91 protein-coding genes, 1 other RNA gene, 2 pseudogenes and 1 CRISPR repeat array are annotated in these 115343 nt (G+C 33.9%); of the genes and pseudogenes, 49 read left to right on the forward strand and 45 right to left on the reverse strand.

Features of this window, described 5'->3' with window-relative positions:
• Together DMB65_RS15720 and DMB65_RS15725 are read left to right on the forward strand one after the other, a co-directional pair.
• Nucleotides 1-122 (forward strand): annotated as a pseudogene (locus DMB65_RS15720) (IS1595 family transposase); the annotation flags it as partial.
• A gap of 127 nt (nucleotides 123-249) precedes the next feature.
• A CRISPR array of direct repeats spans nucleotides 250-1012; the repeat unit is 36 nt; unit sequence GTTGTGGTTTGATTAAAGATTAGAAAACACGATATT.
• 554 nt (nucleotides 1013-1566) lie between these two features.
• Nucleotides 1567-2130 (forward strand): transposase, encoded by a 564-nt coding sequence (locus DMB65_RS15725; RefSeq protein WP_110307589.1) that lies wholly within the window; start codon nucleotides 1567-1569, stop codon nucleotides 2128-2130.
• On the opposite strand, the gene cas2 is transcribed toward DMB65_RS15725, so the two are convergent.
• From cas2 to DMB65_RS15740, 3 genes are all read right to left on the reverse strand, one after another.
• Nucleotides 2127-2456 (reverse strand): CRISPR-associated endonuclease Cas2, encoded by a 330-nt coding sequence (cas2, locus tag DMB65_RS15730; protein WP_110307590.1) that lies wholly within the window; start codon nucleotides 2454-2456, stop codon nucleotides 2127-2129. The genes DMB65_RS15725 and cas2 overlap by 4 nt on opposite strands.
• Nucleotides 2432-3346, reverse strand: coding sequence for a type II CRISPR-associated endonuclease Cas1 (gene cas1 / locus DMB65_RS15735; RefSeq protein WP_110307591.1), 915 nt, complete (start codon nucleotides 3344-3346; stop codon nucleotides 2432-2434). The genes cas2 and cas1 overlap by 25 nt, the downstream gene beginning before the upstream one ends.
• Before the next feature lie 498 nt (nucleotides 3347-3844).
• A complete protein-coding gene (locus DMB65_RS15740) occupies nucleotides 3845-6472 on the reverse strand; it encodes a glycoside hydrolase family 3 C-terminal domain-containing protein (RefSeq protein WP_110307691.1) in 2628 nt (875 codons plus the stop codon).
• Between the two features lie 702 nt (nucleotides 6473-7174).
• Here DMB65_RS15740 and DMB65_RS22480 point away from each other — a divergent pair.
• The 3 genes from DMB65_RS22480 to DMB65_RS15755 all read left to right on the forward strand — a co-directional run bounded on the left by DMB65_RS22480 (nucleotide 7175) and on the right by DMB65_RS15755 (nucleotide 11075).
• Nucleotides 7175-7249 (forward strand): hypothetical protein, encoded by a 75-nt coding sequence (locus tag DMB65_RS22480; RefSeq protein ID WP_230470701.1) that lies wholly within the window; start codon nucleotides 7175-7177, stop codon nucleotides 7247-7249.
• A gap of 404 nt (nucleotides 7250-7653) precedes the next feature.
• Nucleotides 7654-9819: an alpha-glucuronidase family glycosyl hydrolase gene (locus tag DMB65_RS15750; RefSeq protein WP_110307592.1), complete on the forward strand. Its 2166-nt coding sequence runs from the start codon at nucleotides 7654-7656 to the stop codon at nucleotides 9817-9819.
• A 140-nt stretch (nucleotides 9820-9959) separates the two neighbouring features.
• Entirely contained in the window at nucleotides 9960-11075 is a 1116-nt protein-coding gene (locus DMB65_RS15755; protein WP_110307593.1) for an endo-1,4-beta-xylanase, read from the forward strand.
• A gap of 298 nt (nucleotides 11076-11373) precedes the next feature.
• Here the strand turns inward: DMB65_RS15755 and DMB65_RS15760 are convergent, their stop codons facing one another.
• The 12 genes from DMB65_RS15760 to DMB65_RS15815 all read right to left on the reverse strand — a co-directional run bounded on the left by DMB65_RS15760 (nucleotide 11374) and on the right by DMB65_RS15815 (nucleotide 37004).
• Nucleotides 11374-13539 carry a beta-glucosidase gene (locus tag DMB65_RS15760; protein WP_110307594.1) on the reverse strand — a complete coding sequence of 722 codons (2166 nt, stop codon included), beginning with the start codon at nucleotides 13537-13539 and terminating at the stop codon, nucleotides 11374-11376.
• 256 nt (nucleotides 13540-13795) lie between these two features.
• A complete protein-coding gene (locus DMB65_RS15765) occupies nucleotides 13796-15244 on the reverse strand; it encodes a RagB/SusD family nutrient uptake outer membrane protein (RefSeq protein WP_110307595.1) in 1449 nt (482 codons plus the stop codon).
• A 15-nt stretch (nucleotides 15245-15259) separates the two neighbouring features.
• On the reverse strand, nucleotides 15260-18409 hold the full coding sequence (locus DMB65_RS15770) for a SusC/RagA family TonB-linked outer membrane protein (RefSeq protein WP_110307596.1): 3150 nt from the start codon (nucleotides 18407-18409) through the stop codon (nucleotides 15260-15262).
• 82 nt (nucleotides 18410-18491) lie between these two features.
• Nucleotides 18492-19004 carry a hypothetical protein gene (locus DMB65_RS15775; RefSeq protein WP_196239576.1) on the reverse strand — a complete coding sequence of 171 codons (513 nt, stop codon included), beginning with the start codon at nucleotides 19002-19004 and terminating at the stop codon, nucleotides 18492-18494.
• A gap of 8 nt (nucleotides 19005-19012) precedes the next feature.
• Nucleotides 19013-20218 (reverse strand): hypothetical protein, encoded by a 1206-nt coding sequence (locus tag DMB65_RS15780; protein ID WP_110307597.1) that lies wholly within the window; start codon nucleotides 20216-20218, stop codon nucleotides 19013-19015.
• Nucleotides 20219-20471: 253 nt separating this feature from the next.
• Nucleotides 20472-23756, reverse strand: coding sequence for a VCBS repeat-containing protein (locus DMB65_RS15785; RefSeq protein ID WP_110307598.1), 3285 nt, complete (start codon nucleotides 23754-23756; stop codon nucleotides 20472-20474).
• A 21-nt stretch (nucleotides 23757-23777) separates the two neighbouring features.
• The gene (locus tag DMB65_RS15790; protein WP_230470696.1) at nucleotides 23778-25202 is read right to left on the reverse strand and encodes a vanadium-dependent haloperoxidase; all 1425 of its coding nucleotides are present in this window, start codon (nucleotides 25200-25202) and stop codon (nucleotides 23778-23780) included.
• Nucleotides 25203-25408: 206 nt separating this feature from the next.
• On the reverse strand, nucleotides 25409-25957 hold the full coding sequence (locus tag DMB65_RS15795) for a hypothetical protein (protein WP_123955352.1): 549 nt from the start codon (nucleotides 25955-25957) through the stop codon (nucleotides 25409-25411).
• 191 nt (nucleotides 25958-26148) lie between these two features.
• On the reverse strand, nucleotides 26149-27618 hold the full coding sequence (locus tag DMB65_RS15800) for a RagB/SusD family nutrient uptake outer membrane protein (RefSeq protein WP_110307601.1): 1470 nt from the start codon (nucleotides 27616-27618) through the stop codon (nucleotides 26149-26151).
• Nucleotides 27619-27631: 13 nt separating this feature from the next.
• Nucleotides 27632-30631, reverse strand: coding sequence for a SusC/RagA family TonB-linked outer membrane protein (locus DMB65_RS15805; protein ID WP_110307602.1), 3000 nt, complete (start codon nucleotides 30629-30631; stop codon nucleotides 27632-27634).
• A gap of 586 nt (nucleotides 30632-31217) precedes the next feature.
• Complete coding sequence (locus DMB65_RS15810) at nucleotides 31218-35360, reverse strand: hybrid sensor histidine kinase/response regulator transcription factor (RefSeq protein WP_110307603.1); 4143 nt, start codon at nucleotides 35358-35360, stop codon at nucleotides 31218-31220.
• Nucleotides 35361-35537: 177 nt separating this feature from the next.
• A complete protein-coding gene (locus DMB65_RS15815; RefSeq protein WP_110307604.1) occupies nucleotides 35538-37004 on the reverse strand; it encodes an MFS transporter in 1467 nt (488 codons plus the stop codon).
• 296 nt (nucleotides 37005-37300) lie between these two features.
• Here DMB65_RS15815 and DMB65_RS15820 point away from each other — a divergent pair, with 296 nt between their 5' ends.
• The 10 genes and pseudogenes from DMB65_RS15820 (at nucleotide 37301) to DMB65_RS15860 (ending at nucleotide 48587) form a co-directional block, all read left to right on the forward strand.
• Entirely contained in the window at nucleotides 37301-39415 is a 2115-nt protein-coding gene (locus tag DMB65_RS15820) for a thioredoxin domain-containing protein (RefSeq protein ID WP_110307605.1), read from the forward strand.
• An 889-nt stretch (nucleotides 39416-40304) separates the two neighbouring features.
• A complete protein-coding gene (locus DMB65_RS15825) occupies nucleotides 40305-41153 on the forward strand; it encodes a TIM-barrel domain-containing protein (protein ID WP_165834968.1) in 849 nt (282 codons plus the stop codon).
• Nucleotides 41154-41281: 128 nt separating this feature from the next.
• Nucleotides 41282-41482, forward strand: a pseudogene (locus tag DMB65_RS22180) (hypothetical protein); the annotation flags it as partial.
• Nucleotides 41483-41554: 72 nt separating this feature from the next.
• Complete coding sequence (locus DMB65_RS15830) at nucleotides 41555-42517, forward strand: glycoside hydrolase family 43 protein (protein ID WP_110307607.1); 963 nt, start codon at nucleotides 41555-41557, stop codon at nucleotides 42515-42517.
• 29 nt (nucleotides 42518-42546) lie between these two features.
• Nucleotides 42547-44097: a glycoside hydrolase family 43 protein gene (locus tag DMB65_RS15835; protein ID WP_110307608.1), complete on the forward strand. Its 1551-nt coding sequence runs from the start codon at nucleotides 42547-42549 to the stop codon at nucleotides 44095-44097.
• An 8-nt stretch (nucleotides 44098-44105) separates the two neighbouring features.
• Nucleotides 44106-45404 carry a glycosyl hydrolase family 8 gene (locus DMB65_RS15840; RefSeq protein ID WP_110307609.1) on the forward strand — a complete coding sequence of 433 codons (1299 nt, stop codon included), beginning with the start codon at nucleotides 44106-44108 and terminating at the stop codon, nucleotides 45402-45404.
• Between the two features lie 24 nt (nucleotides 45405-45428).
• A complete protein-coding gene (locus tag DMB65_RS15845; protein ID WP_110307610.1) occupies nucleotides 45429-46550 on the forward strand; it encodes an alpha/beta hydrolase in 1122 nt (373 codons plus the stop codon).
• 119 nt (nucleotides 46551-46669) lie between these two features.
• On the forward strand, nucleotides 46670-47515 hold the full coding sequence (locus DMB65_RS15850; RefSeq protein WP_110307611.1) for a hypothetical protein: 846 nt from the start codon (nucleotides 46670-46672) through the stop codon (nucleotides 47513-47515).
• A 5-nt stretch (nucleotides 47516-47520) separates the two neighbouring features.
• Complete coding sequence (locus tag DMB65_RS22485; protein WP_230470697.1) at nucleotides 47521-47748, forward strand: hypothetical protein; 228 nt, start codon at nucleotides 47521-47523, stop codon at nucleotides 47746-47748.
• A gap of 239 nt (nucleotides 47749-47987) precedes the next feature.
• Nucleotides 47988-48587 carry a M15 family metallopeptidase gene (locus DMB65_RS15860; protein ID WP_230470702.1) on the forward strand — a complete coding sequence of 200 codons (600 nt, stop codon included), beginning with the start codon at nucleotides 47988-47990 and terminating at the stop codon, nucleotides 48585-48587.
• Here the strand turns inward: DMB65_RS15860 and DMB65_RS15865 are convergent, their stop codons facing one another.
• The 8 genes from DMB65_RS15865 to tsaD form a co-directional block, all read right to left on the reverse strand.
• Complete coding sequence (locus DMB65_RS15865; RefSeq protein ID WP_110307613.1) at nucleotides 48588-49151, reverse strand: hypothetical protein; 564 nt, start codon at nucleotides 49149-49151, stop codon at nucleotides 48588-48590.
• 2 nt (nucleotides 49152-49153) lie between these two features.
• Nucleotides 49154-50338, reverse strand: coding sequence for a THUMP-like domain-containing protein (locus tag DMB65_RS15870; RefSeq protein ID WP_110307614.1), 1185 nt, complete (start codon nucleotides 50336-50338; stop codon nucleotides 49154-49156).
• 2 nt (nucleotides 50339-50340) lie between these two features.
• Nucleotides 50341-51432: an AI-2E family transporter gene (locus DMB65_RS15875; protein WP_110307615.1), complete on the reverse strand. Its 1092-nt coding sequence runs from the start codon at nucleotides 51430-51432 to the stop codon at nucleotides 50341-50343.
• A gap of 78 nt (nucleotides 51433-51510) precedes the next feature.
• The gene (locus tag DMB65_RS15880) at nucleotides 51511-52461 is read right to left on the reverse strand and encodes a zinc metalloprotease (RefSeq protein ID WP_110307616.1); all 951 of its coding nucleotides are present in this window, start codon (nucleotides 52459-52461) and stop codon (nucleotides 51511-51513) included.
• A gap of 156 nt (nucleotides 52462-52617) precedes the next feature.
• Nucleotides 52618-53115: a TrmH family RNA methyltransferase gene (locus DMB65_RS15885; protein WP_110307617.1), complete on the reverse strand. Its 498-nt coding sequence runs from the start codon at nucleotides 53113-53115 to the stop codon at nucleotides 52618-52620.
• Between the two features lie 10 nt (nucleotides 53116-53125).
• A complete protein-coding gene (locus tag DMB65_RS15890) occupies nucleotides 53126-53764 on the reverse strand; it encodes a DUF4159 domain-containing protein (protein WP_110307618.1) in 639 nt (212 codons plus the stop codon).
• A gap of 18 nt (nucleotides 53765-53782) precedes the next feature.
• Nucleotides 53783-54496: a 16S rRNA (uracil(1498)-N(3))-methyltransferase gene (locus DMB65_RS15895; protein ID WP_110307619.1), complete on the reverse strand. Its 714-nt coding sequence runs from the start codon at nucleotides 54494-54496 to the stop codon at nucleotides 53783-53785.
• Between the two features lie 2 nt (nucleotides 54497-54498).
• A complete protein-coding gene (gene tsaD / locus DMB65_RS15900; protein WP_110307620.1) occupies nucleotides 54499-55521 on the reverse strand; it encodes a tRNA (adenosine(37)-N6)-threonylcarbamoyltransferase complex transferase subunit TsaD in 1023 nt (340 codons plus the stop codon).
• Between the two features lie 230 nt (nucleotides 55522-55751).
• Between tsaD and DMB65_RS15905 the strand changes: the two genes are divergently transcribed.
• The 5 genes from DMB65_RS15905 to DMB65_RS15925 all read left to right on the forward strand — a co-directional run bounded on the left by DMB65_RS15905 (nucleotide 55752) and on the right by DMB65_RS15925 (nucleotide 63897).
• Nucleotides 55752-60215 carry a translocation/assembly module TamB domain-containing protein gene (locus DMB65_RS15905; RefSeq protein WP_110307621.1) on the forward strand — a complete coding sequence of 1488 codons (4464 nt, stop codon included), beginning with the start codon at nucleotides 55752-55754 and terminating at the stop codon, nucleotides 60213-60215.
• 254 nt (nucleotides 60216-60469) lie between these two features.
• Entirely contained in the window at nucleotides 60470-61456 is a 987-nt protein-coding gene (gene pfkA, locus DMB65_RS15910) for a 6-phosphofructokinase (protein ID WP_110307622.1), read from the forward strand.
• 74 nt (nucleotides 61457-61530) lie between these two features.
• The gene (gene gap / locus DMB65_RS15915) at nucleotides 61531-62535 is read left to right on the forward strand and encodes a type I glyceraldehyde-3-phosphate dehydrogenase (protein WP_110307623.1); all 1005 of its coding nucleotides are present in this window, start codon (nucleotides 61531-61533) and stop codon (nucleotides 62533-62535) included.
• A gap of 126 nt (nucleotides 62536-62661) precedes the next feature.
• Complete coding sequence (locus tag DMB65_RS15920) at nucleotides 62662-63513, forward strand: N-acetylglucosamine kinase (protein ID WP_110307624.1); 852 nt, start codon at nucleotides 62662-62664, stop codon at nucleotides 63511-63513.
• A 9-nt stretch (nucleotides 63514-63522) separates the two neighbouring features.
• Nucleotides 63523-63897 carry a methylglyoxal synthase gene (locus DMB65_RS15925; RefSeq protein WP_110307625.1) on the forward strand — a complete coding sequence of 125 codons (375 nt, stop codon included), beginning with the start codon at nucleotides 63523-63525 and terminating at the stop codon, nucleotides 63895-63897.
• On the opposite strand, the gene DMB65_RS15930 is transcribed toward DMB65_RS15925, so the two are convergent.
• Together DMB65_RS15930 and DMB65_RS15935 are read right to left on the reverse strand one after the other, a co-directional pair.
• Entirely contained in the window at nucleotides 63878-64258 is a 381-nt protein-coding gene (locus DMB65_RS15930; RefSeq protein WP_110307626.1) for a Rid family detoxifying hydrolase, read from the reverse strand. The genes DMB65_RS15925 and DMB65_RS15930 overlap by 20 nt on opposite strands.
• Before the next feature lie 27 nt (nucleotides 64259-64285).
• Nucleotides 64286-67000 (reverse strand): putative LPS assembly protein LptD, encoded by a 2715-nt coding sequence (locus tag DMB65_RS15935; protein ID WP_165834972.1) that lies wholly within the window; start codon nucleotides 66998-67000, stop codon nucleotides 64286-64288.
• Nucleotides 67001-67081: 81 nt separating this feature from the next.
• On the opposite strand from DMB65_RS15935, the gene DMB65_RS15940 reads away from it, so the two are divergent.
• The 7 genes from DMB65_RS15940 to DMB65_RS15975 all read left to right on the forward strand — a co-directional run bounded on the left by DMB65_RS15940 (nucleotide 67082) and on the right by DMB65_RS15975 (nucleotide 74255).
• The gene (locus tag DMB65_RS15940; protein ID WP_110307628.1) at nucleotides 67082-68212 is read left to right on the forward strand and encodes an N-acetylmuramoyl-L-alanine amidase family protein; all 1131 of its coding nucleotides are present in this window, start codon (nucleotides 67082-67084) and stop codon (nucleotides 68210-68212) included.
• A gap of 51 nt (nucleotides 68213-68263) precedes the next feature.
• Nucleotides 68264-69229 (forward strand): MlaD family protein, encoded by a 966-nt coding sequence (locus DMB65_RS15945; protein ID WP_110307629.1) that lies wholly within the window; start codon nucleotides 68264-68266, stop codon nucleotides 69227-69229.
• Between the two features lie 5 nt (nucleotides 69230-69234).
• On the forward strand, nucleotides 69235-70566 hold the full coding sequence (locus tag DMB65_RS15950) for a (Fe-S)-binding protein (RefSeq protein WP_110307630.1): 1332 nt from the start codon (nucleotides 69235-69237) through the stop codon (nucleotides 70564-70566).
• A gap of 141 nt (nucleotides 70567-70707) precedes the next feature.
• The gene (locus DMB65_RS15955) at nucleotides 70708-71499 is read left to right on the forward strand and encodes a (Fe-S)-binding protein (RefSeq protein ID WP_110307692.1); all 792 of its coding nucleotides are present in this window, start codon (nucleotides 70708-70710) and stop codon (nucleotides 71497-71499) included.
• 85 nt (nucleotides 71500-71584) lie between these two features.
• Nucleotides 71585-72067, forward strand: coding sequence for an ABC transporter ATPase (locus DMB65_RS15960; protein WP_110307631.1), 483 nt, complete (start codon nucleotides 71585-71587; stop codon nucleotides 72065-72067).
• Between the two features lie 601 nt (nucleotides 72068-72668).
• Nucleotides 72669-73805, forward strand: a complete 1137-nt coding sequence (gene bshA, locus DMB65_RS15970; RefSeq protein ID WP_110307633.1) for an N-acetyl-alpha-D-glucosaminyl L-malate synthase BshA — start codon at nucleotides 72669-72671, stop codon at nucleotides 73803-73805.
• A 24-nt stretch (nucleotides 73806-73829) separates the two neighbouring features.
• On the forward strand, nucleotides 73830-74255 hold the full coding sequence (locus DMB65_RS15975) for a protease complex subunit PrcB family protein (protein ID WP_110307634.1): 426 nt from the start codon (nucleotides 73830-73832) through the stop codon (nucleotides 74253-74255).
• A 54-nt stretch (nucleotides 74256-74309) separates the two neighbouring features.
• Here the strand turns inward: DMB65_RS15975 and DMB65_RS15980 are convergent, their stop codons facing one another.
• Together DMB65_RS15980 and DMB65_RS15985 are read right to left on the reverse strand one after the other, a co-directional pair.
• On the reverse strand, nucleotides 74310-74807 hold the full coding sequence (locus DMB65_RS15980; protein WP_110307635.1) for a hypothetical protein: 498 nt from the start codon (nucleotides 74805-74807) through the stop codon (nucleotides 74310-74312).
• Between the two features lie 149 nt (nucleotides 74808-74956).
• Nucleotides 74957-75784 (reverse strand): UDP-2,3-diacylglucosamine diphosphatase, encoded by an 828-nt coding sequence (locus DMB65_RS15985; protein WP_110307636.1) that lies wholly within the window; start codon nucleotides 75782-75784, stop codon nucleotides 74957-74959.
• Between the two features lie 185 nt (nucleotides 75785-75969).
• Between DMB65_RS15985 and aroC the strand changes: the two genes are divergently transcribed.
• Both aroC and DMB65_RS15995 read left to right on the forward strand, forming a co-directional pair.
• On the forward strand, nucleotides 75970-77028 hold the full coding sequence (gene aroC, locus DMB65_RS15990; RefSeq protein ID WP_110307637.1) for a chorismate synthase: 1059 nt from the start codon (nucleotides 75970-75972) through the stop codon (nucleotides 77026-77028).
• A 50-nt stretch (nucleotides 77029-77078) separates the two neighbouring features.
• The gene (locus tag DMB65_RS15995) at nucleotides 77079-78365 is read left to right on the forward strand and encodes a dicarboxylate/amino acid:cation symporter (RefSeq protein WP_110307638.1); all 1287 of its coding nucleotides are present in this window, start codon (nucleotides 77079-77081) and stop codon (nucleotides 78363-78365) included.
• Between the two features lie 83 nt (nucleotides 78366-78448).
• Here the strand turns inward: DMB65_RS15995 and DMB65_RS16000 are convergent, their stop codons facing one another.
• Nucleotides 78449-79699, reverse strand: coding sequence for a DEAD/DEAH box helicase (locus DMB65_RS16000; protein ID WP_110307639.1), 1251 nt, complete (start codon nucleotides 79697-79699; stop codon nucleotides 78449-78451).
• A gap of 120 nt (nucleotides 79700-79819) precedes the next feature.
• A complete protein-coding gene (locus tag DMB65_RS16005; RefSeq protein WP_110307640.1) occupies nucleotides 79820-80857 on the reverse strand; it encodes a formimidoylglutamase in 1038 nt (345 codons plus the stop codon).
• A gap of 97 nt (nucleotides 80858-80954) precedes the next feature.
• Here DMB65_RS16005 and DMB65_RS16010 point away from each other — a divergent pair, with 97 nt between their 5' ends.
• On the forward strand, nucleotides 80955-81833 hold the full coding sequence (locus DMB65_RS16010; protein ID WP_110307641.1) for a hypothetical protein: 879 nt from the start codon (nucleotides 80955-80957) through the stop codon (nucleotides 81831-81833).
• 45 nt (nucleotides 81834-81878) lie between these two features.
• Here DMB65_RS16010 and hutI read toward each other — a convergent pair whose 3' ends face one another.
• The gene (hutI, locus tag DMB65_RS16015; protein ID WP_110307642.1) at nucleotides 81879-83117 is read right to left on the reverse strand and encodes an imidazolonepropionase; all 1239 of its coding nucleotides are present in this window, start codon (nucleotides 83115-83117) and stop codon (nucleotides 81879-81881) included.
• Between the two features lie 99 nt (nucleotides 83118-83216).
• Nucleotides 83217-84269, reverse strand: a complete 1053-nt coding sequence (locus DMB65_RS16020; RefSeq protein ID WP_110307643.1) for a glutaminyl-peptide cyclotransferase — start codon at nucleotides 84267-84269, stop codon at nucleotides 83217-83219.
• Between the two features lie 88 nt (nucleotides 84270-84357).
• Here DMB65_RS16020 and ffs point away from each other — a divergent pair.
• From ffs to fsa, 4 genes are all read left to right on the forward strand, one after another.
• Nucleotides 84358-84455: signal recognition particle sRNA small type (gene ffs, locus DMB65_RS16025), an RNA gene on the forward strand.
• Between the two features lie 168 nt (nucleotides 84456-84623).
• On the forward strand, nucleotides 84624-85427 hold the full coding sequence (locus DMB65_RS16030; protein ID WP_110307644.1) for an SDR family oxidoreductase: 804 nt from the start codon (nucleotides 84624-84626) through the stop codon (nucleotides 85425-85427).
• Between the two features lie 19 nt (nucleotides 85428-85446).
• Complete coding sequence (locus DMB65_RS16035) at nucleotides 85447-86526, forward strand: hypothetical protein (protein WP_110307645.1); 1080 nt, start codon at nucleotides 85447-85449, stop codon at nucleotides 86524-86526.
• 139 nt (nucleotides 86527-86665) lie between these two features.
• Complete coding sequence (gene fsa, locus DMB65_RS16040; RefSeq protein ID WP_110307646.1) at nucleotides 86666-87322, forward strand: fructose-6-phosphate aldolase; 657 nt, start codon at nucleotides 86666-86668, stop codon at nucleotides 87320-87322.
• A 96-nt stretch (nucleotides 87323-87418) separates the two neighbouring features.
• Here fsa and DMB65_RS16045 read toward each other — a convergent pair whose 3' ends face one another.
• The 3 genes from DMB65_RS16045 to DMB65_RS16055 all read right to left on the reverse strand — a co-directional run bounded on the left by DMB65_RS16045 (nucleotide 87419) and on the right by DMB65_RS16055 (nucleotide 90818).
• Nucleotides 87419-88888, reverse strand: a complete 1470-nt coding sequence (locus DMB65_RS16045; protein ID WP_110307647.1) for an MFS transporter — start codon at nucleotides 88886-88888, stop codon at nucleotides 87419-87421.
• A 177-nt stretch (nucleotides 88889-89065) separates the two neighbouring features.
• Nucleotides 89066-89767, reverse strand: coding sequence for a LytR/AlgR family response regulator transcription factor (locus DMB65_RS16050; protein ID WP_110307648.1), 702 nt, complete (start codon nucleotides 89765-89767; stop codon nucleotides 89066-89068).
• Nucleotides 89757-90818, reverse strand: a complete 1062-nt coding sequence (locus DMB65_RS16055) for a sensor histidine kinase (RefSeq protein WP_230470698.1) — start codon at nucleotides 90816-90818, stop codon at nucleotides 89757-89759. The genes DMB65_RS16050 and DMB65_RS16055 overlap by 11 nt, the downstream gene beginning before the upstream one ends.
• A 225-nt stretch (nucleotides 90819-91043) precedes the next feature.
• On the opposite strand from DMB65_RS16055, the gene DMB65_RS16060 reads away from it, so the two are divergent.
• The 3 genes from DMB65_RS16060 to DMB65_RS16070 all read left to right on the forward strand — a co-directional run bounded on the left by DMB65_RS16060 (nucleotide 91044) and on the right by DMB65_RS16070 (nucleotide 96236).
• Nucleotides 91044-93110 carry a beta-N-acetylhexosaminidase gene (locus tag DMB65_RS16060; RefSeq protein ID WP_110307649.1) on the forward strand — a complete coding sequence of 689 codons (2067 nt, stop codon included), beginning with the start codon at nucleotides 91044-91046 and terminating at the stop codon, nucleotides 93108-93110.
• Nucleotides 93111-93696: 586 nt separating this feature from the next.
• Nucleotides 93697-94467 carry a TlpA family protein disulfide reductase gene (locus DMB65_RS16065; protein ID WP_110307650.1) on the forward strand — a complete coding sequence of 257 codons (771 nt, stop codon included), beginning with the start codon at nucleotides 93697-93699 and terminating at the stop codon, nucleotides 94465-94467.
• Between the two features lie 149 nt (nucleotides 94468-94616).
• Entirely contained in the window at nucleotides 94617-96236 is a 1620-nt protein-coding gene (locus tag DMB65_RS16070) for an ABC-F family ATP-binding cassette domain-containing protein (protein WP_110307651.1), read from the forward strand.
• 71 nt (nucleotides 96237-96307) lie between these two features.
• On the opposite strand, the gene DMB65_RS22185 is transcribed toward DMB65_RS16070, so the two are convergent.
• The 7 genes from DMB65_RS22185 to DMB65_RS16100 all read right to left on the reverse strand — a co-directional run bounded on the left by DMB65_RS22185 (nucleotide 96308) and on the right by DMB65_RS16100 (nucleotide 100233).
• Nucleotides 96308-96478 carry a hypothetical protein gene (locus tag DMB65_RS22185; protein ID WP_165834974.1) on the reverse strand — a complete coding sequence of 57 codons (171 nt, stop codon included), beginning with the start codon at nucleotides 96476-96478 and terminating at the stop codon, nucleotides 96308-96310.
• A 132-nt stretch (nucleotides 96479-96610) separates the two neighbouring features.
• Nucleotides 96611-97171 (reverse strand): hypothetical protein, encoded by a 561-nt coding sequence (locus tag DMB65_RS16075; RefSeq protein WP_110307652.1) that lies wholly within the window; start codon nucleotides 97169-97171, stop codon nucleotides 96611-96613.
• 59 nt (nucleotides 97172-97230) lie between these two features.
• Nucleotides 97231-97704, reverse strand: coding sequence for a dihydrofolate reductase family protein (locus tag DMB65_RS16080; RefSeq protein ID WP_230470699.1), 474 nt, complete (start codon nucleotides 97702-97704; stop codon nucleotides 97231-97233).
• A gap of 250 nt (nucleotides 97705-97954) precedes the next feature.
• The gene (locus DMB65_RS16085; protein ID WP_110307653.1) at nucleotides 97955-98452 is read right to left on the reverse strand and encodes an SRPBCC family protein; all 498 of its coding nucleotides are present in this window, start codon (nucleotides 98450-98452) and stop codon (nucleotides 97955-97957) included.
• A 4-nt stretch (nucleotides 98453-98456) separates the two neighbouring features.
• A complete protein-coding gene (locus DMB65_RS16090; RefSeq protein ID WP_110307654.1) occupies nucleotides 98457-98768 on the reverse strand; it encodes an ArsR/SmtB family transcription factor in 312 nt (103 codons plus the stop codon).
• Nucleotides 98769-99199: 431 nt separating this feature from the next.
• A complete protein-coding gene (locus DMB65_RS16095; RefSeq protein WP_110307655.1) occupies nucleotides 99200-99757 on the reverse strand; it encodes a hypothetical protein in 558 nt (185 codons plus the stop codon).
• 5 nt (nucleotides 99758-99762) lie between these two features.
• Complete coding sequence (locus tag DMB65_RS16100) at nucleotides 99763-100233, reverse strand: RNA polymerase sigma factor (protein WP_110307656.1); 471 nt, start codon at nucleotides 100231-100233, stop codon at nucleotides 99763-99765.
• Between the two features lie 453 nt (nucleotides 100234-100686).
• On the opposite strand from DMB65_RS16100, the gene pyrR reads away from it, so the two are divergent.
• The 5 genes from pyrR to pdxH all read left to right on the forward strand — a co-directional run bounded on the left by pyrR (nucleotide 100687) and on the right by pdxH (nucleotide 104641).
• A complete protein-coding gene (gene pyrR / locus DMB65_RS16110) occupies nucleotides 100687-101226 on the forward strand; it encodes a bifunctional pyr operon transcriptional regulator/uracil phosphoribosyltransferase PyrR (RefSeq protein ID WP_110307658.1) in 540 nt (179 codons plus the stop codon).
• A 61-nt stretch (nucleotides 101227-101287) separates the two neighbouring features.
• On the forward strand, nucleotides 101288-102214 hold the full coding sequence (locus DMB65_RS16115; RefSeq protein ID WP_029273654.1) for an aspartate carbamoyltransferase catalytic subunit: 927 nt from the start codon (nucleotides 101288-101290) through the stop codon (nucleotides 102212-102214).
• A 364-nt stretch (nucleotides 102215-102578) separates the two neighbouring features.
• Entirely contained in the window at nucleotides 102579-102911 is a 333-nt protein-coding gene (locus DMB65_RS16120; RefSeq protein WP_110307659.1) for a ribonuclease Z, read from the forward strand.
• Nucleotides 102912-102998: 87 nt separating this feature from the next.
• Entirely contained in the window at nucleotides 102999-103904 is a 906-nt protein-coding gene (locus DMB65_RS16125; RefSeq protein WP_110307660.1) for a ribonuclease Z, read from the forward strand.
• A 92-nt stretch (nucleotides 103905-103996) separates the two neighbouring features.
• Nucleotides 103997-104641: a pyridoxamine 5'-phosphate oxidase gene (gene pdxH / locus DMB65_RS16130; RefSeq protein WP_110307661.1), complete on the forward strand. Its 645-nt coding sequence runs from the start codon at nucleotides 103997-103999 to the stop codon at nucleotides 104639-104641.
• 769 nt (nucleotides 104642-105410) lie between these two features.
• Here the strand turns inward: pdxH and DMB65_RS16140 are convergent.
• Nucleotides 105411-105665, reverse strand: coding sequence for a hypothetical protein (locus DMB65_RS16140; protein ID WP_110307662.1), 255 nt, complete (start codon nucleotides 105663-105665; stop codon nucleotides 105411-105413).
• 681 nt (nucleotides 105666-106346) lie between these two features.
• Here DMB65_RS16140 and DMB65_RS16145 point away from each other — a divergent pair.
• The 4 genes from DMB65_RS16145 to DMB65_RS16160 all read left to right on the forward strand — a co-directional run bounded on the left by DMB65_RS16145 (nucleotide 106347) and on the right by DMB65_RS16160 (nucleotide 110506).
• Nucleotides 106347-106832, forward strand: coding sequence for a SixA phosphatase family protein (locus tag DMB65_RS16145; protein WP_110307663.1), 486 nt, complete (start codon nucleotides 106347-106349; stop codon nucleotides 106830-106832).
• 5 nt (nucleotides 106833-106837) lie between these two features.
• On the forward strand, nucleotides 106838-108919 hold the full coding sequence (gene ppk1, locus DMB65_RS16150; protein WP_110307664.1) for a polyphosphate kinase 1: 2082 nt from the start codon (nucleotides 106838-106840) through the stop codon (nucleotides 108917-108919).
• Nucleotides 108920-108955: 36 nt separating this feature from the next.
• Nucleotides 108956-109846: a Ppx/GppA phosphatase family protein gene (locus DMB65_RS16155; RefSeq protein WP_110307665.1), complete on the forward strand. Its 891-nt coding sequence runs from the start codon at nucleotides 108956-108958 to the stop codon at nucleotides 109844-109846.
• Between the two features lie 78 nt (nucleotides 109847-109924).
• Nucleotides 109925-110506: a TMEM175 family protein gene (locus DMB65_RS16160; RefSeq protein WP_110307666.1), complete on the forward strand. Its 582-nt coding sequence runs from the start codon at nucleotides 109925-109927 to the stop codon at nucleotides 110504-110506.
• A gap of 365 nt (nucleotides 110507-110871) precedes the next feature.
• Here the strand turns inward: DMB65_RS16160 and DMB65_RS22490 are convergent, their stop codons facing one another.
• The 3 genes from DMB65_RS22490 to DMB65_RS16180 form a co-directional block, all read right to left on the reverse strand.
• Nucleotides 110872-111465 carry a DNA polymerase III subunit gamma/tau gene (locus tag DMB65_RS22490; protein ID WP_230470700.1) on the reverse strand — a complete coding sequence of 198 codons (594 nt, stop codon included), beginning with the start codon at nucleotides 111463-111465 and terminating at the stop codon, nucleotides 110872-110874.
• Between the two features lie 80 nt (nucleotides 111466-111545).
• Nucleotides 111546-112631 (reverse strand): DNA polymerase III subunit gamma/tau, encoded by a 1086-nt coding sequence (gene dnaX / locus DMB65_RS16175; protein ID WP_110307668.1) that lies wholly within the window; start codon nucleotides 112629-112631, stop codon nucleotides 111546-111548.
• Between the two features lie 172 nt (nucleotides 112632-112803).
• Nucleotides 112804-113034 (reverse strand): hypothetical protein, encoded by a 231-nt coding sequence (locus DMB65_RS16180; protein ID WP_165834976.1) that lies wholly within the window; start codon nucleotides 113032-113034, stop codon nucleotides 112804-112806.
• A gap of 242 nt (nucleotides 113035-113276) precedes the next feature.
• Here DMB65_RS16180 and DMB65_RS16185 point away from each other — a divergent pair, with 242 nt between their 5' ends.
• From DMB65_RS16185 to DMB65_RS16195, 3 genes are read left to right on the forward strand one after another with little or no spacing between them, the layout of a single operon-like run.
• Nucleotides 113277-114071, forward strand: coding sequence for a peptidase (locus DMB65_RS16185; protein WP_110307670.1), 795 nt, complete (start codon nucleotides 113277-113279; stop codon nucleotides 114069-114071).
• A 6-nt stretch (nucleotides 114072-114077) separates the two neighbouring features.
• A complete protein-coding gene (locus DMB65_RS16190; RefSeq protein ID WP_123955353.1) occupies nucleotides 114078-114581 on the forward strand; it encodes a LemA family protein in 504 nt (167 codons plus the stop codon).
• 45 nt (nucleotides 114582-114626) lie between these two features.
• The gene (locus DMB65_RS16195; protein WP_110307672.1) at nucleotides 114627-115127 is read left to right on the forward strand and encodes a hypothetical protein; all 501 of its coding nucleotides are present in this window, start codon (nucleotides 114627-114629) and stop codon (nucleotides 115125-115127) included.
• Nucleotides 115128-115343 lie beyond the last annotated feature (216 nt).

Raw genomic sequence — 115343 nt, forward strand, 5'->3', positions numbered from 1 at the left:
AGTTTTGTTTTAGGATAAACCGTTCTCAATTTAAAACAAGTATTTTTCATAAATCCATAGAAAGAATGGTAAATGCAAAACCGATATATCAAAAAAATATAAAACAGATATTAAGTGCATAACTCAAAAAAAGAAATTTGGTTTATAATAAGTTTAAAACGTTCTTTGACATAAAACATCAAATCTTAAACATCTCAAACCACAACTGAAAGGTATGGCATCCTCCCAACAGGGATGCAGTACCTTTCAGTTGTGGTTTGATTAAAGATTAGAAAACACGATATTGATCATGTAGATTACATCCAGCAATCAAATGTTGTGGTTTGATTAAAGATTAGAAAACACGATATTTTTGTTAACAATGCCCTCTTTCCCTTCCCGGTTGTGGTTTGATTAAAGATTAGAAAACACGATATTTCTTTCTTTTTTTTCTAACTTTTCTATCCAGTTGTGGTTTGATTAAAGATTAGAAAACACGATATTTTTTGTTAACAATGCCCTCTTTCCCTCCCGGTTGTGGTTTGATTAAAGATTAGAAAACACGATATTTCATTACAAATTCAGCCGCTTGCTCCCACAGGTTGTGGTTTGATTAAAGATTAGAAAACACGATATTAATGTGACATAAAAAAGCCCTGAATTACAGGTTGTGGTTTGATTAAAGATTAGAAAACACGATATTTTCTATTAGTCGTAAAACTTTCTAAGACCAGTTGTGGTTTGATTAAAGATTAGAAAACACGATATTTGCTAGTCGGGCTAAAATGAAAGATGAATGGTTGTGGTTTGATTAAAGATTAGAAAACACGATATTACTGGCAAAAAAGCAATTGCGTATCGAAGAGTTGTGGTTTGATTAAAGATTAGAAAACACGATATTTTCGTTCATTTTTGGTTTTGGTTTGAATTGGTTGTGGTTTGATTAAAGATTAGAAAACACGATATTAACTTAAAAAACAAACAGAATTAATGCGTCGTTGTGGTTTGATTAAAGATTAGAAAACACGATATTAGTTGGTTTCTTACCTTCTGATTTTCATTAGATTAAGGGTGGATATCGTATATAAAAATGCCTCTTTATTGGTTTGATAATCCAATATTGAGGCATTTTTTTGTTTGTAATAGATTGAATTTCAATAATTTTATGATGAATATAATGAGGTTCGGCGATAGGGACAGGTCGCAACCTGTCCGTACTCGATGCATGGATTTTTAGTTCAGGGATAATTTATATTTCGTTGCGATATGTGTTCAGGATGGTCGTTTTGTTTTTTTTGCGGTGGCGGGGACAGGTCGCAACCTGTCCGTACTCGATGCATGGATTTTTATTCCGGGGATAATTTATATTTCTTTGCGATATGTGTTCAGGATGGTCGTTTTGTTTTTTTTGCGGTGGCGGGGACAGGTCACGACCTGTCCGTACTTGAATGCATGGATTTTTAGTTCAGGGATAATTTATATTTCGTTGCGATATGTGTTCAGGATGGTCGTTTTGTGTTTTGGGGCGGCGGGGACAGGTTGCGACCTGTCCGCACAGGTGTTAGGCAATAAATAAAATATAAGGTTATGAAAAGCAGAAAAAGAAATCGAATGCAGGGATTTGATTATTCCAGCGATAATTTATATTTCGTCACGATATGTGTTCAGGATAGGTTGTGTTGTTTGGGGTCGGCAGGTACAAGTTGCGACCTGTCTGTAGATAATTCCAATGAATTAAATAAAAAATTGGAATTAAATGAATTTGGAAAAATTGTTCAGGATAGAATATTATGGTTAGCAGAACAATATCAATATGTTGCGATTCACAATTATGTTGTAATGCCTAATCATGTTCATGCAATTATTGAAATAGATAGCAGGAAATTATTGCCGACAAGTCGCGACTTGACGGTACTCGACTTGTCTGTGCGGGATGAAGAAATTAAAATAAAATCATTATCAAGTTTGATAGGCGCATTTAAAACGACATCTTCTAAAATGATTCATCAAGCAGGTTTTTTAAATTTTGCATGGCAGCGTTCGTTTCATGATCATATTATTCGGAATGAAAAAGCATATTTTAACATTAGCAATTATATTGATACTAATCCGGAAAAATGGATGGTTGATACTTTTTTTGAAAAACATTAGAATAATTCTAATTGTGTAGGCTGAGGTGCTGAGGGCATAGCTGCTTTTCCCCAAAAATTCAAAATATTGCCAAATTGTTTGTCGGTTATGCGAAGTACACTTACTTTTCCCAGAGGAGGCAGTAGTTTGTGAATTCGCTTTTCATGCACATCTGCGCTTTCGCTGCTGGCGCAGTGGCGTACATAAACAGAATACTGCATCATTGAAAATCCATCTTTCAATAAGTTGTTTCTAAAACCGGATGCATTTCGCCTGTCTTTTTTTGTTTCTGTGGGCAAATCAAAGAAAACGAATAACCACATTATTCGATATCCGTTGAGCTCCATAAGGAAGGATATTTAATTTTTTTTCGACTTCCTGTAAAACATTGCTGAAGAGAGCTGGCTGTTTTTTGCAAGGCTGTCATTAAAGGGCTTTTTTCATCTTTAAAATAAACGGTTCGGGTTAATATTTCTAATAATTCGGTTTTAATAGCGGTGTTTAGTTCCTGCTCTTCAAAGCGCTGCATGATTTCAAAGACTTTTTCATCAACAATTGGGCGAAACGGCTCCATAATGTCATCGGCAAGTGCAAAAGCATTGTATTTACTTTTATGGTGAATTCCTAATGTATTCAGCAGGCCACTTCCGGAGAGTGCCCTGGCTGTTGCGGCCCTTAAAATGGCATAGCCGTAATTCAGGAAATTATTAGGATAGTCACCATATCGTTCCCTTTTAATGCCATCAAATTCTAAATGGGGCTGAGGAAAATATTTCCAGTATTGCTGTGCTGCAACCCCTTCCATATTTGTAGAATCCCCACTTAATACTTTACCGGCCAGAAATGCAAAGCTGTTTTTAGAATCGGTTATTTTTTCGAGCAGAAATCCCTGGTTCCTGATTTTTTCAATTATCGTTTGCTGCCATAGCTGTTTTTTTAAAGGTAAAGAAGCTTCGATTTGATTTTTGAATATTTCCTGTTGGATATGATGGCTGTTCAGGTTTAAAAGCATTCCGTTAGGAAGATGGTTTTTTCCGCAGATGACAATAGCAGTGTTGTTCTCAACAAGTAAATTCATAGCTGGAATGCTAAGGTAAATTTCATTATGATCAAGTACAAGAAAACCAATATCCTCAATAGGGATAGAACTCTCCCTGATTTCTGATTTTAGCACTAGCTGATTGTATTTTGCCGTTATGGAAAATTTGTTTTCAATTAAGATAGTTTTCTTTAGCATAAATTTAATTTCAAATGATGAATAACTTTTTTCTGCTTAACAAGTTTTTGAATTATTTGCCCTAAAGTTCGACTTTAAATGAAAGTCGTTTTTACGGTTTTCCATAATCTGAAAAATTAGCCTTCACTATTTAAACGAATACGATTTAGAACGCAGAACGATGAAGCTGTTTACTTAAATCTTACAATTCATTGCTGTATTTATTATATAAATCAACGTGATTGTAAAAGGGTAAAAAATGACAAATATTTGAAAGTGATTCAGAAAGATTATACCAATTATAATTATTTAACAGTTCGAAAAATTTCTCGTATAATGCCAGTATAATATGAAACAGGTTAGTTTTTATCAGGCTATATGAGGTACATATCGGTAGTATTTAAAGTTAGAATAGTCCAAAAAAAACAGCCTTCAAATCAATAAATTTGAAGGCTGTAAATCATTTTTTTTGAAGACTATTTTTTATTTAGTTCTGAGTCATTAAGGACTAAAGATTTATTATTTATCTATTTGAATAATCCGGGTTACGATATTGTTTTTGATTTCATTTTTTTCATCTGGCTGAGAGCCTCCAATGGCAAGTTTTATCTTACCTGAATATTGCTTTATTTCACCTTCTGTAGTAATTGACGATAAGTCTTCAGGAGAAAGTGTAAAGGTAATTGTTTTGCTTTCGCCGGATTTTAAGTTAATCCTTTCAAATCCTTTGAGACTTTTTAAGGGAGCTTTTATAGATAGATCCAGATTAATTAGGTATAATTGGGCTACTTCTTCCCCTTCAGTTTTACCGGTATTGGTTATTCTTACCGAGACCGAGACAGGCTGTCCTTTTTTTACCTTAGAGGAAACTTTTAGCTGATCGTATTTAAATGTCGTATAGCTGAGCCCATAACCAAAGCCATAAAGCGGACTGCTTTTAAAATAGCGGTATGTTTTATTGTCCATGCTATAATCAATAAAAGAGGGCAAGTCTGAATCGCTTTTATAAAATGTCACAGGCAGTCTTCCTGCAGGATTGTAATCTCCAAAAAGAATATCAGCTACTGCAGTTCCTGCTGCCTGGCCACCATACCATGCATTGAGTATTGCCGGAATATTTTCAGCTTCCCACGGAATGGCTATTGCACTACCGGTCATCATAACAAAAACCACTGGTCTTGCAGAAGTTTTCAGCGCTTTCATTAAATCAGTCTGGATTTTTGGAAGAAGTATCGAAGTACGGTCACCACCACTGAAGCCGGGAAAATTCACCGGCATTTCTTCGCCTTCCAGTTGTGGAGATATGCCACCCACATAGATAAAGGCATCCGCATCTTTATGACTATCGATGATCTTCTGAAAATCGGTTTTTTCAAAATTACCGGCATTTAATGCGATGTTGGCTTTTCCTTCACCCTGCCAATATTCCAAAACTAATTTATAAACAGTATTTTTTTTGGTAATTAATTTAAAAGTTTTTTCTCCCCAGCGATTCCTTTGCCAGGCATTTACAACCTCCTTATCATCTATTAAAAAACGGTATCCGTCATCTGCACTGACTTCGAAGGTAATAGAGCCATCCTGTTCTGCTGTAAAATTGGTGGTATAACGTGCAGAAAAGTTATTTCCTTTAATATTTTTTACCACCACTTCGCCTTCCTGCCAGAAGTTATTTATTTCTGATTCTGTTCGTACTGCTTCGGGCTGTCCGGAGAGGTCTTTATTATTGTAATATTCAGCTTTAAATCCCTGTTTTCCATCATAAGTGTATTGATTTTTGAGATTCTGATACACTAACAAAGTATCGTTGGTAAAGTTGATGGCTCTTTCATAAATGACTTCTGTATTGGCTCCAACCTTTTCCTTTATGCCTTGCAGAACCGTTGTTAGTTTGCTTGGAGTTCCGTTATAGTTTCCTAAAATGGATATGGAGTTGGCTGCGTTAGGTCCCAGGACTACAATTTTTTTTAAGTTTTTGTCCAGCGGCAGTATGTTCTTTTCATTTCGAAGTAAAACCATTGATTGTCTTGCCATTTTTAAGGCATGCATTTGATGTTCAGGGTTTTCTAATGCTGATTCCGGAGTCTGTGCATATTTTACCATTTGAGCAGGATCAAACATCCCCAGTCTGAAACGGATCATAAAAAGGCGTTTTACAGAAACGTCAATTTGTTGCTCACTTATTTTTCCGTTTTTTACAGCCTGAATCAGAGCCTTGTAGGCATCAGTACCACAGTCAATATCTGTACCGTGAAAAACAGCATCTGCCGAGGCAGATTCAGCATCGGGATGTGTTTTATGATTCTTAAAAAAATCATCGATTGCCCAGCAGTCAGAGGTTACATAACCAGTGAATTTCCATTGATTTCTTAAAATATCGGTCATCAAAATATCACTGGCACAGCATGGCTGTGTTCTAAAGGCATTATAAGCGCACATAACACCGGCTACTTTAGAGTCGGTTACTAATTTTTTAAATGCTGGAAGATAGGTATCCCAAAGTTCATAAGGGGTGACATCAACATCAAAAGTATGGCGCAGAGATTCAGGCCCGCTGTGTACGGCATAGTGTTTTGCACATGCAGCGGCTTTTAGGTATTTAGGGTCATCTCCCTGCAGGCCTTTAACAAACGAATCACCCAGAATACTTGTTAGATAGGGGTCTTCACCATAAGTTTCCTGTCCGCGTCCCCAGCGCGGGTCGCGAAAAATATTGATGTTTGGTGTCCAGTAGGTGAGTCCCAGGTACCGTTCATTGGTACGGCCTGATGAAACGGCTTTGTTATAAATGGCTCTTCCTTCCAGTGCTGAATAGTCGGCCATTTTAAAAAGTGAGTTTTTATCAAAGGTAGCCGCCATTGCTATTGCCTGGGGATATACAGTGGTTTTAAAAGGAGTCCGTGCTACTCCGTGTAACGTTTCATTCCACCAGTCATATGCCGGTATTTCGAGCCTTGGAATTGCCGGAGTTGAATTAAGCATCTGGGATACTTTTTCTTCTAATGTCAATTGGCTTACCAGATCATTTACACGTTCTTCAAAACCTAATTGAGGATTTTGAAATAAGAATTTATCTTTTTTATGCTGGCCTGAACTATGGTATGAAACAATCAGTATGAATAGAAATATGATTTTTGTGATTCTCATGAGCTTACATTTTGTTTTGATACCTAATTTCTTTGAGGCGTCAATTAAACAACCGATTGTGTAAAGGAATGGCTTTTTTTTCAAAATTAAAAAATATATTTGATGAGGTGTTTTAAAAAAGATAATGAATTATCATTTAAAAACGATTCCCTATACATTTTTTTGTTCCGTTTCCCTTCGAAAATACTCGAAATGATCGCTTTTGAATAATTTTACCGAACGAGTAGAACAGGCTGGATTTTAGAATAAGTTGTGTAATTTCCTAAATAAATACAGAATTAATTGGTGTAACATTTAAATAAGTACATTTACAAAGATTAGTACTTTAATTCATGGAAGAGTACAGACAGGTAACCATTTATGATATTGCTAAAAAACGGAATCTTGCAGTCTTAACAATTTCACGAGCCTAAAAAGAGTATCATAGTATTAGCGATAAGACGATTAAAAAAGTAAAGCAGACTGCGCAAGAAATGGGTTTTATACCTAATACATTGGCAGCTGGGCTGAGGGGGAATGTTACAAAAACCATTGGAGTTTTAATTCCAACAGTTACGCAGCCATTTTTATTGTCTTTAATCTGCGGTATTGAGATTGCTGCTCAAAAATCGGATTATTCAGTCATGATTATGCAATTCTTGCGGTAAGTGCGGTTCAGACTGCAAAAAAAGAGGAATTAAAGTACCTGAACAATTTGCAGTAATAGGTTTTAATAATCATCCTATCTCAGAAATAATTGAGCCAAATATTTCTACTATCACGCATCCTGCTGCGTAAATGGGCAAAGCTGCAGCCAAATAAATTATCAAAAATTTAAAAACAGTTAAGGAAGAGGATGCTAAAGAAATTACATTTTTAAATACTCAGGTAGTCATACGTGAGTCCTCCAGAAAAATCTAATGCTACCCAATTCCTGCACCGGTTAATATATCCTGCTTTTTTATTGCAGACCGAATTACTTTTTGAGATTTATAAAGCTATTTTTTGTTATCAATAATTGAAATTACTTGTAAAAGGTATTTTTTATTTTTTTATTCCTAATTTTTTGTATTTTAGCACAACCGATTGCGAAAAACTAAATATTTTTAATAATACATTTTTTTAGTATTTATTTTGTCAAAAAAGTATATTTAAGCAGTGTTTGTATTGTTGTATTAATTTATAAAAATAGCAGAAAGAAAATGCCACATATAAAAAAGATTTTTTTTAGGTTCATTGTATTGTTTTTTTTTGTTTGCTGTCCCTTATTTGCACAAAAGGATTATAAATTATGGTTGCAATATGAAAAGAAAACAGATTCACCAATAATTTCGGACTATCTGTCAAATATTAAAGGAATAATAGCTTTAGAAAATACGGCAACATCAAAAATCGCTCAAAATGAATTACAGATTGCTTTGAACGCTATGTTGGGGAGTCAGTTTCAGGTTACAGTAAAACCAGAGGGGAACCATAAAATAATTTTAGGATCAAAATTGGTATTAACTCCCGAAATTCAAAAAGCAATTGGTTCTGATTTTGAACGGATAAATGAAGAAGGTTATATTATAAAATCTGTTTCCATAAAAAATAATAAGCATATTGTCATTACAGGCAAAAAGGATATTGGTGTTTTATATGGAGTTTACAGCTTTCTAAGACTGGTTCAAATGAATAAATCGATCAAGAATCTTCATCTGATAGATGCTCCGAAAACCAATATCAGGATTTTAAATCACTGGGATAATTTAGACCGTACAGTAGAACGTGGTTATGCCGGATTTTCGTTATGGAATTGGCAAAAACTCCCTGATTTTATTGACCCGCGTTATATTGATTATGCCAGGGCCAATGCGTCAATTGGAATTAATGGAACTGTTTTGACAAATGTAAATGCAAATGCATTAATCTTAACGCCTCAATATTTAGAAAAAGTTGAAGCTTTAGCGAACGTATTCAGGCCTTACGGAATTAAAGTCTATTTAACCGCCCGTTTCTCGGCACCAATTGAAATAGGCGGATTAAAAACAGCTGATCCAAAAGATCTGGATGTGATGAATTGGTGGAAAAATAAAGCAAAAGAGATTTATAAAAGAATTCCGGATTTTGGAGGTTTTCTGGTAAAAGCAAATTCTGAGGGGCAGCCCGGGCCACAAAATTACGGAAGGGATCATGTTGACGGGGCAAATATGCTAGCAGATGCTGTGGCACCATTTGGAGGGGTAATTATGTGGAGGGCATTTGTCTATTCTGAACATGATGCCAATGACCGTGCAAAACAGGCTTACGCCGAATTTGTCCCGTACGACGGAAAATTCAGGGATAATGTAATTGTTCAGGTAAAAAATGGTGCTATCGATTTTCAGCCTCGTGAACCCTTCCATCCCATTTTTGGAGCTATGCCAAAAACGCCTTTGATGATAGAGTTTCAAATTACGCAGGAATATTTAGGGTTTAGTACCCATTTGGTTTTTCTTCCGAAATTATTTCAGGAAGTTTTAGAATCAGATACCTTTCAAAAAGAAAAAGGAACAACGGTTGCTAAAATAATTGACGGTTCTTTGAGCAATAGTAAACTGACAGGAATTGCCGGAGTTTCAAATATAGGAAATGATGTAAACTGGACAGGACATCCATTTGCACAGGCGAACTGGTATGGCTTTGGAAGACAGGCATGGAATCCGGATTTAGATGCTGAAGTTATTGCAGATGAATGGCTCAGATGTACATTTTCCAACGATGAAAAATTCATAAAGCCTGTTGCTGCAATGATGATAAAATCGCGTGAAGCCGTTGTCAATTATATGACACCTCTTGGCTTACATCATATTATGGATACGGGGCATCATTATGGTCCGGGGCCCTGGGTGTCTGATTTGTCAAGACCAGAATGGAATCCGGTTTATTATCACAAGGCAGATAAAAACGGAATTGGTTTTGACCGTTCTAAAACCGGTACAAATGCCACGGCACAGTATGCTCCAGAAGTAGAAAAACTATTTGACAATTTAGAAACCTGTCCTGAAAACTATTTGTTATGGTTTCATCATGTTTCGTGGGATTATAAATTAAAAAACGGACAAACGCTTTGGAATAGTCTGGCTTTTAAATATCAGGAGGGCGTTGATCAGGTAAAAGAAATGCAGGATACCTGGAATAAAACAGGAAAATATGTAGACAAAGAACGTTTCAAAGAAGTTCAGATGTTGTTAGATATTCAATATAAAGAAGCAAAATGGTGGAGGGACGCATGTTTGCTTTATTTTCAGCAATATTCAGGAAAAGAATTGCCGGTTGGAGTAGAGAATGCAAGCCACTCTTTAGATTACTTCAAATCATTAAAATTTCCTTTTGCTCCGGGAAATTAAAGGTTCACATTAAAATAAGAATATAAAACAGACTTGTAACGAAGTAGCGTTATGCAACACAAAGATTTTTTAATACCTAAGTAGAAAACTATAATCAGTCAAATGATTTAAACTAAACTATCAACTTTAAAACCATACAAATGAAATTAATTAATTGCTATTTATTGCTTTTGCCTCTAATGATTTTGAGTAGCTGTAATGCACAAAAGGGAAAAAATGCTATTTCGTTAAAAGACAGCTATAAAAAGGATTTTTATATCGGAACCGCTTTAGATACCAATCAAATTGCAGGGAAAAACAGCAAAGAAGATTTTTTAATCAAAAAGGAATTTAATGCTATAACGGCAGAAAATATAATGAAGTCAATGTATATGCATCCTGTAAAAGGCAAATATGATTTTACTTTTTCAGATAAATTTGTTGCTTATGGAGAGAAGCATAAAATGTTTATTCACGGACACACGTTAATCTGGCACAGTCAGTTGGCTCCATGGATAGCTGAAATTAAAGATAGTACAGAAATGAAGGCTCTTATGAAAGACCATATTACGACAATTGTTTCTAAATATAAAGGAAGAATTAATTCGTGGGATGTAGTCAATGAAGCTTTGAACGAAGACGGTACATTAAGAAAATCAGTTTTTCTGAACACACTTGGAGAACAGTATCTTATTGACGCTTTTAAATTGGCAGCAGCTGCAGATCCAAAAGCAGATTTGTATTATAACGATTACAATAATGAAGAACCTGCCAAGAGAGAAGGAAATATTAATATGATAAAAAAAATAAAAGCCGCAGGTGGAAAAATCGACGGAGTGGGAATTCAGGCACACTGGCGGTTAGACAGTCCTTCTATTGAGGTGATTGAGGAGAGTATTTTGGCGTATGCAGCTTTGGGTTTAAAAGTTGCTTTTACAGAATTAGATATTACGGTGTTGCCGAATCCCTGGGACTTAAAAGGTGCTGATGTCAATCAAAATTTTGAAGGGAGTGCACAAATGAATCCATATCCGGAACAGCTTCCGGAATCAGTTCAGGTTAAGCTTACTGAGCGCTATGCGTCAATTTTTAAATTGTTCTTAAAACATAAAGATAAAATCAGCCGTGTAACCTTTTGGGGCGTTCATGACGGACAATCATGGCTAAATAACTGGCCAATAAAAGGAAGAACTAATTACCCTTTGCTATTTGATAAAGACTTAAAACCTAAAAAAGCGTATCAAAGTGTATTGAAATTAAAGGAAACAAAAAAATAATCTTTTAGGGATTATTGGGTCTCAGATCCGGATTTATAATGCTAAAGATTAAGAAAAGCAGCTTTTAAATGGCCCTATATGATTTTATAAATTAGTTTAAGGTTTTAAAAAAGAGGCTGTCCAAAAAGTAAAAACCAGAAAATTACTCATAATTTTCTGGTTTTTTATGACCTGTATTTCAGCAAAAACGCTATGACAACACAATTTTTATTACATTCTCATCGAAATAAAGAAATGTAACAATTGATTTTACTTTTGGAGAGTTTCGTAAAACAAACTGCTGTACTTTTTGCAGAGTTTACTGTACTGTAACAGCCAAAGTACTCACGATATTTTTAGCTGATGTTGCGGTATAAAGTTTAAATTCACCTGATTCAATTTTCCAGCTTGAAGTTTTCTCATCATAAAAAGCCAGGTCTTTTACTTTTACTTTTAAATCAATTGTTTTTTGTTCTCCAGGATTCAGGAATATTTTATCAAAGGCTTTTAATTCTTTTTTGGGTCTCAAAACAGAAGGATTTGTTTGACCGGCATACAATTGGACTACTTCAGCACCAATAGTTTTCCCTGTGTTTTTAATGTTGAATTTGACTACTATTTCGTCATCAGCGCTATAGTTTTTTTTGTCAGTAGCTACATTTGAAATTTCGAATGAAGTATAAGAAAGTCCATAACCAAAAGGATACTGTGGCTCAATTTCTTTAGTATCAAACCAGCGATAACCAACCAAAATATCTTCCTCATAATTCACTTTCAAATCATGTCCCGGATAAGCACCTAATGCATGGGCAGGTGACTGGCTTAAAGTAACCGGAATAGTAAAAGGCAGTTTTCCTGACGGAAATTCTTTACCGCTTAATACATCTATAACAGCATTACCGGCTTCCATTCCGCCATACCCTCCCCAGACTATTGCAGGCACACGAGATTCAATCCCGGCAAGTTCAAGTGGAGAACCTGCAATAATAACCACGATCGTTTTAGGATTTGCTTTGGCTACTTCCTGGATTAAAGTTTCCTGACCGTACGGTAAACGCATGTGTAGTCTGTCAAATGATTCTGAATCAAAATCATGGTTAAGGCCAGCAAAAACAATGGCAATATCTGATTTTTTAGCTTGCTCCACAGCTTCGTTAATTAATTTCCAGTCTGTTTTGTCTGTATTTAATTGTCCGGCACTGCTTCTTTCTACAACATGAGATTGTTTTTCATACCCTTGTGCAAAATTGATCTGCATTGATTTTCCGTATTTATTGGTCATAGCCTGAAGCGGTGTTATCTCATATAAAGTTTTGATTTCTGAACTAAATCCGCCACCACAATGGGTACGGGTCGCATTATCACCAATAATAGCTACAGATTTTATGGAGTTCATGTTTAACGGTAAAATCTGCTTTTCGTTTTTCAGTAAAACAACGGCTTCTACCGCAGATCGGTATGCTGCCTGCTGGTGTGCTTTTGTATTCAAAGAACCTGTTATACGTGTTGCAGGATCCAAAACTTTCGTTTTAATCATGACTCTGAGGATGTTTGCTACTTTTTCATTAACTATACCTTCTTTTATACGTCCTTCTTTTACTGCTTTAATCAAAGGATCAGCAAAATACCAGTCGTTGTAGTTCTCTTTTTCTGTTCCCATTTCTAAGTCCAGGCCAGCCAAAGCTGCTTTTTCAGTACTGTGAACAGCATCCCAGTCAGACATGTAAACCCCTTTGAAATTAAATTCATTTCGCAAAATTGTTCGTCCAAGATACTTGTTTTCAGTACAATATTCGCCTCTGAATTTATTATAAGCCCCCATAATTCCTAATGCTCCGGCATCGACGATTGACGATTTAAAACCTGGTAAATATATTTCACGTAACGCTCTTTCGCTCATATTTACATCAACAACAAAACGGTTTTCTTCCTGATTATTGGCTACAAAATGTTTCACACAGGCAGCAACATCCTGAGTTTGCAAAGCCTGAATATAATGGATAGAAAGCTGCGAAATAAGAAATGGATCTTCACTTAAATATTCGAAATTTCGCCCGCAAAGCGGAGAACGAATAATATTGATTCCCGGCCCAAGCAAAACATCTTTTTTGCGAAAACGGGCTTCTTCTCCCAAAACGATACCGCGCTGTCTGGCCAATTCTAAATTCCAGCTTGCTGCCATAGCTGTTCCCGTAGGAAAACAGGTAGAAGAATCATTGGTTTGTCCTGTATATTTCCAGTCATGTCTGTTCATTTCTGCCCTGACTCCGTGCGGACCATCAGAGAGCGCCCATTCCGGAATTCCAAGATGTTTTATTGCTGATGTGTAAAATTTGGAATTCCCATGCAGCATACCGACTTTTTCTTTCAAAGTCATTTTCTTAATCAACTGCTGAATTCTTTTTTCGGTCGCAGTATCAGTTTGCGAAAAAGAACTTTGAAAAAATACTAAAAACAAAACAATAGCCATAAATCGTAATCCCATCTTATATGTTTTAGAAAACCTTTTGGTTAAGTTAAATAATATGATTTTTATTGAAAATGGTAATAAACCCCATCAAAAGTTTTCAAAAATAGAGGAATGACAAGCAATAGGAATCATACAAATCGAGCATTTTATATAATAAATGAAGCAGACTTGAAGGAAAAAAAGCTAATTTTTTAAAGCTTGATAAAAAATCCATCCCGGGCCTTGTTTACGGTAAATATTTTACGTCATATCTGATGAGTTTTTTGTGTTTTTAAGGATTAGGCACCATCAAATGATTGGTCGAAATTTCCCCGCTTGGTATCGGCCAGATATAGTTACTGCTGGTTGGCAAGACCAAAGGAGCTGTACCTATAGATCCTTTTTTTGCGGGTAAGGTCTGTACTTTTCTTTGTAAATCCATTAATCGGAACCCTTCTCCTAAAAGTTCAATATCTCTTTCTTTTTGAATGGTTGTAATAAGGGCTTCTTTTGTTGCCATCTCATTTTCCGGAAAAACATAACCCGGATCTGCACGATTTCTTACCGCTTTCAGCAAGGCCTTTGATGTTTCTAAATCATTTATATGGGCTGCTGCTTCGGCATAATTCAGTAGTATTTCTGCATAGCGTATTACAGGCACATAATCTCTGAAGGGGGCCGTTGTAACACTGAATTTTTTTAGTACTTTTTGATTAGCCGCACTGGTTCCAATAAGAGCTGAACGGGCATCAGTACCGGAATTGAATGCCGGATCACTAACAATTCCTGCAGCTGCTAAAAAGATAATGGGCTGTGCTAAATAATTATAAGCCAAAGAATATTGGGCAGAAGGTGTTTCAGTTGTAGAATTTGCAAAAGGAATAGAGAAAACGGCTTCTGTCCCTGTATAATTTCCTCCAAAAATAGCAGTATAATTAGTTTCTAATTTTTGGGTTAAAGTTCCTTCTGTATATTGAAAAGGCAGGGTAGGAGAAACGATTTTTTTAGATTCTGCTATCACCCTTTCAAAGTTATTCTGAACCAATAAAACCCTTGTTTTTAAGGCAATTGCTGTACACTTTTTTGCTCTGGAGGTATTGAGTAGTGGAGTGGTATAGCTCACAGGTAAATCTGTTTCGGCTTCATCTAAATCTTTCAGGATTTGAGTGTACACCATTTCGACAGAACTTCTGGCCAAATCATTATTTCCCGAAGTTGTAACCGGTGTTAAACGCAAAGGCAAACCTAAAGAATTTTTGTCCTGATTATAGGGCTTGGCATAGGTTTGAATCAAACTGAAATAGCAAAAAGCGCGAACAAATTTGGCTTCGGCAATATAGTTTTTGGCCTGTTCTTTTGAAATCACCGTGGTTTCATTCATTTTGCTGATTAGAATATTTGAAGCATTAATAGCTGCATATCCAACTGCCCAGACATTGTTTACAAAATCATTTGTGGAGGCCACATTTTGATTCCACACAGCAGAACCAGTTGCCGCATTTCCGTCATTCTGACCAAACTGATCGGCTCGCTGTTCATTAAAAACAATGAATCGTCCACCATAGAAACTTTGATTTTGCAATTGCTTGTATAAATTATTCGTCTGAGCCAAAATTTTAGCCGGTGTGCTAAACGCAATTGATTCGGGAATACTGGTTTCAGGCTCAGTGTCTAATAAATCGTCATTGCAGGCTGAGGTAAATATTAGAATAGCCCAGCTGATTAAAATATATTTTTTCATTTTTTTTATTTTTGATTAAAATCCAATATTAAGACCTAGAGTATAGACCTGGGCATTAGGCGGGACGTTTTGATCCTTTCCGGAATTAATAGAGTTTCCGTTGATGGAAACCTCAGGGTCGGAGCCTCTGTATTTGGTAAAAGTGTACAAATTGTTTCCTTGTAAATACACATAAACAGAGCTAAATGTGTTTTTTAGAAAGGAAGCTTCAAGAGGTACAGTATAGCCTAAAGAAATATTTTTAAGTTTTACAAAAGAACCATCTTCTACTTTTGAAGTACTTGAAAATGAAAAGCCTGCCGAAACATTATCGCCATAATAAAGCTTTTGTACATCAGTAATCTGACCGGGAGTTGTCCATCTGTTCTTAATAAATTCGCCATTGTTAAAATAACGCTGATCTGAATTGGTGGCCCGTGTTCCATTGTAGAGTTTATTTCCCTGGGCAAAAGTCAGGTTCACAGCTAAAACAAAATTTTTATAACTGAAAGTGTTGTTGAATCCCCCAAATAGTTTTGGCAATGAAGGTCCCTGTATTACCCCATCTTTATAATTGTCTATTGCCGGAGCAGCATTGCCGTCGAGATACGTCCATTTGGGAGAACCAATATGATTGTACTGCACTTCTTTGCCTTGGCTGTTGATAAAAATCATTTGACCGTTTTCCGGATTTACACCTTTATTGGGCACTGCAAAAACAGATCCGATAGAATAGCCCACCCGTGTCATATTTTGTACTCCAAATACACTGGGTACAAATACATCACTCGCTAGTGAAGTGACTTTATTTTTAAGAGTGGAAAGATTTAAATTAACATTCCAATTAAAATTTCCCGTAGTAACAGCAAGTGCATTAATCCCGATTTCATATCCCGTGTTGTACATCCCGCCAACATTTTCGTTGATATAATTATTTGGAATTCCGGCTGAAAGTGCCTGAGGTGTTTTCAGGATCAAATCCCTGATTTTATTATTGTAATAATCAAACTCAACCGAAATACGATTGTTTAACATGGCGAAATTTAATCCTAAATCGAGTTTCGAACTCGTTTCCCATTTTAGATCAGGATTGGCAGTTTGAGAATATCCCAAAGTTGGAGCACCGCCATAAGTAGATGAACTGTAAGTCCCGATAGCAGGATAGTTTCCTATTTCGCTGTTTCCTACAATGCCATAACTGGCCCTGAGTTTTAAGTTATTCAGAAAACCTTTTAATTTTGAACCATTAAAAAAGGATTCTTCCATCAGGTTCCAGCTTACAGAGCCTCCACCAAAATTGCCGTATTTATTTCCTTCAGATAATGCTGATAAACCATCAATCCTGTAATTTAAAGTCAGGAAATATTTGTTTTTATAATTGTAGTTTAAGTTGGTAAAATAAGATATCAGGGCATTTTCTGAAAGATCGTTTCCTATAGGTGAAATATTAGCATAACTTCCCTGATAATTTTTATAATAGGTGTCTGTTACATTACTTTGAGAGGCTCCCCAACTCTCCAAGGTGGTTTTAATTCTTTCATAACCAGCCAGAATCATGAAATTGTGGTTTTCATTAAAAGAATTTTTATATGAAATAGTATTTGCCCAATCAGTTCTTGATAAATCGGTCGCTATGTTGGTTGCCACACCGTTGTAAGATGCTCCTCCTCCGTGAATTGGATTTAAAAACAACTTGTTTTCAAGTCCGATAGTATTCAAACCAAAACTGGTTCTGAAAGTTACCTTTTTAGCAATATCAAATTCTGCATATACATTCCCTAAAAGTGATTTGCTAATAGAAGTAGTCAAATCTAGCTCCTGGACCATTGCCAAATTGTAGGCATTAATGGTACCAATGATAGACGGGATATTGGCACCATAGCCAACACTGATTCCATTTTGTATACTATAAGATCCATCCGGATTGTAAACGGGTACATTGGGAGGCAAAACATACGTCATCCTTCCTAAAGGTTCATTGGTAATATACTCTGTGTTATAAGTTGAGGAAGACAGGGTGTTACCTGCAACAGCACCGGTATTTGGACCTGCATTTTTTGCATTGCTGTAAGAAAGATTAACTCCGGCCCTAATAAACTTATTCAGTTCATGACTGATGTTTAGCCGTGTCATGTAATTTTGAAAGGTGTTGTTTTTTATAAAACTGTTTTGGTTGGTATAGTCTAAGGAGAAATAATACTGTGTTGTTTCATTGGCTCCCGAAATATTAATATTGTGATTGCTGGAATACCCTGGTTCATAAGCTACATCATACCAATTTGTATTTACGGTACTTCCGTCAGCATTTTTAGAAAGAAAAAAACCGGGTGCTTTGCCTGCATTGACCAGTGCTTCATTTTTTATCATGGTATAATCTTCGGCATTTAATAATTTAGGCAAATTATAGGGTGTGCTTCTACTGAACCAACTGTTGTAATTAAATCTGGTTTTGCCTTTTTTACCTTTTTTGGTAGTAATTACCATGACGCCATTTGCAGCTCTGGAGCCATATATGGCAGAAGCAGAGGCGTCTTTAAGGACATCGACAGAAGCAATATCATTCGGATTGATTGCTGATAGCGGGTTATTACCAACAAATCCACCCAGAGATCCGGTAAAAACAGCGACACCATCTACCACAATTAAAGGAAAAAGTCCCGAAGTAATGGTATTTAAGCCCCGAACCCGTATTACAGGTGTATTGTTTAATACGCTTGTAGATTGGATCACATCGATTCCGGTTCCCTGACCACCTAATAACTGATCGAAGCTGGTAGAAGGTCTGTTTTGTAATTGTTTTGCTGAAATTGTGGAAACGGAACCTGAAAACTCCGTTTTTTTTTGAGACAAATATCCGCTCGAAATCAGGACTTCATCTAATTGATTAGAGTCTTTTAGCAGTTTTACTTTTAATATATCAAAAGAACGTATCACAATTTCCTGTGCAGCATATCCGATATAATTTATTTTTACTGTAAATGGTAATTTTTGATTTTGAAGAACAAATTCCCCATCTTCATTGGTAATAGTCTCTTCAGTTTCTGACTGAACTGTTGCACCAATTAATGGTATATTGTCTTTTGCATCCACAATTTTTCCTTTCAGATTTTGCTGCTGCGCATAGAGTTGTGCTGTAAGCAAAAAGAGAAAACAGAGTGTTAATTTTAAATGTTTTTCTAATAACATATCTCTAAGTATTGGTTTTAAAATTTAAATTCAGAAGTAGCTGGCTAACTTATAAGGATAGCTATCTGAAAGCATCTTATTATTATTTTATAATTTGATGGTTGCCGGTTTGAAGGTTTGCTGCGAATTTTTGCTGCTCTTTTTTCAAACACATTGCCGTATAATAATCTTTATTGTATTTTCCGGAGATGACAAGCGCTCCCGCAACCAAAACAAGATTTTTGATAATGTATTGACCAGTCAGCGTAGGTTCGTAAGGAAAAATCTCAAAACAACTGGATTGCAGTATGAAAATAGGAGTTAGCGTTGCTGTCATGTGTAGTAAAAGCAGTAATATAGTTTTCGGAATCCATTTTCTGATAAGCAAACCTAATCCTATAAAGACTTCACAAACTCCGAGTATTGGAATGAAAAATTCGGGTTTAAACCAAAAAACGGTTTTCTCTACTAAATCACCAGCCGGGCTGATTCCGAATATCTTCAGGACTCCAAACCAAATGTAAATTATAGATAGTGCTATGCGCATTAAACTGACACCGTGTTTTCCTATTTTATCACTTAATAAGAAATAGAAAAAGTTAAAAGTAGTTTTCATATCATGGTTTAATTAGGCGTAATTACTTTTATTTTTTTTCCTGAATGAAAGCGGTAAGAATATCCCAAATTAACTGAATAATCTGCAAAAGCTGCATCCCCCTGAACATGAACATATTTGGAAGGATCAGTAATAACCGAATTTTGTAAATTTTGGCTAGCAATATCTGCAGCACTCTGAATACGGTTTTTTACAATATTATAAGGAATAAACAAGCTAAAATTATGTTTGTTAATATGGTAAGAAAAACCGTATTCTATTGCTATGACATATCCGGGGCGACGATAAGCCACTTGTCCTCCAAAAGCATCATAAGCAGGAATACCTTCAATTCTGCCGGCAAGCGAAACATTAAAATTTTCTTTTTTGTCTACCCCTGCTGATACACCAGCCCTTGCGAAATATTGGTCAGGGCTGGCATAAATCTCATAACCCTCTAAACCTGCTTTTGGAGCCGATTTAAATGTACCATTTGATTCTTTAGGGCTAAATAAATAATATCCGTTGGCAAATCCGTACAGGCGTCCTGTCAGTTGTCTGAATATTTGTGCTTCTGCTGAAACTCCAACTCCGCCATCACCGGGCTGAATTGCCTGGTCCATTACCACGCTTTTTGTTGTTCCATCAGCCTGGGGCGCATCATCCATCTTATCATGGCTTCCTGTATTTAATTTTAATCCCAATCCCAGCATTAAATTACCTTTATGGGCTGTTTTTGGATCAAAAAACCAGTAGTTTACACTTAGCCTCGCATCTGCAAAACCTTGTGCAAATACGCTATATCGAAGGGTGTCTTTTACAGGGATTGTTTGCCTTAGGATCTGAGAGCGCTCATTATGTACATAAGGAAAAGTAGCATTTATCTGGATTCTGTTGGTCAATCCGTACGAAAAATTGAAATCTACCGCATGCGAATAAATATTTACGGCATTTCCTCTCTCTACACCGTTCTCGTCATGACCTCCGCCAGAAGTCTGACGTTCTAATTGTTCTTCTTTACCAACAAAGTGTCTCCAGGAATGAAAATAACGGTAATTCGTCCCTACCTGAAATTCACCTTTGTTCAGATTATAAGAACTGGCAGAATTCATATAAAGTCCTCCCATTTGACGAACAGCTACGCAACCCTGAGCAGTAAGTTTTTGTATATGAAAAGCGATTGAAATAAATGTTATAAAAATAAACGCAGTATATAATGATGGTATTTTTTTCATGATTTTGATTGTTTTAATCCTAAAAATGAAACTTTCCGGCTGGATTTGTTTTTCAGAAGATGATTCAATGATTGGAATAAAAATAATGGCTAAATTTTAGAGAAAACAATTCCTGACAAGATCATTATTTGATCTTGTCAGTATTGTTTTAATGTACATTTGCAATTGAAGAAAGTTTATAAGAGATTAGAAAACCGATATTTTACTCCAATTTAGACAACAACAATTTTCATAACAGGTTTATATTAAACTGTTAATTAATTCTGATGCTTTGCAAAAATGAATTGTTTTTAGTGACCAAAAGATAGTTTTTCTCTTTTACCTTAATTCTCTCCATGTTTTTAACATCTCCGGGAGTGAAAAATCCACTTTGTACAGCTGTAACAGGTATAAAAGCACCTTTACCGTTTCCTTTTAAAAACAATCCGTGTCCGGCATCATTTCTAGGAGTCTCTACCTCAGAATTGAACATATTGCCTGTAATTAATGCATCAAGTTTGCCATCCTTATCATAATCATCGACCATTATTTGATTGATACAGCTAAGCTGCGCTTCAATAGGTAGTTGGTGAATGACAAATTTGCCTTTTTTGTTTTCTAAATAAATGCTGGCAAATGATTTGACCTTATAATGCAAGGCTTCTTCGAGAGATTTTTCTGTATATACATCAACCAGAGTAGCCTGTGAAAAACTTTCGTAGTCCTTGAATTTCTTTTTAATGTTCGGGATTTGCTGCGACGAACAGCCACGGCCACGCACAGGATACTGCTTACCATCATTATAATAACTCAACACGATATCCTTGTGTTTGTCATTATCAAAATCTTTTACAAAAATATCAAAAGTTTCATCCGGGGTTGCCTGGTATTTATAATTTAAACCGTTATTTCCAACAATGTAATCCATGTCACCATCCTTGTCAAAATCACCCTGCTGAATGCTCCACCACCAGCCGGTAGTGTCATCATTGAGCCCCATTTTTTTTGTTACTTCTTTAAAACCTGATTTGGTATTTTGAAAAATGCGTATTGGCATCCATTCACCAACGACAATAATATCGTCTAATGTATCATTATTAAAATCGGTAACTACAGCACTTGTTGCCATGCCTAAATTAACGAACTCTTTGGGTGCGTTTTTAGAAACTTCAAATTTAGGCTGCGTTGGAGTGCCTGTGTTGTGTAACAAATAAGTTGTGGTTGGTGAAGGATATTGGCCCGGAACCTGTCTTCCTAATACCAAAAGATCTTGTTTTCCATCTTTATCGTAGTCAATAGCATACACTCTTGAACCACTGATCAGCATGGTTGGCAGTACTCCTTTTGGAGCTTTGGTAAAATCTCCTTTTCCGTTATTGAGGTATAATCGATCTTGTAATTTTGAATCGTTTATCAAAAATTCATAACCGCCGCTTACTACATATAAGTCATTATCGCCGTCATTATCTGCATCAAAAATCAATGCACCTGTATCTTCACTGAATTTATCTTCTTCAAGTGCCTGAATTTTCTTTTCTGCAAAACCTTTTGAAGTTTGTAAAAATATTTTTCCGGGATAAGTAGCAGAACCTCCAATGAAATAATCATCAAGGCCATCTTTATTTAAATCACCTACAGTAATAGTTGGTCCAAAAGTAGACATTTTATGAGGCAGCAAGACCTGATCTTTAAAATCATCGTATTTGTTTTCTTCATGTTTAAAAACAGGAAATACTCCATTTTCATTTGTAAATAATGGCGTTTTGGTCATTGTTTTTGCTGCTGTTTCCTCTTTAGCATCCAGTTCTTTAAAAACAAGTGTCTGGTTTACTTTTACATTATATAGTTTCTGTATTTTGCCGTTAGTCCAGACTACCTTTACTTCGGCGATAAGTTTGTCTCTTGCAAGCCCAAAATGCAATTCTGGTGCCACAGCTGACTGAAATCCCCTTGTTAAAGTCAGCTCTTGCATTTGAGTTCCTTTTTTTGTTTTTATATAAACACGATTCCCTAATCCAAAAGTGTTTTTTGAATTTCCTTTAAATTTTACTTTGATGTAATTATTGATTTTAGAACTTGAATTTTCAAAAACAGAGGCATAATCATCGATATTGTTTATCACCAGGTCTAAATCGCCATCGTTATCTAAATCGCTATAGGCAACACCATTTGAGAATCCTTTATATTCAATTCCCCATTTTTTGTTCACCTGCTCAAAATTTAGGTTTCCTTTATTTTGAAACATAAAGTTATCAATTTTCTCAGAGGGGATTTCCTGGGATATTTTTAGTAAATCTTTGGGTTCTAAATTTTGTCTTTCTACTTTATGAAAGAAATCATTATTGTTGATTTCTCTTCGGGTTCCGTTGCTTACAAACAAATCTTTATTTCCGTCATTATCAAAATCAGCAAATAAAGGCCCCCAGCTCCAGTCAGTTGATGAAGTTCCTGTAATACGGGATATGTTTCCAAAATGGGGTATTCCGTTTTCATTAACTCCTGTATTTAGCTGCATGCAATTGTGCATATATTGGTAATTAAATCCCGCATCCACAACATCCCAAAAAAGTTGTGGATTCATACTTGACATATTTGCTTTTTTACGACGGTTGTCTTTGGCATCCATATCAACCTGAAAAAAATCTAAGTTACCATCATTGTTAAAATCAGAAATATCAGCTCCCATTCCGTAGAAAGAGTTATGCGCTGTAGCCTGCTTTACAACTTCTTTAAAAGTGCCATCCTGATTATTGATGTACATGAAATCTGGTGAGTTGAAATCATTTGAAACATATATGTCAGGCCAGCTGTCATTGTTAAGATCCCCAATTGTGGCGCTTAATGACAAACCATAAGCTTTTACGCCCGCTTCTTCAGTAACATTAGTAAATTTATTGCCATCGTTTCGATACAAATGCCCCGATTCTTCGTCTTTGACATGGTTCATCATTTGTACATAAGCGAAGGTTGGTGAGCTGAATTTTGTAGGGGGATAATTTGCTACGAATAAATCCAGATCGCCATCTTTATCATAATCAAAAAAGGTACCCTGAACACTATTTCCAATATCATCAATACCATATTCTTTTGCTTTTTCAGTAAAAGTGCTATTACCATTATTGATATACAATTCATTGTTTTTGGGGCCAAATTTTCCTCCTACACTACAATAAATATCAAGAAAGCCATCCCCATTTACATCTGCCATAGTGACTCCGGTGTACCAACGGTTATCACCTTCAATACCAGCCTTTTTGGTAATATCTTCAAATTTTAGTTTTCCCTTATTTAAATACAACTTATTGGAGACCTGATTTCCTGTAAAAAAGATATCTGGCAGTCCATCATTATTAATGTCACCTGTAGCAACGCCTCCGCCCATATATATATAAGAGTAAGTGAAGTAATTAAGAGAATCATTTTCGGTAAGATTATTGCTAAAATCAACACCCGTATCAGTATGTTTTAAGGCCGAAAATAGAACTCCATCACCATCTTCTTTTTTAGAACAACTGCTTAATGCCAGAATACAAATTGCAATTAGTATATATTTTTTCATTTTTTAAATTTTAGAACCTATTTATTTATAATTTGCATTTCCTATATGGATATTGTAAAACTTCCAAACTTCATGAGCTACGTTTCTTCCCAGTTTAAGCCCTTCTATATTGTCTGATTGAATATGATATCCTCCCATTACTCTTGAAATTCCGGCCATATTAGCCGTTTCTGTAAACGTTGGGAATCTCAAAATAACAGGTTTTCCTATATTATCTGGTTCTGTCAGTGCACCCGGAGAACTCCAGGTTGCTGATTCTCCAAAAGTATCACTTCCTGTCCATAATTTTAAAGCTTCGCCACAACCGCCACTAATGGTACTGTGTCCGGAAACATAACCAGGAAACGCAGGGCATAAAAATATATCTGGTGAATAAGGTCTCCAGTCTTGTCCTTTCATTTCTATATTTCCAAAACCAGGTCCGCCCCAGGCTTTAATATTTTGATCTTTGTAGTAGTAGTGAACTAAGGCATAAGGACGTGCAAAATCATAAAACATTTTGGCATCCCAACAGGCTATAAAACAATCCATAGCAGTTACCTGATTATAAAAGAACATTTTTACATCCTGATCTAAAGTGTGGTTATCACGTCTGGATACATCCTGGGCAAATTTTAGCCAATGCCCGGCCTGCTGAACTGATTTTGGACCATCACGCATAAACTCTACCAATGCTTTTTGTTCGTTGGTTAGGTTATATTGTAAATCAATTAGTTCTTTGACTTCATCTTTAAGTTGTTGTGAATCTAATGAAGGAGGTGGCACAGGACGAAACTGGTCTCCTGATTGTAAACCTAGAGGTTTTACTTTGTTCCAAAATGGAGTAGAACAGGCAGGGGCAAATTTACCGCCTTTTCCATCAGAAAAATATTTTGGCTGCCAATGAATTACATCAATCATTTCGTCCGGAGAATTGACCGGATTATAATTTACATAGTTAAAATAAGGTGTCCCGTTTGAGCCTTCTTCTTCTCCATACTGATTTGCTCCATCGTGTTTTCTCGCTTCAATTACAGCTTTTGCAGCTAAATTTCCTATTCCTGCTGGTGTTTTGGGATCTAATGATTTATCGTTAGGATCCAAACCTAATTCAATCATATAAGCTACAAATTTTTCTTTGTCTGAAAAATAATATTCACATAATGCATTATAGGCAGCGTAACTAATAGCAATCTCTTTGTTTTTAAGTGTCTGTTCTTTAATAGGTCTTCTTTCTGTATTTTTTAAATATACAGGAATTGCTTTTTGGTCATAACGACTCCAGGCATCAAAAACAGCAACAAAGGTCAGTCCTAAAAAACGGGAAGTCACTGTTGGTCTTGGCTTGAATATTTCAGTATCATTTGCAGTAGCAAGAAGTGATACTTGTGACCACTTATAAACAATATTATTGATTCCTACTGGCTCATTTGTAGTCTTATATTGGGTTTGTGAATATAGATTCATATTTAAAATACTTAAAAAAAGTACTTTAAACAGTGCTAAATAAACTTTCATATTTATATTGTTACATGGTTTTTTTATAGCTGATAGTTTTTTCAATTAGAATAATTGAAAGAAAGTGTTAATTTTTTCTTTGACAGTTTTGTCATTAGTGGATGACCAGTGTCATAAAAAACCCGAAGTACGATTTTTTTAAGAAAAAGTTAATGCTATACCATGTCTGGAGGAGGATAGTTGGTATTGAAATGTCCTGAAAGTAAATCGCTTTTAGGTACACACGCAATTGAAGTAACGCAATCTGCTATTTTTGAGTTAAGTATTACCTCAATAGTTGGATTGTCAATATAATCTTTAATAAAGGATTTTAATGTTTTTTTAGTTGGATTTTCTTTATTTGTACTTTCACCAAATAAATTACTATCAACCAGTCTTTTCAAGCCAGTATCTAAGTTTTCTTTGTGCGAGTTTTTAATACAATATAATTTTAAAACATTATTTTGTATTCTGTTTTTAAAAACATGATATACAATATGGTTGATGATAACATCTTCATTTACTTCTTCAAATCCAGAATCAACAATATAGGCATAAGGGTTTATTTTTATTTCAAAAATTTCAAACTTAGAATCAGTAGTATTTTCTATTGCATTTACCCAGGATTGCTCTTTCTGATCATTAACCACAAGATATATTCCTAAAACATTGTAAAAGAATGTTAGGATTAAAACAAGGGTGGCTATTTTTTTTAAGTGCTTCAAAGGTATTATCGAAATAAATGGCTACTTACCAAGTGTTGTTATTAAACAGAATTGCTGTTTTCTTAAATGGGTATGTCAAAAAAGTGACTTGATAAGCAAGTAAGTTGGAAAAAAGGTAAAACAGCACACAAAAGTGTGCTGTTACCCCCAAAAAAACTAACTTACTAACCAAACATTATTTTTTATGTTTTTTAATAATTTGGATTTTGTTGCCCAACGATATTAGAATTCGATGAAGCTTCTCTGTCCGGTATTGGCCATAATTCATTTTTACCGGCTGTAAAACCTGTTCCGGCTAATTCTGTTGAGGCAATTCCCCAACGTATAATATCATCAAAACGAACTTGTTCTCCTGCTAATTCTACTTTACGTTCGTGTACAATAGCATTAAATACGGCCGTTTTATTAGCTGCAATTGTAGTTGTTAAACCAGCTCTTGATCTGACTTCTGTTATAAGGGCAATTGCAGCTGGGAAATCTGGTGCACTTTTTAATGCTAAGCACTCTGCTTTCATCAATAGAACATCAGCATAGCGCATCACTTTAAAATTGATTCCCGAATCCGTATTTTCCTGATCGCGGTGGTAATAATTTTGGTATTTTTTCCAGCCAGCAGCCCGGTTATTACTAAATGCAGCCGGCATCGTTTTTGTCCCATTACTGTAACTGTCTCCGGGACTGTAAAAACTACCTGCATAACGCTTATCACCAGCTTCAAAAGAATTTAGTAATTGAGTCGAAGGATAAACATTAAACCAATCCAGAACACCATATTCCTGCCCTCTAAAGGTATGTTCTGCCAGACCTTCTCCAGAAGTTGCAGCTCCCCATCTGGACGCATCTGTTGTATAAGCCGCAGTAAACTCAATTTCAAAAATAGATTCTACACCATGCTCATTCTCTTCAGTAAAATTATCAAAGTAATTAGGCTCTAAAGTAAATCCGGTAACATTGTTAAATGCTACTAATGCTTCATCGTATTTTTTTTCATACAACAACACTTTTCCTAAATATGCAAAAGCAGCTTCTTTTGTCGCTCTTCCTTTATCTTCAGTGGATTTTCCCAAAAGATTTTTTGAAGCGAAATCCAAATCTTCTTCGATTAATTTATAAACATCTGCTTTAGGACTTCTTCCTTTACCAACAGATTCTGTTTTGTCATATAGCGGAATATCTCCAAAACGACATACTAAAAGAAAATAATAATATGCTCTCAGGAATCGGGCTTCTGCAATGAATTTATTCTTTCTTACCTGACTTAGTTGGGATTCAAGAATTGCATTAATTTTATCTTGATTTTGAATTATAAAATTGGCTTTTGCAATACCGGAATAGCAGGAACCCCAATAAGTTTCTATAATATCACTACTGGAATCAAAAGTAAAATTGAGGAATAAACGTTTGTTTTGTTCTAACTGGCTATTTCCTTCATTGTCCTGCGCCATATTATCCAGCGAAAAGAAGCTATGTCTTACATAAAGCCCTTGTGTTTGCAGATTACTGTACGCTGCATTAACTGCTGATTGTATTTGAAGTTCATTTGTAAAGTAAGTATCAGGAGCCAACTCATTTGGATTTGTCAAATCTAGATCTCTTGTGTCGCATGAATTTATCGAAATAATTCCGGCTATCACTATTGATATATATAATATTTTTTTCATGTTTTATATTAAATTAGAATGAAACTTCAAGTCCCAAAATAACTGATTTTGGTTGTGGATATCTACCTAAATCGATTCCTGCATCGAATCCGGTTCCTGCAATTTCAGGATCTAAACCAGAATATTTAGTCCAGGTAACTAAATTCTGTGCACTTGCATATAATCTTAGTTTAGAAACATATTTATCAAGCGCAGTTCCTTTAAAAGTATATCCCAATGTGATGTTCTTTAATCTCGTAAACGAACCATCTTCAACATATCGATCACTAACAGCTGTGTTTTGAGGTGCCCCCAGTGCTCTGGGTAATGTAGCATCTGGATTGCTTACCGCTCCGTTTGAGCCAATTACCGCTCTGTCTAAAACTGCTGTACTTGAATTAAATAAGCGAGTCATCCCTTGTAAGTCAAAAATACTGGCATTAAATATTTTGCTTCCTTTAGAACCGCTGATGAAGCAATTGAAATCAAAATTTTTATATGCTGCTGACAAATTCAAACCATAAGTAAAATCAGGAAACTGATTTCCAATGTTTGTTCTGTCATCTGATGTGATATCACCATCACCATTCAAATCCTTGAATCTAATATCTCCGGGTTTTACCGCTGTTTGACCTGGATTTTTTGTAAATACCGCATTTACTTCTGCCTGATTTTGATAAATACCATCAGTAACAAGTCCATACATATAAAATAATGGATCACCAACGGTTAGTCTCGACATTTGAGCTAGTCCTGCTCTTGGAACGACACCTGCTATTACAGATGTTACTCCAGGTGCTAAAGCCACTACTTCATTTTTACTGGTCCCAAAATTTAGATTAGCAGACCAGGTAAATTCACCTTTTCTATCGTTATAACCTAAACTTAATTCCCATCCTGAGGTATTTACTGCAGCAATATTTTCATATCTGTTATCATTAAGTATCCCTAACGAAGTAGGTACCGGAACATTAAACAAGATATCTTTAGCTGTATTATTAAAATATTCAATAGTACCTGTGAATTTGTCATCAAATAAGCCAAAATCCAAACCAATATTCCTACCTAATTTAGACTCCCATTTTAAATCTGGATTTGCAGCTCTGCCTAAAGAAGTTCCCACTACAGATACGCCATTAACTACATAATAATAATTTGAAGGAAGCGATGCGCTATATTGGTAATCAGCAAAATTATCATTACCCGTAGTTCCAATACTACCTCTTAGTTTCAAGGTACTAAAACCAGTGTCGCTCATAAATGCTTCTTTGGATATATTCCAACCTACAGCCACTGAGTAGAAATTACCCCAACGATTGTTAGGTCCAAAACGTGAGGAACCATCACGTCTTCCTGAAACTGCAAGTAAATATTTATCATCATAATCATAGTTGATACGTGCAACATAACCTAATTTATTTGTCTTATAACTTAGAGTTGTAGAAGGACTATTATTAAGTTGATCTACGTCATTTGTAATATTATTTGTACCACTGGCTACTGATGTTCCTCTTTGATTTTCATTTTTTTCGATCAAAAGAATAGCATCAATATTGTGTTTGTTAGCTATAGTGGTTTTATAAGACAAACTGTTATCAAATACAATTGTTTGATTATTTGCTCCATTTCTGTTTATTGTTGCAAATGACTGACCGGTATAAGATCCGTCTCTAAAAGAAGGAACGAAAGAACGTCCTTCAAGATTTGAATAATCCAAAGAAACCTGAGATCTGAATTTTAATCCTTTAATGATTTCGTATTCAGCATAAATATTACCTAATATAGATATCGTTTTATCATAAGCATATCCTAAGTTTTGGATACGAACTGGATTTTCTGCATCCTGGCCATCAATAGCAGACGGGCCTTGATAACCTCCTAAGTTATCTGCATTATAAATGGGCAAATAAGGAGCTGCTTTGATTGCGTGTTCAAGTAATGTTCTTCCTGTTCCTGTTCGCTCAGCATTTCTTTTGCTAAAAGAAACCCCAATATTACTACCTAACTCTAATTTCCCTATTTTTTGACTGTTGTTGGCTCTAAATGAATAACGTTCAAAACCAGTATTAATAACTGCTCCATCTTGTTTTAAAATTTCAGCAGAGTAACGGCTTGAGGAGGTTTCTGTTCCATTTGAAAAGCTCAAATTATAATCTTGCATTAGACCTGTTTGAAAAATTTCATCCTGGTAATCTACCGTCTGATTTCCAAAAGATGCAGCACGTGCAGCAATATCAACACCTAGTTCACTAGCGAACTTAACATATTGTTCTGTATTTAAAACATCATATCTTTTGGTAATGGTTTGAAAACCGGTATAAGTATTGAAGTTAAGTTGACCTGCACCTTTTTTACCTTTTTTAGTAGTTACTACAATTACTCCATTAAATGCTTGTGAACCATACAACGCTGTGGTAGATGCGTCCTTCAGGACAGACATACTTTCAATATCATTAGGGCTTAGTCCTGATAAATTACTGGCTGTTACACCATCAATTACATACAAAGGTGCGTTGTTGTTTAATGTGCCTAATCCACGAATTAATACTGTAGGGTTGCTACCTGGAGAACCTCCTGCTATAACAGTGACACCCGCCGCCCTGCCTTGTAAGGCAGACTCTGCATTCGTTATTGGTACGGCGACGATATCTTTTGAATTTACAGTAGAAATTGCTCCTGTCACTTTATCTTTCTTTTGAGAACCGTATGCAATAACAACTTCATTTAAGGTTTGTGTAGATTCTGCTAATTTAATATTAATCACGGTCTGGTCTCCAACAGTGATCGTTTGTGAAGTCAGTCCAACGTAAGAATAGGTAATTTTGTCTGTTGCATTAACTCCTTGTAAAGCATAATTTCCATCAAAGTCTGTTGATGCACTATTATTAGTTCCTTGTACATTAATACTGGCACCCGGCAACGGAACCCCTGAAGGATCAGTTACCACTCCCTTTATGGTTTTTGATTGTGCCATTACATTTTGAGTGCTAATTATCAGCAATGCGATTATTGCAAATTTTATTTTTAACATCATAGTTAATTGGTTTTGTTTAGTTAAATAATCGTTTGGTTGTAAAATTTGTTGTTGTATTGAATACTATTTAGATTTTAAATTTTAGAAATCAGTAAGAGTTGTGTTCTTGATCCTATTTTCAAATCCTGTTTTATTGTTTATCTTTTTGATTTAAATAGTATTCAATAAATGAATTGGTTTTTAGTTCATGTATAATTTTTTTTAAAGAATGGTTAATAATGATTTGAGTTTGTTTAATATTGTTAATCCAAAAATAGACCTTAACATAAATTTCACATATTAAAAATGATGCAAAAACTATCAATTTTGTAGCATGTTGATTACAAAACTGCCATATTCAGTGTTTTGAGGCAATTTTTAAAAGAAAATATAAATCTGATATTATCAATATTGATCTGTATTTTTTTCACTATTTAAAAAAATAATCAGTATTAGTATGGATTGTGTAATTGTAGGAAATTGATTTGAAAGAAGTAAAAAACAAAAAATCAACTTGATCTTATTTGTTGTTTTTTGATAATTAAAGAAGTTTTAATTTTTTATTAAGAAAAAAATAAAGACGGTATAAACCGTCTTTATGCATGCTTTATGAACCTATTTTTTTATTATTGTGTGTAGGCAGTTGGCCGTATTTTTCTTTATAGCATTTTGTAAAATAGGAGGGAGAGCTAAAACCTACCTTAAAGCTAATTTCGGTTATATTATCATTGCCAAGTTCTATTAATTCTTTTGCCTTTTCTAAGCGGACATTTCGTATAAATTCATTTACAGAGACCCCTGTTAGGGTTTTAATTTTTCTATACAACTGGCTTCTGCTCAAAAAAACTTTCGAAGCCAAAACTTCAACACTTAATTCAGTTTCATTAATGTTCTCATTTACGTAAGTCAGGATGTTTTTTATGAATTCATTATCTAAAGTGGTGGTTTTTTCTTTTGCTTTTGGCGTTATTCCGTTATAGAATTTATTAAACATAATTTGCCTGCTGTTAATTAATTGCGTCAGGCTGGATCTTAAAATATCCATATCAAAAGGTTTGCTCAAATACATGTCTGCACCAGAATCAATCCCTTCTAATTTATCTTTAATTAAGGCTTTTGCAGATAACATCATAAGCGGAATGTGACTGGTTTTTAAATCGGCTTTAATGTTTTTGCACAATTCTAAACCACTCATGACAGGCATAATTACATCTGTTAAAATCAGATCCGGGAGTTTTTGCAAAGCTAATTCGAAACCAACCTGACCATTTTCAGCGACTAAAACTTTATATTCTTTTTTGAGTTCATTTTTTAAATAATTTCGCAGTTCTACATTGTCTTCGACAATTAAAATGGTATAAATCCGATCTTGTTGTTCCTGATGATCCTGTGATTGATTCTCTTTTTTTTCAATTATGGGCGTGTAACTTATTTTTTTCTCCTTTTTAAATTCCTCAAGCAATATTTCGTTTTCATTAAAAAAATTCTTTCCAACCGGGAAAACCAGTTTAAAAGTCGTGCCTACTCCCAATTCACTATCTACTTCTATGATTCCTTTATGTAATTCCACAAATCCGCGAACTACTTCCAATCCTATTCCGGTACTTCCATAATAGGCTTTGTTTAAGTTGTTAACCTGATAAAAACGATCAAATATTCTCTTAATATCTTTTTTGTCAAGTCCTGCTCCGGTATCTTCAATCATAATCTCAAAAGAGGGATAATTGTCGGTCGAATTTATCAGCGGAAAGTTTAAAAATTCCTCGTTCACCACTATTTTTACCTTTATTTGACCATTGTCGGGAGTAACTTTAAAAGCATTTGAAATTACATTAAAAATAATTTTTTCAAACATTTTAGGGTCAATCCAGTCTTTTAAAGAGGTTTTGTCAGACTCAAACTGCAGATCAATACCTCGGCTGATTGCTTCTTCATAAAAATAACTGACTATTTCTTTTGTAAAACTTATCACTTCGATTAGTTGCAGTTTAATGGTCATTTTGTTAAACTGCAATTGATTAAAATCCATTAACTCATTGATTAATCTAGAAAGTCTGTCCGAACTTTTTTGAATAGTTTTCAATTTATTCAGCACGCTATCTGGTAATTCAGGGCTGTTATTCTTAAGTATATCACCCAATGGATTTAAAATTAAAGTAAGCGGTGTCCTGAATTCATGTGAGATATTGGTAAAAAACTGTAATTTTTTATTATTTAATTTTTCAATCTGTATGGCTTTTTTCTGTTCAAATTCTATCATTTGTTTTTGTTTAAAACGATTTTGATAGTATTGATTGGTAAAATGAACTCCAGCAAACAGCAATAAAAAATAGAATACGTAAGCAAAAGATGTTTTCCACCAGGGAGGTAAGATCTCAATTTTTAATTCTAATGGTTTTTGACTCCAAACGCCATTTTTTTCTGATGCTTTAATCTTGAAAACATAATTGCCCGGAGCTAAGTTTGTATAAGTGGCTGAGCGTTTATTGCCCACATAATTCCACGAATCTTCAAATCCCTCTAAATAATAAGCAAATTCATTTCTGGCAGGAAAAGAATAATTAATAGCAATGAAATCAATTGTAAATACCGACTGATCATGTTTTAGGATTATTTTTTTTGTCTCTGCTATTGTTTTTATTAAGGGGGAATTTTTTTCAAGTGGCCCTACTGATTTATTAAAAATCTTTAAATCTGTCAGGTAAATTGGGAGTTGTTTTTTACTTTTAACTAAACTCGCCGGATTAAAATAATTTACACCTTCATAACTTCCAAAATAAAGAAATCCGTTTTTATCTTTTAGAACAGAATTGTTATTAAAATCATTTCCTAATAAACCATCATATGTGGAATAATTGATTGAGATTTTCTTTTCTAAATCAAGTTTAGTTATTCCCTTCTTTCCACTTAACCAGATACAACCGTCATTAGATTCCACAATAGAAGAAATTGATTTTTCATGAAGTCCTTTAAAGTTGATATACCATTTTAGTACATCTGTTTTCTTATTGTAGCTAAATAATCCTGCACCATCAGTACCAATCCAGATTTCTTTGTTATTGGTCTGATATAAAGTGTTAATGGTATGTGTACTTTTATGGTTTTTAAGTTTTTCAGACATTTTATCCCGAAAAGATGTCACCGAAAAAGAAACAAAATCAGTTGTACTAATTTTGTACAAACCTGTAAGTGAACCAACCCAAACAGCATCATCAGAATCTACCAGGACCTTTCGGATATCCAAATTTGTTAAGCCATTTGTATGAAATGGTTTAGAGTTGCAATGGTGAAACTGGCCGTCTGAAGGAGTATAATAATGCAGACCTTTTGCAAAAGTGCCAATCCAGATCACGCCTCTGGAGTCCTGAGCAATACTCATAATATTGTCTGAGGTCAGATTTTGGGTGTTTTTTGTATTGTAATTAATAAATTTTTTGCTTCCTTTTTTTAAAACAAAAATGCCCTCATTCCAACTCGATAACCATATATTCTGATTTTTATCAATAAATACATTTGTTATATTATCAATGGTTAAACCAGAATAAAAGTTGGTGTCTGATTTGGTAATATGTTTAAAAAGTTTAGTTTTAGGATCGTAAACATCAACTCCTCCGCCTTCCATGGAAATCCATAGCTGACCTTCATTGTCTTTAGCGATGCCGGTAACACAGCTGGTTTGCAAGGATTGCGCATTTCCGGGCAGGCTCTCTATAATGTTTACCTTACTGTTTATCTTGTCAAAAATGCCTAAGCCTTTGTTATAATAACCCAGCCAAATTCTTTTCTCTTTGTCTAAAAATAAAGACCATACTGAATTAGAGCTTAAACTTCGATTATTGAATTTGCTGTTAGTGTATTTTTTTTGAACAATACCCTGATCGTTTACAATAATTAACCCATCATTTTCTGTCGCGCAAAGTATTGTTTTGGAATCTGTTGCTAATATGGACATAATTCTCTTTTCGGTAATAGGATAAGAGACAGCCTGTTTGATCTTAGCATCTAAGTTTAATTTGACAAGACCTTTATATCCGTTGCCAATCCATAAATTTTGTTTACTGTCAATAAACATCGAAACGATATTTCCGGATAGCAGTTGATCGTCCTGACTGATTACTTTTTTCACCTTATTTTTTATAGGGTCTATCACTCTTAAGCCGAAATTAGTACCTACATAAACAGATCCTTCATTATCCTTGACTAAGGAATTGATAAGGCAGTTCTTTGAGTTTGGCATATCAAGTTTAATAGGTGTAATTTTTCGGGATTCTTTATTAAGCCGTAATAGACCGCCATTAAATGTTCCTAAAAAAAGATTTCCATTATTATCTTCAATAATACTTTTGACTGATATTACCGCTTCTTTTCCTGTTTTCTTTTGAAGATCAATATTTTCAAATGTATTCAAATCCCGGTTATAGATGCACAATCCTTCATCTGTACCCACCCACAATCGGTTGTGTGAATCTACATAAACGACATAGATCAAGTTACTGTTAATAGAATTGTTTACTTTGGAATTTTGTTCGTAAGCAATATAATTTACGCCATCGAATTTATAAAGTCCTGCTCCGTTTGTTCCTAGCCAAATGACTCCGGATCGATCCTGCGCAATGGTATAAATGCCACTTTTTGATGTTTCTTTACTGACGAGTCTAAATTGATAGTTTTCAAATGTATTTTGAGAAAACAAACAATTTATTGTAAATAATAAGATGGCACAGATTCTAAAACATTTTTTTTGGGACATTTATATAATGTTTAGTGAAATTAAAATTAGAATTAAATATACTATTTTAATTGAAAAACAGCTATTTATTTTTAACAAATCAATTTTGTTTATGTTTTAAGTGTAAGATTTGTTGTATACTAAATTAGAGATGAGGTAGTTGTGTCCTGCCTTTTTTGATAGGACATGCATAAAAAGTTAGTTCTGTCTTCTCTTTCTTAAATCTTTTTCAATCTCAATTTCCATACTTTTATCTATCACATAAAAGAATAATAGAACAGCACTTATGATGAATATCAAACCGGGATATATGCTTATGGATAACTTAATACCCTCTAACGCTGCCGGTACCTGATTTACTTCTTCAGCTACATAACCATATTTAGATAGAAAAGCAGCACCTAAGGCACCACCGATACTTATCCCTATTTTGATTCCGAAAATCATTGCCGAAAAAACAGTAGCAGTAGCTCTTCGATTGTTTTTCCATTCGCTGTAATCAGCCACATCAGCAAACATAGCCCATAATAAAGGAATGGTTACTCCGTAAATGAATCCATGTGCTAATTGAGTCAGGAAAACCATCACAATAGCTGTTTTGCTGTAAAAATTAAAAAGTAATAAGCTTATAGCCGATAAAAAAATAAAAGAGATATAAATATTTCTTTTACCAAAGGAATCTGCGAGTGATTTTGAAAACATGATTCCAAAAATCATAAATATAATTCCTCCTGCATTGAAAAGACTAAATGCAGATGTAGAAACGTCTCTTGGCCACTGAAAATTGGTTAATCCCATTGATGTTAATGAACTATTCAGTTTACCAATAAATGACGTAAAACCTATGTGATCCAAAAAAACAGTTTGGGCAGCCGGATCTAAATAATATTTAAAGTAAAAAACATACATTCCGCCTTTTAAAGATAAGGTTATAAATACCAAAACAGTGACAAGTATCATAACGATCCATGGTCCATTTTTAGACAGGTCTGTAAAATCCTGCTTAATTGAAGATTCCTGGTACTTTCCAGGAGTGATTCTTTCTTTGGTACTTAAAAATGTAATCATCAAGCAAATTACTCCAATAACTGAAAAAAGGATCATTGTATTTTTAAAACCCACTGCTTTATCTCCATGTCCAAAAATTAAAACCAATGGCAATAAAAGGGATTGGATTATAAATTGGGCAACCATAACAGCGACGAAACGATAGGAAGAAAGACTATTTCTTTCTTTCATGTCACCAGTCAGAACACCACTTAACGCAACATAAGGCAAATTGTTTGCGGCATAAAGTAAGACCAAAAAAAAGTATGTCAGGAATGTGTAGATTATTTTACCTCTTAATTCAAAATCAGGAGTTAAAAAAGAAAGAACAGAGGCTATCCCGAAAGGCAAAGCAGTCCATATTATCCAGGGTCTGAATTTTCCCCATTTGGTTTTAGTGCGATCAGCAATAATTCCCATGATAATGTTAAAAAAAGCACCAATAAAACCGCCAATAAAAATGATAATACTTGCTGTTCCGGCGGGAATTTCATAGACATCTGTGTAAAAAAAAGCTAAAAAGGTCAATAAAGTCTGAAAAATCAAATTTGCAGCAAAATCTCCTAAACTATAACCAATTTTTTCTAATACAGAAAGCTTTTGCGATGTATTACTCATAAATATACGGGGTGTTTTTTCTTATTTCATTAATCATCGTGAAGATTGAAAAATATTTTCAGATCGTTTTTTGTCAGAAAATAAAAGGCTTCTTTTTTATCCTTTTTCTTAAACCTTAACGTAAAAATAGTTTGAAAGCAGAAATAAGTTTGTCACTTTTGAAGCGTTTAATAGCACTTTTGAAGCATAATTTCCTTATAGTAAATCTATTAAATATAAATTATTATTTTAGCTTCTTAGTTAAAAACGGACACTCATACTGATTTAGTTATACTCACTTTTTACCTCATTTATATATGCGTATTACACATTTATTATTAATCATTTCCTGCTTTATTATAAGCTGTAACAAAAAACAGGCTAAAGAGGAATATTACAAATACACCAATAATCTTATCAGCGAAACGAGTCCGTACCTTTTGCAGCATGCACACAATCCTGTAGATTGGAATGCATGGAATGAAGAAACATTGAATAAGGCAAAAGCACAAAATAAACTTATTATTATTTCTATAGGTTATTCTGCCTGCCATTGGTGCCATGTGATGGAGGAAGAAAGTTTTGAAGATGAGGCTGTGGCAAAATTAATGAATGATAATTTTATCAGTATAAAAGTCGACAGGGAAGAACGGCCGGATATTGACCAAATCTACATGAATGCAGTTCAATTAATGACAGGCAAAGGCGGATGGCCATTAAACTGTATTGCGCTTCCTGACGGTCGTCCGATTTTTGGAGGTACTTATTTCACAAAAAAGGAGTGGACAAAAGCCTTGACTGAATTGGCTGATTTGTACCAAAACAATCCTGAAAAAGCCAGTGAATATGCAGATAAATTAATAAAAGGGATTCACGAACAACAGTTAATTACTGTCAATAATAAAGAAGCCAATTTTAAAAAATTGGAGATTTTTACTGCTGTGAAATCGTGGCAGAAGGATTTAGATTTTAGAGATGGAGGATTAGTTGGTGAAACGAAATTCCCCATGCCGGGATCTTTGCATTTTCTACTTCGCTACGGTGTTCAGAATAAAGACAAAACGATTCAGAAATATGTTCAGACGACACTTACCAAAATGGCAGATGGAGGAATTTACGACGCCATTGGTGGAGGTTTTGCAAGATATTCAACAGATTCAAAATGGCACATACCGCATTTCGAAAAAATGCTTTATGATAATGCACAATTAGTAAGTTTGTATTCCGATGCATATCTGGTAACCAAAGACGAATTATATAAAAAAACGGTTCATGAAACACTGGATTTTGTTGAAAGGGAGCTTATGGACTCTAGCGGAGCTTTTTATTCTTCTGTAGATGCCGATAGTAAAAACAAGGCTGGAAAACTGGAAGAGGGCGCATATTATGTCTGGAGTAAGGAGGAACTACACTCAATATTAAAATCTGATTACGCTCTTTTTGAAAAGTATTTTAATATTAATGAAAACGGCTTATGGGAAAACAAAAACTATGTTTTATTTAAAAACCAATCTGATAAAGATTTTGCTCTTAAAAATAAATTGAGTTTGAAAGAACTTGAATCCAAAGTAAAAAACTGTAAGCAACTGCTTTTAACAGCCAGAAACAAAAGACCGCTACCTCATTTGGATAATAAAACGCTTACTTCATGGAACGCTTTAATGATAAAAGCTTATGTTAGTGCTTATCGTGTGTTCAGGAATCCGCATTACAAGGAAATCGCTTTAAAAAATGCCAGCTTTATTGTAAACAGTCAGCTTAAAAAAGATGGAAGTTTATATCATAGTTACAAAGATGGTAAAAGCACTATTGCTGGTTTTTCAGAAGATTACGCTGCTGTTACAGATGCATTTATTGGGGTGTACCAAATCACACTTGATGAAAATTGGCTAAGGAAAGCCAAACAGTTAACAGATTATGCCATGAAACATTTTTGGGATAAAAAAACAAATATGTTTTATTTTACATCTGACACTTCTGAAAATCTAATTACCAGAAAAATGGAAATTGCAGATAATGTAATTCCAGGCTCAAATTCAATGATGGCACATAATTTATTTCAGTTGGGGCATTATTATTCAAATAATGAATATGCAAAAACAGCGGAGAATATGTTAAATAATGTAAGCGAAGAAGCTTTACAATCTCCTGCAGAATATTATAATTGGTTAAATTTAATGCTAAATTATACCGATAATTATTTTGAAGTTGCCCTCTCTGGAAAAGAGGCTATTGGGAAAACCACTCAATTTTACGGTTACTATCTGCCGAATATCCTTTTGGCCGGAGCTACAAGTGAAAGCAATCTCCCAATTTTAAAAAATCGTTTTGTAGATAATGAGACCTATATCTATGTCTGTGTAAATAAAGCTTGTAAAAAGCCTGAAAGAGATGTTGTTACGGCAGTTGAAAAAATCAAAAATAGTTTATAAGTAATAGGCGTTTCATCAATAATAGTCTTTTCAGAACAAATAAACTTTCTTTTTCAATATTTGAGTTTGAAAAGGAGGTTTTTATTTTTAAAACAACAAACTATCTTTTTTATTCATTTTATGTATCATAACTTTTCAATAAACAACCAATTGTTATTATTCTGTTTGTCTTTTTTGAAGATTTTTGAGTTAAAATTAGATTGATTTACGGCTCGAGATATACGGTTTTTATTGAATTTTATCTTTTATGAGTTTCTTGAAAATTTCAATTAACTGCTGGAAATTTTTAAATCCCGATTAACAAACAATATGCTCATTACATATAATTCATTTTACAACCTTTTTAAACAAATAAAATGTTTTTAATTGTAAGTATTTATTGAAAACTAATAAAATAAACAGTAAACAACCGATTGTGTATTGATTTATTTCTTTATATTTGTAAGAAATACACTTATTGTTAGTAGGGACTTAATTAGCTTTTAATTTTGTTTAAACAATTGTTTTATTGCAGTCCCAATGCATTTTGGTAATAGAAATGAAGTGCCATAAAAAGAATACGTAATAGTGGTGATTAAAATTTATAAAGATATTATAGGCCAAAATCAGTATTGAAAAAATTTTGAGAAGGGTTTGAAAGTTAATAATTGGTTATATGTGTTATTTGCATAATAGTTTTATAGCTAATATGTTAGTGTTAGTTTTTTAAATTAAAGCCGGAAGTTTAAATCCCTTTCGGCTTTTTCATTACAGAATCATTTATTGAACAAAACTGCTTTTTGAGTCAAACAAGAATTAAAAATGAATTATTTAAATCATGAAGTTAAAAATCATTTTAGCGTTTTTTGTTTTACTTAGCTTATGCCATGCACGGTCACAGCAAATAAAATTGCAAAAGATTGTATACATTTTACTTTTTGGCTTTTTGTTCACTTCCATTAGTGCGCAAGAATATAAAAAGTATGCCTTAAGTAAAGATAAATTATTATCTGAGGGTGTACTAAATATCATTTCTCTTACCGAAAAATCGATACGCATACAATATCAAATAGAAAATAAAAAAGAAGCACAAGAGTTTGTTTTCATAAATAAGCCTAATGCGCCCCGTTTTTCATTAAAAGAAAATACAAATAGTTTAGAATTCAGCACAAAAAGTATTGTAGTTAACTACAATAAAAAAACAGGTGTACTGACCTATAGTGATAAATTAGGGAATGTATTTCTTAGAGAAAAAGCAAATACAAGGTTATTAAAACCCAATACTATTATGGGAGAACCTTGTTTTATAGCTGAACAAGGATTTGAATCTCCTCAGGATGAATATTTATTCGGATTAGGACAGTTTCAGGATGGTTTTTATAATTTAAAAAATACCACCAGAAAATTAATTCAGGTCAATACACAAATCGCTATTCCGTTTTTGGTATCCAATAAAGGATATGGATTGTTATGGCATCAATATGGACTGACCTATTTTAATTCAACGAATCAGGAGATTCCTTTGATTATGGATTTCAATAATGACATCGCTGCTGTAAGTAACGCTTACGAAGATATGTTTGGCAAGGCATTCTTAATAGCGCCTGTTACTGCTCCTGATGTTACCAATTGGGAGGTTTACCTGCCAAAGCAAAATGCCTGGTTTGATTTCTGGACCGGCAAGCGATTTGAAGGAGGACAGACGATTTCTTTTCCGGCACCATTAGACAAAATTCCGGTTTTCGTAAAAGAAGGCTAAATTCTACCCATGGGTAATGTAATTCAGAATACGAATTCTAAACAAGATGAACTTGAAATTCGGATTTATATCGGTAAGGATGCAGTGTTTACAATTTATAATGATGAAGGTGATATTACAATTATGAAAAAGGAAAGCATATTGAAATTCCTATGGTCTGGAACGAGAAAAATCAAACCCTGACGCTGGAAAAACAAAAAGGAAGTTATAAGGATCAAACAGCCCAATATACCATGAATATTGTCTGGATCACCGGAAAACAAAACAATACCATTTCTGAAACAATAAAGTATGTTGGGAAGAAAGTGGTAGTAAAAAAGACAAATTAATGATACTGAATTTCAATGCGATATAATAACCACAACATTACCCATTAATTATACAAACCAAAAAATATTACAATGAAAAACCACATCAAAATTTTATTTGCATTACTATGTTGTCTGTCAATACTTAAAACTACAGCACAAAATCCTATTATAAAAAATATTTTCACTGCAGATCCGGCGCCTATCGTACATAAAGGAACTTTGTATTTATACACTGGACACGATGTAGCAACCGAGCAGGATACTAATTATAAAATGGCTGATTGGCGTGTGTATTCGACAACCGATATGGCTACTTGGAAAGATCATGGATCGCCGCTATCTCCCAGTACATTTTCCTGGGCTACCGGAGATGCTTATGCGGCACAATGTATCGAGCGAAATGGAAAGTTTTACTGGTTTGTTTCTACGTTTCACAAAAAAAATGAGGTCAGTGCAGGCGGTGCTGCAATAGGCGTAGCAGTTTCTGACAGTCCGACTGGTCCTTTTAAAGATGCGATTGGGAAAGCGCTTATCATTAACGAAATGACTACCGACATGAAGTATGCCTGGGATGATATTGACCCGACGGTATTTGTCGATGATGATGGCCAGGCGTATATGTTTTGGGGAAATGGAAGCTGTAAATGGGTAAAACTGAAAAAGAACATGATTGAATTGGATAGCCCAGTTACCACCTTTAAACCTAAAAATTATATCGAAGGGCCGTGGGTATATAAACGAAAAGGAATTTATTATTTGGTCTATGCCAGCGCAGGAACAAAACCCGAAATGATTGAATATTGCACCGCCAAAAATCCAGCCGGACCATGGACGTATCAGGGCATTATTCAGGAAAATGTACCTAACAGTTTTACAACACATCCGGGTATTATTGACTACAAAGGCAAATCATATTTTTTTTATCACAACGGAAGTTTGCCTACAGGCGGTAGTTACAGGCGTTCTGTTTGTGTAGACTATATGTATTATAATGAGGACGGAACCATTCAAAAAATAGTACAAACTACTGAAGGTGTCAGCAAAATCAAGTAAACGTTATTCTTAATTTAATATTTTATCCTATGAAAAAAAGAATTAGGTTCATTTTATTCTTCTTTGTTTTGCTTATTCAGGCTGTTACTTTTGCACAAGCCCAGAATCCGTTAATTTTTGCTGATGTGCCTGATATGGCCATAATCAGGGTTGGTGCAACTTATTATATGAGTAGTACTACGATGCACATGAGTCCAGGTCTGCCAATTATGAAATCCACAGATCTTGTCAATTGGAAACTGATCAACTATGCATATGATATTTTAGCCGATAAGCCGGAACTAAATTTGACAGAAGGAAAAAGTATGTACGGAAGAGGTTCCTGGGCAAGTAGTTTACGGTTTCACAACGGAACATATTATGTAACCACTTTTTCTGGAACAACAGGAGAAACTTATATTTTTAAAACTAAAGATATAGAAAAAGGAAATTGGCAAAGGGCTTCTTTTAAGCCTTCTTATCACGACCATTCCTTGTTTTTTGATGATGATGGCAAAGCGTATTTAATCTACGGAGCCGGTCAAATCAAATTGGTAGAGCTAAATGATGATTTAACAGGAATAAAACAAGGTGTTCCGGAGAAAGTTATTATAGAAAATGCCAGTGCACCTGTCGGAAATAACATCATGTTAGGTGCTGAAGGTTCTCAGTTGTTTAAAATAAAAGGGAAATATTATTTATTTAATATTTGCTGGCCTCAGGGCGGAATGCGCACCGTAATCATACACCGGGCAGACAATATTAATGGTCCATGGGAGGGAAAAGTAGCCTTGCAGGATTTAGGTGTTGCTCAGGGCGGATTGATAGATACGCCTGACGGACGCTGGTTTTCCTATCTTTTTCGGGATTATGGCGCTGTTGGCCGCATTCCTTATCTGGTTCCGGTACAATGGGAAGACGGCTGGCCCATATTAGGTGAAAAGGGCAAGGTGCCGGAAAAGTTAGACCTGCCAGCCGGTAGAGGTTTGATTCCGAATTTGGTTGCTTCTGATGAATTCAGTCGCAAGAACGGTCAGGTAGCATTGCCATTAGTTTGGCAATGGAATCATAATCCGGATAATAAACTCTGGTCTTTAAAAGAAAGAAAAGGATTCCTGCGTCTTAAAACAGGAAGAATTGATACTGATTTTCTTTTAGCCAGAAATACATTAACACAACGCACTATTGGTCCTACCAGCTCGGCTTCTGTTGCTCTGGATGTTTCTAAAATGAAAGAAGGTGATTTTGCCGGATTATCAGCTTTACAAAAAGAATACGGATTGGTTGGGGTAAAAGTTGAAGGGGATAAAAAAGCAATAGTAATGATTACTACTAATAAGGATAAAACTGTTGAAGTACAGCGAATCGCTTTAGATCAAAACCAGGTCTATTTCAAAATTGATTGTGATTTTACGAATAAAAAAGATGAAGCTGCTTTTTTCTACAGTTTAGATGGAAAAGGGTGGAAGCCGATAGGGGAGAGTTTAAAAATGAAGTATACGCTTCCGCATTTTATGGGCTATCGTTTTGGCATATTCAATTATGCCACAAAAAATACGGGTGGATATGTTGATTTTGATTGGTTTAGAATTAAATACTAAGATAAATTATGATAACAGATAAAAATTTCACAAGTGTTTTTTTGATTAGAATTTGGTATTTGATATTGGTTTTCATATTCATTGTACCCGTTTTAGCCTTTGGTCAAAGTAAAAAGAAAACAGAAAAATCAGAATCAAAAAGACCTCAATACCGCAATCTTTTTAAGGAGGCAGGTTATAGTCAGGCTGAAATAGAAAAAAAATTAGCCAAAGCCTATTATGATGTTTTTGAAGGACCCAATAAAGTATATTTTGAAGAAAGCGATTCTTTAGGATATGTTTCGGATGTCAAAAATAAAGATGCCCGCACCGAAGGAATGTCATATGGAATGATGGTCGCGGTTCAGCTTAACAAAAAAGAGGTTTTTGACCGCATCTGGAGATGGTCTGTCAAATACATGCAGCATCAGGACGGACCCAGAGAAGGTTATTTTGCATGGAGTGTCAATCCTGAAACCAAAAAGCAAAATTCGGCTGGTTCTGCTTCAGATGGAGAATTATATTATATTACCAGTTTACTTTTTGCTTCTAACAAATGGGGAAATGATACCGGAATACATTACTACAATGAAGCCAGAAGAATATTGGATGCCATGTGGAAAAAAGACGGCACCGGTAATATTCATAATATCATCAATACCGAACACAAACAAATATCTTTCGTGCCTGAAGGTGGCGGATACAACTGGACTGATCCTTCTTACCATGTTCCGGCGTTTTACGAAATATGGGCCTTGTATGCCAAAGATGGCCACGAGCAATTTTATAAGGAATGTGCTGATGTTTCGCGTAATTTTCTCCATAAAGCGACTCATCCGGTAACGGGATTAAATTCAGATTACACCGAATTCACCGGAGAACCGCATCCTACACCATGGATGCCCGCCGGATTTCGTTACGATTCGTGGCGTGTGCCTATGAACATTGCGATGGATTATACCTGGTATGGAAAAGATAAAAAATGGCAGGAAGAATATGCCCGAAAATTTCAAATTTTTCTTAGATCAAAGGGATTAGATACTTTTGACGATCAGTTTAATCTCGATGGTTCTAAACCGGAATTTATACTGCAGGCTGGTCCGGTTAAAAAACTCCGACATTCCATCGGATTGGTAGCAACCTCGGCTACGGCTTCATTAGTTAATCCTGATATGGAAAGTCTGGACTTTGTTCACGCGCTTTGGAACGCGAAGCTTGAACCGTATAAGGACGGTTATTTTGATCCGTATTATGATGGTTTAATGTATCTCTTTAGTATAATGCATCTTAGTGGGAATTATCAAATTATAAATCCGGCAGTTAAATAAAATTTAAACTTAAAAAATAAAAATATGAAACAGTATACAATTGTTCTCTTATGGGGCTTTATTTTATCAGGTTTTACAGTTTTTTCACAAACCAATCAGGCTGTTGCGGAAGATTTTAAACCTTCAACCGTCAATCAGCCCGGACAGGAATATCCACAAGTGAATTCTCAGGGTTATGCCAGATTTCAAATCCTGGCTCCCGAAGCCAAATCAGTTGTTGTAAGCCTTGGACTAGGTGGCGCAAAAGGAGGTACCCCCCTTGCCAAAGGGGAAGATGGTTTGTGGAGAGGCACCACCGCTGGCGCCATGGATGAAGGATTTCATTATTATCACGTAACGGTCGACGGAGGTGTTTTTAACGATCCGGGTGCACTCAATTTTTACGGCTCTACCCGTTGGGAAAGCGGAATCGAAATTCCGGCTCATGATCAGGATTTTTATGCCTTAAAAAATGTTCCGCACGGAAATGTGCAGCAAATTCTTTTTCCTTCAAAAAGCACTAATACCTCACGCAGGGCTTATGTTTATACGCCGCCAGGTTATGATAAAGAAAAAGCAAAGAAATATCCGGTTTTGTATCTGCAGCACGGCTGGGGAGAAGATGAAACAGCGTGGAGCAATCAGGGACGTGTTAATTTGATTATGGATAATTTAATTGCAGAAGGTAAAATAAAACCATTCCTTATTGTAATGACCTACGGAATGACCAATGAAATTAAATATGGTGGTCTGGCAAGTTTTAAAATTGAACCCTTTCAGAATGTTCTCACAGAGGAATTAATTCCTTATATGGATTCAAATTTCCGTACCCTTGCCAATCACGCTAACCGTGCAATGGCGGGATTATCGATGGGAGGAATGGAAACAAAATCGATAACCCTTAATAAACCTGAAGTTTTCTCTCACTACGCACTTCTTAGTGGAGGAACTTATAAGCCGGAAGACATTAAGGACAAATCAAAAGTCAAACTAATCTTTTTAAGTTGTGGAAGTAAAGAGCGCCCTGATGGGGTTAAAAATGCGGTTTCAACACTTAAAACTGCCGGCTTTAATGCTGTTTCCTATGTTTCGGAAAACACCGGGCATGAATTTCAAACATGGCGCCGAAGTTTCAAAGAATTAGCACCGCTTTTGTTTAAAGAATAGATTTTCAATATACTAATCCATTGATCTGAACAAGTACATAATAATAGTTGCTGATGAATTAAGCTGACCATAATAGCTAACAATTCAGCTGTTTGGATTGATAAATTAAAATCTAAATTATGCGTAAACTTAATAACATTTCCACAGTTCTGTTCCATTTTAAAAGAACTTTATGGAAACAAGTACTCTTATTTATTTGTTTTTTTAGCCTTTCCAACAGTTCTTTTTCTCAGAATTTAGTATTAAATGAAAAAGAATATTTCGAAACTCCGGGACTGAATGTCTGGGTTTTTAACAATGAATACAACGGAATGTTTTTTGACGAAAAAACGGCCGGAATAGAATTTATTCATCACGGCGTCAGAACGGTAACCGGCGGTGCCATCAGGCTTCAGAACACACCGGAACAATGGGATTTAATTCCAAAAATGACTAGTCGAAAAGTTGACAAAGCAAAAAATACCATTGAAGTCACCTTGCGATATGAGGAATTTAATTTTGATTCCAAAATCATAGTGACACCAAAAGAAAAAGGTTTTGTTATCAATATTCTATTGGATAAACCAGTTCCAAAAGAATTGGAAGGAAGGGCTGGATTTAATATGGAATTTATACCTGCTTCTTATTTTGAAAGCAATTATTTAGTGGATGGAAAAGCTGAAACCTTTCCGAGATATCCTGCAAGCAACACTGAGATTCGAGCTTTGGCTGAAAAAATCCCTCAGTTTGCGGGACATACCACATTTGACGATCGTGGAAGGAATGAATTTATAGCAACGCTTCCTTTAGAGACGGGTAAGAATTTTATTTTTGCACCTGAAAACCCGGAGCGTACTGTAAAAATTCAATCCGAAGATCAGGATGTATTGCTTTTTGATGGTAGAAATTTGGGTCAAAACGGCTGGTTTATTGCGCGAAGCATTCTTCTGTCTGGGTTACTATGTACATGTGCGGAAGTGCGCTAGTTGTTATGGCACTCGTTTCGACACATGTTGATGAGGATGCTCATTTTCCGGTAGCAGATGAAGAAGGAAATCTTTCAGCTATCTGGGCTTTACACCAAATGATTGTAACTAAAGATTTTAGTACCAACAGTAAATTAGCCAACTTTTGTATGGAGGATTTACCCATAATGTCACACATCATCTTTTTCCTGGCGTTGGGCATACCTACTATCCATATATTACTCTTATTATAAAACATTATGCAGAGGAATGTGACCTTCCTTATACTTCTTATCCATTTTATCATGCTGTGCGTTCTCATTTTCGAATGCTTAAAAATCATGGTACAAAAGAAAATATTATGATGACTGGTGAGATATAGAAAATTGTTTTGTTTATATTTACTTAAACACAGTTAATCTTTATTATGAGAGCAAGCGTACAGGTAATTTCATATTCAAATGTTTTATTTTTTCTAGTTTCTTTTTTTTGGATGGCTTCTTCCAATGCCCAAAATGAGGTATATACATCTGATGCAGTTCTGGCAGATACTACTTTTGTAAATTTAAAAGAGTACAGTAAAGATTTTATTTACGATATGAAATATGCAACTGAGGATAATTTTTTGAAAGCCAAAGTCTATGATTGTGCTGAATGTTTTTTACGTTTAAAGACCGTTCAGGCTTTGATAGAAGCGAATAAGGATTTTATGAAGAAGGGCTATAAAATAAAGCTGTACGATTGTTACAGACCATTATCAATACAGAAAAAAATGTGGGAGATAGTTTCGAATCCGGAGTATGTAGCAGATCCCAAAAAAGGCTCCATCCATAATAGAGGTGGAGCCGTTGATATTTCTATAGTTGATGCCCAAGGAAAAGAGGCCGATATGGGAACCCCCTTTGATTTCTTTGGAATTCAGGCGAGTCATAACTATACTAAACTTTCAAAAGAAGTACTGTCGAACAGAAAATTCCTTAAAAAAATAATGACTAAAAATGGCTTTAGTTCTTTTGATTCAGAATGGTGGCATTATAATCTCAAGACGGGCTTAAAAGATAAGGTTTCCAATCAAAAATGGGAATGTGACTAATTATTCAACACACCTGATGTTTTCCATAAAATAAGTATCCGGATGGTATATTTTTCCATTCATTTCAGAAGTTAATTCGCTTCTAATGATAAAGTCCTGCATATCAGTTAAATATTTGATTCGCATAATGGACACAGGGGATTTTTTTAATTCTTCATAATTATCTTTCATGAATACGAAAATCCCTGTATTTATCCTGTTGTTGTATTCTTTATCTCGAATAAGCGTCCCGCAATTCTCCTGATTGATATGCAATAAAGTAACCACTTTACCATTTTGTAATTGTAAAAATAACTTTGAGTTTTTATCAAAACAATCCGCTTTAATGAAATCTTTACTTTTTTGAATTAATTGAAGGTTTAGCGTTGGTAAACCGTCAGTTTGTGCCAAAGAAAAAAAGATATAATTAGAGGTATTGCCAAAGTTTTTCTCACTGACCAAATATTCATTCGTAACTTTATAGGTACCAATTGAATCGGTTACATTGGTACTGTATTCACAAGGTTTTTGGGCAAATGTGGTAAAGCTTAAAAGAAAAAAAGTTAGTGTAATTAAGTGTTTCATTTTTAAGTTATTTTTCTGCAAATTAAAACTATTTTGGTATCATTTTTATCAGTTGTAAAAAAACAATATAAATTTCCTCCATTTTTTATTTTCCATTTTTTTCGAATAGTATCTACTGAGTCAGGAAAATTTCGTGTGGTGATATTTGCCTGTTGATTTAAAAGCTCCGCTTTCATATCATTTTTGTTATACGAAATTACTTTTTCTATTTCAAAACGACGTCCCGGAAAAGCAATCAATTCATCCGAAGTATATAAATGTGAATGTCTGTGGAGTTTATTTATTTGAAAAGAAACACTAACTTCATCAAAACCACCTGATTTCATAATTGCTGAATTGGGTTCGTACAGAAATTTTTGCGGCAAATGAAACGATGGATATTCCAGTTCCCCTAAAACAAATTCGAAAGTTTCGGTTTTATCCTTTATAAGATTAGCCGTTTTTATAGTTATTTTACCCGAATAATGATTATGTATTTCAAAAAGTAATTCTTTTACTTCGTTTTCCAAAGCTATGATATGAACGTTTTTTACAAATTTCAATTCAGATAAACCTGCTGATATATCCAGTAACGGTGCCGTTTTAATTAAGATTGAATCCGTCTTTTCAAAGTAAAAGTCCAGTGATTCAGGAACATTTGGCAGGCAATCCTGAAGCATGAAAACTTTGCCTTTTGCATCATTTCTTCTGGAAGGATCAATGTAAATCCAGTCCCATTTAAATCCTGGTTCGGATTCGTTTAAGATATTTGCAGAATCATCAGCATAACAAAAGCAATTTTTTACTTCTAATTGCTTGAAGTTATGTTTTACAATTTCCGATAAATCGTTGTTTATTTCGCAATGCGCAACCACTTTAAATTTTTTAGAGAAATAATAATCGTCAACTCCAAAGCCTCCCGTCAGGTCGATTAAAGTTTTCCCTGTAATTAAAGAAGCTTTATAAGCTGCAGTTTTTTCAGAAGAGGTCTGCTCTATGGAAACTTTACCGGGATAAATGATATTTTCAGTTGAAAACCAGGTTGGTAATTTCTCTTTTGCCTTTGTTTTTGCTTCAATTTGATTTAAAATCAATATCCAGTCTGTCTCGGGAAAAGGATTTTTCTGAAGTGCTAATTTAGTAATTGATGCACCACTATTTTGAGTTATATATTGCTGAATGTTTTGGTTTAAAATAGAAGGGTTCAATGCTAAATTTTTTCAGTTAAAACAGATACAATCTTGTTGTCAGGAAAGAATTCTTTTAGAATTACTTTTAACATTGTAAAAACAGGAATAGCGATAACCATTCCGGCAATTCCAAAAGTAATTCCGCTAATTAAAGTAACGAGAAATATTTCTAACGGATGCGAATTTACACTTTTTGATGAAATTAAGGGCTGGCTAATATTATTATCAATTGCCTGTACCAGTAAGAAACCTATTATGACATAAATTGTTGTTGGCAAAATCTCCGATTGAAAATCACTGCCAATCAAACTGATCATTGTTAAAATTGCCGCTAATATCGTTCCGATAATGGGTCCGATATACGGGATGATATTTAAAATAGCACATAAAAAAGCAATTACAAAAGCATTTTTATTTCCGAAAATCATCAGAACGATAAGGTATAAAATGAATACAACAGTTAATTGCAGTAATAATCCAATAAAATAGCGTGTAAGTAAATGGTTTATTTTTGTGATTGAGTTTAAAATTTTATCCTCATTAGAATCAGGAAGGATTCTTTTTGCACTCACCTTGAAATCGTCCTGGTCTTTAATAAAAAAAAAGGTTATAAAAAAAACAGAAACCAATCCCATTCCTATATCGGCCATAAGGCCCATGATCGAGTTGATGAAACTTGTAAAATAACCAAAACTGAAAGCAGTGGTTATTTTCGAATCTTTCAGTACTTTATTTAAATCCACATGTTGCATATTAAAATAATTTTCTATGCTTCGTTCCGTTTCAAAAAATTGCTGCTGAAGATTTCCGGTATCTAAAAGTGATAAATTGTTGGCCTGGGAAATAATTAAAGGAACAAACAAAAAGATAAAACCAACCATCATTAAAATAAAAAGTATAATAGTTGTTGTAGCTGCTAGTGAGTTACTAAATTTTAATTTATTTTTTAAAAACTGTACCAAAGGATTTGCAATCAAGCATAATATCAGGGAGATACACAGATATACAATTACAGTTTGTATTTCGTATAAAAAGTACAAGATTAATCCTATAACCACTATTGTGGTTAAAGCTCTTAAAATCCCATTTGAAATAATTTTTGATGTGACCATGGATCTGATTTTTGACTAAAAATATATAAAAAAAGCGAGATTGTTACATCTCGCTTTAATTATTAACTTTTTGTTTTTTTAAATTCCAAAAGCCGCTCTTGGACCTCCTGAGGCGAATATGGCAGCCATTCTGCTTTTTTGTCCTAATGTGAACATGTACATGGCATTGTCATTAGTATAATCCATATAGTTCATGGTCATTTCTACCGGTGTTCCAGCACATGTGCTGTAGTGAGGATAAGCTGGTGTGCCATAATTTTCTTCATTATGAGTTGGAGTATCAGATACTAAATCACTTCCGCAAGTTGCATCTCCCCAAATATGACGTAAATTCATCCAGTGGCCCACTTCGTGTGTTCCTGTTCTTCCTAAATTAAATGGGGCATTTGCTGCACCAGAAAGACCAAAATATCGGTAATCTATAACAACTCCATCAGTCGATGATGATCCTCCTGGAAATTGCGCATATCCTAGGATATCATTACCAATAGCACATGACCATAAATTAAGTTTCGTTGTTGGTGATGTAGGAGCTAATCCGCCCTGAGCAGTTTTTTTCATCGCATCATTTGTTCCCCATTGGGTTTTGGTAGTCGATTTTCTAATTACCTGATCCAAAACGAATGTTATTCCCACATTTGCTTTTACACCTGAAAAGAGAGCAGGAACACTGTTGTAATCTGAATTTAAGGCATTGAAGTCTTTGTTTAAAACATCAATCTGAGATTGAATCTGAGCATTCGAAATGTTTTGTGCAGTAGTTCTGTATAAAACATTTACCACAACAGGAATTTCGATTTTACCATTTACTAATCGGTTTGTCAAAATACTTTTGTGTGTAAAAGCTTCAATTTCATTCATTCTGATAGCGAGCATAGGATCAGCTTTTAATTGCTCCTCTAAAACTTGTTGCGATGCACAAACACGTCTGGAAGCAACATTTAAACTTGAATCTGATGATTCTGTTTGTTCATTTTGGCAAGAAAACAGCACAAGGGCTGTAACTGCAGAAAAAAGAATTTTTTTCATGATAAAAGGGGTTTTTTGTTATAAAATTGTTTTTAGGTTAAATATTCATACAATTTTATAACAAAAAATAGATACCACAAAATTTTTTATAACATTTTATTAACCAGAATTTTACAAACCCTTATGAAATCTAGTTCTTACAAAGTGTTAAAATTTTTATTTAGAAGTTAATTCGTACAAAATTATACTTGTAGCTTGTACGACATTCATACTACTGTTCTTCCCAAACATAGTAATATGAACAATTTGATCTGAGATTTTTAAAAGGTCATTACTAATTCCGTCAATTTCACTTCCTACTAAAAGAGCAATTTTTTTATTATCAGGAATACTAATTTCTTTTAGAGGTTTACTGTTACTTGTAATCTCTAAAGCAATAATTTCAAAGTTATTTTCGATTAAATAATCTATTAATGCTGCCGTTTCTTCTACGACAGTATAAGGAACATGAAGATGGGTACTTCTTGAAGTTTTATTTATTTTTCTGGGAGTTAAGGGGATATTTTTACCTAAAAAAATAATATTTTCGACTCCAAATGCTTCGCTAATCCTAAAAAGAGAACCAATATTTTGCTGAAAATAGATATGATCACAAACAAGTGTTATTGGAAATGTTTTTCTTTCAAATTGATTTTCTTTGTGAGTAAGCTGCACTTTTTGGGTATTAATTGGTAAAAATATAATTGATAATATTAGCACCCATTTTTAGTGCTTTTTGGCGTACTTCAGCCGGATCATTATTTACTTCGGGATCTTCCCAGCCATCACCAAGGTCGCATTCGTAAGTATAGAGCAGGACAAGTTTGTTTTCTACAAAAATCCCAAATGCCTGTGGTCTTTTAGCATCGTGTTCGTGAATTTTTGGTAATCCGTTCGGAAAAGGAAAAGGCTTTTGAAAAATAGGATGACTAGCCGGAATTTCAACTAAATTGTTATTTGGGAAAATTTTTTTGATTTCTTTTCGGATGTACTGATCCATTCCGTAATTGTCGTCAATATGAAGGAAACCTCCTCCGTTTAGATAATTTCTAAGATTGCTTATATCAGTATCGCTAAAAACAACATTTCCATGTCCCGTCATATGTACAAAAGGGTAGGAAAGCAAATCAGGATTACCGGGTTCGACCGTTGATGGTTTAGCTTTTATCTGAGTATAAATATTCGAATTACAAAACCGGATTAAATTAGGTAATGAAGTTGGATTTGCATACCAGTCTCCGCCACCATTATATTTTAGTAAAGCGATTTCTTGTGAAAAGCAGGAAACCGAAAGCAATAAAAACAAACAGAATAATTTTTTCATACCAATTTTATGGTTTGGTTAATTTGTAGTTTCATTAAAAAAAACAACACTATGACAGGCAACAACTGCTGCCGTTTCAGTACGTAAACGGGTATTTCCTAAAGTTACAGGCTGAAAATTATTTTCGAGAGCCAATGCAATTTCCTTTTCAGAAAAATCGCCTTCAGGACCAATTAAGAGGGTTACATTTTCGTTTGGTTTCAAGACTTGTTTCAGTGATTTTTTAGCTGTTTCTTCGCAATGTGCAATAAGGTTCAGGCCTTCACTTTTTTGTTTGATGAATTCTTTAAATGAAATTGAGGAATTTAATTTTGGTAAAAAAGTTTCGTTTGATTGTTTCATTGCCGAAAGAATTATTTTCTCAAAACGTTCAGCATTTATTGCTTTTCTTTCTGAGCGGTCGCAAAAAACAGGTGTAATTTCCCGTACACCAATTTCTGTTGCTTTTTCCAAAAACCACTCATAGCGATCATTCATTTTTGTAGGGGCTACAGCTAAATGCAAATGAAATTTAGGTTCAGGGGATTTTTTTACCGAAAGTACTTCAACAATACATTTGTTGTCTGAAGCCAGCGTGATTTTGGTTTCAAACAATAACCCTAAGCCATTTGTAACGTGTAAAATATCAGAATCTTTTTTTCGTAATACCTTTATTATATGACGGCTTTCTTCTTTATCAAAAGAAAAAGTTTCAGTCGTTTCATCTATACCCGGATTGTAGAATAATTGCATAATTAAAATTGAATTCGCGCTTTAGAAACAACAGCTGAGGTTTCAAAACGGCCTGATAAATATTTCTGATAGCCTACAATTCCTATCATTGCGGCATTGTCTGTAGTATATTCAAATTTTGGAATAAAGGTTTTCCAACCGTATTTTTTTTCAGTTTCTTTCAGTGTAGTTCTGATTCCTGAATTTGCAGAAACCCCGCCACCAATAGCGATTTGCTTAATTCCTGTTTCTTTTACCGCTAATTTTAACTTGTCCATCAAAATTTCAATAATCGTATCTTGTATCGAAGCACAAATGTCATTTAGGTGTTCTTCAATGAAATTTGGGTTTTCAATTTTTTTCTTTTGAATGAAATATAAAATGGCAGTTTTTAATCCTGAGAAACTAAAATCTAATCCGGGTACCTTTGGTTTTGTAAAAGCAAAGGCTTTCGGGTTTCCTAACTGCGCATATTTATCTATTAAAGGACCACCCGGATAAGGAAGTCCAAGGATTTTGGCACTCTTGTCAAAAGCTTCTCCTACAGCATCATCAGTAGTTTCACCTATGATTTCCATATCAAAATAGCCATTGACTTTTACAATTTGTGTATGTCCGCCACTAATAGTTAAGGCTAAAAACGGAAACTCAGGTTTATCAAAGCCTTCTTCGTCTATAAAATGGGCCAAAATGTGGGCATGCATATGATTTACAGCAATCAGTGGAATTTTTAAAGCCAATGACAATGATTTGCTAAAGGAGCTCCCAACAAGTAACGACCCCATTAAGCCCGGACCCTGTGTAAAAGCAATAGCTGTTAATTGCTCTTTTTGTACATTTGCTTTGCGTAATGCAGCATCAATAACCGGTACAATGTTTTGTTGATGTGCCCGGGAAGCCAATTCAGGAACAACTCCGCCATATTGATTGTGAATTAACTGGTTTGCTACAACATTTGATAGTACTTTGTCGTTATGTAAAACCGCGGCGGCAGTATCATCGCAGGAACTTTCGATGGCAAGAATAAAAACCTCTGAATTTTGCATATAAAGGCACAAATTTTGAATTATATTTGACAAATCAAATTTTCAACTTTCTTTGATTGTAAAGGAGGAGCCAAAATTAAAGAATTTTTATCAAAAAACAGTCGTTCTTTGACTGTTCAAAATGAATTTAAAAGACAACTAAAATAAAAGCAGCTATCAAAAAAGTAAAAAAAATAATATCCAGAACCCTAATAGGGTTCGTTTTACTTGTACTGGTATTTGCTATTACATTGTCTTTGCCTTTCGTACAAACTAAAATTGCACACTATATTACAGATACTCTCAATGCCGATTTTAAAACCAATATTAGTATTGAAAAAGTAGCAATAAATGTTTTTGGTGGGGTCAAACTTAAAAAAGTATTGATTCTGGATCATCACAAAAAGACTTTAATTTATTCAGATATTATTACTACAGACATTTTAAGTGTTTCAAGACTTATAGATGGTGATTTGATTTTTGGAGATGTCCGCCTGACAGGTCTGATTTTTAATCTGAAAACCTATAAAAATGAAGATGAGAATAATATCAATGTTTTTATACGATTATTCGAATCTGGAAAACCAACCAAATCAAAAAAGCACTTTTTGTTAACAGCTAAAAATGCTTATATTGCTCAAGGTACATTTTCTGTAATTGACGAAAATAAAAAGACACCGAAGCTTATAGACTTTAAAAAACTGAATATTTATATCAGTGAATTTAAATTATACGGTTCTGAAATAAATACAAATATTCACAGATTTTCTTTTTTAGACCACAGAGGCTTATATGTATCAAATTTGAGTTCCAAATTCAGCTATACCAGAAAACAAATTAAACTTGAAAATTTAGCTATAACAACCAAAAGATCCAATATTTACGGTAAAGCGATTTTAAATTATAACATCAAAGATTTTCTGGAATTCACAGATAAAGTAAGGTTCGATGTTAAATTAGATTCTGCTTCATTAGCTTCTAACGATATACGTTATTTTTACAATGAATTAGGAAAAAATCAGCATTTTAAAATAAAAACAAAGATAGAAGGTCCCCTCAATAACCTTAATCTGAAACACTTGAGATTCAGTGATACAAATGGCTCACGGATTGTAGGAAATATTAATTTTAGAAATCTTTTAGGAAACAAAACTCAAAAGTTTTCTATGAGTGGTAAATTTGATAAACTGATTTCCAGTTATGATAATCTGGTTGTTTTGCTGCCGAATGTTTTAGGAAAAAAACTTCCTAAAGAAATGCAAAGAATAGGCAGGTTTAATATTGTAGGTACGGCAAAAGTTTCGATCACAGATTTAGAATCCAAATTTAGAGTAGCAACTGATTTGGGTAATGGAAAGGCTGAACTGCATATAAACAATATGGATTTTATTGATAAGGCATCTTATTCAGGAAATATTGTTTTGGATAATTTTAATGTTGGTGCTTTATTAAAGAGGAAAGATATTGGTAAAACAACCTTAAATTTAGATATTGACGGGGTTGGCTTTTCTAAGAAATATTTAAATACCATTGTAAAAGGAGATATTACTAAGCTGGATTATAATAATTACACTTATAATAATATTGTTGTAAATGGAAATTTTAAATTGCCATATTACAAAGGAAAGGTTGCGGTTAACGATCCTAATTTAAATTTGACTTTTGACGGATTGGTTGATTTGAGTAAACGTGAAAACAGATATGACTTTCATATTAATGTAGAAAATTCGGATTTACGAAAATTAAAATTTGTAAATGACTCAATTTCCAGTTTTACAGGTGATGCCATTGTACAGGTCAGCGGAAATTCTATTCAAAGTTTACACGGAAATATCTTTATAAAAGACGCCGTTTACCAAAATCCAAAATCAACTTATGTTTTTGATGAAGTAACCATCAATTCCAGCTTTGATGCAGATCAGTTACGTACCATCTCTATAAATTCGACAGATGTTGTAAACGGTCAAATAGTAGGTAAGTTTCAATTTGATCAGTTAGATAAACTGGTCATGAACTCTGTTGGAAGCCTTTATACAAATTACAAACCTTATAAAGTTAAAAAAGGACAATTCCTTCGTTTTAATTTTCATGTTTACAATAAAGTGGTAGAAATGTTGTATCCGGATATTGAAATTGATTCGAGTACCGCTTTACGTGGAAGAATTGATGCTGACAATCATGAATTCAAATTTCGATTTAACTCCAAAAAGATAACAGCCTCAAAAAATACATTTGATAATATCCGAATCAATATTGATAATAAAAACCCTTTGTATAATGCATTTATAGAACTGGATAGCATTAAAACACCATACTACAAAATTCGGGACTTTAATCTGATTAATGTAACAGCAAAAGACACCCTTTTTGTCCGCTCTGAATTCAAGGGAGGAAATAAAGGCGAGGATTACTTTAATTTAAACCTTTACCATACAATAGATAAAAGCAAAAATAATATAGTAGGGCTTCATAAATCTGAGATAAAGTTTAAAGACTATCTCTGGTATTTAAACGAAGATGATGCAGATAATAACAAAGTAGTTTTTGATCAGAAATTTAAAAATTTTACAATTGATAACATCATATTGTCTCATGAAAATCAGAAAATTGATTTGAACGGCATTATAAAAGGAACCGACTATAAAGATTTGGTGTTGAATTTTGAAGATGTCGACATCAATAAAATTACTCCTCTGAATAAAAAATTTGTTGTGAACGGTAACCTTAACGGAAACGTAAATTTTAAACAGAATAAAAATAGCTACCAGCCAACAGCTACAATTGAAATCGATGATTTGAATTTAAATAAAATAGACCTCGGAACTTTGAAATTTGATATTTCGGGAGACGAAACGTTTAAAAAGTTTACCATAAATTCTTCTGTCGAAAACAATTATGCCCAATCTTTCAAAGCAGAAGGAAGTTTTGCGATTCAGAATAAAGAGACAATATTAGATTTAAAATTAAAGCTCGACAACTTTAATCTGGCGGCTTTGAGCACAATTGGAGGGAATGTTTTATCCAACATACGAGGAAGTGTCTCCGGAAATGCTGCGATTGCCGGGAATCTTAAAAAACCTGAAATCAATGGAAGGCTTTATTTAGAAAAAGCCGGCATGACGGTGACCTACCTTAATACGGATTATGAGCTAAATAACCGCACTGTCGTAGATTTAACAGATGAAAAGTTTTTGTTCAGGAATAATCAGCTTACAGATACGAAGTTTAAAACTAAGGGCATGCTGAATGGAAGCATCGAGCATAAGAATTTTGGAGACTGGAAACTAGATTTAACGATAACTTCAAAAAAATTATTGGCACTTGATACAAAGGATAGTGATGATGCGGCATATTATGGAACAGCTTTTATTAATGGTAAAGCAAGTATAACAGGGCCAACAGAAGCCTTATTTATTAAAGTTGACGCAAAATCTGGTAAAGATACTCAAATAAAAATTCCAATAAATAATGTACAAAGTGTAGAAGAAAAAAGTTTTATCCATTTTGTAACACCAAAGGAAAAATATAATTTGGCCAATGGTATTGTAGATAGAACAAGAAATTATAATGGTCTGGAATTAGAATTTGATTTTGACATTACACCAGATGCAGAAATAGAGGTTATTTTGGACAGGGATTCCGGACACGGAATGAAAGGCAGAGGTTATGGATCACTTTTGTTTAAAATAAATACCCTTGGTAAGTTTAATATGTGGGGGGATTTCCAGGCTTATGAAGGTACCTATAACTTTAAATATGGCGGATTAATAGATAAAAAATTTGCTGTTAGAAAAGGGGGGTCAATTATTTGGGAAGGAAACCCTATGAAGGCACAATTAAATTTAGAAGCCGTATACAAAACAATTGCGAATCCTGCTGTATTATTAGAAAATTCCTCATTCAATAAAAAAGTTCCTGTAGAGGTTGTCATTGGTTTAAGAGGCGATTTAACTAGCCCTGAGCCAAATTTTGATATTCAGTTTCCTTCTGTAAGTAATGTTTTGAAATCAGAAATACAATATAAACTGGATGATAAAGACATTCGTCAGACCCAGGCTTTATATCTATTGTCTACAGGTTCTTTTATGAGTACAGATGGTTTTAGTCAGGGAGATTTATCAGGAACATTATCCGAAACAGCTATGAGCTTATTGGGAGGTATCATTAAGTCGGATAATGATAAAATTGATGTTGGGTTTAATTATGTTTCAGCTGACAGGCGTATAGGTCAGGAGGCTGATGGAAGGGTAGTAGCCACGGTATCTTCGCAAATAAATGAACGGATTACTATTAATGGAAAAGTAGGTGTTCCGGTAGGAGGTATAAATGAATCGGCAATTGTAGGGGACATTGAGGTACAATATAGGATTAATGAAGACGGAACTGCAAATCTGCGTTTGTTTAATAAGGAAAACGATATTAGTTACGTAGGACAGGGAATTGGTTATACACAAGGAGTTGGGATTAGTTATGAAGTAGATTTTGATACTTTTAGTGAGTTAGTCAATAAAATTTTTAAGAAGTATAAAGTAGAAAAAACGGTTAAAAATCCAAACGATTTACAGGATTCTAATTTAAACCCTGATTATATAAATTTTACAAACGCTAAAAAACAAGCTGAAAGGGATAAAAAAGAATCTGATAAAAAAGAAGAAAAACAACAAGAGCAACAAAAGAGTAATGACCAGGGACTGATTCCTGATGATGATTTTTAAGCAAAATTGTTAAGCGATTTTTTGAGTACTTTTATGAATTATCAAAAACTATAATTTTATAACACTTCATTTGTAGATTGTTAATTTTACATTTTTAACTAAAAAAGCATGCTTTTATTATTTTTAATGAATTTTTTACTATATAAAAACTTATTAACCGAAAACGTTTGAATTTGATGTTTTTACTAATTTATTATAAGCATCAACTGAAAAGTGATGAATGTTTGCTAATTTTACACTTTAATACTTAAATAATGCCAAAAACAATAAAAAAAGTAGGTGTCCTTACCTCAGGGGGAGACTCGCCAGGAATGAATGCCGCAATACGATCCGTTGTTCGAACATGTGCCTATCATAATATAGAATGTTTGGGAATTTATAGAGGTTATCAGGGAATGATTGAGGGAGACTTCAAAGAAATGGGACCTCGAAGTGTAAATAATATTGTAAACAAAGGAGGGACGATTTTAAAATCGGCACGCTCAATTGAATTCAGAACCCCTGAAGGTAGAAAAAAAGCGTATGATAACCTTATAAAAGCAGGCGTTGACGCTCTTGTAGTTATAGGTGGGGACGGAAGTTTTACCGGGGGATTAATTTTTAATGCTGAATATGGTTTTCCGGTAATGGGAATTCCAGGTACAATTGATAACGATATTTTTGGAACCAGTCACACCTTGGGTTACGATACAGCCTTAAATACAGTTGTAGATTGTATTGATAAAATTAGGGATACTGCCAGTTCACATAACCGTTTGTTTTTTGTGGAGGTTATGGGTAGGGATGCCGGGCATATAGCTCTTAATGCAGGTATCGGTGCAGGAGCCGAAGAAATCCTTATTCCCGAAGAAGATTTAGGTCTGGAAAGACTTTTAGACTCTCTTCAAAAAAGTAAAGCTTCAGGAAAATCATCAAGTATAGTAGTTATTGCAGAAGGCGATAAAATTGGTAAAAACGTATTCGAATTAAAAGATTATGTTGAAGCTAATTTACCTGAGTATGATGTCCGTGTTTCAGTTCTCGGACACATGCAGCGCGGTGGTTCTCCATCATGCTTCGACCGGGTTTTAGCAAGCCGTTTAGGAGTAAAAGCAGTAGAATCATTGTTAGATGGTAAGTCAAATTATATGGTTGGTTTACAGCAGGATAAAGTAACACTGACACCGTTAGAACAAGCAATTAAAGGGAAATCTGAAATTGATATGGAATTATTAAGGGTATCTGATATCATGTCAACATAATAAGGAACGAAGTTTATAGTGAGGAAATTAAACTTTAAATTAGTAAAATAAAAACAAAAACAAAATCGAGTAAAATGTCAAAAGTAAAATTAGGAATAAACGGATTTGGAAGAATTGGAAGAATCGTTTTTAGAGAATCTTTCAATAGAGATAATGTAGAAGTAGTTGCTATCAATGATTTATTAGATGTAGATCACTTGGCATACTTATTAAAATATGATTCCGTTCACGGTCGTTTCGACGGAGATGTAGAAGTTAAAGAAGGAAAATTGTATGTAAACGGAAGAAATATCCGCATTACTGCTGAAAGAAATCCAGCGGACTTAAAATGGAATGAAGTTGATGTTGATGTAGTTGCTGAGTGTACAGGTATCTTCACAACTATCGAAACTGCAAATGAGCACATTAAAGGTGGTGCTAAAAAAGTAATTATTTCTGCTCCTTCTGCAGATGCTCCAATGTTTGTAATGGGTGTAAACCATGAAACTGCAAAAGCTTCTGATCTAGTAGTTTCTAATGCTTCTTGTACAACAAACTGTTTAGCTCCTTTAGCAAAAGTTATTCACGATAATTTCGGAATTGTTGAAGCTTTAATGACTACTGTTCATGCTACAACTTCAACTCAAATGACTGCTGACGGACCTTCCAGAAAAGACTGGAGAGGTGGACGTGCAGCGGCAATCAATATTATCCCTTCTTCGACTGGTGCTGCAAAAGCTGTTGGAAAAGTTATTCCTGAACTGAATGGAAAATTAACAGGGATGGCTTTCCGTGTTCCTACTGCTGACGTTTCTACAGTAGATTTAACTGTAAAAGTAGCTAAAGAGACTTCTTACGAAGAGATTATGGCTGTTTTGAAAAAAGCTTCTGAAACTAACCTGAAAGGTATTTTGGGCTACACTGAAGATGCTGTTGTTTCTCAGGATTTCATTTCAGACAAAAGAACTTCAATCATTGATGCCACTGCAGGTATTGGTTTAAATTCAACTTTCTTTAAATTAGTATCATGGTACGATAATGAGTACGGATACTCTAGTAAATTAATTGATTTATCTGTGCATATTGCAGGTTTAAAATAATATTTTATTCAGAGAGAAAGTCCCGTTATTTCAAAATGACGGGATTTCTTATTTTTGTTATGTCTTTAATTAATGTAAAAAACACACTTGTAATTAAAGAAAAACTAACTCAAAAACCAAACTAAAATGAAATTAATAGTTGATAGTGGATCTACTAAAGCAGACTGGATTGCGATTGATGACAGTGGAAAAGTATTGTTCACAACACAAACTTTAGGTTTAAATCCCGAAATTCTTGATGGTCCCGAGATTATCGAAAGAGTAAATGACCGTTTTGATATTTCGCAGAACAAAAAAGAAGCTACCCATTTGTTCTTTTATGGTGCAGGCTGCGGTACAGACAGAATGAAACAATCTTTATCTCAGGTATTTCAGGAATATTTTGAAAATGCTATTGTAGAGGTTCATGAAGATACTTATGCTGCAGTATATGCAACAACACCAAAGGGAGAACAAGCAATTGTCAGTATTTTAGGAACAGGTTCTAATTGTAGTTATTTTGATGGTAAAATTTTGCATCAAAAAGTGCAGTCACTAGGTTACATCGTAATGGATGATTGTAGTGGAAACGTTTTTGGAAAAGAACTAATCAGAAAGTATTATTTTAATAAAATGCCAAAAGAACTGGCAATCGAATTAGAAAAAGAATATGATTTAGATCCGGATTTCATTAAAAATAAATTATACAAAGAACCAAACCCTAATGCTTATCTGGCCACTTTTGCTAAGTTTTTGATTCAGCATAAAGATTCTGAATTTTGCAGAAAAATTATTTTTAAGGGAATGAAATCTTTCGTTAAAAACTATATTAAACAATATGATAATTGCCAGGAGGTTCCTGTTCATTTTGTAGGTTCAATAGCTTTTTATTTAAAAGATGAGCTCCAGGAAACATTTGATAAATACGAACTTAAGTTAGGTAATGTTTTAAGACGTCCAATTGATGGTCTTATCGCTTATCACGTTGCTAATAAATAAATAATCAGAATGGAAATTGCAATTATTGCGCATGATGGTAAAAAAGCAGATTTAATTAATTTTTTAATTAAAAACACATCAGTACTGCAAAATGAAAATATTAGCCTTATTGGTACCGGTACTACCGGAGGAAAAGCAGAGGCTGCTGGCTTTAGAACAAGACGAATGCTTTCAGGGCCATTAGGAGGTGATGCTCAGATAGCCGGAAGGGTAGCAGAAGGCTTAACCCAAATGGTTTTCTTTTTTAAGGATCCTTTGTCAAGTCATCCACATGAAGCAGATATAAATATGCTTATCAGGGTTTGTGACGTACATAATGTGCCACTGGCAACTAATGAAGCAACGGCACAATTATTATTGGATGCTATTGCACAGCAATTATAGAAATCTCAATATTTACATTTTTTGGCAGACAAGCCACCTGAACCGTTTCACGAGCTGGAGCGGTTTTTTCATTAAAGTATGATCCGTAAACGGTATTAATGGCGGCAAAATTAGTCATATCCATTATAAAGATTGAAGCTTTTACAACGTTTTCAAAAGTCATGTCCGCAGCTTCTAAAATAGCAGCGATATTTTGCATAACCTGATGTGTTTCGTCGTTAATGTTTTCGGTAATAAGTTCCCCTGTAGATGGATTTATAGCGATCTGTCCGGAAGCATACAGTATATTTCCGGATAAAACAGCCTGATTATAAGGGCCGATAGGAGCTGGTGCTTTTTCGGTAAAGATTATTTTTTTCATATCTGAATATTAAATTTTTTTAAAGGTTTATCTGTTAGAGTTACTTCGTTTATCCCATTTTATGTCACTGAGCATTCCTGATTTTATTCCGATAAAGAAATTCCAGTTCGCATAAGTGCCTAGTGGTGTCCAGTTAAAAGACATTCTCCAGCTTAATAAATCTCTTTCAAAACGTAGTTGGGTAAAAGTAACACCTTTTTGTACGAAATCATAACCGGTTGAGATTCCGCCTTTCCATTTAGGTGTGATATCCATATTTGCTGAAACCATGATTGAATTTCCTGAGATCTTATTTTCCCGGTTAGTATTTGAATAAGTTAACGAATAAGCCATTGTCATATCCCAGGGAAGTTTTGAATTAAAGAATTCCGTAATGACATTCTCAGAATCTTCTTCTGCAAACTGGCTTTTTCGGGTATCATTAAGGTCGGTGTTTGTTCCAAATAAATCATCATCCCGACCTCCATTTCTTTTACTTTGCTTGTTTTCATCCTTTTTGTCATTTTTGTTTGAAAAAGAATAATTCAAAGTCATATTTGCGCTTGTCATTCTGAACAGGCTTCCTCCATTATTAATATTGAACACATTAATTTGCTGTCCGGAATTATCAATTGCATACGGATTTAAAGTTGCTGCAAAATTAACATTCATTTTGTTTTCAAATAATTGAGTACCACCGCTCACACGAACAGGCTCAAGAGCAAATGTTGTTTTTCCGTCAGCATTAAAATTATAGCTTGTGCTGAAATTTAAATTATTTAACAGCATTACTTTTTTAGGTTCAGTTTTGGTGCTGTCTTTGTCAGTTACCTTTGCTTCAAAAGTATTGCTTAAATCAAATCCTATAATGTTGGAATTTGATTTCCCAGGCGATCCGTAAACACCATTTTCAAATCGGGTGTAATCTTTATAATTTGTGCCAGTTGCGTCTATAGCATAGGTGTCATAATATTTTTCAAAACTAGGAGTATAGGAATAGGAAAATGAAGGACGCATGACATGACGTATGGCTTGTATTTTCTTTGTATCCCCAAATTTAAAAGTACCATAAATAGTTGTTCCTAAGCTTGAGCTAAAGTTATAGGTTCTAAAGGCGTCAAAACCATTCACTGTTTTCTCTACAACAGAGTTTGAACTCTGGTCAAAAGATTTATTGATTGTTTTAGTTACCCAGGTTTCCTGATAATTGGTAGAGGCACTGGCACTAAAGTACTTGAATATTTTAAAATTGGTACTAAGCGGTATACTATGTTGCATCCCAATTTGTGCATTATCAAACATTTGAGGTTTGAAAAATAAGGAATCGTTAGTTACAAAACTGTTTTTACCGCTGACATTATATTGTAAGTTAATGTTTTTAATTAAACCTTTTTTGACCCCGTCTTTTCCAACAAAAGGATATATACGATCAATACTTCCCTGTAAAGACGGAAGTGTCATGTTGATTTCTTCTGTTTGCGTATTCTGAGAATGTGTTGCCGTTAATGCTATTCTGGCTTGTGGGATTGTATTAAAAGTTTTATTCCAGGAAATGGATGAGCTAAGCGTGTTATTTAAGCTTGAACCAATGTTGGCCTGATTTATGGACTGCTTAAAATATTTACTGCTACCCATATTTACAGAGGCAGAAAAACTGGAATTGGGATTCGATTTAGAATCTTTTGAATGTGACCACTGAAGATTATAAATATTTTGTTTTGAGTAATCAGGATAACCTCTTTCACTTGATATTAAATTTTCAAATCTAAAATTGACATTCCCTCTATATTTGTACCTTTTTGCATAAGAAGATTCAAAGCGCATAGCGTAGCTGCCATTTGTATAATAATCACCTAAGACGGTTAGATCATAATTATCGCTTAAAGCAAAATAATATCCTCCATTTTGTAGTGAAAATCCTCTGGTATTCGAGTCATTATAACTAGGGATAATAATTCCGGAAACACTTTTTTCCTGGCTCATAGGGAAATAAGCATACGGTAATGCAATTGGGGTGGGTACATCTGCAATAACCATATTTGTCAATCCTGTAATTACTTTTTTTCCGGGAACAAATTTTACCTTACTTGTCCTAAAATAGTACTCAGGATTGTCAACATCTGTAGAGGTAGTAAAACGAGCACCCTTCAAATAGTAAACAGAGTCATTTTCTTTTTTAGTAACCTGTGCTTTTATCTTGAATTCTCCCTGTTCTGTTCTTGAATTGTAAATTAAAGCTTTTTTAGTTTTAAAATTAAATCGAATCGAATCTGGCTGAACCTCATTAGATCCTTGTTTAAAATTTGGATATTGTGTTAATACCCCGGCAGAATCTTTTATTCTTCCGGCATATACTTCATCTTTGTCATAATTAAGAACAATAATTCCTGATTTTAGTTCTATATCTTTATAGTATAACTCAGCTTCATCATAAAGGGTTAATGTTTTGTTTTTTTGGTCAATTTTTTGGTAACCTTTTGCGGTACGTTTCACTATTCCGTCCAAAAAAGCCTTTTTAGGTTTTATACTGTCAGCTTTAATTGTGTCTTTTACAGTTTTTGTAGTATCTGTAGAAGCCTTTTTATCTTTATCAGTTTGTCCTGCAATTGGTAACGGATTTTTTTTAGGCTTTTTTTCTTGTGAATATAAATTACCACATCCTAAACTTAGGAAAAATGATAACAAAACGATATTAAATAAGTTTGTATGCAAAGGTTTAAATGCTATTTTTGTAAAAGTATGGCTTGTTTTTTGACATGTCAAACTTACATATAATTTTTTGGCAAAAATAATCAATTGTAAAAATTATAGCTTTGCATTTTATTAAAATTAACTTTTAGATTTATGAACATTTTAAACAAAACTAAATTAATATTTATTTTTTTTCTAACTATAACGTCTTTTTGTGGCCACTCTCAGTCTAATGTTTTCAAAGTAACTCTTGATGCAGGGCATGGTGATCATGATTTTGGAGCTGTTTATAGTGGTCGTATTGAAAAAAATATTGCTTTGGCGATTGTTTTGAAAGTAGGGAAAATTTTAGAACTAAATCCAAATGTTCATGTTATTTATACCCGTAAAACAGATGTTTTTATCGATTTAGTAGAAAGAGCCAATATCGCAAACAGGGCCAATTCTAATATTTTTGTTTCCATACACTGTAACGCAAATAAAAATACAGCTGCAGACGGAACAGAAACTTATGTCATGGGTTTGAGTAAGGTAGCATCGAATCTTGAAGCTGCGAAAAAAGAGAACTCTGTAATTACTTTAGAAAAGGATTACAAACGTAAGTACGAAGGCTATGATCCCAATTCGCCTGAATCAATGATAGGAATGACCCTGATGCAGGAAGAATATCTGGATAATAGTATCTCACTAGCCAGTAAAATTGAAGATAATTTTGAGAAATTAGGAAAAAAACTTCGTCACGGGGGAGTTAAACAGGCTCCTTTTATGGTACTTCATAAGGCATATATGCCAAGGGTTTTAGTAGAAACAGGATTTGTGTCTAATCCTACAGAAGGAGATATTTTAAATTCAGAAGCAGGGCAAAACGATATTGCAGAGGCAATTGCAAGTGCAATATTAAGTTATAAAAGAGAATACTTCGGAACCGGGGCTCCTGAAATAAATGAAGTAAAACCTGCAAAAGATACTTCTGTTCCTGCAAAGCCAAAAACAGTTGAAACTACTCCCAAACCAGTTAAAGATACTCCTAAAGGGACTTTCTTTAAGGTGCAGCTTATAGCAAGCATAAAAAAAACACCATTAGAGCCTAAAAAATTTAAAGGTTTAAAGAATGTGACAATGATTTATGAAAATAACATTTATAAATATTTCTATCAGGAAACTTCCAGTTATGAAACAGCCCAGAAATATTTGAAAGAAGCTAAAAGCAAAGGATATGGAGCGGCATTTTTGGTAGCTACCAGAGATGGAGAAAAAATCAGTATTCAGGAAGCCATCAAATAATACTGGTAAGTTCGGATATTTATATTAATTTTGTATTAAACACTTACAATTTTGAAACTAACAAGAGAAATTAAAACGGCTATTTTAGTCATTGCGTCAATTTTATTATTTATTTGGGGTTATAGTTTTTTAAAAGGCAGAGACCTTTTTACAAATTACAAAACATTATATGTAGAATATGATAATGTTGAAGATTTGGCAAAATCAGCTCCGGTAACTTTAAACGGACTTGGAATTGGTAAAGTAAATAAAATTACAATCAATGAAACAACGGGCAAGTTATTAGTGGAACTTCAGCTAAAAACTGATTTTCCAATTTCTAAAACCAGTAAAGCGGCATTGTACTCCCCAAGTTTAATTGGCGGAAGGCAAATCAAAATTATTCCAAATCTGGCAGATAAAAATCCGGCTGATGATGGAGAAACTCTTGAATCGGTTGTAGAATTAGGATTAACAGAATCTTTAGGGGGTAAAATGGAACCAATTCAGCAAAAACTGGATTTAATGCTGGCTAATATTAATACACTGGTTTCCGGATTAAACAATGTTTTGGATAAAAAAGGTCAGGAAGATATAAAGAAAGCATTGTCTGAATTGAGTCAGACGATGGAGCAATTTCACAGAGCTTCAGGAAGCCTTAATTCTATTCTGGATACAAATAAAGGACAGATTAACGGAGTGGTGACGAATTTGAATAAAATGTCAGGCAACTTCAATAAAATATCAGATTCTTTAAACAAGGCCGATTTAGGTAAAACAGTTAGGAACTTAAACCAGACTTTGGCTAAGGTAGATGGTATTATGAGTAATTTAAACTCTGGAAAAGGTACAGCAGGCAAACTTTTAAATGATGATGCCTTGTATGATAATTTGTCTAAAACTTCAAAAGAGTTAGAACTGCTTTTGCAGGATGTGCGGTTGCATCCAACACGTTATGTAAATGTTTCTGTTTTTGGGAAGAAGAACAAACCTTATGTAGCGCCAACAGAAGATAAAAATACGACGACTAAAAAATAAAGGAAATGAGCTACCTAGATAATATTTTATTCGCTATAGTTTTGATAGCTGGTTTTGCTTTTTTTGCTTCAGGTGTAAAAAAAATTATTCGGAATATCAATTTGGGTATTGATGTTGACAGAAAAGATAATCCTAAAGAACGTTTGGCAAACATGATTTTGATTGCTCTTGGTCAGTCTAAAATGGTGAAACGTCCTGTTGCCGGAATCCTTCATGTTTTTGTATATGTTGGATTTATTATTATCAATATCGAATTGCTCGAAATTATTATTGATGGGTTATTAGGAACGCATAGAATTTTTGCCCCTTATTTGGGAGAAGTCTATAATGTATTAATAGCTTCATTTGAAATATTAGCGATACTTGTAATTTTTTCTGTTACCGTTTTCTGGATCAGAAGGAACCTCATTAGGCTCAAACGTTTTATACATTCTGATTTAAATGGATTTCCTAAAAATGATGCGAATTATATATTGTATTTTGAAACCGTTCTGATGATCATGTTTTTATTGATGAACGCCTCAGATCTGCATTTACAAAATGTTCCTGGAGGAGTTTTTCATAAAGCAGGAAGTTTTCCGGTAAGTCAGTTTATAGCACCTCTTTTTAACGGAATGTCAAACGAATTGGTGATCTTGTTGTTTGAAGTTTTCTGGTGGCTTCACATTGTAGGTATTTTATGTTTTATGAATTACTTGTATTTTTCAAAACACCTGCATATTCTTTTAGCATTCCCAAATACTTATTTTGCTGATCTGAGACCAAAAGGGAAATTTGATAACCTGGCATCCGTTACCAAAGAAGTAAGATTAATGATGGATCCAAATGCAGATCCGTTTGCAACTGCTCCGGTGGATGAAAACGCTGTTCCTGCCAAATTTGGGGCAAGTGATGTCCAGGATTTAAGCTGGGTTCAGTTATTAAATGCTTATACCTGTACAGAATGTGGGCGTTGTACCTCTGCGTGTCCAGCAAATCAAACAGGTAAAAAATTATCTCCCCGTAAAATTATGATGGATACGAGAGATCGTTTGCAGGAAGTAGGAAAAAATATAGATGCCAACAAAGGAGTTTTTGTACCGGATAACAAAACATTATTGAATGATTATATCACCCCGGAAGAATTGTGGGCTTGTACATCTTGTAATGCCTGCGTTGAAGAATGTCCGGTAAATATTAGTCCTTTGTCTATCATTATGGATATGCGCCGTTATCTGGTTATGGAACAAAGTGCTGCGCCAATGTCGCTAAATGCGATGATGACTAATATCGAAAATAACGGAGCACCCTGGCAATATAGCCAGCAGGACAGATTGAACTGGAAAAACGAAAATTAAAAAAAAATATTTAATTGGTTAATCGTTAATTCGTTTAATTGATTCAATAAAATAAATTTTAGGTTTTAAGGAAGTTTGGAGTTAGATTCGTTAATAGCTAACCCGTCTTTAATGATTAACCTATTAAACAAAAAAAAGAAGATGTCAGAAAGTTTAGTAGTACCAACAATGGCAGAGATGCTGGCCGAAGGAAAACAACCGGAAGTATTGTTCTGGGTTGGTTGTGCAGGAAGTTTTGATGATAGGGCTAAAAAAATCACAAAAGCTTTTGTGCGAATTCTAAACCGTACAAATGTTTCTTTTGCGGTATTGGGTACAGAGGAAAGCTGTACCGGAGATCCTGCAAAAAGAGCCGGAAACGAATTCTTGTTTCAGATGCAGGCCATGATGAATATCGAGGTCTTGAATGCATACGAAGCTAAAAAAATAGTAACAGCCTGTCCGCATTGTTTTAATACTTTGAAAAATGAGTACCCTGAATTGGGAGGAAACTATGAAGTAATTCATCATACAGAGTTTTTAAAATCATTAATTGACGAAGGAAGACTCACAGTTGAAGGCGGTCAGTTTAAAGGAAAGAAAATCACTTTTCACGATCCTTGTTATTTAGGAAGAGCCAACAAAGTTTATGAAGCGCCAAGAGATCTGATTCAGAAACTTGATGTCGAATTAGTCGAAATGAAACGTTCAAAAGCAAACGGATTATGCTGCGGAGCCGGAGGTGCACAAATGTTTAAAGATGCAGAACCAGGAAACAAAGAAGTAAATATCGAAAGAACCGAAGATGCGCTTGAAATCCAGCCGGATATTATTGCTGCAGGTTGCCCATTCTGTAACACTATGCTAACAGACGGTATCAAAAACAAAGAAAAAGAAGGTTCTGTAAAGGTGATGGATATTGCTGAGTTAATTGCTAATGCGCAAGATCTTTAGTTAAGATTCTGAGCTACTAAGAGGCTAAGGTTCTAAGTTTTGAAACCTGAAACCTGAAACAAAAAAATAAAATCTAAAATTAAAAATGTATATACCTTTTGAAAATTTACCCGGTGAATCCAGAGTCTGGATTTATCAATCGAACAGAAAATTTTCTGAGGAAGAATTTTCTGAAATAGAAACAGATTTAAAATCATTTGTTGAACAATGGGCAGCACACGGAACAAGTCTGGAAGCTTCATATCAACTAAAATACAATCGTTTTATCATATTAGCTGTTAATCAGGAAGTACAGGCTGCTACAGGCTGTTCGATTGACAGTTCGGTTGAATTTATTCAGGGTTTGGAGAAGAAATATAACGTTGATTTGCTTGATAAAATGAATGTTACTTTTAAACTTGGTGAGCATATCGCTCATAAACCCTTAATTGATTTCAAGAAAATGGTAAAAGACAAATCGGTATCAGAGAATACCATTGTGTTTAATAATTTGGTAAACAATATCGAAGAGTTTAACGAATCATGGGAAGTTCCTGCGGCTGATAGCTGGCACAGTCGATTTTTCTAAGAGACATTATAGTATATTGAAAGGCATGAAATTTAGGTTTTATGCCTTTTTTTTTGAAGTTAATTGGTTTAAATTGTTTCAGGTTTCAGGTTTTTTGTCAAAGTTTGTCATGCCGAGGAACGAGGAATCCCCGCAAGTAACTCCACAAAGAAATGCTAATCTTGTTGATTCAACAACGGAGTTTTCTTTTTTCTCGGAATGGCATATTATTATATTTGATTTCAATCCCTTCAAGATGCAGATAATGTTAATAAAAAGGTAATTCAGTACCCGAAGATTTGGTTTTTTTTATAAAAATCGGAATCACAAAAATTGCGAGAAACCTGTTAGGGTTTATGTAGCACAGGATAAAAGGCTTTTACAAAAACAAAAACCTCTAATCTAGCCCCGATGGGAGTGATATCCTTTTATGGCGGGGTTTGCCATAAAAGATATAACGGACAGCGGGACAGGTGTTCCTTAAAAACTGAAAATTACTGCTTCTTGAAATGATTATCAATTATGTTGTCTAAGAAGTAGCTACAAATTAAGGAAAATCTAACAATCTAAAACTGTAATTAAACGTGTTTTTTGAGTACTTTCGTAGTACTAAATTTAATACATGAAAATAGCAATAGTTTGTTATCCGACGTTTGGCGGAAGTGGGGTAGTTGCCACTGAGTTAGGTCTTGAATTAGCCAGACGTGGACACGAAATCCATTTTATTACGTATAGCCAGCCTGTGCGATTGGCGCTTTTAAATCCAAATGTTCATTATCACGAAGTAAACGTTCCTGAATACCCTCTTTTTCATTATCAGCCCTATGAATTGGCTTTGTCAAGCAAATTGGTTGATATGGTAAAGTTGTACAAAATCGAACTTTTGCATGTACATTATGCAATTCCTCACGCTTATGCGGGTTATATGGCAAAACAAATGCTAAAAAACGAAGGAATTAACCTTCCGATGGTTACCACGCTTCACGGTACGGATATTACGCTTGTTGGAAATCATCCTTTTTATAAACCTGCAGTAACTTTCAGCATCAATAAATCAGATTATGTGACTTCGGTTTCCCAAAGTTTGAAAGACGATACGTTGAAGTTATTCAAAATCAAGAATAAAATTAAAGTGATTCCCAATTTTATTGAATTGGATAAAGTGGTTAAAGATCCTTCAGCACCCTGCCATCGAAGTGTTATGGCAAAGGAAAATGAGCGGATTATTACCCATATCAGTAACTTTAGAAAGGTAAAACGAATTCCGGATATTATTAAGATTTTCTATAATATCCAGAAAGAAATGCCCGCAAAACTGATGATGGTTGGGGACGGTCCTGAAAAAGAGAATGCAGAGATTTTATGTCAGGAATTAGGAATTCTGGAGAAGGTAATTTTCTTCGGGAATAGCAATGAAATTGATAAGATTTTACTTTTAACGGATTTGTTTTTACTGCCATCAGAAACAGAAAGTTTTGGTTTGGCAGCCCTGGAAGCTATGGCTTGCGGGGTACCTGTAATTTCGAGTAATTCAGGCGGTTTGCCAGAAGTAAATTTTGATGGTATTTCGGGCTACTTAAGTGATGTTGGAAATATTGAAGAAATGGCTTCTAATGCTATTAAAATCCTTAAAGATGATAAGGTTTTGAGAGAATTTAAGAACAATGCTCTCGAAGTTGCAAAAAAATTCGACATCAAAAACATATTACCTAAATATGAAGCCTTATATCAAAGAGCGATTGACGATTATAAAGAATAGAATTAACTATAAAACAAACGGTAAATGAAAAAAGTAATTTCGGTTTTAGCAGTTTTTGTCTTGATTTCCTGTGGTGTAAAAAAAACATCAGATTCAAACACAGCATTGTATGAAATTTTGACAAAACAGTCTGATGGAGGTGGAAATATCAAATTTTTTGAAATTTTGACTGAACCAAACGAAATCATGATGCTTCAGAATGATCCGCTTTTAAAGGATAAAATGAAAAAGGATGATATTGATCATTCTAATTATGTGATTCTGAATATGGGAGAAAAAAATACCGGGGGTTATTCAATTGAAGTTGAAAAGGTTGAAGAAAACGATAAAAACATTATTATTACTGTTAAAGAAAATGTTCCTGCTAAAGATGCTATGGTGATGCAGGTGATTAGTTATCCTTATACGGTTGTGAAAATACACTCTAAAAAAGAGATCGTTATCAAGTAAAAAAAACCTGTCGCTTTTAAACGACAGGTTTTTTTATAAAGTTTTATTGGAAATTTAGAATCTGAATCTTGCTCCTAGACCTACATCGAAACCAAAGTTATCGTCATCATAATATCCTGAACCAATTTCAGGTCTGGCATCTAATGATAGAGTAAGAGGAAATTCCTTAAATCTGTATTCTATACCAATATCACCAGCTGCAAAAACATATGTTCCCCTGTCATCAAAGTCGCCTCCAGGTCCGTTATAATCGTAATCCCAGGCTGCAACACCACCCCCAACACCGGCATACCAGTTGAAGCCTCCATCAATATTCCATACCCATTGATAAAGAGCAACTCCTTTTATTGCATCAACATATCTGTCGTCTCTCCATCCTAAGTCAAATTCAAGTCTGTTTTTTTGGTTCAGCCCTAATTGGTATGATATTTCACCTCCAAATCCGTTATTGTCCCCCAGACGTAATCCTAATGCATGTTTAGAAATTCCCTGTGCTTGTGCCATAAATGCTAATCCAAATAGCATGATGGCAGATAAAATGATTTTTTTCATAAAAATGGTTATTAATTTTTGTCAAAATTATAATTACTGTTCAGATCAAACGTATAAAATTGTTTAAAATTGTTATGTAATTCCCATATTTTATGAAATAATTTTTCAGTTCAAGCTAAGTGTTGAGTAAGTTGTTAATTGTAAAAAAGTTACTTTTTGGTTATAATTGAAGTTATTAATTTTGAAGTTAAAATATCCTCCATTTCAAAAAGATTTTCTTCTGTTTCGCTAAAGTCAGCATTAGAATAAGCGAATAACTTCCAGCGTTTTTTGTGGTATTCCAGAGCGGTTAAATTTTCAATCCAGTCTCCCGAATTTAAATATAAAGTTGAACCATGTTTGTTCTCTTTTTTAATAATTTTGGGTTCATGAATGTGACCACATATAACATAATCATATTTTTTTTCTATAGCCAGATCAGTAGCAGTTGTTTCAAAATCAGAAATAAATTTAACAGCTTTTTTTACACTTGCTTTTATTTTTTTTGAAAATGAATAAGGTTCTCTTCCCAATTTTGCTAAACACCAATTTGCAAATCGATTGCACAGAATCAAATAGTCATAACCTAAGCCTCCCAGTTTTGCAATCCATTTTGAATGTTGTACAGAGGCATCAAAAACGTCCCCGTGAAAAATCCATGCTTTTTTATCGTCTAATTCTAAAACCAATTTGTCGACCAAAGAAAAATTCCCCATATTCATGTCACTGAATTTTCTCAGGATTTCATCATGGTTTCCTGTAATGTAATACACCTTTGTACCTTTTGAAGCCATTCCGATGATGCGCTGAATAACTTTTAAATGTGATTTCGGGAAATAGGATTTTCTAAATTGCCAGGCATCAATAATATCGCCGTTTAATACTAATGTTTTAGGTTTAATGCTTGAAAGGTAGTTGTTTAACTCTTTGGCATGGCTGCCATAAGTCCCTAAATGCACATCTGAAATGATGACCAATTCGACATTTCTTTTTTTCAATTTTTTATTAATTTGAAGTTTAACAAATGAAGTAAACCAAAAGGGATTTTATTTTATCAAAAGGTTATCAATTTAACTGTAGTTTTAATAAATTATGATTTTTTAAGTGAGATTCTCCAAGTCAATACTGTTTTAAATTTTTTAATTTAATTCATAAAACTTACATTTGCTCAAAACTAATTATAATGGCAGGAAATAGCTACGGCACACTATATAAAGTTACCACATTTGGAGAATCTCATGGGGAAGCTTTAGGCGGAATCATAGATGGTTGTCCATCAGGAATTGAGATTGATTTTGAGGCAATTGAACTGGATATGGCACGAAGAAAACCAGGGCAATCAGCAATAGTTACACAAAGGAAAGAACCGGATGCGGTTCGGTTTTTATCGGGCATTTTTGAAGGCAAGACTACCGGAACCCCAATCGGATTTATAATTCCGAATACCAATCAAAAATCAGATGATTATTCACATATAAAAGATAATTACAGGCCTAGTCATGCAGATTATGTGTATGATCAAAAATATGGTTTTAGGGATTATCGCGGTGGCGGAAGAAGCTCAGCACGAGAAACAGCCAGTAGAGTAGTAGCAGGAGCAATTGCGAAACAAATGCTGCCTGAAATTAAAATTAATGCCTACGTTTCATCTGTAGGGCCAATTCACTTGGAGACACCGTATCAAGAGTTGGATTTTTCTAAAATCGAAAGTAATCCTGTACGTTGTCCTGATGAAAAATCGGCAGCAATTATGGAAGAGTATATTCGTGATATCCGCAAGCAGGGTGATACTGTCGGAGGAGTAGTTTCTTGCGTGATTCAGAACGTTCCTGTTGGTTTAGGCGAACCTGTTTTTGATAAACTGCATGCCGAACTAGGAAAAGCAATGCTTTCAATTAATGCAGTAAAAGGTTTTGAATATGGTAGCGGTTTTTCAGGTTCAGAGATGAAAGGAAGCGAGCATAACGATTTATACAATCCTGACGGAACTACAAAAACGAATCTTTCAGGTGGAATTCAGGGGGGCATCAGCAACGGAATGGATATTTATTTCAGGGTAGCTTTTAAGCCTGTTGCGACTATTATGCAGACCCAGGATTCATTAGATAATAAAGGCAATATTACACCAATGACCGGAAAAGGACGTCATGATCCATGCGTTGTGCCAAGGGCTGTGCCTATCGTTGAGGCTATGGCTGCTATTGTTCTGGCTGATTTTTATTTAATCAACAAGACATATTAATTTAAAAGCAGGCATTGAAGGTCTTTTTTTAATTATAAAATCAAACAATAATGGATACAATCCAAAAGCAAAAAAAATCTTTTTTTTCCGGACTTACAGGTCAAATTTTAATAGCCATGATTTTGGGGGCTATTTTAGGAATTATATTGCACAATTCGATTTCAACTGAAGCAGCACAATCGTTCAGCAATAAAATAAAAATGCTGGCAACTATTTTTATTCGATTGGTTCAGATGATTATTTCTCCGTTGGTTTTTACCACTTTGGTAGTTGGAATTGCAAAATTAGGAGATATTAAAACTGTTGGAAGAATTGGAGGTAAGGCACTTGGATGGTTTTTTACTGCTTCTTTTATATCCTTATTAATTGGTCTTTTTTATGTAAATATTTTAGAGCCGGGTGTTGGAATTAAATTAGGTAATGTTGATATGGGAGCCGCTTCTGAGGTAACGGCTAAAACGCAAAATTTATCTTTTGAGAATTTTGTTGAGCATATTGTTCCTAAGAGTATTATTGAAGCTATGGCAACTAACGAAATTCTGCAGATTGTAATCTTTTCAATCTTTTTCGGGTTAGCTGCGGCATCTTTAGGAACTACAGTAAAACCAGTTATAGGTGCTTTAGATAAAATATCACACATTGTATTAAAAATGGTGAATTATGTAATGAACTTCGCTCCAATTGGAGTTTTCGGAGCTATTGCAGGAGTATTTGCTGTTAGGGATGCTGAAGAATTATTGATAACTTACTTTAAGTTCTTCGGTTCATTTTTATTAGGAATAGGCACATTGTGGGTTGTTTTGATTGCGGTTGGTTTTATTTTCTTAAAAGGAAGAATGATCGAATTATTAAAACGTATAACCGGCCCTTTAGCAATTGCTTTTGGGACAACGAGCAGTGAAGCTGTTTTTCCTAAACTGACAGAAGAATTAGAAAGTTTTGGGGTAAAAGACAGAATTGTTTCTTTTATGCTCCCGCTTGGATATTCTTTTAATCTTGACGGAAGTATGATGTATATGACTTTTGCAAGTATCTTTATTGCACAGTTTTATAATGTGCATTTAGATTTGGGTACCCAAATGGTTATGCTTTTGGTCTTAATGTTAACCAGTAAAGGAATTGCAGGTGTTCCAAGAGCAAGTCTGGTAGTAGTTGCGGCTACTTGTGGTATGTTTGATATTCCGGTAGAAGGAATCGCATTAATTTTGCCAATAGACCATTTTTGCGATATGTTCAGAAGTGCAACCAATGTTTTAGGAAATGCTTTGGCAACTTCAGTGGTTGGACAATGGGAAGCCAATAAAGAACTTGAATCTCCTTTGACAGAAAATATTTAATTCAATTCTATATGTTGTAAAAAGGGTTGTGATCACTTGAATTACAACCCTTTTTTCTGATGTTAAAAAACAATAAGCGTTGGTTAGTACCAGCGTTTTTTGTTTTGCTTTGAAGCATTAGATTTTCTTGATTTATGAGCGCCACCACTTCTATTTGAGTTTTTTGGCTTTTCAGAAGTTGCTTCCGGGCTTCCGGCGTGCCATTGGTATTGATGATCGCTGATTGTTTTTACATCAACTTTTATCAGTTTTTGAATGTCTTTCCAATATGGATGTTCATCCTTACCGCAGAATGAAATAGCGATTCCGCCATTTCCGGCACGGCCTGTCCTTCCAATTCGGTGTACATAGGTTTCAGGGATGTTAGGCAAATCAAAATTGATTACAAACGGTAACTGATCAATATCAATTCCTCTTGCAGCAATATCAGTTGCAACTAATACACCAACTTCTTTGTTTTTAAAAGCATCTAAAACGCGTTGTCTTGCATTTTGAGATTTGTCCCCGTGAATTGCTTCTGCCGGAATATCTTTTTTACGCAGTGCTTTCACGACATTGTCTGCTCCGTGTTTGGTTCTTGCAAAAACCAATACATTTGATAATCCTTCTGTTTTTATTAAGTGATAAAGTAAATTTCTTTTTTCTGTTTTCTCAACAAAATAAACGCGTTGTTCTACATTTTCTGCAGTTGATGAAACAGGTGAAACTTCTACTTTTGCCGGATCCTGCAAAAACATTTCTGCCAGTTCACGGATCGCAATAGGCATTGTAGCAGAAAATAAGAGCGTCTGACGGTTTTTAGGGGTTAATTTTACTATTTTTTTGACATCATTAATGAAACCCATATCCAGCATTTGATCAGCTTCGTCAAGGACTAAAACGTGTAAATGATTTAAATCCAGAAAACCTTGTTTCTGTAAATCTAAAAGTCTTCCAGGAGTGGCTACTAAAATATCTACCCCTTTTTTTAAGGTGTCAACCTGCGGATTCTGAGAGACACCTCCAAAAATAGTCAACTGAGTCAGATTAGTGTATTTAGCATAAGTGTCAAAACTTTGTCCAATTTGTACGGCCAGTTCTCGTGTTGGTGTAACTATAAGGGCACGGATTTGTTTGGCTTTTTTTGATGAACCGACAATTCGGTGTAACTGATGTATAATCGGAATTGCAAATGCAGCTGTTTTTCCTGTACCTGTTTGTGCGCAACCTATTAAATCTCTACCCGCCAAAACAATCGGAATAGATTGTTCCTGAATTGGTGTAGGATTTAGGTAGCCTTCTTCAAATACGGCTTTTTGTATACTTTTTGAAAGTGATAAATCTTCGAATAACATATCTTAGGTATTAAGAATTTAGTTTAAAGCACTAAAATTCTGTGCAAAGATAGTTTTATTCAGGCAATCGTTTAATTGAATCTTGGTTTATTTGGTAAAAGTCTGAATTAGAATTGAATATTAAACCTTTTCATGATTTGCTTTGATAAAATCTGTTACCAGGTAACCAATTAGCTTGCCAATTAAATGATTATTAGTGGAGTTGTCCAAATCCGGTGCTCCTTCACAAATATGTAAATAAGCAGCATTTTTGTGTTGTCCGAAATAGGAAATAAACTGTCGTAATTGTTCGACTGAAAAACCACTGATTGTCATGGCGCTGCTGGCAATATTTGGGATAGCATCAAGATCAACTTCTATTCCAAACGAATCTGTTTTTATGAACTCCAGGGCAGCTATCATCTCGTTGGTGAAATCTTTTTCCTCTCGTATGTTTATACTGTCATAAGTATTATAGCGAACTCGATCTTCAAGTTTTTTAATAATATCCAAAACACTTTTTGAAGTATAATTTTCGTGAAGACCAAAAATAAAGTATTTTTTCAGGAAGCCTTCCTCGTAGGCATAAGAAAAACCGTTTCCGCTATGGCGACCTTCGAGAATCCTGAAATCAGAATGCGCATCAAAATTAACAGCATTTATTGATTTTCCTTTGGCTAAAGCCGTACCTTTTATATTTCCGTAGGCATTATTATGTCCGCCTCCAATTATAATAGGTTTTTTTCCGGCTTTGATTATATTAAAAATAATATGCGAAACTTCCTTATCTATTTTTTCAACCAGCTGACTCAATTTTGAGCGATCGTCAATATCGTTGAAATCCAGATTTTCAACATCACGCATTTGTTCGGATACGTTTATAGTGCCTAAAACAATAATCTGGCTGCCTTTACAAAAACGATTATGCTGGATATTTGCAATGCTTTTTATGGCACATTCCCATGCAGATGCGGCACCCGGTCTTCCGTAGTTAGCCCGTACTCCAATATCTTCGGGGATACCCAAAAGCACATACTTAGCATCACTTTCTTTTAGAAAATCAATTATTTCTACTCCTTTAGGAATAATAATCATTTTTTCCCCAAATTTTATTTCGCCACTTCTGTGATTGGTAACTTTTGCTAAATCGTTAACAGTAAAAGGAATTAATTTATCCATAAAAAAAAATATTATCCAAAAATAATATAATTGCATTAACTTACGTTATTAGCTTACATTAATTATTTAAATTTGTTTTTAAAGTAAATTATTAAATATGGAAAACCCAAACAAAAACAACTCAAGTCTAAAGGCGGTAATCGCTGTTTTAGCAGTCCTACTAATAGGTAGTTTAGTGTATATTTTTAAACTTTCTTCTGATTCAGATGTTGTAAAAACTGAACTTACATCAACATTGACAGAAAAAGAATCTGTAATGAAAGATCTTCAGGAATTAAAAGCAACTTATGATGCTGCCATTGCAGAGAATACTTCCATGTCAGATGAGTTGATTCAGGAAAGAGATAAAGTTGTGGCTTTGATGGATGACCTGAACAAGGCAAAAGGAGATGTTACTAAATTCAGATCACAAGTTCAGGGATTGCAGACTAAAATGAAAACTCTGGTTGCTGAAAATGATGAATTAAAAAAACAAAATGGTGTTTTAACAGTTCAAAGAGACAGTACAATTGTTGTTTTGGGAGAGTCTAAAAAGTTTAATGAAGTTTTAGTTGGTCAAAATGAAGCTTTAGCTAAAACAGTTGAAAAAGGTTCTAAATTATCTGTTTTAAATACAAAAACAGCAGCCTACAAATTAAAAAGTTCAGGAAAACAAATAGAAACTGACAAAGCAAGCCGTGCAGATGTTTTAAAGATTAGTTTTACTATTGCTGAAAATCAAATTGCAAAGTCTGGTGATAAAACCTATTATGTGCAGGTTATCGATTCTAAAAACAATGTTTTAGGAGATAAGAAAACAGAAAGCTTTGGAGATAAGTCATTAACTTATAGTTTTAAAACCACTGTACAATACGAAAACAAAACTGTAAATGTTTCTGAGGACTTGCCTGGTAAAGATTTTGAAAAAGGAAATTACTTTATTAATGTTTTTGATAATGATGAGCTGGTTTCTAAAACTAGTTTCTCTTTAAGATAAAAGAGAATCAGGAGATATAAAGAGGAGCTTTTGACTCCTCTTTTTTTATGCTAAAATTTCACCTTCAATAATTACATTTTCGATTAAATTGCTTCCAAAAGCATACGGTATCTGATAGTAGGACGAAATAGGTTTTGTAATAATTAAATTGGCCTTTTTTCCTCTTGTAATACTTCCTTGGGTTTCTGAAATCCCCATGGCATAGGCACCGTTGATTGTTGCTGCGTTAATCGCTTCTTCGGGGGTCATTTTCATTTTGATACAGGCGGTTGCTATGACAAAATTCATATTTCCGGATGGAGTAGAGCCAGGATTAAAATCAGTTGCTAAGGCAATTGGTAAGCCCGCTTTTATCATTTCGCGTGCAGGAGTGTAAGGAATACTTAAAAAATAAGAGCAAGATGGTAACGCAACAGGCATTGTTTTTGAATCTTTTAAAGCTTCAATATCTTCTTTGTTCATGATTTCAAGATGATCGACAGAGAGGGCTTTAAATTGTACACCAGCCTGAATGCCACCAATAGAATTGAATTGATTTACATGGATTTTTGGCTTTAAGCCGAATTGAATTCCGGCTTCCATAATTTTCTCAGTTTCTTCTACGGAGAAGTAACCGCTTTCACAAAATACATCAATATAATCTGCCAGTTTGTTTTTTGAAATTTCAGGAAGCATTTTGCTTATGATTTCATCAATGTAACCTTCTTTATTTTCTTTGTAATGTAACGGGAAAGCATGAGCGCCCAAAAAAGTCGCTTTTATAGAAATTGGATAATTGTCGGCAAGTTTTTTAATGACACGAAGCATTTTTAATTCGCCTTCAATAGTAAGTCCGTAACCTGATTTTATTTCAATTGCTCCGGTTCCCAAATGCATTACTTCTTCTAAGCGCCCTCTTGACTGTTCGTAGATTTCTTCCTCTGATGTTTCGTTTAGCTTTTTAGCAGAATTTAAAATTCCACCCCCGCGAGTTGCAATTTCTTCATACGAAAATCCGTTAATTCGGTCAACAAATTCCTGCTCGCGATTGCCTGCGTACACAATATGCGTGTGACTGTCGCACCAGCAAGGCATCACAATTCTTCCGGTTGCATCAATAATTTTATCAGCTTTTATTTGTGGGAGATTTTCCATAGCACCAAAATCAGCAATGAGATTGTCTTTTATAATTAAAAAGGCATTTTTTATGGTGGGAAGAATGGCCATTTCAGCTCCGGAAACTTTAGAAACAAAAGTTTCCCGAACCTGAAGTAATTCTTTTATGTTGGTAATAAGAGTTGGCATTGTATAAATTTAATAAAATTAAAAACACGAATTTCGCAAACGTCACTTTGTAATTAGTGAAATTTGTGAAATTCGTGTTTTAGATTATGTTTGCGTAACTTATTCAGAAACGGTTATTTCGAACATTTTACTCCAGTTTTTACCGGTTACAAAAATAGTTTTGGTTTTTGGATTATAAGCAATTCCGTTTAAAACATCATCTTTCTTAACGTCTGTCATAGTTTTTCTTAATGCGGACAAATCTAAAATTTTTTCAACAGCACCAGAGTTTGGGTTTACAACTGCAATGGCGTCTTTAAACCATACATTAGCATAAATTTTTCCATCAATCCATTCCAATTCATTAACCTCTTTAATTTTAGAATCTCCAGAGTATACATTAATATAATCTACCATTTTTTGAGTTGCGGGATCTACTTTCCAGATTTTTTCAGTTCCGTCCGTTTGATAGATATATTTTCCGTCATTTGTCATCCCCCAGCCCTGAATATCTTTTTCGTAATCAAAAGTTTTTTCCAGTTTTAATGTTTTAGCATCATAAATAAAACCTTTTTTGTTTTTATAGGTCAATTGAAATAATTTACCATTTATGAATGTAATGCCTTCTCCAAAATATTTTGAATCCAAATCAATTTTTTTGAAAACTTTACCTGTTTTATAATCGTATTTTTTTATGAAAGAAGCCCCTTCCTGACCAGTACTTTCGTATAAAGTATCATTGTAAAACTCTAATCCTTCGGTGAAATCTTTTTTGTCGTGAGGGAAAGTATTTACAATTTTATATTTTAATAATTTAGGATTAATGTTTGAAACTAATTCCACTCTTTTTGTAGCATCAGATGAATCGCTGCCAAAATAAACAGTTGCTTTTAAGTATTGATATCCTAATTTTTGATCTTTTAATTCAAACTTGAATTTTTCGGAACCTTTTGTGCTTCCCACTTTTTTGTCGTTTACAAAGTAGGCAATACTGTCGATTTCTTTCGATTTTGGATTTAAAACAGTAATTGAAATGGCTCCCTGAGGCGTAAAATGTGCCGGAAATGCAGAATCGTCTATAGTAAATAAAGAATTTTCACCTTTATTTTTATCTCCACAGCCAATTAATGTGATTCCTAATAATATGGCAGTTAGAAAGTTATGTTTTTTCATGGTTTAAAATTTGAATAGTCCAATATACGATGATATTTTTATAGCAACAAAGCTCTTGCAAAAATATAAAAAGATTGTATATTTGCACCGGCAAGTCCTACACGACCAGCTCCTGCAGACTCCCCCAGGATGGGAACATAGCAAGGGTACGTGGTTGAGCGGTGCGATGTAGGTCGCTTGCCATTTTTTATTTTTAGAATTTATACAAAAGTAGTCTTCCTTCGGGAGGATTTTTTTATTTTTACCCTTTTGGGAGTTAAAAGTTAGAGGTTAAAAGTGAGAAGTTTTAACCGTAAGAATAGCTTCTAACACAAAAATACATTTAACTTATAACATTTAACATCTAACTTAAAAATGAGCAAAGTCGTTTTAATTACCGGAGGATCCTCAGGGATTGGAAAATCAATTGGAGAATTTTTGCATAAAAAAGGTTTCGTGGTTTACGGAACGAGCAGAAATCCTGAAAAAGTATTAAATTCTATTTTCCCACTTGTAGCTCTTGATGTTCGAAATGCTGAGTCAATTCAATTAGCTGTAGCTAAAATTCTGGAGACTTCAGGAAGGCTGGATGTTGTAATTAATAATGCAGGTGTGGGGATTACGGGGCCTTTGGAAGAAATTCCGATGGAGGAAATTAAGAATAATTTTGAAACGAATTTCTTTGGACCAATTGAAGTGATGAAAACGGTTTTGCCTCAGATGCGTGAACAAAAATCAGGTTTGATTATAAACATAACTTCGATTGCGGCTTATATGGGATTGCCGTATCGCAGTGTTTACTCGGCTTCAAAAGGAGCTTTGGAGCTAATTACCGAAGCTTTGCGAATGGAGGTGAAGCAATTTGGTATTGAAATTACGAATGTGGCACCGGGAGATTTTGCTACCAATATCGCTTCAGGGCGTTTTCATGCTCCGGTTATTAAAGGATCGGCTTATGAAAAAGTATATGGTGATACGCTTGCAACTATGAATGAACATGTTGATGCCGGAAGTAATCCGAATGAAATGGCTGAGGCTGTTTATAAAATCATGCAACAAAAAAGTCCCAAAGTGCATTATAAAGTGGGTATTTTTATGCAGAAGTTTTCAATTGTTTTAAAACGTGCGCTTCCGGATAAGATGTATGAAAAAATGTTAATGAATCATTATAAATTGTAAAAAAATATTAAACTCCAAAATGAAATACCTTTTACTACTTGCTACTATTGCTTTTTGTTCCTGTTCTCCAAAAATAAGAACGTCTGTTTCTGAAAAACATGAAAAATTAAATGAAACTGACAAAGTTATTGTTTTTAATGATAAATCTGAACTTCCCTCAACTTATAGTAAAATTGGAACTACTAAAATTGGAGACACTGGATTTACTGTCAATTGTGATTTAGGAACTGTGATTGAAAAGGCAAAAATTGAAGCTAAAAAAAGTGGTGCAAATGCATTATTGATTACAGAGCATTTATATCCAAGTGTTTTTGGGAGTTCTTGTCATAGAATTACTGCGGATTTGTTGAGAATTGAAAATACGACAAATTATATTGAACCTGAAATTGCAAAAGACTCTGTGAAATCAACTAACAATTTGGAAGCAGTCTCGAATGATGCTATAGTATATGGTCCGGTTTATTATGGTAATTCTAAAACTTCAAAATTTCTATTATTGGCAAATGTGGCACAAAGTTTCCGGGTTGCTTCCTCTCCTGATGGATTGAATTCAGTACAAAAAGAGTATTTAAAAAAATTAAAATCGGGATTGAGTTATGATATAAGTGCATATTATCTTAAGGATGAGAGGACTGGTTTTGGTTTAAAATATAATGCTTACAAATCCTCTGGAACCCTCAGTAACCAGCAGGTTACTTTGGATGACGGAACCATATATCAAGGAGATTTTAGTGATGATATAACAATTTCATTTATTGGTGCTTCGTTTATATTGACAGAAGGTCATAATTCAAGAACAGGTGAAGCTAATCTTGAACTAGCAATTGGGTATATGGCTTATAAAAATAAATCTACTATAATTGGGAGTCCATTAAAAATAACGGGTGGTAATTTGGGTATGATTGGTGGAATGGGCTATCATTTTAGAATAACGCCTCATTTTTTAGTAGGTCCACAGGTTAATTTTGCGGGAGGTGTTTTAAAAAAATTAAAGTATAAATATGCTGATGGAAGTACCGAAACTATTAAGCTTGATAAAGAAGATTTTGAAAATTTATGGAGAATTGATTTGGCTATTGGTGCTAAATTTAGATTCTAAGTTGTAATTTTGCACCGGTTTTGCGTGAGGGGGTGAAGCGGCATCCATTTTATTTTTTCTTTAAAAATAAAAAGATACAGCGGAACACCCGACCCTTGGGGCACGCTCAAATTATGAACACAATTAAATAAATATAATTATGAAATTTTTTATTGATACAGCTAATTTAGCTCAGATTAAAGAAGCACAGGCATTAGGTGTTTTAGATGGTGTAACAACAAATCCGTCTTTGATGGCAAAAGAAGGGATTACAGGAAAAAACAACATTTTGAAACATTATGTTGATATCTGTAATCTTGTTGATGGAGATGTAAGTGCTGAAGTAAATGCGCTGGATTTTGAAGGAATGGTGAAAGAAGGTGAAGAATTGGCTGATTTACATGAGCAAATTGTAGTGAAATTACCAATGACAAAAGAGGGAGTTATGGCTGCAAAATATTTCTCAGATAAAGGAATTAAAACAAATGTAACTCTTGTGTTTTCTGCAGGTCAGGCTTTATTGGCTGCTAAAGCAGGAGCCACTTATGTTTCACCTTTTATTGGCCGTTTAGATGACGTTTCTACAGACGGTCTGAATTTGATTCAGGAAATCAGAGAAATCTATGATAACTATGGATATGAGACTCAAATCTTAGCGGCTTCTGTACGTCATACGATGCATATTGTAAACTGTGCTAAAATTGGTGCAGATGTAATGACAGGGCCGTTATCTGCAATAGCAGGATTGTTGAAGCATCCTTTGACAGATATAGGATTGGCTCAGTTTGTAGCTGATTTTGAGAAAGGGAACAAATAAAGATTATTATTCTTTCCTTAATGGAAATGTTTAAAAATAAAATCCCGTATTGCATAATTGTAATACGGGATTTTTATATTGATTTTATATCGTTTTTTAGTGTCCGCCGCCTTCGCTTATTACGTGACTTACACCTTGTTTTTTTAATATTTTAGGGCAGTAGAAGCCGTAAAATGCCAGGTAAGCAAAACCAATAAGCGGTACTATATAAGAAAAATGCGTGTAAGTTATGCCTAATATTCCTTCTGGATAGGTGGCGTCTAAATCACAGATACTTCCCTGAACCAATGGGATGACTCCTCCTCCAAGAATCATCATGATTAAGAACGAAGAAGCTTTTCCTGTATTTTTTCCTAATCCAGCAATCGCCAAATCGAAGATTGAAGGCCACATGATTGATAAAAATAATCCGCCTGAGATAAAGAAGAATTTTGCAATTTCAGGATTAGGCCAAAATAACCCCAATACCATCATTAATAAACCAGAAATTCCAAAAAGCATTAAAGTTTTTCCGGCATTTTTACCTCCTACAAAACTTACTGCAATGAATAGTAAAATCCAGATTGGGTAAATGTAGAATGCAGAAACATCATGAGCCGCAAAAATATTAGCACCAATGATTACCCCAAATGCAAGAGCTGGTACAATAAATTTAAGTGCCATATTTACAAGGTTTGATGTATTGAAAACATTTACACCTCCATTCCAGCGACCAATCATTAAACTTCCCCAATAAAGTGCGATAAATGGTGCAATTGCATCTTCTAAAACACTTCCGAATTCTGTTGTATGAAGTAATGCCGGTAAGTTACTGATGATGGTTACCTCCGTTCCAACATAAATAAAGATTCCCAACATTCCTAAGTATAATTGAGGATAGTCAAGAATATTGAATTTTGAATGTGCCACTTTTATTTCTTCATTATCTATTTTTTCAGGATCCTCGATTTTTGAAAAATTCATAAAAACAGCAACTATAATAAAAGCAAGACCTAAAATAATAAAAGGTAATTTAATATCTTCAAGAGAAAGGTTTGTTTTTTTGTTGTCTCCCATTCCAAATAAAGCGATTCCTAATAAGATTGCTCCAATTGTTGTTCCGAAAGAATTTATACCTCCAGCTAGTGTTAAACGGTGTGCTCCGGTTTCAGGGCTTCCCATTTTGATGGCTAACGGATTGGCAACAATTTGTTGGATAGAGAATCCTAATCCTACAGTAAACAAAGCTGTTAAAAAGAATGGAAAACTGGCCATTGTAGCTGCAGGAACGAATAAAAATGAACCAACTGCAGATAACAGTAAGCCAGCAGAAAGGGTTTTTTTGTATCCGAATTTTTGCAATACATCTGATTTTAAGGATACTAAAAAGAAGATGATTGATCCCACAAAATAAGCGGCATAAAACGCCCAGGCAACTAATTGTGACTGAACCTGGGATAAAGTAAATACTTTTTTGAATACGGGAATCAGGATATCATTGGCAGAACCAACGAAACCCCAAAAGAAAAAGACAATTATCAACGAAATAAATTGCCCCCACTTGGTTTGTACATTTTCTGAATTCATAATTATAATTAAAGTTTTTTTAGAGTTTTTAGTGGTTTTAAAGCAGTAAATATATTTGTTAGATTTTTTAAAAAAAAATTATAAAGCATAAATAATGTAGAAATTATACAAACAGCATAATTTATTCAACAAAGTGTTAAATTTTTAAACAATTGTGATAAGTTAGGAAGAAAGTTTTTACTCCAGAATTTTATTTTTTACTTCTTTACTATAATTTCTGCCAATTGGTATGGTGTATGAAAGAATTTGAATCCTGTTTCCCTCAATTGATTTGACTTTATTAAGTGCTATTACATACGATTTATGAATGCGCATAAATTTGTCATTAGGTAATTCTTCAGACTGCGCTGTAAGAGATTTATGAGTGATATACGTTTTGTCCGGAGTAACGATTTTAATGTACTCTTTCATTCCTTCAACAAACAAAATTTCTTCGATATTAATTTTCATCATTTTTTTATCGACTTTGATAAAAATATGAGAATCACCTTTTGATGTTTCTGTTCTTATATTGTTTTTTAAATGGTATTCGGTAGTAATTTTGTTAATGCATTTAATGAATCTTGGTAACGGAATAGGTTTTACCAGATAATCTAAGACATCAAGATCATAGCTTTCAGCGGCAAATTCTCTAAAAGCGGTTGTAATAATGACCCTTGTTTTGGTTTTTATTAAACTAATTAATTCAAAACCAGTCATCATAGGCATATTGATGTCCAAAAAAACAGCATCAACTGGTGTAGTATTTATAAATTCTAATGCTTCTAAGGAATTATTGAAAGTACCAATAACCTCAAAGTCGGTAAAATTGGTAAAGTAATTTTGTAAGACTTTAATCGCTAAAGGTTCATCGTCGATTAATAAGCATTTAATCTTCATTATGAATAGGTATTTGCAAACTTATAATATAGTAATTTAGCTTTGTTTTGTACTGAAGGCTAAAATTGTTCTTGTAAATTAATTTTAATCTTTTCTTGGTATTAATCAGGCCAATACCACCTTTAGGATTATTTTTTTGTGAAATTACAAAATTATTAAGTATTTCAAGATGCAGTAATTTATTATCCTCAACTTTACAATTGATCTTAATTTTTAGATTTTTATTATTTAATCCCCCATGTTTAAAGGCATTTTCAACCAACGAAATAAAAATTAAGGGAGGTACTTTGATATCTTCGATATTCGATTCCAGATTAATAGTCACTTCAACATTTTCAAAACGAAGTTTCTCAATTTCGATATAATTCTGAATATAGTCGATTTCTTTTATTAAAGGTACAAACCTGGTTCCTTTTACCTCGTACAATACATATTCCATCAGATTAGATAATTTAATAATCACATCAGGTACTTTATCAGAAGATTCTAAGGACAATGCATATAAATTATTTAGGGTATTAAAGAAAAAGTGAGGCTGAATCTGGTTTTCGAGATATTTAAGTTTGATTTTAAATTGATTTTCCAGCAACGACCTGTTTCTTTCTCTTTCGCGAATCCAGGTCAAAGTAAGATAAACAGAAGATGCCATTGCTAACACATATAATTCACCAATACATACTGCAAGAATGTGATTAATGTCAAAAGGATGGTATTCGCGATTTGCCTCAGGCCAGATATTTTCTGAAATAATATAATAGGTCAGAGCTGTTTTTAGCAGGTATACTGCAAAAAGACTAAACAATAATGCCAGAGTGTATTTAAGGTATTTTTGTTTAAGTACATAATGCGGCACTAAAATAAAAAGATTGAAATATACTAATGGGATGTGAAGGGAGAATTCAATCAGATTTGATTTGAATGAATAGTCATAATCATTAAAGTATGCGCCCCATCTTAAAAAGTTCAGTGTAAAATAACTTCCCCAAAACCAGATGTGATTTCGAAGTTTAATATCAAAGTTTAATTTTTGAATTTCACTCAATGTAACCATGTATTAGGTGTTATGGATGTTTAAATTATGATGTAACTTTAAACAATTAGTTGGTTAAACACAATTTTTTGAATAAAATTTTGCAAAGTTACGTAAACGGTGTGTTGTTTTAATATAACGTTTCCGTAAAACGTATTATTGATTGTTTTATGTTGTTGGTTTAAAGTTTGATGTAGTTGGTATATTTTTTTTTTGTCAACAATACTTTAAGAATAAATTTATAAAATGAAATATACATTAATCCTATTGTTAGCAGGTTTTACTTCTGGTGCTCAGATTCAAAAAGAGCAGCTAAATCTTATGCCATGGCCGCAAAATATCGTTTTGAATGATGGGAATTTTACTTTGAACAAAAATTTTAAAGTCAATATTACCGGAAATCCCAACCACAGGATTTTTGGCGGGGTAACTCGTTTTTTGCGTCGTTTAGATGGCCGAACCGGTCTCTTCTTTACACAGGATTTTGTTACGAAATTAAACGAAGTCCCAACAGCACAACTTCAGATAAACTGTAGTAAAAGTGGAAAAATAGGTTTGTATGAAGATGCAAGCTATCATTTAGACATCAAAGAAAACAAAATTACAATAGAGGCAACCAGCGATTTAGGAGCTTTACACGGTCTTGAAACGTTATTGCAGCTGCTCCGGAATACTAATAAATCATTTTATTTCCCGAACTCACAGATTTCAGATTTTCCAAGATTTACCTGGAGAGGTTTGATGATTGACGCTTCCAGACATTTTCAGCCGGTAGATGTAATCAAAAGAAATCTTGACGGAATGGCAGCAATGAAAATGAATGTTTTTCACTGGCATTTAGTTGATGATCAGGGGTGGAGAATCGAAATGAAAAAACATCCAAAACTTATTGAACTGGCTTCAGATGGAATGTATTATACTCAGGAAGAAATTAAAAATATCGTAAAATATGCTGATGAGCGAGGTATTTTGATTGTTCCCGAAATAGATGTACCAGGTCACGGAACTGCGATATTAACGGCTTATCCCGAAATAGGGAGCAAGGTGATTACGCTAACTGGCGGAACTTCAGAAAAAAACATTCAGGAAACAGCAATTGAAACTTATGGATTGGAGAGGAATGCAGGTATTTTTACGCCAACATTAGATCCTTCAAATCCTAAAACATATCAAATATTAAGCGAAATCTTTGATGAGATCTGCCCATTATTTCCCGGAGCTTATTTCCATATCGGAGGAGATGAAAATGAAGGAAAAGACTGGGATGCCAATCCTAAAATTCAGGAATTTAAAAAGAAAAATAAGCTATCAACAAACCACGAATTACAGACTTATTTTACCATGCAGTTGGTTCCGATGCTTAAAAAATACGGAAAAGAATTAATGGGCTGGGAAGAAATTTTAACCCAAAATCTTTCAAAAGAAGCCATTATCCATTCCTGGAAAGGTTCAAATGAAGGTATTTTACCGGGTCAGTCTTTAGCAGAAGCAGTAAAAAAAGGCTATAAAACAGTTTTGTCAAACGGCTATTATATCGATTTGATGTACCCAATTGAAAGTCATTATCTAAATGATCCAATACCAAAGGGAATTGATTTGACAACTGAAGAAAAAGCAAGGGTTTTAGGTGGAGAAGCCCCAATGTGGTCAGAATTAACCACACCTGAAACAATAGATTCCAGAATTTGGCCCAGAACAGCCGCAATTGCCGAAAGGCTCTGGTCAGCAGAAAGTATTACAGATGTTGCCGATATGCGCAGGCGTCTTGAAACCGTTTCATTCAGATTAGAAGAACTGGGGTTGACACACATTCGAAACAAAGAGGTGATTTTAAGAAACATTGCAAACAATCAAAATGTAAAATCCCTTGAGGAATTCTCAAATGTTTGCGAACCCTTAAAAGGATATACACGAAATAAAAACGGAACAGAATATCAAATGTATTCTCCGTTTACACTTTTTGCAGATGCCTGCACACCCGATGCCAAGGATGCTTTGGACTTTGATGCTGCCGTAACAGAGTATTTAAAAAAACAAACACCAGAAAACAAAGCAAAAGTCGCCGCATTTTTCAGTAAATGGATTACCGTAAATAAAGAACTAAATGACCTAAGCGCCAATGCGCCATTAGTGCAGCCAATTTTGCCTTTGGCTAAAAAACTCAGCGATGCATCACAGGAATTGTTACTTGTTTTAGATAACAAATCAGTTATAAAGCCAGCCGATTTGAAAAATCTGATAGAACAATGCAATACAAAAGACCATGCCGATGTTGAGCTGGCAGTTTATGCAAGTCTTAAAAAATTAATATAAAGCTTTAAGTAAAGTTGTGATTAATTGGTCTTATCTCTGTCAGCAGTAAATCTGGCAGAGATAATTATGAACAAATCAAGAGCGTTAAATGTTCTAAAAATAAGGAAATAAAAAATTGGGACGGTTAAAATTGAGTTTGGTTATTTATTTTTTAATCTGATTTGTATTTCCAAAATGTATCGAATTTAGGTAATTTGTTATTTGGTTTTTGCTTAGAGGAGAGCATTATGAACCTGACGAGTAATTGTCAGGTTTTTTTGTCTTTCAAAATGTAGTTTAAGAATAGTAGTTTTTTAGGAGCTATTTCCTGCTCTCCGCTAAATCTTTTATGGCGAACCCCGCCACAAAAGGATATCGCTTCGATCAGGGCTAGGGCTTTATGTTTCAGAAGAATATTCACGGAGATTTACATAATCTTGTCGAAAAATGAAGTGAATTTGTATGTTTTGCGACTTTGTGATATTTTTTTGAATTAAGTTAATTTTGAATGAAAATCAGAATAAAAAAATCTGCCAAAACTCCAGAATCTGCTAGAAATATTAATTTTTAAGTACTTTTGAAGACCAATTATCCAATTTAAATTTCCATGCAAAAATCAATCAGCTTACTAATAGCATTCCTAATATTCACAATTTGTTCAGCACAAAATAAATTCGGAAATCCTGAAGTTGATCCCATCCAGATTCAGAAAAACTTCAGCGAGTGGTCAGCTTATCAAAGCAAAAACATAATGCTTTCAAGAGATTTTACGGCACTTGATCTTCTTGCAAAAGAAATCTCAAAAGAATCATTTCTGGATCAATTGGTGAACGGAAATGTTATTCCAATTCGGTTAAAATCAGCCGACTCAATTTACTATTACAAGCTGTTTAAAATTCAGCCTAAATCAGATACAAGCATAAAAGCCACCATCAATCAAATTGCTTTTGATGCGCTTAAAAATCACAAAATGGAAGGCACCGCTTTTCCTAAATTCTCTTTTAAAGATTTAGACGAAAATATAGTTTCAAACGAAACCATGAAAGGCAAAATCATTGTCATAAAATGCTGGTACATTCACTGTGCCGCCTGCATCAAAGAATTTCCGCAAGTCAATCAATTAGTTGAAAAATATAAAGCCCGAAAAGATATTCAATTTATAAGTCTCGCCGAAGATACTCCGGAAGAGCTAAAAGTATTCTTAGCAAGAAAACCATTGTCATATTCCGTGATTCCAAACATGAAAGTGTATATGAACGAAACGTTAGATTTAAATGCTTTTCCAACGCATTTCATCCTAAATAAAGAAGGAATAATCACTAAAGTGGTAAATGATTACGAAAGTTTAGAAGTGGCTTTAGAGAAAGAAAGTAAATAGTTAAGTTTTAGATCTGAAAAATTAGATGGTTTTTACTTTTTCAGATCACATTTTACTATTCATATTTCACCTTTTACAATCCAAAAAGCACCTTTGCAACTTAGAACCTTTTTTCGTACTTTTGCACAAAATTAATTAAAAAGACATTCATGTTAACAGTCAATAATTTATCAGTTCAATTTGGCAAACGTATTTTGTTTGACGAAGTAAATACTACATTCACTCACGGAAATATTTACGGCGTTATTGGAGCCAATGGAGCTGGAAAATCAACTTTTCTTAAAATTATTTCGGGCGATATGGACCCAACTTCCGGACATATTCATTTAGAACCGGGGAAACGTATGTCGGTTTTGAACCAAAATCACAACATGTTCGATGAGCATACGGTTTTGGAAACCGTTTTGATGGGGAATAAAGTGCTGTATGCTGTTAAAAAAGAAATGGATGAACTTTATTTAGACTACAACGACAAAAACGCTGACAGAATTGGAGAACTTCAGGTTCAGTTTGAAGAAATGAACGGATGGAACGCCGATTCAGATGCGGCATCGATGTTGTCTAACTTAGGAATCAACGAAGAGCATCATTATACCTTAATGGCTGATATGGAAGGGAAGATGAAAGTTCGTGTGCTTTTGGCGCAGGCACTTTTTGGAAATCCGGATGTACTGATTATGGATGAGCCTACCAACGATTTGGATTTCGAGACAATCGCCTGGTTAGAGAATTTCTTAGCAAACTACGAAAATACTGTAATTGTAGTATCTCACGACCGTCACTTTTTAGATGCGGTTTGTACCCATATTTCTGATATTGATTTTGGAAAAATAAACCATTACTCAGGAAACTATACATTCTGGTACGAGTCTAGCCAGTTAGCAGCAAAACAACGTGCCCAGCAAAACAAAAAAGCAGAAGAAAAGAAACAGGAATTAGAAGAATTTATTCGTCGTTTCAGCGCGAACGTTGCTAAGTCTAAGCAGGCAACTTCCCGTAAAAAAATGATTTCTAAATTGAATATTTCTGAAATCAAACCTTCAAGCCGTCGTTATCCTGCCATTATCTTCGATCAGGATCGTGAAGCCGGAGATCAGATTCTGAATATTGAAAACCTTTCTGCCTCTGTAGACGGAGAACTTTTGTTCAAAGATGTAGATTTGAATATGGCAAAAGGTGATAAAATTGTTCTTTTCTCTAAAGATTCACGTGCCACAACCGCTTTCTACGAAATTTTAAACGGAGAACAAAAAGCGGACTCTGGAACTTTCGACTGGGGAATTACCACAAATCAGGCGTATTTACCGGCAGAAAACCACAAATATTTTGAAAATGATCTGACTTTGGTAGATTGGTTACGTCAATATGCAAAAACTGAGGAAGAGCGTGATGAGGTTTTTATTAGAGGGTTCTTGGGGAAAATGATTTTCTCCGGAGAGGAAGCCTTAAAAACAAGCCGTGTATTATCAGGAGGAGAAAAAGTACGTTGTATGTTGTCCAGAATGATGATGGAACGTGCAAATATCCTGATGCTTGACGAACCCACAAATCACTTGGATTTGGAGTCGATCACTGCTTTCAATAACTCATTAAAAAATTTCAAAGGCTCAGTAATTTTCACCACACATGACCATGAGTTTGCACAAACTGTTGGTAATAGAGTAGTAGAGCTTACACCAAACGGAGTAATTGACCGTTACATGACATTTGACGAATATCTTGATGATGAAAAGATTCAGGAACAAAGAAAAAAGATGTACAATCTATAATACATCCATATATAATATTAAAAATCCCAAATTCCAAAAAATAAAAATGGAGTTTGGGATTTTTTATGTTTCTACTTTCTGAAAACCTTGGCGAAAATCCAGATAATGATGGCGATTATAAAAACCACAATAAATATCCCGACTCCTATTCCGGCTTTAAAAATATCTCCAATAAGTTCGCAGCTTGTAAATGAAAATAGTATCACGAATACCATTAACCATTTTGTGATTTTATTTTGCATGATTTTGCTGTTTTTAATGTTTTAAAAAGAATTTAGTATTCTAATTATCGTAGAATAAAATTACTTTAATCAGCAAAAAAATGTCTTATATAATTTTAGCGAAAAGTTTTAATATTTGAGGATTTGTTTCCTTCAATTATCATAAGTCAGATTTAAGTTCGGAATTAATTTTGAATTTTTATTTTGACTGATCCATTGATCGAAACTTTTTGTTCGAATCCAATGTCCATTCTTTTTCTCGTATAAATCTTTTCCTCCTTGGCCACCTAGTAAGCAATTGCAATCTTCCTGAAATTCAATAATTACTTTTTTTCTATCTGCTGAAATGAGAGGAAATGAAATATGATATAAAATCCCTTGATCGCAAATTGTATCAACTGAGGTGAATTCAAATGCTTTTTGCCTTTTTTTATACCACTTCAATTTGTTTGGTTTTATTTTCAAATCCTTGAAAATTTCATTTTGTTCGTCAATGAATTCTAAATCTTCTTCAGTAAACTGCTTTTTATAATCCTGTGTTAACTTAATGTTTTTGAATTTCCAACACGCCTGATAAATTGGTAAGCTGTCGTCTACTATAATTTCATTTATGATAGTGTAAACTTCGTTTTCTGTCAAATCCGGAGTTGATTTGCAAGAACTAAGAAAGATTGTATTTAAAACCGAAAAGATGAGAAATGTTTTTTTCTTCATAATAATTGAATAGCTTAGATTTGATTAAAACCATTAATAGAGTTATAGTTTCTGTAATTTTACTCTCCAATTGTCCCAGTTTTAACTTCTCCAACTCGTTTATAATTGGTAAAAATCACTCCTCTTGAAGTAACCGTACTTTCAATTAATTCAAATGTTACCGGAAGCACATTATCATCAAACAACTTTTTTCCTTTACCCAAAACCAACGGATGAATCTTAAGCCAAAGTTCATCAACTAAATCATGCTGAAGCAAAAGTTGTACAAGTGTTGCACTTCCCCAGACTTTAATGTCTCCGCCTTCTGAATTTTTGAGTTTTTTGATATCTTCTATAGTGGAAAGAAATTCGGAGTTTTCCCAATTTGAACTTTTTCTGGTGGAAGACAAGACGTATTTGGTAGCTTCATTAATTCCCGGCCAGCCTTCTGCATGTTTGGGCCAATATGCTTCAAAAATATCAAATGTTTTTCTGCCCAAAAGAATATCGGCAGGTTTCATTTGTTCCGGCATGATTTTACCATTAAATTTCATCGCTTAAAGGTGCCACCCAGCCTCCATATTCAAACCCGCCCGAAGTGTCTTCTTCCGGACCACCAGGTGCCTGCATTACGCCATCAATTGTAATCATGGATAAGACATTATTTTTCTCATGATGTTTGGTGTTTTTATTGTTTAATCAAATATAAGAAGTTTCAATAAATCTTTGAAACCAGAAAGATTTATTCGTTCGATTAACAGTTTTATAAATAAAATATGCGTTCCACTATGTACTATGTTAAAATTATTTTTGAGACAAAGTTGCCAATAATTCTTCTAAGCTTTTCAGTGTCATCGTAAATCCTTCTTTAAAGCCCATTTCAATCATTTGTTCCATTCGCTCAAGCGATTCGTTATAAATGGTAATCACTACTTTTGTATTTTCGTTTTGGGCTGTAAAATTCAAATCCCATTCAGAGCCAGGCAGTTGAAGGTTTTCATCTTTATCAGCAAAAGCATTATAGAATTTAAAATTAGTTTTTGGACTTATAGATTTATATTGCTGAACGGCCCAATGTTCTTGCCCTTCCGGACTTACCATGGCGTAAAATCTTCGTCCGCCTTCCTCAAAATTCATCACTTTTGTTTTAGATGCCCATGGTTTTGGTGCCCACCATTGGTCGAGTATTTCCTGTTTGGTGTACGCATCCCAAACCAAAGCCAATTCTGCTGCAAATTCTTTTACAATGGTTACTGTTTTGCTTGGTTTGTCAACAGTAAAATCAAATACTAAATTTTCCATCTTTCTATTTTTTAATTGTTACTAATAATTCGTCAAGCTGATTGAATCTGGTCTGCCAAATTTCCCTGTATTGGCTCAGCCATTGGTCAATTTCTTTCATTTTTTCAATTTCAAGGGAGTAATAAATTTCTCTGCCTTGTTGCTCTTGTCTTACTAATTCGCATTCTGTCAAAATGCGAAGATGTTTAGAGATCGCTTGTCTTGTAGTATTAAAATTTTCAGCAATGGCATTTGGTGTCATCGCTTGTAAGGCAATCAAAGATATAATAGCCCGCCTTGTTGGGTCGGCTATTGCCTGAAAAATGTCTCTTCTCATTTGTTGTAAATTTTATTTACGAAATCAATTGGCTGCAAATATATATGCAACTTTTTGGTTTCACAAATATTTATTGAGTTATTTTTAATTAGTTAGAAAAGAAATGTAAGATTATTAGTTTTTGGGTGAACCAAGAGCAAGAGCCATCGGCTCGATAAATATTGTAGAGCTGGTTTTAATCCAGTTTATTTAGATATGAAAATAAGAAAGAGCCGTAGGTTCGAAACATTTTAATTTAATATGATTCGTTCCTATGGAACTCTTTCAGATGATGTTAAATTTTACAACGGATTGAAATCCGTCGCTACAATATGATTGATTCCCAAGGAGATTTTAATGTTTGTAAAGTTGATATGCTTTGTAGGCACGGAAAGAATTTCCTCACTATTTTTTAAAAACCTGAGCAATCTGGATTTCTTGAACAATACAAACTACGATTCTTCATCAATATTAAAGTCCTTTACCAGGAGTTCCAAATTTTTAATCCATTTAGTCCACATTCTTAAAGATAATAGAATAAATTGAATCGCAACAACTACACTAAATATCAATATTAGTCCTTTTTCTTTTGTAAAATTTATTATTGACGTAAAAAAAATAACTATTGAGATGCTATATAGAGATGTGATAATTACTGAAGAAATTGATAGTAGCTTTATTCTCATCAAATAATTCTGGAGGGATAGTTTTAAATTAGCCTCTCTGATAGGTCTTGTTATGGAAATATAACCAATGACATCATTGAAAATGTATAATAATAAGCCAACTACTAATGACAGATTCGCATAAAATGGTTTTTTGTCTCCATCGAACCAGTCATAATAAATAAATAAAAAGAATGATAGGACAATTACCTCAATAATCAGTTTTGTTCTTATTTTTTTTATTGATGGGTGATTGACAATCTTAGTCATTAGTCGCAAGTCTGCTTCGCTTTTGAAATCTTTACCAGCGTTTTTCCAGTCTGATTTTAAGTCATTTAGTTCCATGATTTTTATTTTAGTATTTGTTTCAATTTATTTTTAATTCTGTTTAATCGTACACCTACATTAGTATCACTTAGTCCTGTTATTTCTGCAATTTCCTTATAATTGAAGTCTTCCAGATAAAGAGATATGACCGCTTTCTCCGAATCATTTAATTTTCGCAAAGCCCAAAACAATCGTTCCTCATTTTCTGAAATTGTCCTTTCGGAAGAGGGATGAATATGTTCGGGAAATTCTTCATAATAATCAATAAATATTTTTGATTTTCGATAAGTAGCGATAGCAGTATTTAGAGCAATCCTGTATATCCACGAACTTATTTTAGATTCTCTTTTGAAGCCTGGATAAGATTTCCAAAGCTGATAAACGATTTCCTGGAATAAGTCTTCCTGGTCTTCTCTATTATCCCGATATAATTTGCAAATCTTATATATTATTTTTTGATTTTCATGGATCAGTCCTAAAAATTCCGTTTCCATATTATCGTTTTTTTTTAGTCATTAAGAATTTCTTCATACCGTTTTGAAATTAAGTTATATAATGCATAAGTTGCTTAATTTGCGGAAAATATTACAAGGGGGTATAAAATAATTTTAGTGTCTAAAAAGGAGAGTACTCAATTTTACGTCCACTACAACTATGTGAGCCTATAAATTGCACTTTCTGCCGAAGACTGTATTGAGGTGCAGTGTGACAGTTTAAAAAAGTGTGCAACTTAATTTACGATAAGACATGTATTCAATTTTTAAAAATAGCTTTGGATGACATATTTCAGTTTAGCTAAAATAGAAAAGTTTTCATTGATTAATTGATTAAGAGATACTTCCAAACGTAAAGATGTGTCAATTTTTAAAAAAATATTTCCCCGCCCAACACCCCAACAAATAAATTCTGATTTTGTATATTTGCCCAACCAAACATCACACTTAATTATGAGCCAAAAAGTATTACTTAATTCAAAAGAAGTTACTATCATACTCCATCGTTTGGCTTGTCAGTTAATCGAAAAACATCTTGATTTTTCAGATACTATTTTAATCGGAATTCAGCCGAGAGGCGTTTTTTTAGCGGAACGTTTAAAACAAATATTACAGAGCGAATACAATACTCCCGAAATTTCTTTAGGATATTTAGACATCACTTTTTTTAGAGATGACTTTCGTCGTACGGATAAACCACTTGAAGCCAATAAAACACAAATCAATTTTATAGTCGAAAACAAAAAAGTCATTTTTATCGATGACGTTTTGTTTACCGGACGAAGCATTCGTTCCGCCTTAACCGCAATTCAGTCTTTTGGGAGACCTTCGGAAATTGAATTGCTAGTGTTAATCGACAGACGTTTTAGTAGAAACCTGCCAATTCAGCCCGATTATCGTGGCCGTCAGGTAGATGCCATAAATAATGAAAAAGTAAAAGTAAGCTGGAAAGAAAATGAAGGCGAAGATGTCGTTTACCTCGTTACAAATTAAGTTGAATCGTAAAATTAAAAACAATTAAACAGTTCAACGATTAATAAATAAACAAACAAAAATGAAAGAATTAAGCGTAAATCATTTATTAGGAATTAAATACATCAATGAGAATGATATTAACCTAATTTTTGAAACGGCAGATCATTTTAAAGAAGTCATTAACAGGCCCATTAAAAAAGTTCCTTCATTACGAGATATTACCATTGCTAACATTTTCTTCGAAAACAGTACCAGAACCAAACTTTCTTTCGAATTAGCTCAAAAACGTTTATCGGCAGATGTGATTAGCTTTTCAGCGGCACAGTCATCCGTTAAAAAAGGAGAAACACTTATTGATACTGTAAATAATATCCTTTCCATGAAAGTTGACATGGTTGTAATGCGCCACTCCAATCCCGGAGCGGCTTATTTTTTATCCAAAAATGTCAAAGCCAGTATCGTAAACGCCGGCGACGGCGCACACGAACACCCAACGCAGGCCTTATTGGATAGTTATTCAATCAGGGAAAAACTGGGCGATGTAGCCGGAAAAAAAGTGGTTATTGTAGGTGATATTCTGCATTCAAGAGTTGCTTTATCCAACATATATGCTTTACAGATGCAAGGTGCAGAAGTTAAGGTTTGTGGGCCAAAAACCCTGATTCCGAGATATATCGAATCACTTGGAGTTACGGTTGAACCAAATTTACGAAAAGCATTGGAATGGTGCGACGTTGCCAATATGCTTCGTGTACAAAACGAACGTATGGATGTGAACTTTTTCCCTTCAACACGTGAATATGCTCAGCAATACGGAGTCGATAAACCATTATTGGATTCTCTTGGAAAAGAAATCGTAATCATGCACCCGGGTCCCATCAACAGAGGAGTAGAAATCACTTCTGAAGTAGCCGATTCTGATCATTCAGTGATTTTAAATCAGGTGGAAAACGGGGTAGCGATTAGAATGGCGGTTATTTATCTTTTGGCTTCTAAGATTCAGTAATTTTTTAGTTTTCAGTCCCCGGTCACACTTTTCAGTTTTTGACTTTTTCTTTAACGAGTTGTTATCCTGAGCGGAGTCGAAGGCTTGTCAGGTAAAAAAGGGCTTCGACTCCGCTCTGCCTGACAACAGAGCTTTTAAGAGATATTACCCTGAGCGAAGTCGAAGGCTAGTTCGTTAAAAAAGGCTTCGACTCCGCTTAACCTGACAGAACTGAGACAGAAAACTAAAATTTTCGACTGCGAACCGCGACTGAATACTGAAAACTGATACTGAAAACTGATACTGAAAATTGCAACAGAAAACTAAAAACTTTGTACCTTCGCTCTCAAATTATTAATTTTATATAAGTCCCAAAAATTATAAAATGAAAGTAGATCAAAAAGGACATACCGTTATAATTAAAGACACTCAGGGAGATTTCAAATCTTTCCTTGATAAAGTTACGCAGCAGTTTAAGACCTTTGAAAAACAAAATATTATTATCGATTTAACTTCGGATTCTAATTTATCCGAAAATGATCTGAAACTTTTTTTACCTCTTTCCAAACAACAGAAGAAAGCTAAGAAATCATTTGTAATTGTGGTTTTGGATTTTGATTTCAATGCTGTTTCTGATAAATTAACTGTAGTTCCATCACTTTTGGAAGCACATGATATTATCGAAATGGAAGAAATTGAAAGAGACCTTGGGTTTTAATTGTCGATTTTAGAGTTCAGAGTTCAGATTTTAGATTTTGAATATTGGAATCTAAAAAAATACTAAATCTAAAATCAAAAAGCTATAATGAAGTTAACCATACTTGGCTGTTATGCAGCAACTCCCAGAACATTTACCAACCCGACTTCGCAGGTATTAGAGATTAAAAGCAGACTGTTTTTGATTGATTGTGGTGAAGGGACTCAGGTTCAGCTCCGAAAGAATAAGATTAAATTCTCAAAAATTAATCACATTTTTATCTCACATCTTCATGGAGATCATTTATATGGATTGATTGGAACAATTTCAACCTTTTCATTGCTGGGAAGAACCACCGATTTACATGTTTACGGACCAAAAGGTGTTAAAGAGCTTATTTTATTGCAATTAAAACTCACAGAATCATGGACAACCTATAATTTGTTTTTTCATGAACTTGAGTCAAAGGAAAGTGAAATTGTATTTGAAGATCAAAAAGTTATAGTAAAAACAATTCCACTAAAACACAGGGTTTACACAAACGGATTCCTTTTTCAGGAAAAACCAGGGGATAGAAAGCTAAATGTAGATGCTGTTCAAAACTATAATATTCATACCGCTTATTATCAAAAGATAAAAAACGGAGGAAATATCATGCTTGATGACGGAACAGTTATTGAAAACGAAAAGTTGTCTTTTGACCCAATTGCTCCAATGAGTTATGCTTTTTGTTCAGATACCGTTTATCACGAAGCCATTATTCCCATTATAGAAAATGTAGACGTATTGTATCATGAGTCTACATTTTTGGAATCAGAAGCGATTTTAGCCGAAAAAACATTACATTCAACTGCTAAAGAAGCTGCAACAATTGCTTTAAAAGCAAATGCAAAACAATTAATTTTAGGACATTATTCAACAAGATACGAAGGGATTGAGCGCTTTAAAGAAGAAGCTGAAACCGTTTTTTCAAATGTCCTTTTGGGGAATGACGGCGTTTCGTTTGAATTTTAGCATTGTAAAAAGTACAATTTAATAGTTGTATTCCATTTTACAGGTATTTTACCTTTCACATCTTACAATTAACTTGTAACAAAAAAGAAAAAATGAACGATTTAAGCAATTATAGAAAATCTTACGAGAAAAGTGAATTATTGGAAACCTCGATACCAGAAGATCCAATTAACCTTTTTAACCGGTGGTTTCACGAAGTAGAAGATTTTGGTGGAAGTGGAGAAGTAAATGCAATGACCATTTCAACCATTGGATTAGATGGTTTTCCAAAATCGAGAGTGGTTTTATTGAAAAAATTTTCTGAAGAAGGATTTATTTTTTATACAAATTATAATTCTGAAAAGGGAAAAGCGATTGCGGCAAATCCGCATGTATGTTTGTCTTTTTTCTGGCAGGAAATGGAGCGCCAGGTTATTATAAAAGGTATTGCACAAAAGACGTCTGAAAATATATCAGATAATTATTTCGATTCACGTCCTGAAGGAAGTAAATTAGGTGCTGTGGTTTCTAACCAAAGTGAAGTAATTCCATCAAGAACTTTTTTAGAGGAAAATTTAAAAAAGCTGGAAAATGATTTTAAAGGCAAGTCAATATCAAGACCGGAACATTGGGGAGGATATTTAGTAACGCCCTTAGAAGTAGAATTCTGGCAGGGAAGGGCTAATAGACTGCATGACCGAATTTCTTATAAAAGCCAGTCTGATTTTACTTGGAGCATTGAGAGATTAGCTCCTTAAAAAGTAAGAATTTTACATGTTAAATTGAAATAAGAATGTATTTTGTCGATTAAATTTGTTGTTTTGACGATAATTTTGTTTTTTTGAAGTGTAAATTAATTACGTTCGATATTAGAAATGAATTTTTCCTAGAATTCGGCTTTACATGTAACCTAATTATTTTATAAAGAAATTGTTTCAGATAATGTTGCTTAGCCGTTGTTCCTATTTTTAATTTAGTGTTCAACAGAGTCCGTTGAAATAAGTAATTCGTCTAGATCTGAAATCCTAACAGAGTATATGTAAAATGTTTCAGAATTAGAAGTATTGGTATTCATAAATGAGTATCGTGTAAGAATTGGACTGAATGCTTTGGTAACAGTTAATGATATTTTTTTTAAATCAGAGGAACACGATATTTATATGATGACAAATAAAGTCGTTAATCATAATGATTTTTGTAGGCCGGTCGAAGAACATTATCGCTGTTTTTGGAGCTAAAAATGTTGGAGAAAATAGAGCAATATTACTATCAAAGCCCTTAGTGTTTAAAAGCGGGGTTAGATAGCCCACTCATAAACAAAATAGCGAAGGAGATTATACGCATTTTGGTATTACTGTTAAAATTGATGCAGAAACTGGTAAAAAAAAAGCACCAGTATTTTGCAAAAATTTAGGAAGAAAGTTAGTATTCAGGTTTAGTTATTAAGTCGTTGTAAAGGTCATAATTTACAACGACTTATTTTTTAAACGATTGGGTAATCCTGACTTCTGTATTGGAATGCTTTACCTAATTTTTGCGGTTTATCATAGTCACCGTTTTCATTGATAATGAGCTTAAAAAGATCAGACTGGCCAATGCTTCCGGACATATCAGAAGCAAAATATAAAGCTTTTTCATCTGAGCTAAGTACAGGATCAGCAGTACTGTAATTGTTGCTGCCGAAGGAAAGCTTTTTAATATGAGTCCATTTACCTCTTTTGAGAATTGCTTTGTAAATTTTGATAAAAGTAATTTTGTCTTCATTTTTTCATTTTTTTCCATCTTATATTATTATTAAGGGTGAAATAAATTATTTTTTCGTCTTTTGTAAGAACGGGAAATGATTCATGAAATTTAATATTCATTACAGTGCTGAATTTCTTCACTTTAGCAGAAACTTCATCTGTAACCTACAGATTGGTATAATATTCACCCGCCCATTTGTTTTTTCGTTATGAAAAGTTACCCGTATCCCTCTGCCTGAAGCAAGATAGATTTTGTTTGTATTATGATTACATTAAAATTTTAACATTAAATCTATGAATCAAAGTTATATAGATTGGTTTAATTATGTTTTTTTTATCTGTAACTAACCATAAAAATCGTTTAAATGCGTTTTTTTGTTAGAAAATCTTCTTAAAACGTTTTTTTAAATAGAATTATAACAAGTTAAAGTGTTGATTTTTTTTTACTTTATCAAGAAGGATTATAGATTTAATTTTTAATTTAACTATATGTTTTTGAGTTATTTGTAGTTCTTTTTTTGTGATTTTAATAGTTTCGGTTAAGTGATTGTTTTAATTGAGTAAGCAATACTTTTGGTTCTAATATTTATTTTTGAATTGGTATTAAAATTTAAGCCATTATGTTAACACAATTAAAAAATGATAGTCTATTGAAATTTCTTTTGTAAATTAGAAATTGAATTACTTCTGTTGGTATCTATCCTTAAAAATATCTTTTATGAAAAATTTAATCTTAATACGGCATGCAAAATCAAGTTGGGATGCACCTTTAAAGGACTTTGACAGACCTTTAATGAAAAGAGGAATTTTGGATGCCCATAGTGTTTCGGGCGTAATTACAAACTTTTTACCCAAGACCTATATAATCTGGAGCAGTACAGCAGCAAGGGCTTCTGAGACTGCTATTATTTTTGCTCAAAATTTATCTTATCCAATAGAAAGTATTTTATTCAGGGACGAATTGTACACTTTTGATGACAGACATCTTGAAAAAGTTATCAAATCATTTGATAATAGTGTAGAAAGCGTTATTCTTTTTGGACATAACGAGGCTATTACAAATTTTGTTAATAAATTTGGGGATGTTTTTATTGAAAATGTACCTACTTCCGGTTTTGTCTCTTTGCAATTTGAAGAGGATAGCTGGGATAAAATAAATAAAGGCAAAACCCATAAAACAATTTTCCCCAAAGATTTAAAATAAACAACGTGCACGAACAAAAATTTATAGACAGAGAAAAAAGTTGGTTAGCGTTTAATGCAAGAGTACTTCAGGAAGCAGCAGATAATACTGTTCCATTATTAGACAGACTACGATTTGTTGGAATTTTTTCAAACAATTTAGACGAATTTTTCAGGGTTCGTTATGCAGCAATACGAAGGTTGAGCCTTTCCGGAATTTCAGGTGAAAAATATCTTGGAGGTGTTTCTGCTCAGCAATTAATAAAAGATATTACCGAAATCGTCATTCAGCAACAGTCTGAAAGTTTACGCATTTTAAGTAACATTGAATCAGAACTCGGGGATGAAAATATTTTTATCATCACAGAAGATGAAATTACTAAAGATCAGGAAAATTATTTAAAAGACTTTTTTGTTCAAAAATTAAGTCCTGAATTAGTAACGATTATATTAAACGATTTAGCTGAATTTCCGGTTCTTAAAGATACTTTAGGATATTTGGCTGTTCGATTAGAAATGAACAAAAATGATGAAATTCGTTATGCTGTAATAGAAATTCCAAAAACGATTAACAGGTTTGTGGTTTTGCCTTCAAATGATGATAAACACTATGTTATTTTAATCGATGATGTTATTCGGCATAATCTCAAAAATATCTTTAATATTTTCGATTACAAAAGTGTTTCGGCGCACATGATTAAAATTACACGGGATGCGCAGTTGGATATAGATAGTGATTTGAGTAAAAGTATGCTCGAAAAAATTGCATCATCTGTTAAAGACAGACGAATCGGGGAGCCAGTCCGTTTTATTTACGACAGCCAGATTGAAGAGGATACCCTGCATTTTTTTCTGGATAAAATGAAAATCGTAGAAACAGACAGTATTATTCCGGGTGGCAGATATCACAATCGTCGTGATTATATGAATTTTCCAAATTTAGGAAGATATGATTTGCTTTATAAACCGAATGAACCCTTACCAATTCCAGGTTTAAGTTTAGAGGGAAGCATTTTAGAGAAAATCAGTAAAAAAGATTATTTGCTGCACGCTCCCTATCAGTCATTTTCTTATCTGACAAAGTTCTTGCGTGAAGCAGCTTTAGATCCCAAAGTGACCAGTATAAAAATTACCTTATATCGTTTGGCTAAGAATTCCCAAATTATTAGTTCTCTTATCAATGCTGCAAAAAATGGTAAAAAGGTGACGGTTCAAATCGAACTACAGGCCCGTTTTGATGAAGCAAGCAATATTTCTTATGCAGAACAAATGCAAACGGAAGGAATTAATCTTATTTTTGGAATTAAAGGACTGAAGGTACACAGTAAAATTTGTGTAATTGAAAGAGTTGAAGACGAAAAAACACGTCGCTACGGTTTTGTTTCAACAGGCAATTTTAATGAAGCTACGGCTAAAATTTATACTGATGTAACACTTTTTACCTGCAATCAGGGTATTCTAAAAGACATTGCAAAAATATTTGAATTTTTTGATATCAATTACAGGGTACATCGCTATAAGCACTTAATTGTTTCGCCACATTACACCCGAACCAAGTTTATAAAACTGATAGACCGTGAAATTTTGCATGCCCTTGCCGGGAGAAAAACCCACATAAAATTGAAAATGAATAGTTTATCTGATTTTAAAATGATCGATAAGTTGTACGAAGCAAGTAATGCCGGGGTGAAAATTCAGCTTCAGGTAAGAGGAATTTGCTCTTTAATTCCGGGAATCCCTGGAATGAGCGAGAATATTGAAGCAATTAGTATTGTAGATAATTATCTGGAACATTCAAGGGTTTATATTTTTGGAAACGCCGGGTTAACCGAAGTATATATTTCATCTGCCGATTTCATGGGCCGAAATCTTGACGGAAGAGTAGAGGTTACTTGTCCAATTTATGATTTGTCCATTAAAAAAGAATTGATCGATAATTTTAATCTTGCATGGAAAGGGAATGTAAAAGTGAGATATCATTCTTATAAACTAGATAATAAGTACAAAGCCCGAAATCATCATGCTCCTTTCAGGGCACAGTTGGAAACCTATAAATATTACCAGAATAAAATCAAAATACCGGAAGAGGCTGTTCAAAAAACAAATTAATACCACAAATTTTAAATTTCAAATCATAAAGTGAGCATGATTAAAATAAAAAAATACGCAGCAATAGATATCGGTTCAAATGCCATGAGGTTACTGATATCGAATGTTGTAGAACAAGAAGGCAAAGACCCTCAGTTTAATAAAAGTTCGCTTGTTCGTGTACCAATTCGTCTGGGGCAGGATGCCTTTACCGTTGGTGAGATTTCGGCTGAAAATATTGACAGAATGGTTGATGCCATGAAAGCATTTAACCTGTTAATGAAAGTTCATAAAGTAGAAAGGTATAAAGCTTATGCAACTTCGGCAATGCGTGAGGCATATAATGCTAAGGAGGTTGTGGAGCTGATAAAGAAAAAAGCAGATATAAAAATTGAAATTATTGATGGAAAAAAAGAAGCAGCTATCATTGCTTCGACCGATTTACATCATTTGCTTAAAACTGATTTAACATATCTTTTTGTTGATGTTGGTGGTGGAAGCACCGAGTTTACTTTGTTCTCTGATGGTAAAATGATCAATTCAAGATCTTTCAAAGCAGGAACGGTTCGTTTACTGAATGATATGGTTCACGATGTAGTTTGGGATGAGATCGAAAAATGGATCAAAGCCAATACCAAAGATTATGAAGAAGTTACACTTATTGGTTCAGGAGGAAATATTAATAAGTTATTTAAAATGTCTGGAAAGCAACAGGAAAAACCACTTTCATACATTTATATCAGTTCGCAATATGCTTTTTTAAATTCTTTGACTTACGAACAAAGAATCGCCGAGCTAGGTTTAAATTCAGATCGTGCAGACGTAATTATCCATGCAACACGCATTTATCTGAATGCAATGAAATGGAGCGGGGCAAGACAGATTTATGTTCCAAAAATTGGACTTTCTGACGGAATCGTAAAAGCTATGTATTACGGTAAAATTTAAATTTTAAAAAAACACACCATAGATTTATGGTTTTCAGATCTGTTGAAAATAAATTAATTCTTAGAACAGTATTTTAAAATGAATAAAACCAGACTAGAAGCTTTTAGCGACGGGGTATTAGCTATTATCATTACTATTATGGTTTTGGAAATTAAAGTGCCTCACGGGTATCAATTTGCAGATTTAAAACCGCTTATCCCAAAGTTTTTGAGTTATATCATAAGTTTTATTTATGTTGGAATTTACTGGAATAACCACCATTATTTGCTTCATGGCTTATCTAAAGTAAATGCAAAAATCCTTTGGGCAAATATGCATTTACTCTTTTGGCTTTCCTTAATTCCGGTAGCTTCAGGATGGATGGGGGAGCACAATTTCGCACAGCCATCTATGACTTTGTACGGACTTGTTTTGTTTTTATCGGCAATTGCCTATTTTATTTTACAAAATGTTATAATTAGCAGCGAAGGCGAAAATTCTGCTCTGGCAAAGGCGATAAAGAAAGATTTGAAAGGCAGGATTTCAACCGTTTTGTATATTGTAGGTATCGTTTTCTCCTTTTACAATGAATGGATCTCAGGTGCTGCTTATCTTATTGTAGCCTTTTTATGGCTTATTCCGGATAAAAGGATAGAAAAAGTTTTTGCCGCAAAAGATTAATTCAGGATTTAATGAAAGCTGTTCTCCTGTCAAATCCGTAATTTCTCTTCGTGCGCTCAAAAAAAGACATTTTTTACTAAAGGAAATTAGGGTTGTACTGAATTTTTTATCGAAAAAAAATGATTCTGCTTTCTTTTTTGTGGATCATAAAGGAGATGAAGTGTATCACGTTTTTTTGTTTCCGCAGATTTAGCAAATCAGGAAGATTATAATTGTTGGATGAAATTGAACAGAATCTTTTAGGTACTTTTAAAAAGCACAAAACAAAATTAGCGAAATTACCAAAATATCTGCTAGAAATTTAAAAAGCTGTGATTTCGGATTTAGAAATAATAAGTGATTTGCAAGAACAAGAATGAATTGTGTTAACTAGGTAAATCTAGTCCAAATGTTGAACGTAACAGTTCGATATTTGGATTTATTTCTAACAAGCGATTGTATCTGTCCTGATCGTTTAAACTTCTTTTGGTTTCTACGGTTTCATTTACAATAACTTCAATTGTGATGTCATGATTGTGCAAATGCCCTCTTAGATGTCCCAGAAGACCTGGAAGCTGACCTTCAAAATCTAATTTAGATCCTTCATTAGGTAATTCCAGGGTAATTACTGTCCCGTTTAAAGTTGGATCATTAATCAATAATAATGATTCCATAATTTTAGAACCTTTTTCACCAAGACGCTGTGCATATTTGTTCCATTGCAGCAACATATCAGTTTCGTTAAATTCTTCTCTAAGTACAGCCGAAGTAGGTTTTACATGTAATTTGCTGTTTGCTTCAAGTTCTTTTTTCTTACGGATGCTGGATAAAGAAAAAGCAGAAACCTTAGGTGCTGCGTTTTGAATTTCAGTTTTTGGAGTTTCAGAAACCACCGCAGTGTTCTCACTGATTTTTTCCTCAGAACCCGGGATTTGCACATTATGATTTGGAATTACATTTCCGGAATCTGGAATTTGCAATTCAGTATTTGGAATTTGGGGTTTTAAATTTGCAGTTTCAACAATTGAATAACCTCCGTTTTTAAAATAAACAGGCGGAATTATGAATTGCTCAGCTTTTTTTTTTCTCCATCAAAATTGATAGAGGCCAATTGCATCAGGCATAACTCAACCAAAAGACGCTGATTTTGACTTAATTTGTATTTTAAATCACAGTCGTTGGCAATGTCAATTCCTTTTAGTAAAAACTCCTGAGAACATTTCTGAGCCTGAACACCATACATCTGCTGAGCCTGCTCTCCAACTTCCAGCAAACTTAAAGTTGCAGGAGTTTTGCTTACTAATAAATCTCTGAAATGCGATGCTAAGCCGGCAATAAAATGATGCCCGTCGAAACCTTTTGAAAGAATGTCGTTGTAAGCCAGTAAAAGATCCGGAATTTTATTTTCTAAAAGTAAATCGGTAATCGAAATATAGGTTTCGTAATCTAAAACGTTTAAGTTTTCGGTTACGGCTTGTCTTGTCAGGTTTGTACCGCAGTACGAAACGACACGGTCAAAAATTGATAAGGCATCACGCATGGCACCATCAGCCTTTTGAGCGATAATGTGTAATGCATCGTCTTCAAAATGGATTCCCTGACTAGCAGCAACATCAGCCAAATGTTCTTTAGCATCTTTTACGGTAATCCTTTTGAAATCAAATATCTGGCAACGGGATAAAATCGTCGGAATGATTTTGTGTTTTTCTGTCGTTGCTAAAATGAAAATAGCATGTTTAGGTGGTTCTTCCAATGTTTTCAGAAAAGCATTAAAAGCTGCCGAAGACAACATGTGAACCTCGTCAATGATATAGACTTTGTACTGCCCGGTTTGTGGCGGGATTCGAACCTGATCGATAAGGTTACGAATATCATCAACCGAGTTGTTGGAAGCCGCATCTAACTCAAAAACGTTAAAAGCAAAATCTTCGTTAGGATCATCATATCCGGGCTGATTTATTTTTCGTGCCAGAATACGGGCACAGGTCGTTTTTCCAACTCCACGAGGTCCTGTAAACAATAAAGCAGAAGCAAGATGATTGCTTTCTATGGCATTCAGCAAAGTGTTGGTAATGGCTTTTTGACCTACAACATCCTTAAAGGTTTGCGGGCGGTATTTACGAGCCGATACTACAAATTGTTCCATGTTCTTTTTTATTCGATAGCAAATATAGAGTATAATTTAATGATTTAAAAATTTAAAAATTGAAAGATTGAAAGATTTTTAAGTGTTTTGAATATCAGAAAGTAAGGTCTTATATTAAACTTAATACCACAAAAAAATTAATACTAATCTTGTAAAATGAATTTCAAATTACTTAAGATGCCTCTTTTTTATCTTCAAAATTATTTTTCCTAATATTCATTCCATAAGTATAGTTTGTAGAAAGGATTACATCGTTGCAGTCAAAATGTTTAATGATTCCACTTTCTTGTAAAGCTACAACCCAACAAGTATTCTGATGCATTCCGTAATCAATAAGGAAAATAGCCTGACCGGTTCCTAATGGTGTTTCAACTAATATTGAAGGTTTTAATTGATGTATCATGATTTCTAAATTTTTTATAAATGTACATTAACTTAGAAACAAGGAAGTTATATGATTATTGGAATGCTTTACAGAATTTAAGGAATGAATTCAGCAAGTGTTTTAGACTCAGAAGAATTTTGAAAATTGAAATTTATGGACGAAAATTTAAATGAGAGTGTCATATATATTACTTTAAAAATACAATTTTGTAATAAAAAATGTACTATTTTTAATCCAAAAAACAAAATCCTTAAGAACAAATGAACGCAAAGCAAATAGTTAAATTAAGTAACATCATCGGAATAACTTCAATACTTTTATTAGTTTATTGGGTTTTTACCTTTATAATGATTCAGGTTTTTGGTTTAAAAGTATTTAGAGAAAATATGACTGAAACCTTTTATTTGAGTGTTTTAGGTATTCTTGCCTTGATGGTTGGCTCATTAATTATCAATTTGATGTTTAATTTGACCAGAATTGCAGAGAAACATAATCAAGATTTGATAGATAACAAATCAAACAGATCAAGATTTATAACTTTACTTTTTATTTTTCCATTGATTGCTATAATCCTATTTGGTGGAGATTATCTAACTTCGGCTAAAAAAGAAAAATTATTAATCAAATCTGCAGAATCGATTATCGAAACCAACAAGGTTAATAGTGATAAGCTGGTAAATTATACTTTTTCAGAGAGGTATATAAAAGAAACAGCTGATGTACTGGAAATTTTATCGGGAACTGATAAAAATTTTCCAAGTGTAACCGTGATTGTTAAAGATTCAATTAAAGGCTCTCCTGTTTATTTAGGTTTTACTGATTATTATGAAGGGAGTTTAAAAGATACAATACATCCACAAAAAAGGCGATACATTTATCAAACTACTAATGAAGAAAGAGAATATCTGAACAGTATTTTTGACAAGAAAAACGATAAACTGCGTTATAGTTCGCATGATGGGAATTATGAATTGTTTTATCCATACAAAAAGAATGGAAAAACGATAATCATATATTTCTCTGAACAACAGCGTTACGGTAAGTTAGGAAGTTAATTGGATATGAAAAACACAATTATACTAACGATATTTTTTCTTTTCCAAAATTCAAATGTTTGTGCTCAGGATAAATCCGAAATCAATCAAAAATGGACAGAACTTAAAGATCAGTTTAAACACAAAACAGAGGTAGTTTTTGAATTTACATCGAAACTTCAGAAGTCAAAAAAGATAGATAAAAAGGAATTAGAAAAAACTGATTTTTACGCAAGCGAATTCAGTAAGGTGTTTGAGAATAAAGTATTGAATAAGGAAATAGTTAGCAAAGTAAAACAAGCAAATGACTTACTGAACACTCATTTAGTAAGAATTTTAGTTAATTTGGAGTCTGATTTTAAACTCAAAAGTCAGGAATCAATAATTTCTTTATACGATCAATTATCAACTATTGAGAATCTAATTTTGGCAGATATTATGAGGTATAATGAAGTGTGTATAAAACAAAATAGTAAAGTACTGATATTTAAAACTCATGACAAAAATGGATCGCCCTCTATTGAATTTTAATGTTTTTCTATTTTACTCAGGCTCTAAAAACTAATTATCGTAATTATGCAACAATATCATTACCAAAACAATATTCTAAATCTAAAAGTAAAAAAATCTCCATTTCTAGTTCGTGTAGTAATGTTCGGGTTAGCTTTTTCTTTTTTTCTTTTTCCTGTATTAGGAGCAATTTTTGGTATTGCCGAGGGAAGTGGTTTGCACATAGGTTATTTTATTGCGATTGGAGTTTTTTCAATCATGGGATTTTATCTTTTGCGGGTTTCTTTATGGAATACGTATGGCGAAGAAACGATTCAAATATTAGCAGATAAAATTATTTATGAAGCAAATTATGGCTGGTTTAAAGATGGCAAAAAAGAATTTGATATTAAGATCCCGGAGTTTTCTTTAAAAACTGTTGGTTATGAGGAAGATAACGAAGGTGTTTTGTTAGTTGTATCAGGAAATGTTGAGATTGAATCAGTCGTTAAAATTCCGATGTTTCAATTAGAAAAGTTAATTTTGACTTTACAAAATGTCTATATTGAAGTATCTGATTCTTTATGAATAATAGCAACTTAGATACATTTTTGAGTTAATCAGTTTTTAAGAAGCCTTTCATTGTATGATGGGCTTTTTTTGGGCGGGAAGGGTGTTAAGAGTTACTCAACTGAGTACTATATGTTTTAAGATATGATCTTTCTTTTATTTTATGTTATCCCGAGGAAGGAGGGGGATTTGCGAGTACTTCCGTATAATCAATCTTCAATCTTTGTTGAGTTG

Source organism: Flavobacterium cheongpyeongense, from assembly GCF_003202435.1.
Taxonomy (GTDB): Bacteria; Bacteroidota; Bacteroidia; order Flavobacteriales; family Flavobacteriaceae; genus Flavobacterium; species Flavobacterium cheongpyeongense.

What these genes read in the sequence shown, in the direction of transcription:
- DMB65_RS16075 (WP_110307652.1), bottom strand. Translation starts at nt 97,171, where the DNA reads ATGAAGAAAAAAACATTTCTCATCTTTTCGGTTTTAAATACAATCTTT.
- DMB65_RS16100 (WP_110307656.1), bottom strand. Translation starts at nt 100,233, where the DNA reads ATGGAAACGGAATTTTTAGGACTGATCCATGAAAATCAAAAAATAATA.
- DMB65_RS15920 (WP_110307624.1), top strand. Translation starts at nt 62,662, where the DNA reads ATGAAATTAATAGTTGATAGTGGATCTACTAAAGCAGACTGGATTGCG.
- DMB65_RS16190 (WP_123955353.1), top strand. Translation starts at nt 114,078, where the DNA reads ATGAAAAACACAATTATACTAACGATATTTTTTCTTTTCCAAAATTCA.
- DMB65_RS16035 (WP_110307645.1), top strand. Translation starts at nt 85,447, where the DNA reads ATGAAATACCTTTTACTACTTGCTACTATTGCTTTTTGTTCCTGTTCT.
- DMB65_RS15815 (WP_110307604.1), bottom strand. Translation starts at nt 37,004, where the DNA reads ATGAGTAATACATCGCAAAAGCTTTCTGTATTAGAAAAAATTGGTTAT.
- DMB65_RS16020 (WP_110307643.1), bottom strand. Translation starts at nt 84,269, where the DNA reads ATGAAAAAACATAACTTTCTAACTGCCATATTATTAGGAATCACATTA.
- DMB65_RS15860 (WP_230470702.1), top strand. Translation starts at nt 47,988, where the DNA reads ATGGCTTCTTCCAATGCCCAAAATGAGGTATATACATCTGATGCAGTT.
- DMB65_RS22485 (WP_230470697.1), top strand. Translation starts at nt 47,521, where the DNA reads ATGGCACTCGTTTCGACACATGTTGATGAGGATGCTCATTTTCCGGTA.
- DMB65_RS15765 (WP_110307595.1), bottom strand. Translation starts at nt 15,244, where the DNA reads ATGAAAAAATATATTTTAATCAGCTGGGCTATTCTAATATTTACCTCA.
- DMB65_RS15840 (WP_110307609.1), top strand. Translation starts at nt 44,106, where the DNA reads ATGATAACAGATAAAAATTTCACAAGTGTTTTTTTGATTAGAATTTGG.
- DMB65_RS15800 (WP_110307601.1), bottom strand. Translation starts at nt 27,618, where the DNA reads ATGAAAAAAATATTATATATATCAATAGTGATAGCCGGAATTATTTCG.
- DMB65_RS16045 (WP_110307647.1), bottom strand. Translation starts at nt 88,888, where the DNA reads ATGAATTCAGAAAATGTACAAACCAAGTGGGGGCAATTTATTTCGTTG.
- DMB65_RS16065 (WP_110307650.1), top strand. Translation starts at nt 93,697, where the DNA reads ATGCAAAAATCAATCAGCTTACTAATAGCATTCCTAATATTCACAATT.
- DMB65_RS15845 (WP_110307610.1), top strand. Translation starts at nt 45,429, where the DNA reads ATGAAACAGTATACAATTGTTCTCTTATGGGGCTTTATTTTATCAGGT.
- gap (WP_110307623.1), top strand. Translation starts at nt 61,531, where the DNA reads ATGTCAAAAGTAAAATTAGGAATAAACGGATTTGGAAGAATTGGAAGA.
- DMB65_RS16000 (WP_110307639.1), bottom strand. Translation starts at nt 79,699, where the DNA reads ATGTTATTCGAAGATTTATCACTTTCAAAAAGTATACAAAAAGCCGTA.
- DMB65_RS16095 (WP_110307655.1), bottom strand. Translation starts at nt 99,757, where the DNA reads ATGGAACTAAATGACTTAAAATCAGACTGGAAAAACGCTGGTAAAGAT.
- DMB65_RS16140 (WP_110307662.1), bottom strand. Translation starts at nt 105,665, where the DNA reads ATGGAAAAAAATGAAAAAATGAAGACAAAATTACTTTTATCAAAATTT.
- DMB65_RS16155 (WP_110307665.1), top strand. Translation starts at nt 108,956, where the DNA reads ATGATTAAAATAAAAAAATACGCAGCAATAGATATCGGTTCAAATGCC.
- pfkA (WP_110307622.1), top strand. Translation starts at nt 60,470, where the DNA reads ATGCCAAAAACAATAAAAAAAGTAGGTGTCCTTACCTCAGGGGGAGAC.
- DMB65_RS15930 (WP_110307626.1), bottom strand. Translation starts at nt 64,258, where the DNA reads ATGAAAAAAATAATCTTTACCGAAAAAGCACCAGCTCCTATCGGCCCT.
- DMB65_RS15740 (WP_110307691.1), bottom strand. Translation starts at nt 6,472, where the DNA reads ATGAGAATCACAAAAATCATATTTCTATTCATACTGATTGTTTCATAC.
- DMB65_RS16030 (WP_110307644.1), top strand. Translation starts at nt 84,624, where the DNA reads ATGAGCAAAGTCGTTTTAATTACCGGAGGATCCTCAGGGATTGGAAAA.
- DMB65_RS15880 (WP_110307616.1), bottom strand. Translation starts at nt 52,461, where the DNA reads ATGAAAAAAATTCTTTTTTCTGCAGTTACAGCCCTTGTGCTGTTTTCT.
- DMB65_RS16185 (WP_110307670.1), top strand. Translation starts at nt 113,277, where the DNA reads ATGAACGCAAAGCAAATAGTTAAATTAAGTAACATCATCGGAATAACT.
- DMB65_RS15820 (WP_110307605.1), top strand. Translation starts at nt 37,301, where the DNA reads ATGCGTATTACACATTTATTATTAATCATTTCCTGCTTTATTATAAGC.
- aroC (WP_110307637.1), top strand. Translation starts at nt 75,970, where the DNA reads ATGGCAGGAAATAGCTACGGCACACTATATAAAGTTACCACATTTGGA.
- DMB65_RS16010 (WP_110307641.1), top strand. Translation starts at nt 80,955, where the DNA reads ATGGAAAACCCAAACAAAAACAACTCAAGTCTAAAGGCGGTAATCGCT.
- DMB65_RS15890 (WP_110307618.1), bottom strand. Translation starts at nt 53,764, where the DNA reads ATGAAAAAATTATTCTGTTTGTTTTTATTGCTTTCGGTTTCCTGCTTT.
- DMB65_RS15875 (WP_110307615.1), bottom strand. Translation starts at nt 51,432, where the DNA reads ATGGTCACATCAAAAATTATTTCAAATGGGATTTTAAGAGCTTTAACC.
- DMB65_RS16085 (WP_110307653.1), bottom strand. Translation starts at nt 98,452, where the DNA reads ATGGAAAATTTAGTATTTGATTTTACTGTTGACAAACCAAGCAAAACA.
- DMB65_RS15895 (WP_110307619.1), bottom strand. Translation starts at nt 54,496, where the DNA reads ATGCAATTATTCTACAATCCGGGTATAGATGAAACGACTGAAACTTTT.
- DMB65_RS15975 (WP_110307634.1), top strand. Translation starts at nt 73,830, where the DNA reads ATGAAAAAAGTAATTTCGGTTTTAGCAGTTTTTGTCTTGATTTCCTGT.
- bshA (WP_110307633.1), top strand. Translation starts at nt 72,669, where the DNA reads ATGAAAATAGCAATAGTTTGTTATCCGACGTTTGGCGGAAGTGGGGTA.
- pyrR (WP_110307658.1), top strand. Translation starts at nt 100,687, where the DNA reads ATGAGCCAAAAAGTATTACTTAATTCAAAAGAAGTTACTATCATACTC.
- DMB65_RS16055 (WP_230470698.1), bottom strand. Translation starts at nt 90,818, where the DNA reads ATGGTTACATTGAGTGAAATTCAAAAATTAAACTTTGATATTAAACTT.
- DMB65_RS15790 (WP_230470696.1), bottom strand. Translation starts at nt 25,202, where the DNA reads ATGAATCTATATTCACAAACCCAATATAAGACTACAAATGAGCCAGTA.
- DMB65_RS15750 (WP_110307592.1), top strand. Translation starts at nt 7,654, where the DNA reads ATGCCACATATAAAAAAGATTTTTTTTAGGTTCATTGTATTGTTTTTT.
- DMB65_RS15830 (WP_110307607.1), top strand. Translation starts at nt 41,555, where the DNA reads ATGAAAAACCACATCAAAATTTTATTTGCATTACTATGTTGTCTGTCA.
- DMB65_RS15770 (WP_110307596.1), bottom strand. Translation starts at nt 18,409, where the DNA reads ATGTTATTAGAAAAACATTTAAAATTAACACTCTGTTTTCTCTTTTTG.
- DMB65_RS16090 (WP_110307654.1), bottom strand. Translation starts at nt 98,768, where the DNA reads ATGAGAAGAGACATTTTTCAGGCAATAGCCGACCCAACAAGGCGGGCT.
- DMB65_RS16120 (WP_110307659.1), top strand. Translation starts at nt 102,579, where the DNA reads ATGAAAGTAGATCAAAAAGGACATACCGTTATAATTAAAGACACTCAG.
- DMB65_RS16005 (WP_110307640.1), bottom strand. Translation starts at nt 80,857, where the DNA reads ATGGATAAATTAATTCCTTTTACTGTTAACGATTTAGCAAAAGTTACC.
- cas1 (WP_110307591.1), bottom strand. Translation starts at nt 3,346, where the DNA reads ATGCTAAAGAAAACTATCTTAATTGAAAACAAATTTTCCATAACGGCA.
- pdxH (WP_110307661.1), top strand. Translation starts at nt 103,997, where the DNA reads ATGAACGATTTAAGCAATTATAGAAAATCTTACGAGAAAAGTGAATTA.
- DMB65_RS15955 (WP_110307692.1), top strand. Translation starts at nt 70,708, where the DNA reads ATGTCAGAAAGTTTAGTAGTACCAACAATGGCAGAGATGCTGGCCGAA.
- cas2 (WP_110307590.1), bottom strand. Translation starts at nt 2,456, where the DNA reads ATGGAGCTCAACGGATATCGAATAATGTGGTTATTCGTTTTCTTTGAT.
- DMB65_RS16125 (WP_110307660.1), top strand. Translation starts at nt 102,999, where the DNA reads ATGAAGTTAACCATACTTGGCTGTTATGCAGCAACTCCCAGAACATTT.
- DMB65_RS15760 (WP_110307594.1), bottom strand. Translation starts at nt 13,539, where the DNA reads ATGGGATTACGATTTATGGCTATTGTTTTGTTTTTAGTATTTTTTCAA.
- dnaX (WP_110307668.1), bottom strand. Translation starts at nt 112,631, where the DNA reads ATGGAACAATTTGTAGTATCGGCTCGTAAATACCGCCCGCAAACCTTT.
- DMB65_RS16050 (WP_110307648.1), bottom strand. Translation starts at nt 89,767, where the DNA reads ATGAAGATTAAATGCTTATTAATCGACGATGAACCTTTAGCGATTAAA.
- DMB65_RS15810 (WP_110307603.1), bottom strand. Translation starts at nt 35,360, where the DNA reads ATGTCCCAAAAAAAATGTTTTAGAATCTGTGCCATCTTATTATTTACA.
- DMB65_RS16070 (WP_110307651.1), top strand. Translation starts at nt 94,617, where the DNA reads ATGTTAACAGTCAATAATTTATCAGTTCAATTTGGCAAACGTATTTTG.
- DMB65_RS15865 (WP_110307613.1), bottom strand. Translation starts at nt 49,151, where the DNA reads ATGAAACACTTAATTACACTAACTTTTTTTCTTTTAAGCTTTACCACA.
- fsa (WP_110307646.1), top strand. Translation starts at nt 86,666, where the DNA reads ATGAAATTTTTTATTGATACAGCTAATTTAGCTCAGATTAAAGAAGCA.
- DMB65_RS16080 (WP_230470699.1), bottom strand. Translation starts at nt 97,704, where the DNA reads ATGAAATTTAATGGTAAAATCATGCCGGAACAAATGAAACCTGCCGAT.
- DMB65_RS15850 (WP_110307611.1), top strand. Translation starts at nt 46,670, where the DNA reads ATGCGTAAACTTAATAACATTTCCACAGTTCTGTTCCATTTTAAAAGA.
- DMB65_RS16195 (WP_110307672.1), top strand. Translation starts at nt 114,627, where the DNA reads ATGCAACAATATCATTACCAAAACAATATTCTAAATCTAAAAGTAAAA.
- hutI (WP_110307642.1), bottom strand. Translation starts at nt 83,117, where the DNA reads ATGCCAACTCTTATTACCAACATAAAAGAATTACTTCAGGTTCGGGAA.
- DMB65_RS16060 (WP_110307649.1), top strand. Translation starts at nt 91,044, where the DNA reads ATGAAATATACATTAATCCTATTGTTAGCAGGTTTTACTTCTGGTGCT.
- DMB65_RS15785 (WP_110307598.1), bottom strand. Translation starts at nt 23,756, where the DNA reads ATGAAAAAATATATACTAATTGCAATTTGTATTCTGGCATTAAGCAGT.
- tsaD (WP_110307620.1), bottom strand. Translation starts at nt 55,521, where the DNA reads ATGCAAAATTCAGAGGTTTTTATTCTTGCCATCGAAAGTTCCTGCGAT.
- DMB65_RS15775 (WP_196239576.1), bottom strand. Translation starts at nt 19,004, where the DNA reads ATGAAAACTACTTTTAACTTTTTCTATTTCTTATTAAGTGATAAAATA.
- DMB65_RS15755 (WP_110307593.1), top strand. Translation starts at nt 9,960, where the DNA reads ATGAAATTAATTAATTGCTATTTATTGCTTTTGCCTCTAATGATTTTG.
- DMB65_RS16160 (WP_110307666.1), top strand. Translation starts at nt 109,925, where the DNA reads ATGAATAAAACCAGACTAGAAGCTTTTAGCGACGGGGTATTAGCTATT.
- DMB65_RS15980 (WP_110307635.1), bottom strand. Translation starts at nt 74,807, where the DNA reads ATGAAAAAAATCATTTTATCTGCCATCATGCTATTTGGATTAGCATTT.
- DMB65_RS16115 (WP_029273654.1), top strand. Translation starts at nt 101,288, where the DNA reads ATGAAAGAATTAAGCGTAAATCATTTATTAGGAATTAAATACATCAAT.
- DMB65_RS16180 (WP_165834976.1), bottom strand. Translation starts at nt 113,034, where the DNA reads ATGATACATCAATTAAAACCTTCAATATTAGTTGAAACACCATTAGGA.
- DMB65_RS15725 (WP_110307589.1), top strand. Translation starts at nt 1,567, where the DNA reads ATGAAAAGCAGAAAAAGAAATCGAATGCAGGGATTTGATTATTCCAGC.
- DMB65_RS15925 (WP_110307625.1), top strand. Translation starts at nt 63,523, where the DNA reads ATGGAAATTGCAATTATTGCGCATGATGGTAAAAAAGCAGATTTAATT.
- DMB65_RS15940 (WP_110307628.1), top strand. Translation starts at nt 67,082, where the DNA reads ATGAACATTTTAAACAAAACTAAATTAATATTTATTTTTTTTCTAACT.
- DMB65_RS16145 (WP_110307663.1), top strand. Translation starts at nt 106,347, where the DNA reads ATGAAAAATTTAATCTTAATACGGCATGCAAAATCAAGTTGGGATGCA.
- DMB65_RS15960 (WP_110307631.1), top strand. Translation starts at nt 71,585, where the DNA reads ATGTATATACCTTTTGAAAATTTACCCGGTGAATCCAGAGTCTGGATT.
- DMB65_RS22185 (WP_165834974.1), bottom strand. Translation starts at nt 96,478, where the DNA reads ATGCAAAATAAAATCACAAAATGGTTAATGGTATTCGTGATACTATTT.
- DMB65_RS15780 (WP_110307597.1), bottom strand. Translation starts at nt 20,218, where the DNA reads ATGAAAAAAATACCATCATTATATACTGCGTTTATTTTTATAACATTT.
- DMB65_RS15805 (WP_110307602.1), bottom strand. Translation starts at nt 30,631, where the DNA reads ATGATGTTAAAAATAAAATTTGCAATAATCGCATTGCTGATAATTAGC.
- DMB65_RS15995 (WP_110307638.1), top strand. Translation starts at nt 77,079, where the DNA reads ATGGATACAATCCAAAAGCAAAAAAAATCTTTTTTTTCCGGACTTACA.
- DMB65_RS15950 (WP_110307630.1), top strand. Translation starts at nt 69,235, where the DNA reads ATGAGCTACCTAGATAATATTTTATTCGCTATAGTTTTGATAGCTGGT.
- DMB65_RS15835 (WP_110307608.1), top strand. Translation starts at nt 42,547, where the DNA reads ATGAAAAAAAGAATTAGGTTCATTTTATTCTTCTTTGTTTTGCTTATT.